This window comes from Streptomyces sp. NPDC055239, assembly GCF_053606205.1.
The window spans coordinates 943,518-1,058,348 of record NZ_JBSGRD010000003.1; the positions used below are offsets into that span (position 1 = coordinate 943,518).

Here is a 114,831-nt window from a genome sequence, read left to right on the forward strand (position 1 = left end):
AGCCGCCGCTTCGGCCTTCTTCTGCAGGTCGCCGAGGACCGCCTTGGGGTCGTCGCTCGCGGCCTTGCCACCGGTCTTCTTCATCTCAGCGGAGATGACGTCCCACGAGGTGTCGCCGAGCGGGTAGAACTTGGCGTTCGGCAGGACCGCGAAGAACGGCTCCAGGTCCTTGTGCTTGCCACTGGTCTGCATCGTCTTCAGGGTGTCCTGGGTGACGGGCATCAGGTTGTACATCTCGTCGAACTGCAGCATCTTCTTGGAGTACGTGAAGTCCAGGAACTTCTTCACGCCTTCCTTCTCCGCGCCGCCGTCCTTGAACGCCATCATCCAGTCGGCGACACCGAGGGTGTCCTGCAGCGGGCCCGTCTTGCCGGGGATCGGCGCGACGCCGTAGTCGACCTTGCCGTCCTTGGCCATCTGGATCAGGCTCGGGTGGCCGTTGAGCATGCCGACCTTGCCCGCCGCGAAGTCGGCGAAGGCCGTCTTGCGGTCCGTGGACGCCGGGTTGGAGTACGTGAGGCCGGGCTTGACCAGGTTCTTCTGCAGCCAGTCGAAGGTCTCTACGTTCTTGGCGCTGTCCAGCGTGTACTTGCCGCTCGCGTCGGTGTAGCCACCGCCGTTGCCGAGCTCCCACATCATCGTCTCGCCCTGGGTCTCCTCGGGGCCGAGCGGGAGGGCGTACGGCGTCTCGGCGGCCTTGGACGACTTGATCTTCTTGGCGGCCGCGGCGACCTCGTCCCACGTCTTCGGCGGCGTCTTGACGCCCGCCTTCTTCAGGACGGCCTTGTTGTAGAACATCACGCGGCTGGAGGAGACCCACGGGATGCCGTACTGCGTGCCCTTGACCTCGCCGGCCTTGGCGAAGGTGGGGATGAGGTTCTGCTGCGTCTTGGGCGAGAGGACCTCGTCGGCCTTGTAGAGCAGATCGTCCGCGACCTTGTCGGCGTAGCCGCCGGTCTGCAGGAGGTCGGGCTGGTTGCCCGCCTGGATCATGTTCTTCACGGACTTGTCGATCTCGTTCCAGTTGATGACCTGGACGTCGACCTTGTAGCCCTTGTTCTGCGCCTCGAAGTCCTTCTTGACGCCGTCCCAGTACTTCTTGGAGGCGTTGGAAGCCTTGTCGCCGTAGTCGGCGGCGACGAGCTTGATGGTCTTGCTGTCGCCGCTGTCGCTGTCACCGCCGCAGGCGCTGAGTCCCATTGCCATCGCGAGCGTCGCCGCACCGGTGGCGATCAATCGATTCCTCATGCTGTTCAACCCTTCGACATCGGTGTCGACTTGAACGCGGGCAAAAGGTTCCCCCCGCGGCGCCGTGGGGCCGACATTACTCACGGCCGGAATTGCCGCAACAGGCCTAGACCACTTTCGTGGCCAAGCTGAAATCACCTGCGCGCGGGGTCACTTGATGGCCCCCGCGGTGAGGCCCGCCTGCACCTGACGCTGGAATACCGCGTACACGACAAGTACGGGAACCATCGCAATCGTCAGGCCCGCAAAGAGCGCGCCCCAGTCACCCCGGTAGCCCTGTGAGACCGCAAGGGTGGCGAGTCCTTGCGGCAGCACATAGCTCTTCTCCTCCTCGTTGTTCAGCAGCAGCGGAAGCAGGTACTGGTTCCACTGGCCGAGGAAGTTGAAGATGCCGATGCTGACCAGACCCGGCTTGGCCATCGGCAGCATGATCTGGAAGAACGTGCGCGTGTGCGAGGCCCCGTCGACCATCGCCGCCTCCTGTACGCCGGTCGGCAGCGTCCGGAAGAAGGACGTCAGGAAGAAGACGGTGAAGGGCAGCGAGTACGCGATGTAAGCGATCATCAGGCCGGGACGGGTGTCCAGGAGACCGAAGTTCTCCATGACCGCGAAGAGCGGCACGAGCGCGAGGATGACCGGGAACATCATGCCGCCCGCGAAGAGCATGAAGACGATGCGGTTGCCCGGGAAGGTGAAACGGGCGATCACGTACGCGGCCATCGAGCCGAGCAGCATGGTGCCGGTCAGCGAACCCGCCAGGATGATCAGCGAGTTGAGCGTGTACTGACCGATGTTGGCCTCGGTCCACGCGTTGGTGAAGTTCTCCCAGTGGAAGGAGGACGGCCAGCCCATCGGATCGCTGAGGATGTCGACCGAGGGGCGCAGGGCGGTGAGGGCGACCCAGATGAGGGGCCCGGCCGCGAGGATCACCCACAGGGCGAGGAACGCGTGGGAGAAGACGTTCAGCGTGGCGCCGCTCTTGGAGCCCGTCGCACGGCGGGGCTCGTCGGCGGGCTCGGTGCGGGGCGCGGTGGTGGAGGTGGTCATGAGGCAGTGCTCCCGCGGTCTCAGTATTCGATCCGGTCGCGATTCCCGATCCTCATGACGATCAGCGAGAACGCCATGCTGAGGACGAGGAGGACGACGCCGATGGAGGTGGCATAGCCGTACTGGCCGTCACGGAATCGTTCGTAGAGGAAGACCGGGGTCACCTTCAGGACGTGCTCGGGCACCATGACCAGGACGATCGCGAACGAGTCGAGCGCCTGGATGCCCATGTAGATCCAGCCCGTCCGTACGGTGTCCCAGATCAGCGGAAGCGTCACGCTGAAGAAGGTCCGCCCCCGGCCCGCGCCGTCGAGCAGCGCGGCCTCGTAGATGTCCCTGGGGATCGCGCCCATCGCGGCGGAGAAGAGCACCACGTAGAAGCCGACGAAGCTCCAGCAGATCACGACGAGTACGGCGATGACGGCGAGGGTGCGGTCGCCGCCGAGCCAGGCGGGTCCGTCGATGCCCACCTTGTCGAGGCCGCCGTTGATCAGTCCGCTGTTGGTGTTGAGGACGCGGCCCCAGACGACGGCGATGATGGCGACGGACAGGACCTGCGGGAAGAAGTAGACGACCTTGTAGAACGACGAGCCCGCGACACCGGCGATGGCCTGGCCCTTACGGTGCCTGCCGCCCGACGTGATCATGTAGGCGAAGAACATGCCGAGCATGAGCGTGATCACCGGGGCGACGACGGCCAGGGTGATGCTCACCTTCAGGGAGTCCCAGAAGCGTTCGTCGTTCCACATCTTCGTGAAGTTGTCGAACCCGATGAAGTTCGCCACCGGACCGCCGGACCAGTCGGTGAACGAGTAGTAGATCGCCTGCACGAAGGGCGAGATGACGAAGAGGGCGTAGAACGCGAGTGGCACGCTCAGGAAGCCCATGATGAAGCGGTACTTGTCGAGCGTGCGGTAGCGCCGGTCGTAGCGCACGCTCTCGGGGGTGAAGCGGGGCGGAAGGAGCACCGCCAGGAGGAACAACAGCCGGTTCGCCGGTTTGTGCTGTGGCGTCCGCTCCGTCGTCTTCTTCGGGGGTGGGGGATTCTCCACCCGGGTGTCGGTCGTCATGCTGCTCCGCCCCGCCTCGCTCACATACCTGCGTTCTCGGTTCTGCTGCCGGTGCCGGTGACGGCGGCGGTCAGGACTTCTTGATCTTGGAGATGTCGGGGTCGTTCTTGATCCGGTCCGACGCCTTCTGCATCGTCTCCATCGCCTGCTTGGTGCCGATCTGGCCCAGCATGAACTTGGCGATCATGTTGTTGTAGTCCTCGCGGAACAGCTCGTTGTACCAGTCGAAGAACTTGGGGATGACGATGTTGTCGCCGGCCGCCTCGATGGCCGCCTTCGCGCTCGCCGTGCCCGGCGGCAGCTTCTGGCCGTCGATGGCGCCCTTGACCACGGGGATCGAGCCGACCTCCTTGAACAGGTTCAGGGCGGCCTCCTTGCTGTACATCATCCGCAGCCACTCCATGCCGCCCTGCACGTTCTTGGCCTTGGAGGGGACGATGAAGGGCTCACCCGCGGGGGCGTAGAGCGTGCCGAAGGGCATCTTGTCGCCGGAGTCCAGGGACGGGGTCGCGCCGACCGCCATGTCGAAGTCCTTGGGCGTGGTGTCCTTGGCCTCGTTCTCCACCCAGGAGCCGTCGGGCACGAAGAGCATCTTGCCGCCCTTGGTCCAGGCGGTCTGCATCTCCGTGTGCGCCTCGGTGCCGTCGAAGCCGGTCAGGACGTACTTCTTGGCGACGAGCTCTTCCCAGGCGTCGAAGACGTCCTTGACCGCGTCGTTCTTCCAGGCGTCCGGCTCCAGGTAGTCCATGGCGTCGATGACGTCGCGCCCGCCGCGCTGGGCGAACATCGCGTACATGCTGAAGAACACGTAGCGCGGGTGGCCGCCGGGGTAGCTCCAGCCGTGGATGCCCTTGGCCTTGGCCTTCTTGCAGAGGGCCAGCATCTCGTCCCAGGTCTTGGGGTACTCGCTCTCCAGACCCTGCTCGAGGAGCTTCTTGGAGTACCAGTTGCCGTAGACCGTCGAGGCGATGTTGAGCTGGTAACACTCCTTGCCGCCGAAGGTGCCCATCTGCTCGACCACCGGTACGAGGGTCTCGCGCACCGTGACGCTCGGGTCGTCCCAGGAGGGGGCGCCGAGCAGTTCCCGCAGGTCGGCGACCTGCTTGTTGTGCACAAGCTTGCCGATGTTCATCTGGTCGGCGCCGGAGTTGTTGACCACGTCCGACGTCGGCTTGCCCCGGACGATCTTCGGCTGCACCTGAGTGGCGATCTTCTCGGTGGGCTTCTGGTCCGGTTGGGACTTCGGGTACTTCTTGGCGTACATGTCGGTGACGAACTGGGCGTACTTGTCGCCGTAGCCGCCGTTGAAGATGTAGACCGAGAGGCCCGCGTCGGCCTTCACGCCCAGCGGGTTCTTCTTCGACTTGGTGCCCTTCTCCGCCTTGTTCTCGTCCCCGCCGCCGCTCGCGCAGGAGCTCAGGGCGCCCACGGCCGGCACGGCGAGAAGGCTGGCGGCCACCGTCCTCTTCATCACGTCACGACGGTTGATGCTGGTGGATCCCATGCTCAAGTCCTCGCCTTCCAGGACTCAGGCGGCGCACGGGGATCCCGACAACTCGCCAGTGGCGAAGGGCCCGACACCGCGGGTCAGTTGAAGCTTGGTGGTACCGAACGTGCGACAACTACATGGCAAGGGCTCGCACCCGCCACTCAGGGTGCCGATAGGTATAGTCCACTTCTCGGCAGCAGAGCAAGATCGAATACAGCTTGGGCCAGCAGTCTTTCCCGAGTTGAGACCTCGCGGAGATACGGACTGGTTCGTTCACGGCGTGAGCAAATTCAGCCGGGGAAATCGGTGGCGTCGGGTCCCCGCCGCTTCCCCCTCCTGATCCTCTCTCGCCCCTCCTTGCTCCCCATTGGACTTTCTCCTCGGCCCCCTTGGACTTTCTCCGGGCCATCACCGACTCCACCTGGCCCTTTCAACAGCCTTGACACCACCCACCACTTGACGCCCTACTGGACCTTGCGCAGCGATTTGACAACGTTGTCCAACTCGCAGGGAGGGGCTCGGGGATGCCGCACAGATCACGCAGACCTCGCTTCAGACACCACCGTTCGGCCGCGGTCCTCGGAGCGGCCGCGTTCACGCTCGTCGCGACGGCACAGGGTGCCGCCGTCGCCAAACCGGAGAAACCACCCAAAGCAGCGCGGGAGTTCGTTTCTTCGTTCGAAGAAGGCGATATCCAGCCGGACTGGCTGAACACCGTCGAAACCGGCCCCGACGGCAAGAAGCGGACCGCCGGAGTCAACGGCGCGTTCAGCGCCGGGATCCCCGGCAGTGTGAACGACCACGTCACCGAGGTCCGCGCGAGCGGCGAGAACTCCTCGGGCGGTGAGGTCAAGGAGAACCTGATCGACGGTGAGCCCACCAGCAAGTGGCTGACCTTCAAGCCCACGGGGTGGGTCGAGTTCGACCTCGACGAGCCCGCCAAGGCCGTGACGTACGCGCTGACGTCGGCGAACGACCACGACGAGCGCGACCCCAAGGACTGGACGCTTCAGGGCTCCACGGACGGCAAGGACTGGAAGGACCTCGACACCCGCAAGGGCGAGAAGTTCGACAAGCGCCACCAGACCAAGAAGTACGACTTCGACAACAGCACCGCGTACTCCCACTACCGCCTGGACGTCACCGCCAACAACGGCGCGTCCGACGCCCTCCAGCTCTCCGACGTCCAGCTCTCCGTCGGCGGCAGCGAGAGCCCCGCCCCCGAGGACATGCTCTCCCTCGTGGACCGCGGCCCCAGCGGCTCCCCCACCGCGAAGTCGGGCGCCGGGTTCACCGGCAAGCACGCCCTTCGCTATGCGGGCACCCACAAGGCGGACGCCCGCGGCTACTCGTACAACAAGGTCTTCGACGTGAACGTCGCGGTGCGGCGTGACACCGAGCTGTCGTACCGGGTCTTCCCGTCGATGGCCGAGGGCGACCTCGACTACGACGCCACGAACGTGTCCGTGGACCTGGCCTTCACCGACGGCACCTATCTGAGTGACCTCAAGGCCACGGACCAGCACGGCTTCCCGATGGACCCGCGGGGACAGGGCGCCGCGAAGGGCCTCTACGTCAACCAGTGGAACAACGTGGCCTCGCGGATCGGGCAGGTCGCGGGCGGCAAGACCGTGGACCGGGTGCTCGTCGCGTACGACTCCCCCAAGGGTCCGGCGAAGTTCCGCGGCTGGGTGGACGACGTGTCCCTGAAGGAGAAGGCCCCGGCGAAGCCGAAGGCCCACCCTTCGGACTACGCGGACACCACCCGCGGCACGAACTCCAGCGGCGGCTTCTCGCGCGGCAACACCTTCCCCGCGACGGCCGTCCCGCACGGCTTCAACTTCTGGACCCCGGTGACCAACGCGGGGTCGCTCAGCTGGCTCTACGACTACGCGCGCGGCAACAACGCGGACAACCTGCCGACGATCCAGGCGTTCAGCGCGAGCCACGAGCCGAGCCCCTGGATGGGCGACCGGCAGACCTTCCAGATGATGCCGTCGGTCGACAAGGACACCCCGTCCGCCGACCGCACCAAGCGCGCGCTGCCCTTCAAGCACGAGAAGGAGACGGCACGCCCGCACTACTACGGCGTCACGTTCGAGAACGGTCTGAAGGCCGAGATGGCCCCGACCGACCACGCCGCGATGATGAAGTTCACCTATCCCGGTGACGACGCGAGCGTCATATTCGACAACGTCTCGGAGAAGGGCGGCCTCACCCTCGACAAGGAGAGCGGTGTCGTCAGCGGCTTCTCGGACGTCAAGTCCGGCCTCTCCACCGGAGCCACGCGCCTCTTCGTGTACGGGACGTTCGACGCGCCCGTCACCGCGGGCGGCAAGCTGGAGGGCGGGGGCGGCGGTGACGTCACCGGCTATCTGCGCTTCAAGGCCGGCAAGGACCGCACCGTCAACCTGCGCCTGGCGACCTCGCTGATCAGCCTCGACCAGGCCAAGGCCAACCTCAACAGCGAGATCCCGTCCGGCACCTCCTTCGACCGCGTGAAGAACCGCGCGCAGAAGAGCTGGGACGACATCCTCGGCAAGGTCGAGGTGCAGGGCGCGAGCGAGGGCCAGCGGACCTCGCTCTACTCCTCCCTCTACCGCCTCTACCTCTACCCGAACTCGGGCTTCGAGAAGGTCACTTCGGGCGGCAAGTCGAAGTACCAGTACGCCTCTCCCTTCTCGCCGCAGACGGGCCCGGACACCCCGACCCACACCGGCGCGAAGATCGTCGACGGAAAGCCGTACGTGAACAACGGCTTCTGGGACACGTATCGAACGACCTGGCCCGCGTACTCCTTGCTCACGCCGAAGAAGGCGGGTGAGCTCGTCGACGGCTTCGTGCAGCAGTACAAGGACGGCGGCTGGACCTCGCGTTGGTCCTCGCCGGGGTACGCCGACCTGATGACGGGCACCTCGTCGGACGTGGCGTTCGCCGACGCGTACGTCAAGGGTGTGGACTTCGACGCGAAGGACGCGTACGACGCGGCGCTGAAGAACGCGACGGTGGTACCGCCGAGTTCGGGCGTCGGCCGCAAGGGCATGGAGACCTCGCCCTTCCTCGGCTACACCCCCAGCGAGACGCACGAGGGCCTTTCCTGGGCGCTTGAGGGCTACCTCAACGACTACGGCATCTCGCGCATGGGCAAGGCCCTCTACAAGAAGACGGGCGAGAAGCGCTACAAGGAGGAGTCGGAGTACTTCCTCAACCGCTCCCGTGACTACGTGAAGCTCTTCGACGACAAGGCCGGGTTCTTCCAGGGCAAGAACACGAAGGGCGACTGGCGCGTCCCCTCCGACAAGTTCGACCCGCGCGTATGGGGTTACGACTACACGGAGACGAACGCCTGGGGTTACGCCTTCACCGCCCCGCAGGACTCGCGCGGCCTCGCCAACCTCTACGGCGGCCGCAAGGGTCTCGGCGACAAGCTCGACACGTACTTCGCCACTCCGGAGACCGGGTCCGCCGAGTTCGCGGGCTCCTACGGGGGTGTCATTCACGAGATGACCGAGGCACGCGACGTACGCATGGGCATGTACGGGCACTCCAACCAGGTCGCCCACCACGTCGCCTACATGTACGACGCGGCCGGTGAGCCGTCCAAGACGCAGGAGAAGGTCCGCGAGGTCCTCTCCCGCCTCTACACGGGCAGCGAGATCGGGCAGGGCTACCACGGCGACGAGGACAACGGCGAGCAGTCGGCCTGGTACCTCTTCTCCTCGCTCGGCTTCTATCCGCTGGTCATGGGCAGCGGCGAGTACGCGATCGGTTCGCCGCAGTTCACCAAGATGACGGTGCACATGGACGGCGGTCGCGACCTGGTCGTCAAGGCGCCCAAGAACAGCGCGAAGAACATCTACGTCCAGGGCCTGAAGGTCAACGGCAAGAAGTGGACCTCGACGGCGCTCCCCCACAAGGAGATCGCGCGCGGCGGCGTCCTGGAGTTCGACATGGGCCCGAAGCCCTCCTCGTGGGGCACGGGCAAGAACGCCCAGCCGTCGTCCGTCACGCAGGACGACAAGGTGCCCGCGCCGCGCGGTGACGCCATCAAGGGTGAGGGCGCACTCTTCGACAACTCGTCGAAGACGGAGGCCACTTCGGACTCCGCCGTGGACCTTCCGGTCGGCAAGGACACCAAGGCGGTGCAGTACACGCTGACGTCGCCCGCCGACAAGGCGAAGGCGCCGCGCGGCTGGGTCCTCCAGGGCTCCACCGACGGCGAGAAGTGGAAGGACCTCGACAAGCGGTCCGGCCAGTCGTTCGCCTGGGACAAGCAGACCCGGGTGTTCACGGTCGACCGTCCGGGATCGTACGGGCACTACCGTCTTGTGCCGGTCGGGTCCGCGACGCTCGCGGAGGTCGAGCTCCTGAGCTGATCCTGCTCGGGAGGCGGTACCGCGTACTGCGTCATCGCGGGGGCGGGAGTGGAACGTTCACTCCCGCCCCCGCTTGCGTCTGCCCACGCCTCTACGATGGCCCGATGTCTTCGATCAAGCAGGTCCAAGTCACGTTCGACTGCGCGCAGCCCAGGCGCGTCGCCGACTTCTGGTGCGAGGTTCTGGGGTACGTCCCGCCGTCGCCCCCGGAGGGGTTCGCCACTTGGGAGGACTACGACCGCACGGTGCCGCCCGAGCAGCAGGAGTCAGCGGTCTGTATGGACCCCACGGGTGTCGGCCCGCGGCTGTACTTCCAGCGCGTTCCCGAAGGCAAGGTCGTCAAGAACCGGGTGCATCTCGACGTGCGGGCCGGAACCGGGCTCGTGGGTGAGGAGCGCCTCGCCGCGCTCGAGGCCGAGTGCGCACGATTGCTCCCGCTCGGCGCGGTACGCGGGCAACTCCTGCTCGCCGATGACGAGAACGAGTCGTGCCTCAACATGCAGGACGTCGAGGGCAACGAGTTCTGTCTCGACTGAGGGGCCGCTTCCGGTCTACGGGAGTTCCTCACCGGGGTCGGTGGTGGTTTTACGCTGGGCGGTGACGGAGGGGGCGGTGGCTTCGCCTGCCGCGTAGGCGTGGCCGTCGACTCCGGCGACGTGTTCGGAGCTCTGCCGGGGGTCGGTGGTGGTGACGCCCGCGCCGTTGCTGTGGCCGGTCTCGACGATGCCGCGGGTGTTCTTGTCGACGTGGCTCAGTTCGTGGCCGATGGTCTCTTCGCTGTTCGCGGCCTTGGCGGACAGGAAGATGTGGTTGTCGATGGTCATGGCCTCGGCACCCATGGCGGCGGTGGCGCGCTGGGCGATCTCGTCGCGGTGGACGCGGGTCGAGGCGATCTTCTGGTTCTGGTAGAACGGCACGGCCTTGGCCACGACGGCGGAGGGCAGGGACTCGCTGGGGGAGTTCCTGGCGCCGGCCACCAGGGCCGCCTGTCCCTCGGGGCTGGTGTCCGGGACGACCGCGTGCTTGTCCTCCTGTGTCTCGTGTCCGCATCCGGCGCCGTGCTGGTGCTGCGCCCACTCGTGCCCGGTCTGCCGCAGCATCTGGACGACGCCACCGTTCCCGATGGATCCCTGCAGATCGAGCATCCGCTGAACAGCGGTGTCGGCGTGGGTGGTTGCCGGTCGCACTCGCTCGGGCGCGCCGCTCTTCCGGGCCTCGGCCTTGTTGTTGTCGTCGCGGGCCAAGGCCATCTGTGTTCCTCCGGCGATCAAGGGGTGGACCAGGGTGGACCAACCACTCCACCCTTACGCGCGAGGTTCAGGCGTCTCCAGGGCCGCAGGGGCAGACTTACGGACCAAGTGGGCGGTCTGAAGCTTCGCGGCGTCGTAGATCCGCTTGACGTCGCCGTCGAAGTACGACGAGTACGAGGTGTCGGCGCTGTGGCCGCCGGTCATCCAGCCGCCGGTGACACCGATCAGCCTGGGCGGCTCACCGCCCGCGGTGATGAAGGGGCCGCCGGAGGTACCGCCGACGTAGCCGTCACAGTCGACCTCGGTGAAGGTCCCCCCGCGCCACAGCCTGCCGCCGCCGTCCCTGACATCCCCGGTGGTGTACTTCTTCGTCGGCGTGGTGCAGCTGAGGGGGTCCTGCTTGGGCTTGTAGCTGCCGCCGCCGTACAGATACGGGTACCCGATGGCGAGCACGGTGTGGTGGAACCCGGCATTGAACCCCATCGGAATGGCCCCGACGACATCCTCGACCTCCTTGCCGTCACCGCGCGGCTCGGTGGCGAGGAACGCGACGTCGACGTCGGTGAAGTCCTCCTCGCTCTTCCGGGTCCCCGTGTAACCAGGATCCTTGAAGATGTGGCCCTTCTCGATGGGGTACACGCCATGCGGCATCAGGCTCTTCGCGCTGTGCTGCGGCACGAAGACCAGCTTCTCCTGCCGTCCACCGCTGTCGAAACAGTGCGCTGCCGACGCGACCAGGTTCTTGCCCGGGGAGGGTACGACGGTGCCGCCGCAGAAGCGGTAGTCGTAGCGGTCGGGATACTCGTCGCCCGCTTTCCGCGCCCAGAAGAAGGTGCCGACTTCCTTGATGCCCTCGAAGGTGTGCGAGGGCGAGCGCGGCACACTCTCGCGAGCCCACCGCTCCTCGACCGGCTCGGCCCGCGCCATACGCTTCGGCGTCCAGAACTTCTCGATCGGCGTCGGCTCAGGGGCGGACCGGGCCGGTCCCGCGGCGGCCAGGAGCATGGCCGTGACCGCCAGGAGCGTGGCCGCGGCGGCTGTCGCCGTCAGGCTGCGTTTGGTTCTCTCAGTGGTGCTCACGCCGCAGAGTCAACCAAGACAGGAGGTCGCGCACCGGGCGGCACCGTCCGGCGCGGCGGCCGTGCAGGGGGCTGCTCTCCGAGATTTCACCCGACGAGGGTTTGTGTCCCTATGACGGACAGGAGCGCGAGGCGCTCGGCGTCCTCGGTGCCGGGCTCGGCGGTGTAGATCATGATGTGCAGGTCGTTGCCGGTGACGTGGAGGATGTCGCAGTCCAGGGTGATCGCGCCGACATGAGGGTGGTCGATCGTCTTGTGCGCGCCAGGGGGCGGGACGGCGGCGCCCGATTGCCACAGCTCCTCGAAGAGCGGGCTGCGGGTGCGCAGCGTGCCGACGAGGTCCTGGAGGCGCGGGTCGGCGGGGTAGCGGCTGGCCGTCGCGCGCAGGGCGGCGGCCTGCTGGGCCCGGAGGACGCCGAGGGAGTCCGGGGTGTGACGTACGCGGGTGCCGGTGCCGAGGAAGTTGCGCCATACGGCGTTGAGGTCGTTGCCGTGCCATTCGCCCATGAGCGCGGTGTAGAGGGGGTTGGCCAGGAGCTGGGTCCAGGCGGCGTCGAAGACCGCGACGGGGGTGGTGGTCAGCCGGTCGAGCATCCGCTGGACGCCCGGCGTGATGTACGCGGAGATCGTCTCGGGGCCCGGTACTGCGAGTCCGGCGAGTTCGAACAGGAGGGCGCGTGTGTCCGTGGTCAGTCGAAGAGCACGGGCGAGGGCTTCGACGACCTGGGCGGAGGGGTTGGAGGCGCGCCCCTGTTCGAGGCGGGTGACGTAGTCCACCGAGATCCCCGCCAGCTGAGCCAGCTCTTCGCGGCGCAGGCCCGCGGCGCGCCGGTGGCCACCTGCGGGGAGGCCCACGATGTCGGGCGTGACCTGGTCTCGCCAGCGGCGCAGGGCCGCGCCGAGTTCTGTCGTTGCCATGGCGGTCAGTGTGGCTTACGGGCGGGATGATGTGCCTGGTACTGGTAGTCCTATGAAGGCGGGTCTACTTCCTGATGTGCTGTTTTGTCGCCAAAGTGGAGGCATGACAGAGACAGGAACGTCCACCGCACCTGTGGTGGGCTGGATCGGCCGAGCGGCGTGCCGCACGTCCGCCACGACGGCGTTCTCCCACTCGCCGAACAGCTCGGCGGGCACCTGTCCGGCGTCGAGGCCCGCTTCGCGCATGGCCTGGTCGACCTCGCCCGCCGCCTCAGCGCATAGGCAGTAGGCAGTAGGCAGTAGGCAGAAGACGGCCTGCGAATGCCACGCCGTCCGGGCCCCGGCCGAACTCGACCCGGCTCCGTACGAGCCGTACTCCACACAGCGTAAGGACGCCACTCATGAGCACCCTCGCCCTCGTCACCGGCGCCACCTCCGGCATCGGCCTGGCCTTCGCCCAACGCCTCGCCGCCGACGGCCACGACCTGATCGTGGTCGGCCGAGGCCAGGACAGACTCGACGCGTTCGCCGACGCCCACCCCCAGGTCAAGGTCCGCACCGTCGCAGCCGACCTGTCCACCCAGGAGGGCATCGACAAGGTCGCCGCCCACTGCGCGGACGAGCCCCTGGACCTGTTGATCAACAACGCCGGTGTCGCCCACTACATGCCGCTGGCCGACCTGCCCGCCGACCGGGCCCGCGAAGTCGTCAACGTCAAGGTCCTCGCCCCCACCCTGCTCATGAACGCCGCGGTCGGCGGCATGCAGGAACGCGGCAGAGGCACGATCATCAACATCGCGGGCATGATCGCCTTCAGCGGCCCCGCGGGCCCCGAGGTCATGCCGCGCCGCGCCGTCTACGCGGGCACCCTCGCCCACCTCGTCGCCATGTCCCAGACCCTGGCCGCCGAGTTGCAGGGCACCGGAGTCACCGTCCACGCCGTCTGCCCCGGCATCGTCGCCACCAACTTCCACGCGGTGCAGGGCATCGACGCCAGCGCCATCCCGCGCATGAACGCCGAGGACTTCGTCACCGGCACCCTGCGCGGCCTCGAACTCGGCGAGGTCGTCATCGCCCCCGGCATCGAAGACCGCACACTGCTCGACAACGTCTTCCAGGCCGACCTCGCCGCCTTCGCCGGCCAGAGCCCCACCCTCGCCACCCGCTACCAGACCACCTGACCCGCGTCGAGAACGCCCTCCGCCGTGCGGGGACTCACCTCGGGTCCGCAGGGCCTCGCTTGTCCTCAACGTGTACGACGTGAAGTTCGGTGCCGTCCCGGTGGCGCTTGGAACGCCCGAAAAGCCCGACAGCGATCTCCGACTCGTCCTGAGGCTCGTCAGGCCCGACATAGGTAAGGACGTCGTTGTGGTGCCCGGTGACGACCCATCCCTCGGCATCCTTGACGTCGATCACCCCGAAGTCCCCCGCGGAAGACCCGGCATGCGCCGGGCCGAACTCCTGCATGATCCCGGCGGCCTGTTCGGCAAGCTCTCCATCCGGAGCGGTCAGCACGACGCAAGTGCCATGCTCGAACAGCACCCACGACTTGCGCGGGTCGGCGAGAAGCCGCTGCCAGACATCTATCAGCATCTCGGTGTTCACGGTGGTCATGTCCTATCAGTCCCCGGCCGGAGGTCGACGGTGGCCGTCTCTAGCAGCGATACGAGGATCGGCTCGGCATGTGTCCACAGCAGCGCGCCGCCGATCCCCGGTACTACCCGGCGATGAGCACCGGGCAGACGGGCAGCGAGCAGTGTCCCGTTGTCGGGCGAGTGGCTGGTGTCCCGTTCGCCGTACCAGATGTCCACCGGGACGGTAATCGCATCGAGGGCGAACGGCCAGCGCCCCATGGTCAGGACCGTGTCGCGTGCGTAACCGGCAGCGCCTTGGGCAAAGCCCTCGCCCAAGGCCCTGCGGTACGCAGCGGCGAAACCAGGATCCTGATACACCGCGAGGTCGCTCTCCGGGCTCCCGGCCATGACCATGTCCCACATCGCATCCGCCGTGAAGCCCGCGAAAAACTCCTCGGCGCCGGTCGGGTCGCACGCGGTCCGCTCGACCAGGCCACGCACATCGGGCGCCACACTGGACGCGAACTCCGGTGCGGCGACCTCATCCCCGCCGGAGACGACAGCCAGCGCCGATGCCACACCTTCCGCAGCGCAGGCCAGAGCGAACGGCGCCCCCTGCGAGTTCCCGACCACAGCGGGACGCCCCAGCCCTCGCAACACGCAGAGTTGGCGAATATCACCGGTCACGGTGGAAAAGGTCCGGCCGGGCGCAGGTGTTGAGGCACCGAGCCCCGGGCGGTCCACAGAGACAAGACGGACCCCGAGCGCCTCGACGGCCCCTGCGCCAACGCCGAGCCATCGGCTCGTGGCCGCACCCGGGCACAACAGAACAGGCACCCCGTCCAGCGGCCCCCACTCGGCCCAACCGAGCGTCCGTCCATCAGACAGTCGACTCTCGCCGAGCCGGGCAGGATCGTCGGCGTACGCAGTCATGATTCACATCATGGCCACGGGCAAGATGCCTCGCACTCGAATTTCACCTGCGCGAACTCGCACCAGACGACCTTGCCGGGGTCGCGTTCCGCAATCCCCCACTTGTCGGCAAGCGCCGCCACGAGCAGCAGGCCGCGCCCCGACTCTGCGTCACCGTGCTCGTCGGCGCCGGGCCGGGGCCATCCCGCGCCGCTGTCGTGCACTTCGACGCGGAGTACGTCACCGGAGAAGCTCAGCCCCAGCCGGAATCCCCGCCCCGGCGGCACTCCGTGCACCAGGGCGTTGCTCGCCAACTCACTGACACAGAGCGCGATGTCGTACGCACGGTCACCGATCCCCCAGTCGGCGAGCGCGTCGCTCGCGAAGGCGCGGGCAGCGGGGACGGACTGGCGTTCGCGCCGGTAGAAGCGTTCGCGTGGAGTTTCGTCGTTCACGTGACGAGAGTCACTCTCCGTGGCCATCATGAATCAGTACGTAAACCCGTACGGCCGGGCTGTACGGGTTTGCTGCGTGAATGCGCTGCTTCTGATGGGGAGTTGGACCGTATGAACAACAGCCCTAAGCGGCGGTCACGGAGGAACGCCTCGGCGATGCGGATGGTGGGCGCGCTGCTCGCCGTCCACCGCGAGGCGGCCGGGTACACACAGAGGTCGCTGGCCGAGAGGTTCGTCGTCGGCGAGGAGCACATTGCCTCTATTGAGCAGGGGCGGCGGCCCCTGAAGATGGACCTGGCGGTGCAGCTGGACTAACTCCTCCGCACCAACCGGACGTTGGAGACCGCCGTCGACAATATGCCGGAGGTGGATCTGGTTCCTCGGTGGGCCGAGGAGTATCTGGACTGCGAGCGGGAGGCTATTGCGATCTCCGTGTACGAGAGCCTGCTCGTCCCCGGTCAGCTCCAGACCGAGGGGTACGCACGGGCGGTCTTTCGGAGCCGCGTTCCTGTGTATGACGAGGATGAGATCGAGCAGCTCGTGGCGACGCGCCTGGAACGACAGGCGATCCTGCACCGCAAGATCCCACCAACTACCAGTTTCGTAATCTGGGAAGCGGCACTACGAGATCGGCTCGGCGGTAAGGACGTGTATGCCGAGCAACTCCGCCATCTGCGCGAGTACGCCGTGATCCCGGGACTCTCCTTGCAGGTTCTACCGCTCGGACGCACCACACACGCGGGCCTCAACGGCCCCTTCGTCCTGTTGGAAACCCCTGAACACCAGAGGCTCGCCTACACAGAGACACAACGCGGAAGCCGACTGATCGCTGATCCCAACGAGGTTGCGATCCTTACTCAGAAATATGCGATGCTGCGGACACAGGCCCTCAACTCCGAGGACACCATGGGTCTGTTGGACCAACTGCTAGGAGAGCAATGAGCGGCAGCACCGCGCTTAAGTGGTTCAAGTCCAGCTATAGCGGCGATGAAGGCGGCCAGTGCCTCGAAGTCGCCTACGCCTGGCGCAAGTCCAGCTGCAGCGGAAGCGAAGGCGGCGCCTGCGTGGAAATCGCCGCCCACCCCACCGCCGTACACATCCGTGACTCAAAGACCCCGGACAGCGGCCCGCACCTCACCGTCGCGCCCGATGCCTGGACGGCGTTCCTGTCACTCCCCCAGGCCCGCGCCTAGCGCCACGCTTCGCAGGGCCATGTCCGCCACCTCCTGGAGGTCCTCGCGGGTGGTGCCGCCCGCGGCCTGGACCGCGATGCCGTTCGCCACGGTCATGAGGTAGCGGGCGAGCAACCCGGGATCGGTCTCGTTGGGCAGGTCGCCTTCGTCGACGGCCTGTCGGAACCGGTCGCGTAGGAGCGCGGTGCCCTCGCCGCGCCAGGCGGTGAGTGCGTCGCGGGCGTTGCGGCCGGGGTCGCCGACGGCGAGGGCGCCTTGGACGCCGAGGCATCCGGTGGGGCAGTCGGGGCGGGTACTGGCCCGGACGGAGCCGCCCAGGAACGCGGTGGCCACCTGCTCGGCGGTCGATTCCTGAAGGGCCCGGGCCACGTACGCGGCGGGACCTTCGGCGTAGCGCTCCAGAGCCTTGCGGAACAGCTCGTCCTTGTTGCCGAAGGCCGCGTACATGCTGGTGCGGGTGATGCCCATGGCGTTGGTCAGGTCGGCGAGGCTGGCGCCTTCGTAGCCCTGCTCCCAGAAGACCCGCATGGCGCGTTCGAGGGCCTCGTCGACGTCGAAGCCTCTGGGCCGGCCGATCGGCGCCTTCCGCTGGATCTCCATGCGGCCAACCTTACTCTTCTGTACCGATCGGTGCGGAAAGTGCTACGGTCTCATTCAGTACCGATCGGTACTGAACTCTGTGGAGGTCATTCGCATGGGACAGCTCGAAGGCAAGACCGCCGTCGTCACCGGTGGCGGTACCGGAATCGGCCTGGCCACCGCGGTACGGCTGGCAGCCGAGGGCGCGCACGTGTTCATCACCGGCCGGCGCAAGACCGAGCTGGACGTGGCGGTCGAGACGATCGGCTCGGCGGGGGCCACCGCGGTGGCCGGTGACATCTCGAACCTGGCCGACCTGGACCGGCTCTACGACGCGGTCCGGTCCCGGGGCCAGGGCCTGGACGTGGTCTTCGCGAACGCGGCGAGCTTCTCGTTCGCGACCCTGGAGCAGGTCACCGAGGAGCACTTCGACCAGACCTTCGACGTCAACGTGCGGGGCACGCTGTTCACCGTCCAGAAGGCGCTCCCCCTGCTCAACGACGGCGCGTCCGTGATCCTGAACGCGTCCACCGCCGCCGACAACGGCACGGAGGCGTTCGGCACGTACGCGGCGTCCAAGGCCGCCGTCCGGTCCTACGCGCGAACCTGGGCCAACGAACTCAAGGGCCGCGGCATCCGGGTCAACGCCATCTCACCGGGCCCGATCGACACCCCCGGAATCACGACCGTCTTCGGCGAGGACAACGCGGCCGACGCCAGGGTGAACCTCGCCGCGGGTCTGGCGATCGGCCGCATGGGCCGCCCGGAGGAAGTCGCCGCACTGGTGGCATTCCTGGCCTCCACGGAGAGCAGCTTCATCCTCGGAGCCAACCTGTACGTGGACGGCGGCGAGAACCAGATCTAGCCTCAGCCCGCATTGCAGGAAAGTCCCACCCTGGAGGGCTAAATGCCTGTCTGGAGCGGGACTTTCCTGCAGCCCGCCCCGAATATCCGGGTGCGGCCGCCGTAGCCCCTCGGGTACGGTCCGTCCCGTGTCCGTAACCAAGTAACTCCAGGTGCCCCACCCGCCCCGCGGGTCCGGCACGGAAGCGTCCTGTCTTCCTCCGCCCCGCCGTTCGACGGCCGGGGCCGATCTGGAGTGCCTGTTCGTGAACACCTTTCCCCGGCGCACGCTCACGCTTGCCCTTCTCTCCCTCCTCCAGTTCCTCATCGCGATCGACGTCACCGTCGTGAACGTGGCGCTGCCCGCCATCGGCGCCCGCTTCGACGCGGGTCCCGCCGCCCTCTCCTGGGTGGTCACCGGCTACACGCTCGTCGGCGGCGGGCTGCTGCTGCTCGGCGGGCGGCTCACCGACCTGCTCGGCAGGCGGCGGATGTTCCTGCTCGGGGCCGCGCTCTTCGCGCTCGCCTCGCTCGCGGCGGGGCTCGCGCCGAATCTTCAGACGCTGATCGCCGCCCGGTTCGCGCAGGGTGCGGGCGAGGCGCTCGCCTCACCTGCCGCGATGTCGCTGATCGCGCTGCTCTACCCCGGCCCCGAGGAACGTACGAGGGCGCTCGGGGTCTGGGGTGCGATCTCGGCGGGCGGGCTCGTCGTCGGCGTACTGCTCTCCGGCGTGATCGTCGAACTCCTCGACTGGCGCTGGATCTTCGGCATCAATGTGCCGATCGCGGCGGTCGTCATCGCGGTCACGCCCACGCTGGTGCGGGCGGACGGACCGCGCGCAGTCGGGCGCCGCCTCGATCTGCTCGGTGCGGCGCTCCTGACGGGCGGGCCCATCACCCTCGTCTACGGCGTCCTGCGCGGGTCGGTCGCGGCGATGCTCGCCGGGGTCGTACTCGTCGGCGCCTTCGTGCTCGTCGAGGCGCGTACGAAGTCGCCGCTCGTGCCGCTCTCCTTCTTCGCGCACCGCACCCGCGCGATCGCGAACGCGGCGACCGTCCCGCTGAGCGCCGGCCTCTCGACCAGCTTCTTCCTGCTCAGCCTCTACATGCAGGACGTCGTCGAACTCTCGCCCCTCCAGGCCGGGTTGGCCTATCTCCCGTTCTGCGCCGCACTCCTGGCGGCGATCTTCCTGACGTCCCGGTTGATCGGGGCGGTCGGGAGTAAGTACACCGCCCTGCTCGGTCTCCTCCTCACGGCCGCCGGGCTCGGCTGGCTGGCCCGCCTTCCTGACGACGGCGGCCTGTGGGTGGACGTGCTGCCGGGCATGATCGGTGTCGCGGCCGGGATGGGCATCGGGCTGCTCGCCCTGCAACACGCCGCGCTCTCGGACGTCACCGAGGACGACGCGGGCACCGCATCCGGCGTCCAGCGCTCCGTCGACCAGCTCGGCGGCTCACTCGGGCTCGCGGTCCTGGTGGGCGCGGCGGTCGGTGGCGGCAGCGCCCAAGGCGCCGACTACCGGGCCGCGTTCGGGTGGGCCGCACTCGGCGTGCTCGTCACGGCCGTGGGCATGGCGGTGGGCATGGTGGTGAGCATGGTGGTGGGCGCCCGCAGGAAATAGTCGACGTCGGACGGCGGTCACTCATGTGGTTCCGCCGCTGCTGCCCGAACCTTCGACGCTCTGCAAGCTCACCGTCGGCGGCGGGATGTGCCCTCGTCCGACGAGGACGAGGCCTCAAGAATGGTGTTGACCTCGGGCGTCCCCCTCCGTTGGCCCTTCCGGACGCGATTCTCGTGCTGGGCACCGCCGACACGCCCCTGCGGGTAGTCGTTGAGGAACTCGGGTGCTTCGTGGTTCGGGTTGGCCTGCCGCCGGAGCGCGCTGCGGATGTGCTTGAGCGCTCCCGGCTCGCGAACCCTTTCGGCGTTGGCGATTCCCATGATCATCGCCGCCGCCCGGCACTGGTCGTCGCTCAGCCCCTCGATCTCCTCCTCGCTCAGCGTCCGCCCCTCCAGCGCGGCGACGAGGGGGGCGAAGTGCTCGGCGTCGAGTTCGGGGACCAGGCCGATGAACTGGTTCTGTTCCTCACGGACGTAGCGGCCGTCGGTGTTGTGGGTTCCCGGATACTGGCGCTGGTTGGTGGTGACGTTCGGAGCACTTCCGCGCCCGGGGCCATCGTTGTACGGACCGAACGGGGTTTCGTGCGTGGAGAAGCTTGCTGCTTGCCGGCCACCGCCGCGTTCGGTGTCGCGCTTGGCCCAACGTTCCCGCCGTTTGTTGGCTTTGTCGCGATCCTCGTCGGTGACCCTCTGCACGTACGCGGTGGCGGCAGCGTTTCCCGCCAAGCTCTGCACGGCCGAGACGGACGACTGCGTGACCTGACCGTTTCCCAGGAGGTGCGCCGCATCGACGCCTCGTGTATCTGAGGTCCGAAGTGGCAGAGCCTTTCCTTCTTGCTCGCCGCGCTCGCTCTTCCGGTCGAAACCCATGACGCTGCCGCTCCCTGTAGTGGGGTCGGTAGCCGGACGTGACACCTGGCCCCGAACCGTTCCGCCAGTCGCCTCCGACGCTAGGCGTATCGGGGGCGTCTGTGGATGTCCATTAGGGCAGACCTCCGTACACGCGGGATCCGTGCACGCGGGATCCGTACACGCGAGACCGGACCGTCCGCGGGAAACAACTCGACAGCGCCATGTCGCCGTGCCTAAGATCCACGGCGACATCGCGTGTCGGTCACCGGCTGGGTGAGGCATGGAGGTGTCGGGAGATGCCTTCTGGAGGCATTCCTTGTCGGTCGAACTGAATCACACGATCATCCACGCCCGGGACAACCGGGAGTCCGCCGAGTTCTTCGCGGACCTTCTGGGCCTTGAGATCACCTCGGAGTGGGGCCCGTTCATCGCGGTGGAATTGAGCAACGCCGTCACTCTGGACTTCGCCACCGTCCCCGCGGACAAGATCACCCCGCAGCACTACGCGTTCCTGATCTCCGAGGCGGAGTTCGGGGCGGCGTACGAGAAGATCAAGGCGCGTGACGTCCAGCACTGGGCCGATCCGCAGCAGAAGCTGCCGGGCGAGATCAACACCAACGACGGCGGCCGGGGCGTGTACTTCCTGGATCCGACGGGGCACGCCATGGAGATCATCACCGTGCCGTACGGCGGCTTCCCCGCGTAGTCGTCCCCCCGTCGCGGCAGTCGCGCCCGTCGCGCCCCTCGTTCATGACGGGCAGCTCTTCGCGTCGTCCCCCCGGTACGTCCGGTACAGCGGCAGGTCCTCCTTGTCGCCGGACCGGGCTACCGGCGGGAACTCGATGACCGGGACGGGCTTGCAGACGGCCCACTGGTCGTTCTCACCCGGGCCGGTGAACCCGAAGGTGCCGCTCGCCCCGACGAGGCAGCCCCTGCACGTCCCGTCGCTGATGGTCGAGATGGTGAGCGTGCTGTACACGTCCTTGGTGGAGGGCAGCCGCGCCGGGACGGGGGTCTGCTTGCCGTCTTCGGTGATCTCGCTGTACGTACGGTCGACGGCGGACGCGAGGAGGGCGAACCCGTCGTAATACATGGCCATGTACCCGTCCGCCAAGGGCCTGGTCCCGAGATCGTGATCGCTGTTTATCTTCTTGAAGCGCGCGTGGAAGGGCGAGAAACCGGACGGCGCATGACCGATGTCCGTCTCCCAGTCAGGATCGAAGGCCGAGGCGTCGACGATCGTGGCGTTGGCCCTGTGCAGGCTCCGCCTGGTGTCGGCGGAGGTGAGCGTCGGCTCCATGCCTATGCCGACCTTGAGGATCCGCAGCTTGCCGCTGCGGTCACAACCGCCCTCGTTCGCAAGGCGGTTGATGAAGGCGGGCAGATCCTGGTCGCGGCCAGCGAAGAAGACGGTGTCCGCCTTGTCGCGGCAGATCCTCGTGACGGCGTCGGCGAAGCGCCGCGGGATGCCCTGGTCGTCGCCCGACGAACCGATGTAGTGGGAGTTGTGGTTCTTCAGGTCGTAGGTCTTGCCGAAGTGCCGTTCGAAGATCTCACGCAGGTTCTTCGAGTACACGTCTCCTTCGCGGCTGTCCCAGAGCAGCAGGCCCTTCTCCTCCTGCGGATAGCGGTCGATGTAGTGGGAGAGAGCCTTGATGAACTGTTCGTTGTTGGGCGACGTCTTGAAGAAGTACCGGAAATTCATGGAGGCGGCGGTGATGACAGGGCCGACCGTCGGAATGCCGCGCCTGGTGAGTTCGGCGACCGATTTACGGGTGTCCGTCGTGCTGCTCGGGATGCCGGTCACCCCCACCAGCGGCGCCTCAGTGTCCTGCGTCATCTCGGCGAGACGGTCGACGACGGGCTTCCACTGCTTGAGGTCGTTGCCGTCGGGGGCGAAGAGCAGCTGGTAGTGCGGCCCGCTGGCACTGTTCGCCTCAAGCTGCGCCGCGAGGGCTCCCGCGAGGGCGCGCCGGATCATGTCGCCGGTCATCGCGCTCGACTCGTTCGACGTGAAGGGCATCATCAGGGCGATGCGTACGTAGGGAATGCGGGCCTTGCGGTTCGGCGGGTTCTCCCAGTCCTGTGCGACCCGGGCGTTCTCGTCCGCGATGGCCGTGATGAGGCTCTCGGACTTCTTGTCCGCGTCGAAGGCGTGGGCGGTGACCCCGATGCACTCCCCCGCTATCTCCTCCAGGCCGTCACCGCACGGGCCGGGGCGCGAGTTGTTCCAGGTGATGCCGCCGACGACGAGAGCGGCGACCACCACGGCGGCCACGAGCCATTCGAGGGGGCCCCACTCCTTGGGCGGGTGGTTGAACATCATGACCCCTCACTGGCGGGGACGGGCAGGACCTGCCGTTTGCGGGCGGCGGCCGGCCAGTCACGGGCGGCTCTGCCGAGGGCCGCGTACCAGGTGCGGTGGCGCCGGGAGAGGTATCCGAGTTCGTCGCCGACCGCCTGGCACAAGGTTTCGGCATCCGGGTCGATCACCGGGTCGGCGTACGGCTCGGACAGGTACCACAGGGCGTGCAGGAGCCGGTTGATGCAGCGGCCGGCCTCGTCGAGATGGGCGTAGCGTGCGGCGTGCTCCCCCAGCGCGATCTCCACCCTGTGGTCGCTCCAACCCACCGCGTCCTCCTGCGCGTTCATCGACCACTCGGCGCTCCCCGACGGCGGAGTCGGCGCGGTGGCGCAGTCCCGCAGGCACTGCAACCAGTGCTGGACGCTCTGCTCCGCCTCCTCCGCACCGAACTCGTCGGCCAGCATGTCCACCACGCGTGCCGCGTTCCCCGCGGCCAGGCTGTGCCGCAGCGCGTCCGCCTCCTCGTTGGCGGAGCGCTGCACGTGGTGCAGATGCAGGAAGCGGTGGATCTGGTGCCAGCTGTGCGGATCGTCGGGGGGCGGCGACGTACGGCGCGCCTCGTGGACGAGGAGCGCCTGGAGCAGCCTGCTCTCCACCAACCGGGCCTCGGCGGGGACGGTTTGCTGCCACTGCCGCTGCACCAGGTACTGTGCCGCCGCGTTGGCGGGCAGCTGCTCGGGGCCGTCGAGACGCAGGTTCTCGGCGAGGGCCTCCGCGGTCGCGTTGTCCCGCGCGAGGCACAGCACGAGGAGCCGGTCGCGCTGGCGCCGGTCGGGCAGCAGATCCTCCAGGAGCACCTGGGTGACCGGGCGCCCCTGCGCGGTGGGCAGATCGAGGAGGTCTTTCGGGGCCACCTTGCGGTTCTGGCGGGCCGCGTGCACAACTGCCTCGCACAGTACGGTGCTTGCCGCGGGGTGCCCGCCGGTCAGGGAGTGCAGTGCCGACGCCAGGTGCGGGTGGAGCAGCCGCACGGATGCCCGGTCGAGCATCGAGAGCACTTCGTCCCTGCCGAGCGGCGTGAGCGGCACGACGAGCAGTCCCGCGGACGGGTCGTGTCCCGCGCGCTGCCATATGGCGGCGGCCTGCTTGCGCCGCGCGCCGCCTCCGGTAGGCAGCAGGTCGGCCAGTTGACGGCGTACGGCCTGCGGGGCCTCGTCCTGCGGTACGTCGCCGAGGCGGGTGGCGACGACGGTGATCCGGTCGCGGTGGGGCCGCTGCGCGGTGGCGCGGTGTTCGAGGAGCAGGTCCAGGAAGCGCTGCCCCGCGGGGGCGTGCGCCTCGTCGAGGAGGATCAGCGGCCAGGGCTCACGGTTCATGGACCGCACCCAGCCGTAGGCGGCGGCCACCTCTTCGAGGAAGGCGGCCATGAGGGTGTTCTCGACGGCGTGTTGGTAGTCACCGCCCCGGTGGAAGCGCCGGCCGAGCTCGAGCAGGGCATCGAGCTTTCCGGTGACACCGTCCGGTGTGGTGTGCCGCTGTGCGTACCAGTGCCGGGCCGAGACGACGCCGCGCAGCGACTGGAGTTCCCGCAGGATCGCCGCCGTGACCGGCTGCGAGCCGTCGTCGTCCTCCACCGCGACACCGGCGGCGGCCGCGCCCGCCGCATCGGTGATGGAGGCCTCGACCCGCTCCGACCACTGCCGCGCCACGTCCCGCTCGGCCCCGGAGAGGAGACCGCAGGCGATGAGGAGCCTGGCCTGCCGGGCGCACATGGCGTCCCGTTCGTCCGCGTCGCCGAGGAACCAGCCGGAGACCGCGAACAGGCCCGGCAACAGGATGGGAAAGAGGCCGAGCCCGGGGGCGAGCGCGCACACGATGCGCTCCAGGACCTGCACGAACTCGGCGGCCGGGGCGGCGGGCACGCCCTCGGCCTCGGCGGGGACGACGGGCACGGCGACGGATGCCGTCCCCGGCGCCACGACCCGTACATGCGCCAGCGGAAGCCGCTTGTCGTAGTGGCGCGCGAGCCCGTCCAGGACGGCGCTGCGCCCCAGGCCGTGCTGCCCGGTGAGCAGGACGACGGGCACGTCGTCGCCGAACTCCCGCTTCCTGCGCGCACGTTCGTCGTAGGCCAGTCCGGTGAGGGACGGAACGAGTGAACTCACCAGAGGATCGCGACCGTACAGCAGTGGGGTTTGCGGCTTGCCCATCCGACGACATCCTGCTTCCGCTGGGAGCGTTCGGCCGCGAACAGGGCGAGCGGCAGCGCTCCCCCGGTACACCAGCCGCTGACTACTGCTCCAACTCCTCCCGCATCAGTGGAACTTATCTGTGCTTCCGGTCACCCGCCAGCGGAATCGCGGGAGACCAGCGGCACGTAAGAACGTTGTTCTACCCTCTTCAGGGCTGTGGATAAATCTCGAGGTCGAACCGGCCGGGAAGGTCCACCGCAGCGCGGACCTCTCCCGGGTAGGCGAGCCTGACCCGTCGCAGCCCGGCCAGACCGGCCAGGTGCGAGAGGTCGATGTCGGTGCCCTGGATGAGATGGATCTCCACGAGCCCCGGCAGCCTGCGGGCGATGCGCCGCAACGACACGGGTGCGCCCGGCTTCGCGTACACGTAGAGGTGTGTGACCTGCGAGACCTGCGCCCTCGGGTCGAAGAGCAGCGTGCTCAGCTGCTCGGGCGAGAGGGTCAGGGTGCGCAGCTCGGGCAGTCGGGCGAGCAGGGCGCCCCACTCGTCCGGCAGGAGTCGCTCGCCCGCCTCGTGCAGGCGCAGTTCCTCAAGGGCCTGGAAGTGTGCGATCTCCGAGAGGTCGACCGTGCCCATCGGCAGCGCGAGGACCCGCAGGTCCCCGAGGCGGGACAGGTCGGGGAGGCCGCGCCAGGGCACTTGAAGACCCAGGTGCAGGGCGGTCAGGCGCGGGCAGTCCGCCAGCTTCGACAGCGGTTCGAACTGCGGGAGGTCTTCCAGTACGAGGGTGTGCAGCTGGGGCAGCCTGGTGAGCGGTGCGGGCTCCCTGAGGTTGCGGCAGCCCCGCAGGGTGAGGCTCTCCAGGGCCGGGAAGTCCGCGAGCAGACCGAGGTCGTCCAGCTGGAGCGCGCCGCGCAGCCTCAGCTCGCGCAGACGGCGCGGGTCGAGGGCCGCGCGCACGGCCTCCGGTGCGAAGTCGCCGTGGATACCGACGCGTTCGCAGCCGGGCATGCCCGCGAGTGCGTCGAGTTCGGCCCGCGAGCGTACGGTGACGGGCTGCGAGGAGTCCGCCGTGAGGAGCGGCCGGATGATGTCGTCGGCGTAGACAGCGGTGTCGAACCGGTCCCAGTGGCCCAGGAGTTGGGCCCGCACCAGGGGCTGTCGGGTGTTGAGGAACTCCTTCAGGCGCGGGATGGCGGCATCACCGCCGATCTGGCAGATCGCGTGGACGGTCGCGAGCTCCTCGTCGCCCTCCAGGTCCCCCGCCCTTGGCAGCAGGCCGAGCAGCAGCGGCCCCGTGCGCGCGAGGACCCTGGCCTGGCGCAGGCTGCGCGGCGGGACCATGCGTGCCGCCTCGGTCTCGATGGTCTGCCGCACGGCGGGGTCGAGGCGGGTGGCCTGCTCGAGCGAGGCGAGGGCGAGCAGCCGCAGTCTGGCCTGAACCATCGCGTCTTTCTCGCGGTTGCCGCGTTCGTTGAGCCGCATGAGCAGATCTGCGCGTCCCTTGTGATCGCTCTGCGCGACGGCCATCTGCACCACGTCCTCCCACTCGTCCGCATGGGCGTTCTTCACAAGAATGCCGAAGTCCCGCTCTTCAAGCACCGCCTTGGCCCCGAGATAATCCTGAAAAGTGCGGTGAATGAAGTCCACGGCCCCCGGTGCGGGCTCACGCAGCAGTCCGGTGCGCACGAGGAGGTAGCGCAGGACCCTCTCCGGTTCCCCCATCTTCTGAAGGCTCGGAACCTGCGGCTGAAGCCTGCGCAGCAGCTCCAGGGCGTCCGTGCGCTCGATCTGGGTGCGTTCGTTTCTGATCAGCCAGTACGCGAGGCGCTTGAGGGGTTCGGCGGCGGCGTCCTCGCTGAGCTCGGGGGGTACGCCGCGCTCCTTGTCGCGCCGTTCGAGCAGCATGGACAGAGCCGCCTTGTAGAGGGCGGCCCGCCCCTCGGGCAGAAAGCCGTTGCGCTCCTCGTGCAGGGCGCACATCAGGCTGCACATCAGCGGGTTGGTGGCGAGCCTGCTCAACTCCGGTCGTGTGCGCAGGGATTGGATGAGAAGGTCGTCCACCCCTTCGGGTGCCTCTGCCGCCGCGTGCCACCGCTGGATGAAGCGCCGCAGGTCGTCGGGGCGCAGCCCGTTCAGGGTGAACTCGTGGAAGCCCTCGCGCTCCAGCCAGCCGGGGGCGAGCGCGGAGGGCCGGGTGGTGGCGAGCCACAGGTTGCCGGAGAAGGCGGCGATGAGCCGGCGCAGCCACTCCCGGGTGCGCGTGCGGTCGGACTCGGGAATCTCGTCGAGGCCGTCGATGAGCAGGAGGCCCCGGCCGTTCTGCAGCACGCGCGCCGTCCAGCCGTCGGGCTCGGTGCCCACGTGCGGGCAGCCCATCCGGCGCAGGAAGTCGTCGGGCAGGGGCAGTTCGGTGCCTTCGCGGACCAGGGTGCGCAGCGGCAGGACGAAGGGAACACGGCCGAGGAGCTGTGGCAGATGCCCCGGCACCGTGTCCTGGCGCGCGGTGGTCAGGGCCAGCCACTGGACGACCGTCGTCTTGCCCGTTCCGGCGAGTCCCTGCAGTAGTACGCGCCTGTGGCCGACGAGGACGGACTCGACGCTGTCCTCCAGTTCCGCCGTCCTCCCCTCGCGGGCCACGTCGGGCTCGACGTCCACGGCTGCCGTCGCGACGGCGCGCAGGCTCAGATAGGCGCTCTCCAGGGGCCACTCCTGGCCGCCGGGGTCGCGCAGGTCGACTCCGTGGAGGGTGAGACTGCTGTGCTGCTGGATGACGTAGTCGGAGTACTTCTCCTCGAAGCGGGCGTCCGCCGCCGTCCAGTCGTCCCCCGAGACGCGGCGCAGAATCACTTCCAACTGGTCGCGCTGGCGGCGCAGTTCATGGAACTCCTCCAGTTGGGCCCGGGCCGCGAATCCGGGCCGCTGGGTGAAGAACCGCACGAGGTGCACACAGGCCGTCCGCAGGAGTACGTCGTGGAAGAGCGCCGCGTCACGGGTGAGCAGCCTGCGCGTGTCGGGCCCGGCCTTGCGGGAGAGCTCCTTGGCGAGCTCCTCGGGCCCGAGCACGAAGAGCTGCACGTCGTCCATGTCTAGCTCGCCGAGGGCGAAGAGGGTACGGGTGAGCGCCTGCCCGACGGCGTCGTGCTCGTCCTGCGCGATCGGCCTCTCGTGCGGCCCCGCGGCCCGCACCGCCCGGCGCACGAGCTCCTGGGCGAGCCGGTGCATGTCGTCCTTGCTGAGCGTGGGGTGGTCCCCGGCGAAGGACAGCAACCCCGTGATGCGTACGGGCCGTTCGGAGTACTCGGCTCCGGGCGCCTTGGGCGGCGGCAGCAACAGCCGCTTCAGCAAGGGCACGACGACCGAGGACGCGACCTTGATACCCATTGCTCCAGCGTCCACTGCAACCCCCGTCGCCGCCGCGAGTTCCTTGCGCACACAAAGCGTAGGGCCCGCACCCCCTTCACGGGAGTACGGGCCCAACTGCCCTGGTACAAGGTTTACTTGCGGATCAGCTTTCCTTGCGGATCAGCCTTCCTTGCGGATCAGCGAGCGCAGCACGTACTGCATGATGCCGCCGTTGCGGTAGTAGTCCGCCTCGCCGGGGGTGTCGATACGGACGACCGCGTCGAAGTCCACGCCGGTGTCGGTGGTGACCTTGACCGTACGCGGGGTCGTGCCGTTGTTCAGCTCGGTCACGCCGGTAAAGGAGAAGGCCTCCTCGCCGGTCAGGCCGAGGGTCTGTGCGGTCTGGCCCTCCGGGAACTGGAGCGGCAGGACGCCCATGCCGATGAGGTTCGAGCGGTGGATGCGCTCGTACGACTCGGCGATGACGGCCCGCACGCCGAGGAGCGCGGTGCCCTTGGCGGCCCAGTCGCGGGACGAACCGGAGCCGTACTCCTTGCCCGCGAGGATCGCGAGCGGGGTACCGGCCGCCTGGTAGTTCTGCGAGGCGTCGTAGATGAAGGAGACGGGGGCGTCGTCCTTCGTGAAGTCGCGGGTGAAGCCGCCCTCGGTGCCCGGCGCGATCTGGTTGCGCAGGCGGATGTTGGCGAACGTGCCACGGATCATGACCTCGTGGTTGCCACGGCGCGAGCCGTAGGAGTTGAAGTCGCGACGCTCGACGCCGTGCTCCGTGAGGTACTTGCCGGCCGGGGTGTCGGCCTTGATCGCACCGGCCGGGGAGATGTGGTCGGTGGTGACCGAGTCGCCCAGCTTGGCCAGGACGCGGGCGCCCGTGATGTCGGAGACCGGGGTGGTCTCCATCGTCATGCCCTCGAAGTAAGGGGGCTTACGGACGTACGTCGACTGCGGGTCCCACTCGAAGGTGTTGCCGGTCGGGATCGACAGGGCCTGCCACTGGGCGTCGCCCGCGAAGACGTCCTGGTAGGACTTGTTGAACATGTCCTCGCCGATGGAGTTGGCGACGACGTCGTTCACCTCGGCCTCGGTGGGCCAGATGTCCTTCAGGTAGACGGGGTTGCCGTCCTGGTCGGCGCCGAGCGCGTCCTTGGTGATGTCCACCTTCATCGAACCCGCGATGGCGTACGCGACGACCAGCGGCGGGGACGCCAGGTAGTTCATCTTGACGTCGGGGTTGATGCGGCCCTCGAAGTTCCGGTTGCCGGAGAGGACGGACGTCACGGCCAGGTCGGCGTCGTTGACCGCCTTGGAGACCTCCTCGGGCAGCGGGCCCGAGTTGCCGATGCAGGTGGTGCAGCCGTAGCCGACGAGGTTGAAGCCGACCTTGTCGAGGTAGGGGGTGAGCCCCGCCTTGTCGAAGTAGTCGGTGACGACCTTGGAGCCCGGGGCGAGGGTGGTCTTGACCCACGGCTTGCGGGTCAGGCCCTTCTCGACGGCCTTCTTCGCGACGAGCGCGGCGGCGACCATCACGTACGGGTTCGAGGTGTTGGTGCAGGAGGTGATCGCGGCGACGGTGACGGCGCCGTGGTCGATCTCGTACGTCGAGCCGTCGGGGGCCGTGACCGTGGTCGGCTTCGACGGGGTGCCGTTGGAGACGGCCGGGGCGTCGGAGGCCGGGAAGGACTCCTTGCCCGCCTCGGAGTCGTCGGAGACGTAGTTGCGCACGTCCTGCGCGAACTGCTGCGAGGCGTTGGCGAGGACGATGCGGTCCTGCGGACGCTTCGGGCCCGCGATGGAGGGGACGACCGTGGAGAGGTCGAGCTCCAGCTTCTCGGAGAAGTCCGGCTCGGCGGCCGGGTCGAGCCAGAGGCCCTGCTCCTTGGCGTACGCCTCGACGAGCGCGACCTGCTGCGCGTCACGGCCGGTCAGGCGGAGGTACTTCAGCGTCTCGTCGTCGATCGGGAAGATCGCGGCGGTGGAGCCGAACTCCGGCGACATGTTGCCGATGGTGGCGCGGTTGGCGAGGCTCGTGGCCGCCACACCCTCGCCGTAGAACTCGACGAACTTGCCGACGACGCCGTGCTTGCGCAGCATCTCGGTGATCGTGAGCACGAGGTCCGTGGCGGTGGTGCCGGCCGGCAGCTCACCGGTCAGCTTGAAGCCGACGACGCGCGGGATGAGCATGGAGACCGGCTGGCCCAGCATCGCGGCCTCGGCCTCGATGCCGCCGACGCCCCAGCCGAGCACGCCCAGGCCGTTGACCATCGTGGTGTGCGAGTCGGTGCCGACCAGCGTGTCGGGGTAGGCCTGGCCCTTGCGGACCATGACCGTGCGCGCCAGGTGCTCGATGTTGACCTGGTGGACGATGCCGGTGCCCGGGGGGACGACCTTGAACTCGTCGAAGGCGGTCTGGCCCCAGCGCAGGAACTGGTAGCGCTCCTTGTTGCGGCCGTACTCCAGCTCGACGTTCTGGCCGAAGGCGTCCTTCGTGCCGAACTTGTCGGCGATCACGGAGTGGTCGATGACCAGCTCGGCCGGGGCCAGCGGGTTGATCTTGTCCGCGTCACCGCCGAGCTCCTTGACGGCCTCACGCATCGTGGCGAGGTCCACGACGCAGGGCACGCCGGTGAAGTCCTGCATGATCACGCGAGCCGGCGTGAACTGGATCTCCTGCGACGGCTGCGCCTGGGAGTCCCAGGAGCCGAGCGCGCGGATGTGGTCGGCGGTGATGTTCGCGCCGTCCTCGGTGCGGAGCAGGTTCTCCAGAAGCACCTTCAGGCTGTAAGGGAGGCGCGCGGAGCCCTCTACCTTGTCCAGCTTGAAGATCTCGTACGACTCGTCGCCCACGCTGAGCGTGCTGCGGGCGTCGAAGCTGTTCGCCGACACGACAGTCTCCTTCATATATGTGCGCGTTGAATCACATCCTGCCGCCACGACTCGTCGTCGATCCGCTAAGGTAAGGCTTAGTTAGGTAACCCTTACCGGGTGGCGGCTCCTGGTGCGCCTCGGCAGATATCTCGATGTCGAGATAACTCTAGTACATCACCCGCGAGTACGACGAGGCGCGCCAGCCTGCCCGCACGCCGAAGGGAGCACGGAGAACTCCGTCGCCCGCAGCCGCTCCGGCTCGGAAACCACCTCGTACGCGGCGATCCGCCCGCCCTCGACCCTGATCAGAAGGGCGAGGAGCAGTCGTCCGTACGGGGCCACGACCAGGCCCACCGTGCCGTCGACCAGCGCGGGCTCGGCGAAGCGGGCGTTGCGCTTCAGGAGCACCGTCTCCTCCGCCACGGCCCGTGCGCCGCGGATCACCGCGGTCAGATCGGCGGTGCGTACGACGTCGGGGGCGAGGACGGTGAGCAGCGCTTCGATGTCCCCGTCGCGGGCTGCCGCGAGGAACGCGTCGACGACACGCCGGTCTCCCGCGAGCCCGGGTGTGGCGAGGATCTCGGTCGGGCCCTGGACCTTGTGGCGCGCACGGCTCGCGAGCTTCTTCGTGGCGACCGGGGTGCGCTCCACGATGGGGGCGATCCGCGTGAACGGCACGGCGAACAGGTCGTGCAGCACGAACGCGACTCGCTCGGCGGGCCCCAGCGTGCCGAGGACCACGAGCAGCGCGCGGCCCACCTCGTCGGCGAGGAGCACTTCCTCCTCCGGGTCGCCGCCCTCGCCGCCGTCGCCGGGCTGCGGGATCCGGTCGGGCAGGTGCTCGCCCGCCGGTTGCTCGTGGCGGGTGGCGGCGGAGCGCAGCATGTCCAGGCAGATGCGGGAGACGGCCGTGCGGAGCCAGCCGGTGAGGTTCTCGATCTCGGGGGCGCCGGTGTCGGCGTCGGTGCGGCTGAGGCGCAGCCAGGCCTCCTGGACGGCGTCGTCGGCGTCGCTGAGCGAGCCGAGCATGCGGTAGGCGACTCCGCGCAGATGACCCCGGTGCGCCTCGAAGCGCTCCGCGAGCAGTTCTTGCCCGTCGTCCATCGGTCACCTTTCCCCGTCGTACGCCGTCACCTTCGTATGCCTCGCGGCCGAGTCGCCGTGACGGTGACGCGACGAAGGAGAACCATCATGACCACCGCCCTGCCCACAGACCTGACCACGGCCCTCGATCAGCCGCTCCTGCGCGGCACCGGTCTGGGCGACATCCGGCTGCCCAACCGCGTGGTGATGGCCCCGCTCACCCGGGCCCGCGCCGACAACCCCGGGCTCCTCCCCACGGAACTGAACGCCGCCTACTACGGGCAGCGGGCCAGTGCCGGGCTCATCATCACCGAGGGGACCTGGGTCAGCGAGCGGGCCGTCGGGTTCGTCAATGTGCCCGGCGTGTACAGCGAGGCGCAGATCGCCGGATGGCGCCGGGTCACCGATGTCGTCCACGCCCTGGGGGGCCGCATCGTGCAGCAGCTCTGGCACACGGGCGCCGCGTCGCACCCCGATCACCTCGGCGGCGCGCTGCCCGCGGGGCCATCGGCGATCGACCCACGCGCGACGTCCTTCACCCCCGGCGGGTTCAAGGAGACGCTCACGCCGCGCGAGATGACCGGCGAAGACATCGCGGCCACTGTCACCGAGTTCCGCGCGGCGGCCGCCAACGCGCGGCGCGCGGGGTTCGACGGGGTCGAGATCGGGGCGCTGGGCGCGTTCCTGTTCGCCCAGTTCCTCAACCCCCGCCTCAACCACCGCGACGACGCCTACGGCGGCTCCCGCGCGGGGCGGCGGCGCCTGCTGCTCGACGTCGTCGACGCGGTCACCGCCGAGTGGGACGGACGGCGGGTCGGCGTGCGCCTGTCGCCGTACATGGCCGCGACCGAACGCTTCGTCGTCGACGAGGAGCTGCTCGCCGACCACGACGAGCTCGTGGCGGTGCTCGACGACCGTCCCCTGGCCTATCTCCACCTGCGCGGCCCCGACCTCCGGGGGCCGGACGACACCCCGGACTTCGAAGCGTTCGCGCGCTACCGGGAGCGGTTCGCAGGGCCGCTGATCGCGAACAACGGCTTCGACGGGGACTCCGCGAACGCCCTCGTCGGCGCGGGGTTGGCCGACGCCGTCTCCTTCGCCAGGCACTTCGTCGCCAACCCCGACCTGGTCAGCCGGTTCGCCCTCGGGCGCGAGCCGGCGGCCGGTGACCCCGCGACGTACTACCAGGGAGGCGCGCGGGGGTACGCCGACTATCCGGCGGCGGGCTGAGCGCCGGACGACGCGCGTACGAGGAGGGCTGCGGGAACGACGACCGGCCCCGGGGTCGGTGCCGGTGTCGTCTCGCCGTGGCCTTCGACCAGGTCGGCCAGGAGGCTCATGGCGGCGCGCGCCGTCCGTTCCGGGTCGAGGGTCACCGTGGTCACGGGTGGCCGGGTCACCGCGTAGACGGGGTCCTCGCTCGCGCACACCACCCGCAGCTCGTCCGGGACGCGCAGGCCGACCCGGGCCGCGGCGGCGAGGAGCTGGTGGCCACCCGGGTCGTACGCCGCGTAGACGGCGTCGGGGCGGTCCTGGCCCCGCAGCAGCGCGTCGAACGCCCGCCCCTGGTCGTCCGCCACGCCGAAGGGCACGATCAGCGGGTCGGCGCCGCGCTCCGCGCACCATCCTGCGTACGCCGCCGTCACCGCGCGTGCGTAGTGCTCGTCGCCGTTGCCGGACTGGAGCGCGATCCGGCGGGCGCCGGACGCCACGAGGTGGTCGAGGACCTCGCGGGTGGTCGCCTCGTGGTCGTTGTCGACCCAGTGATCGCCGGGCAGTGGATCGCCGGGTACGCCGTCGAAGACGACCGGGATGCCGCGGGCGCGCAGCGCGCGGACCATCGGGTCCCCGCGCGGGGAGTCCATGATCAGCATGCCGTCCACGGCGAGGCTGTGCCACGAGCCGTCCGCGACGCGGGCGGCGGGCAGCGTGGTGAGGGCGTAGCCACGTGCGTGGGCCGCCGATGTCGCCGCCGTGACGGCGCGCGAGAAGTAGGCGATCTCCGTGTAGTTCCAGGCGGCGGGGAACGTGGTGACGGCGATGCCGAGTGTCCGCGTGCGCGGGGCGGTGCGACGGGTGCCGTAGCCGAGGGCGGTGGCGGTTTCCCTGACCCTGCGGCGGGTGGCCTCGCCCAGGCGGCCTGTGCCGTTCAGGGCGTGCGAGACCGTCGCGGTCGACACCTCCGCTGCGCGTGCTATGTCGGTGAGGGTGGGCCCTGGCACGGCGGCAATCCTACGGATTCCCTGTGCCGGGGGCCATATCTCCACGGAATCCGTCGTGGGCGGTCGCTTCTGGTTAACGGGTTACTCGGTGAGTCTTTGTGCCGCCCCTTCGTGGCGGATTTTTCCCGCCCACCCGCCCACCCGCCCGATTGCCCCGCGTCACAGCAGCCAGGAGACCCCCTATGCCCTCTTCCCGTCCCTTCTCCCTCTCCCGGCGCGGGCTCATCGCCGCCGCCGGGGTCGCAGGAGCCTCCGTCGCCGTCGGTGCGTCCGGCGCGGCCGCCTCCTCCCCCCGCCGGTCCGCCGCCCTCGTCCTGCACAACTCCCGCGTGTTCACCGGCACTCGGGGACACGGCACCGCGCAGGCCGTCGCCGTCGGGCGGGACGGGAAGATCCTTGCCGTCGGGAGCGACTCCGCCCTCAAGCGCTTCATCGGGCGTGACACCGACGTCGTGGACGCACGTGGCGGCACCGTCATGAGCGGCATACACGACGGTCACGCCCACCCCATGGACGCCGCGAACCGCTCGCTGCGGCCCTCGCTGGCCGGTGCCGAGCAGACCGTCGCCGACCTGCAGAAGACCCTGACGAACTTCCTGAAGGACTCCGCCGATCAGGAGCCAGACGGATGGCTGGTGGTGGAGGACTGGAACCCCGTGGGGCTGCTGCCCCGCGGGACCGCCCCGCACCACTCCATGCTCGACGCGCTGCCGACCCGGCGGCCGATCGCGCTGCGCGGCGGCGACGGGCACAACCTGTGGGCCAACCAGCGTGCCCTGGACATCGCGAAGATCACCGCGTCGACGCCCGACCCGGTCGGCGGCAAGATCGTCAAGGGCGCGGACGGCAAGCCGACCGGCGTGCTCAAGGACGACGCCCAGCCGCTCGTCTCCCGGCACATCCCCGAGCCCGACGAGACTCAGCTGACGGACGCCGCCGCGAAGACACTGGCCGAGGCCGCCGCGTCCGGCGTCACCACCTTCATGGAAGCCGTGGTGGGCCGGGGCGAGCTGAAGACGTATCAGCGCCTGGCCGAGTCAGGACGCCTGCTCCAGCGCATCGTGCCCGCCCTGCGCATCGAGACCGACCAGACCAAGGACCCGGCGGCGGCGCTGGCGTACGCGAGGGGGCTCCGCGAGGACTTCAAGGACGTACGCGGGCTCCGCTTCGGCACCGTCAAGGTCTTCCTCGACGGGGTCATCGAGTATCCGGCGCAGACCGCCGCGCTCCTGAAGCCCTACCTCGACAAGGACGGCAAGCCCACCGACCACCGCGGCGACCTGTACGTGTCGTCGGCGGACTACGGCCGCCTCACCGCCGCCTTCAACAAGGACGGCTGGCAGATGCACGCGCACGCCATCGGCGACCGCGCCGTGCGCACCTCCCTCGACGGCTACGCGTACGCCCTGCGCACCACCGGAGTGCGCGGCCTGCGCAACACCACCGCCCATCTCCAGCTCGTCGACCCCGCCGACCTGCCCCGGTTCGCCCTGCTCGGCGTCATCCCCTGCATGCAGCTCCAGTGGGCGACCCGCAACACCTGGACCATGGACGCCCTGCTGCCCTACATCGGCGCCGAACGTCACCGCTGGCAGTACCCGGCGCGCAGCCTGGAGCGGCACGGGGCGCGGCTCTCCGGTGGCTCGGACTGGCCCGTCGATCCCCTCCAGGTGTGGAACCAGGTGCGTACCGCCGTCGACCGGTTCGGAGCCGACGGCGAGGGCGATCTGTACCGCGCGCAAGAAGGCCTCAGCCGCTCGTCCGCCCTGCTCATGCACACCCTCGGCACAGCGCGTCAGCTCCGTATGGACCACCTCACCGGAACCGTCGAAACGGGAAAGTCGGCCGATCTGGTGCTGCTCGACCGCGATGTGACGCGGTGTCCGGTGGCCGAAATCAGCTCTGCCGAAGTGCGACTGACGTTGACCGGAGGCACAGTGGTGCATGACGCCGAATCGTCGGCCGGGCGCGCTGCCGCCGCCCGGGTGACGCGCGCGGCAGCGGGACCGCGGCCCGCGGCGCAGGCCGCGGTGCACGGCGGACGGCACGCCTCATGCGGTTGCGGCTGACCCGACACAGTGAAGTGACGTACGGAAAAGACGTACAGGAACTTCCGTGCCGAATCGGTCATTTCACGTATGGCCTACCCCAGCGCAGGCGTCATCTCATATCTGAGATAACCTGCACAACATGGCAGACGATTACCTCGTACGTATCGGCAAGCTCATCCGCGACGCCCGGCAGCACCGGGGCTGGACGCAGTCGCAGCTCGCCGAGGCGCTCAACACAAGTCAGAGCGCCGTGAACCGCATCGAGCGCGGCAATCAGAACATCAGCCTTGAGATGATCGCGCGTATCGGCGAAGCGCTGGACAGCGAGATCGTCTCCCTCGGGTACGCCGGGCCGATGCATCTGCGCGTGGTCGGCGGGCGGCGGCTCTCCGGCTCCATCGACGTCAAGACGAGCAAGAACGCCTGCGTGGCGCTGCTCTGCGCCTCTCTGCTCAACAAGGGACGCACGGTGCTGCGCCGCGTGGCGCGCATCGAGGAGGTCTACCGCCTCCTCGAAGTCCTGAACTCGATCGGCGTACGCACCCGTTGGATCAACGACGGGGTCGACCTGGAGATCGTGCCGCCCGCCCAGCTCGACATGGAGGCGATCGACGCGGAGGCCGCGATCCGGACCCGGTCGATCATCATGTTCCTCGGTCCGCTGCTGCACCGCATGGACCGCTTCAACCTTCCGTACGCGGGTGGTTGCGACCTCGGAACGCGCACGATCGAGCCGCACATGATCGCGCTGCGCCGCTTCGGCCTCGACATCGCCGCGACCGAGGGGCTCTACCACGCCGAGGTCGCGCGCGACGTCGTCCCTGACCGCCCGATCGTGCTGACCGAGCGCGGCGACACCGTGACCGAGAACGCCCTCCTCGCCGCGGCCCGCAGCGACTGCACGACCGTCATCCGCAACGCCTCGTCGAACTACATGGTCCAGGACCTGTGCTTCTTCCTTGAGGCGCTCGGCGTCAAGGTCGAGGGCATCGGCAGCACGACCCTCACCGTGCACGGTGTCCCGACCATCGACGTCGACGTCGACTACTCCCCCTCCGAGGACCCGGTCGAGGCGATGAGCCTGCTCGCCGCGGCCGTCGTCACGGAGTCCGAGCTGACGGTCAACCGCGTCCCGATCGAGTTCCTGGAGATCGAGCTCGCGGTCCTGGAGGAGATGGGCCTCGACCACGACCGCACGCCGGAGTACTTCGCGGACAACGGCCGTACGCGCCTGATCGACCTCACCGTCCGGCCCTCCAAACTGGAGGCGCCGATCGACAAGATCCACCCGATGCCGTTCCCCGGCCTGAACATCGACAACGTCCCCTTCTTCGCGGCCATCGCGGCGGCGGCGCAGGGCAAGACGCTGATCCACGACTGGGTCTACGACAACCGCGCGATCTATCTGACCGACCTCAACCGCCTCGGCGGGCGCCTCCAGCTCCTCGACCCGCACCGGGTGTTGGTGGAGGGCCCGACCCGCTGGCGCGCCGCCGAGATGATGTGCCCGCCCGCGCTGCGGCCCGCCGTGGTCGTGCTGCTCGCGATGATGGCGGCCGAGGGCACGTCCGTCCTCCGCAATGTGTACGTGATCAATCGCGGGTACGAGGAGCTGGCCGAGCGGCTCAACTCCGTGGGCGCGCAGATCGAGACGTTCCGGGACATCTAGAAGCCCGCTCTCCCGCTACGACTGGGCAACGATCACGGTCGTAGCCAAAGACGCGTGAGGGCGCGGTGTTGGGGTGGGTGCATGACAGATCGCACTCGTGTCCCCGGCAGGCGCGCCCTCGTCGCGCTCACCGCCTCGCTCGCCCTGCTCGCGGCGGGGTGCGGTGAGCAGGCCGACGACGGCAGCCACCGCTCCAAGGGCTCCGAGGGCGGCGGCAACCCGGTGCCGACTCCGACCGCCTCACGTCCCGTGGCTTCCGACGGCAAGGGCTCCAAGGACCCGGACGACATCAACGGAGACGGGCACCGCGATCTGCTCCTTCCCGTGCCCGCCCGCGTCGAGGACGGACGCGGGCGGACCGCCGTCGTCTTCGGCTCCGTCAAAGGGCTCGACCCGTCGACACGCGCCGTGTACGACTACGCGTCGGGCACCGTCACCACCGCCGACCTGGACGGCGACGGCTATCCCGACTTCGTCTCCACGGACGGGCCCTCGGATCAGGAGCGGCCCACCGTGGACTGGGGCGGTCCGAGCGGGCCGAAGGCCGACGCGGAGGCGACCCGGATCCGGACACCCGGCCGCGGGTCGGACGGCTATCTGCACAAGCCGACGCGGGGCGACTTCGACGGGGACGGGCACCATGACATCGCGGCGCTCCGCCGGGACGGGTCCGTGACCCTGCTGTACGGTCCCTTCACCCGCTCCGGCGCCCCGGCCCGCACCGACACCCGGCCCGGCGGGGGCGGCTGGCTCGCCGCTGACGACATCGCCCCCTCGGGAAAGCCGCGCGCGACCGGCCTCCTCGTCCACGAGGGCAGCGACGGCGGGCAGACGAACGGACTCCTCTATCCGGCGCGCACCGGAAGCGGCCTCTCCCGCACCCCCGTCGAGCTGCGCGAGGGAGAGGCCGTGGCATTCGGCGACTACGACGGTGACGGCACCCGCGATCTGGCCATCGGCGACAACGGAAGCCGCAACGACGAGCCGGACACCGAGGAGGAACCGGAGACGGTCTTCTCGCTCGCGGTCTACTCAGGCAAGGACGGCATCCTCGTCACCACTGACGACGGCGCGCTGCTGATCGAAGGTGAGAAGCGGACGAAGATTCTCCGGGAGGGGCCCGCTCGCGCCAACGGCAAGAAGACCCCGGCCCGCTGGCGGAACGTCCGCCCGTACGCCGCCGCCGACTTCGACGCCGACGGCAAGGAGGAGCTGATCCTGAACTGGGACCCGGACACCCTCTTCGCCCTGTACGGCGAAAATCCGACGCACTGGTGGATCACTGACGGCACGTCGTCGCGGGACAAGGCGGCCTTCGCCACGACGTCGTTCCCGGGGCGCGACTGAGGCGCCGTCGCCCTTATGACGCCGTGGCCGCCACGAACTCACGGATCGCCGCCGCGAGGCCGTCGGGACGGTCGAGCGGGATCAAGGTGCGGCAGTCGTCGAGTTCGACGAGGCGGCCCTGGGGGAGCAACTCGGCGAGCCTGCGGCCGTGTTCGGGCGGCATCATCTTGTCCTGTTTGCCCCAGACGACGAGAGCGGGCCCTTTGTAGGCGCGCAGCGCTTCCGCCGCCTCCATCATCTCCGTCTTGCGGGCCGAGCGGAGGTAGCGGACCAGGACCTGACGGGCCTCGGGGTCGGTGCGCAGCGGTTCGAGCCAGCGGTCCGTCAGGTCGTGCGGGACGGGGCGGTACGCCATGACGGCGAATCCCGTGCCCGGGACGCGGCGCAGGGCGCGTACGGAGAGGATGCGGATCAGGAGTGCGATACCGCCGGGGACGCGCGCGGCGGCGTCCATCATCTTGCCGCCCGCGCGTGGCGGGTAGTTGTCGAAGGTCTCGCAGCCCGCGACGACCATGCGGCCGACGCGGTCGGGGCGCTCGGCGGCCAGTTGCTGGAGCCGCCCGGCGTCGTTCTCGACGAAGACCGCGTCGGCGCCGAGGTCCAGCGCGTCGGCGAACTCACCGATCAGCCGGGCCATGGTCGCCGGCGTCAGCTCGGCGCCCTGCTTCAGCGGTACGCGATGGCTGCCGTACGGGAGCGTCGGCACCAGGACGCGGAACTCTTCACCCAGCTCCTCGACGACATGACGCCATACGCTGCCGTCCTGGACGGGGCCGTGCAGCAGGACGATCGGCGTGCCCGTGCCTCCCGTGTCCTCGTACTCGACGGGCCCCGCGGTGAGTTCGATCCGTGCCATGGCCGCCCCGTTTCCTAAGCCTGATCTTCGGCCCGACGCTATGCGGCTCAGTCCAGGACCGCCACCCCGTCCAGCTCCACCAGGCACTGCTCGTCCCAGAGACGGACGGCTCCGATCACCGCCATGGCGGGGTAGTCACGGCCCGCCAACTTCTTCCAGATGCGGCCCAGTTGTGCCGCCTGGCTGCGGTAGTCGGCGACGTCCGTGGCGTAGACGGTGACGCGGGCGAGGTCGGCCGGGGTGCCGCCCGCATGACGCAGGGCGGTGAGGAGATTGGTCAGCGCCAGCTCGAACTGCTCGGGCAGGGTCGCGCCGGTGACCTTGCCTTCGACGTCGAGGGCGGTCTGGCCCGCGAGGAAGACGAGACGGCCGCCGGTCGCGGTGACGGCGTGCGAGAAGCCGGTGGGCGGGGAGAGTTCGGCGGGGTTGACGCGTTCGATGCTCATGCGGAGGGCTCCTCATGGGGTGCCTCATGGAGTGCCTCATGAAGCGCGGGCTGCGGGGCTGCGGGCTGTGCTGCGTACAACTCCTTGGCGATGATGCTCCGTTGGACCTCGCTCGCGCCCTCGTAGATGCGGGGTGCCCGCACCTCGCGGTAGAGGTGTTCGAGGAGATGCCCTCGCTGCAAGGCGCGCGCACCGTGCAGTTGGACCGCGGCGTCCACGACGTACTGTGCCGCCTCCGTGGCGATCAGCTTGGCCATGGCGGCGCGTCGGGCGATGTCCGGTTCGCCGCGGTCGTACGCCGCCGCTGCCGCGTGCACCATGAGCCGGGCCGCCTCCGTGCGCGTCGCCATCTCCGCGACTTGGTGCGCCACCGCCTGGAGGTCCTTCAACTTGCCGCCGAACGCGTCTCGTTGGGCGGTGTGCGCGAGCGTCGCGTCGAGCGCCGCGCCCGCCATGCCCACCGCGAAGGCGCCGACGCTGGGGCGGAAGCGGTTGAGGGTGGTCATGGCGACGCGGAAGCCGCGGTCGGGTTCGCCGAGCACGTCCTCGCCGGTGACGGTCACGCCGTCGAAGGCGAGGGCGCCGATCGGGTGCGGGGAGAGCATGTCCAGGGGGGTGCCGGTGAGGCCCGCGCGGTCGGCGGGCACGAGGAAGGCGGTGACGCCGCGGGCGCCGGCGCCCGGGGTCGTACGGGCGAAGACGGTGTAGAAGTCGGCCTCGGGGGCGTTCGAGATCCAGCACTTCTCGCCGGTGAGCCGCCAGGAGGAGGCGCCGTCCGGCACGGCGCCCAGGGCAAGGGCGGCGGCGTCCGAGCCCGCGCCCGGTTCGGAGAGCGCGAAGGCGGCGACGGCACGCCCCGCGCGGGCGGGCGCCAGCCACTGCTCGCGCTGGCGCGCGGAGCCGTACGCGGCGACGGGGTGCGCCCCGAGCCCCTGCAGGGCGAGCGCGGTCTCGGCCTCCGTGCAGGCGTAGGCAAGGGACTCGCGCAGGAGGCAGAGGCCCAGGGCGCCCGAGGCGGCACGCGAGGCCGGTGCGGTGGTCGCGTTGCCCGTCTCCTCCCCCGCGAACAGGCGGTCGAGGAGGCCCAGTTCCCCCAGAGCCCCCACCAGCGGGCGGTTCACGCGGCCCGGCTCGCCCTTCTCCGCCAGCGGGCGCAGCCGCTCGTCGGCGAGGGTGCGTAGCTCCGCACACCAGGCGATTTGTTCTGGATTGAGCGAGAATGCCGTCATGCAGGGCCCCTCCTCTATCGCGTACCGTTGACTGTCGTCACCATCACGATACGCTCGTCGCGCGAGCTCACCACAAGCCCGAACGGCAAGGGGGCGACCCGCTGTGGACGCCAAGAGTGCACTGCGACTCCATCCATCGGCTCACGTCGACACCTTCGCCCGGGATCATCTCCCGCCGCCGGAGCAGTGGCCCGCGTTCGTCCGCGACCGGCCAGAGGTGCACTACGCCGACCGCCTCAACTGCGGCGCCGAGCTCCTCGACCGGACGGTGGAGCGGCACGGCACAGATCGCCCCGCGTTCCGTGCGGGCTCCGGCGACGTGTGGACGTACGGCGAACTGCAGCGGCACGTCGACCGGATCGCGCACGTCCTGACCGGCGAACTCGACGTACTGCCCGGTCAGCGCGTCCTGCTGCGCGGCCCCACGACGCCCTGGCTCGCGGCCTGCTGGCTCGCGGTGATGAAGGCGGGCGCGGTCGCGGTCACCGTCCTTGCCCAGCAGCGCGCGCACGAGCTCGCCACGATGTGCGAGATCGCGGAGGTCGGCCACGCCCTGTGCGACGCCCGCTCCGTGGACGACCTGATCAAGGCCGGGATCACCGGGCTGAGAGTCACCACCTTCGGCGGGGACGCGGACGACGACCTCCTCGCGCGCGCCGCCCGGCAGCCCGACGTCTACGAACCCGTCGACACCGCCGCCGACGACGTCGCCCTCATCGCCTTCACGTCCGGCACCACCGGGCGGCCCAAGGGCTGTATGCACTTCCACCGTGATGTGCTCGCCATCGCCGACACCTTCGCGCGCCATGTCCTCAAGCCGGTGCCCGACGACGTGTTCGCGGGCAGCCCTCCGCTCGGTTTCACCTTCGGGCTCGGCGGACTCGTCATCTTTCCGCTGCGGTTCGGCGCCTCTTCGCTCCTGCTCGAACACGCGGCCCCCAAGCAGCTGTTGCCCGCGATCGCCGAGCACGGCGTGAGCGTGCTCTTCACGGCGCCGACCGCCTACCGCACGATGCTCGACGAGCTGAGCAAGCCGGACGCCTGCGACGTCTCCACGCTGCGGCGGTGCGTCTCCGCCGGGGAGAATCTCTCCGGCGCCACCTGGCACGCCTGGCACGAGCGCACCGGTCACCGCATCATCAACGGCATCGGCGCGACCGAACTGCTCCACATCTTCATCTCCGCGGCGGACGAGGCGATCAGGCCCGGCACCACGGGCCTTCCCGTTCCGGGCTGGCACGCGCGCGTGGTCGACGATTCGGGGGCTCAGCTGCCGGACGGGGAGCCGGGTCTTCTCGCCGTGCGCGGGCCTGTCGGCTGCCGGTATCTGGGTGACGAGCACCAGCTCCAGTACGTACGTCACGGCTGGAACGTCACCGGCGACACCTACGTCCGCGACGCCGACGGCTATTTCACCTACGTGGCCCGCGCGGACGACATGATCATATCGGCGGGGTACAACATCGCGGGCCCGGAGGTCGAGGAGGCGCTCCTGCGCCACCCCGATGTCCTGGAGGCGGCCGTCGTGGGGCGCCCCGACGAGCTGCGCGGGCATGCGGTCGTCGCGTACGTCGTCCCGCGCGCGGGCACCGAACGGGACCCGGAGCGGCTGCGCGAGTTCGTGAAGGGCGAGCTGGTGCCCTACAAGTGTCCGCGCGAGATCGTCTTTCTGGACGCACTGCCGCGCACCGCGACGGGCAAACTGCAACGGTTCCGGCTGCGGGAGCCGGGGCCCGTAGAGTGATCACGTGTCCGAGCAGCACACTCCACGGTCCCTGATCGTCACCTTCTACGGCGCCTACGGGCGCGCGGCCCCCGGCCCGGTGCCGGTCGCCGACCTCGTCAGGCTCCTCGCTCCCCTCGGCGTGGACGCCCCGTCCGTGCGCTCGTCCGTGTCCCGGCTCAAGCGGCGCGGGCTTCTCGTCCCCGCCCGGACGGCGGCGGGCGCGGCGGGGTACGCCCTGTCGCCGGACGCGCGCCAGCTCCTCGAGGACGGCGACCGGCGCATCTACGCGACTCCCCCAGCCGCGCGGCAGGGCGGCGGCTGGGTGCTCGCCGTCTTCTCCGTACCGGAGTCGGAGCGCCAGAAGCGGCACGTCCTGCGCTCCCGCCTGGCCGGACTCGGCTTCGGGACGGCGGCACCGGGGGTGTGGATCGCCCCGGCGCACCTCTACGAAGAGACCCGGCACACCCTGGAACGCCTCCAACTCGCCTCGTACGTCGACCTGTTCCGGGGCGAGCATCTGGGCTTCGCGGCGACGGCGGACGCGGTGGCCCGCTGGTGGGACCTGTCATCGATCGCCAAGGAGCACGAGGCGTTCCTCGACCGGCACGAGCCGGTGCTCAGGGACTGGCAGGGGCGGACGCAGACCCCGCCCGAAGAGGCGTACCGCGACTATCTCCTCGCCCTGGACTCCTGGCGCAGGCTGCCGTACGCGGATCCGGGTCTTCCGGGGGAACTCCTCCCGGAGGGGTGGCCCGGTGACCGGTCCGCCGAGGTGTTCACGGCCCTCGACGGGCGACTGCGCGAGGCGGGGGCGGGGTTCGTCAACTCCCCAGCTTGAGGCGGGGTTTGGGGGCATCGGTGCGGCCGGTCTGCGGGCGGCGACTGCCCGCGCCGTACTGCACCGGCCAGGCGACGCCCGGCCCGGCGTACCCCTGTTCCGCCGCGGCGTGCAGCGTCCAGTGCGGGTCGTACAGATGCGGGCGTGCGAGCGCGCACAGGTCCGTGCGGCCCGCCAGGATCAGGGAGTTGACGTCGTCCCAGGAGGAGATGGCGCCGACCGTGAGGACGGGGATGCCGGTTTCGTTGCGGATGCGGTCGGCGAACGGGGTCTGGTAGGAGCGGCCGTACGCGGGGTGCTCGTCGGAGACGACCTGTCCCGTGGAGACGTCGATCGCGTCGGCTCCGTGCGCGGCGAAGGCGCGGGCGATCTCGACGGCGTCGTCAGCGGTGGTGCCGCCTTCGGCCCAGTCGGTGGCGGATACGCGGACGGTCATGGGTTTGCCGTCGGGCCACAACTCACGTACCGCGTCGAAGACTTCGAGAGGGAAGCGCAGGCGGTTCTCCAGGGAGCCGCCGTACTCGTCGGTCCTGCGGTTGGTCAGCGGAGAGAGGAAGCCGGAGAGCAGATAGCCGTGCGCGCAGTGCAGTTCGAGGAGGTCGAATCCGCCGCGCTCGGCCCGCCGTGCCGCTTCGGTGAACTGTTCACGGATCTCGTCGAGCCCGGCCCGGTCCAGCTCGTGCGGGCGCTGGCTGCTCGCCTTGTACGGGAGGGGCGAGGGCGCCACAAGGGGCCAGTTGCCCTCGTCGAGGGGTTCGTCGATGCCCTCCCACATCAGCTTCGTGGAGCCCTTGCGGCCCGAGTGCCCCAGCTGGACGCCGATCGCGGTACCGGGTGCCTGCGCGTGCACGAAGTCCGTGATCCGGCGCCAGGCGTCGGCCTGCCCTTCGGTGTAGAGCCCGGCGCAGCCCGGTGTGATGCGGCCACGCTCGCTGACGCACACCATCTCAGTCATGACCAGGCCGGCGCCGCCGAGCGCCCGCGCACCCAGATGGACGAGGTGGAAGTCGCCGGGGACGCCGTCCGTCGCGGAGTACATGTCCATGGGGGACACGACCACGCGGTTGCGCAGGGTGAGGTCGCGCAGCCGGAAGGGCGTGAACATCGGCGGCGTACCGTCCGGGCAGCCGAAGTCGCGCTCGACGGACTCGGTGAAACGGGCGTCGCGCAGGCGCAGATTGTCGTGCGTGACGCGGCGGCTGCGGGTGAGCAGGTTGAAGGCGAACTGGCGTGGCGGCTGGCCGAGATAGTCGGGGAGCCGCTCGAACCACTCCAGGCTGGCGCGGGCCGCGCGCTGCGTGGACTCGACGACGGGGCGGCGCTCCGTCTCGTACGCGGCGAGGGCCTCCGGGATGCCGGGCTGTTCCTCAAGGCAGGCGGCGAGCGCGAGGGCGTCCTCGACGGCGAGCTTGGTGCCGGAACCGATGGAGAAGTGGGCGGTGTGGGCGGCGTCGCCGAGCAGCACGGTGTTGCCGTACGACCAGTGCTTGTTGACGACCGTGCGGAAGTTGATCCAGGAGGACTTGTTGCCGCGCAGGGTCCGGCCGCCGAGCGCGTCGGCGAAGATCTTGGCGCAGCGTTCGGTCGCCTCGCGCTCGTCGAGCTCCGCGAACCCGGCCGCCTCCCACACTTCTTCGCGCATCTCGACGATGACCGTGGACTCGCCGGCCGATTCGCCGGGCCCTGTTGTGGAGAACGGGTAGCCGTGCAGCTGCATCACGCCGTGCTCGGTCTCGGCGATCTCGAAGCGGAAGGCCTCGAAGGCGAAGTCGGCCGCGAGCCAGATGTAGCGGCAGCGGTGCGTCTCGACGCTCGGCCCGAAGGCCTGTGCGTGCGCCTCGCGCGTGAGACTGTGCACGCCGTCCGCCGCGATCACCAGGTCGTACGAGGTGGAGAGCTCGGCCGCCGACGGCGCCTCGGCGCAAAAGCGCAGGTCGACACCGAGTTCCCGGCACCGCTCGTGCAGGATGCCGAGCAGCCTGCGCCGCCCGAGCGCCGCGAACCCGTGCCCGCCCGAGGTATGACGGCTCCCCCGGTGCACGATGTCGATGTCGTCCCAGCGCACGAACTCCGCCTGGAGCGCGGCGTAGACGACGGGGTCGGCGTGCTCGATGCCGCCAAGCGTCTCGTCCGAGAGGACGACTCCGAAGCCGAACGTGTCGTCCGGGGCGTTGCGCTCCCAGACGGTGATCTCGCGCTCCGGGTCGAGCCGCTTGAGGAGGGCGGCGGCGTAGAGCCCGCCGGGTCCGCCGCCGATGACGGCGATGCGGTGGGCCGTGCCGTGCCCGGTGGCCTTCATCGTCAGCGCCCCTGCCACTTGGGCGGGCGCTTCTCCGTGAACGCCGCGTGGAATTCCTTGTAGTCCTCGCCGGTCATGAGGAGGGCCTGCGTCGCGGCGTCCAGCTCCACGGCGGCGGCCATCGGCATGTCGAGTTCCGAGGTCAGCAGCGCCTTGGTCTGCGCGTACGCCAGGGCGGGACCGTCGGCGAGGCGGCGCGCGAGGGTCTGTGCGGTCTCGGCCGCCTTGCCCTCGTCCGTCAACTCGCTGATCAGGCCGATCCGTTCGGCCTCGGGGGCGCGCACCGGGTCGCCGAGCATCAGGATGCGGGTGGCGTGGCCGAGGCCGACGACGCGGGGCAGGAGGTACGCGGCCCCCATGTCGCCGCCCGACAGGCCGACCCGCGTGAAGAGGAAGGAGAACCGCGCCGAGGGATCGGCCACCCGGAAGTCCGCGGCGAGGGCGAGCACCGCGCCCGCGCCCGCGGCCACCCCGTGCACGGCGGCGATCACCGGGAAGGGGCACTCGCGGATGGCCCGTACGACCTGTCCCGTCATGCGGTTGAAGTCGAGCAGCTGCGCGGTGTCCATGCCCAGGGTCGCGCCGATGATCTCGTCGACGTCACCGCCCGAGCAGAACCCGCGCCCCTCTCCGCCGAGCACCAGCGCGCGTACGGACTTGTCGCGGGAGAGTTCGGCCAGGAGATCGCGCAGGTCGGCGTAGGCACCGAAGGTGAGCGCGTTCAGCTTGTCGGGGCGGGCGAGGGTGACCGTGGCGACCCCGTCGTCGACCTCGAAGCGGAGGTGCTGCCAGTCGGGGGTGCGGGGGGCGGAGCCGGTGAAGGGACTCATGACGACGTGCGGCCTCCTCGGTCGGGGCGGCGGCGGTCAGCTTCTCGAAGGTGCCTCTGCCTTTCGAAGTTATCACCTGTCCGTGACTGTCGTCACGAGTGCGCGATACGTGCGCGATACGTCACGGCCGCGCGATCACTCGGTCACGCGTTCGCATCAGGGGCCCCTCGAGGGAACGGAAATCCCGACATGCATGTCTTGTCGCCTGAGGCACCCAAGGGACGGACGTCCCGGAAATGCCCGACCGTCGACCCTGTCGACATAGCGCTTAAGATTCGTACGGTTGAAAGCAGGACCTCCTGCTGCCTTGAACGGACGACCCGCCTTGCACGAACCTCCCGCTCCAGCCTCGTGGCGCATCGCGCTGCCGCACACCACCGCGGCCGTGCCGATCGCCCGCGCACTGGTGCGTACCGCACTCGCGGAGATCGAGTCGCCCGCCGACAGCGATACCGCCGAGCTGCTCACGGCGGAGCTGGTGGCCAACGCGGTGGAGCACACCTCGGGGAACGACCCGATAGAGCTCGTCATCGAGCTCCTGCCGAGCGGCTGCCAGGTGGAGGTCCACGACTCGAACCCGCTGCCGCCCGGGGATCTCACCGATCCGGCGCCGATGAGCGAGGCGGACCCCTGGCAGGAGCACGGGCGCGGCCTGCTCCTGATCCGCACCCTCAGCTCGTCCTGCGGTCACCGCTCCACCGACTCCGGCAAGGCGGTCTGGTTCACACTCCCCGCGGCGTAGCCCCTGCCGCCTCGGCGAGCCGGGAGTGACGGCGCCCGTACAGCGCGTACACCAGGGCGCCCACGACGAGGAACGCCGCGAACTGTACCCACGTCGTCCAGCCCGTGCCCCAGATCAGGTAGAGGCAGAAGCCCACGCCCAGGATCGGGCACACGGGGTACAGCGGCACGCGGAAGGTGCGCTTCAGCTCCGGCGCCGAGCGGCGAAGGGCGATTACCGCGACATTCACCACGACCATGATCGCCAGCGTGCCGATCGTCGTCAGGTTGACCACCACGTCGAGCGACGAGAAGGCCGCAGGGACGGCGAAGACCGACGCGACGATCCAGGTGTTGGCGACCGGCGTCGAGGTCTTGGGCGAGACGCGCTCGAAGACGCGCGGGATGAGCCCGTCGCGGGACATCGACATCAGGATGCGGGTCTGCCCGTACATCACGGCGAGCACGACGGACGCGATGGCCACGACCGCGCCGAAGGCGATGATGCCGCCGCCGACCGTCGAGTCGGTGACCTGGTTGACGATCAGCGAGAGCGCCGCGGGCTTGTCGGCGACCGCGTCGGCGCCCAGGGCGCCGATCGCTCCGAGGGCGACGGCGACGTACAGCAGTGTGGCGACGCCGATGCAGATCAGGATGGCGATCGGGATGTTGCGCCGGGGGTTCTTGACCTCTTCGCCCGCCGTGGTGATCGCGTCGAAGCCGATGAAGGAGAAGAAGGCGAGCGAGGCGCCCGCGGTGATGCCGGAGACCCCGGCGCCCGCGAAGGGGGTGAGGTTGCCGGCCTTGAACGCGGTGAACGCGATCGCCAGGAAGAGCAGCAGGATCCCGATCTTGAGCACGGCCATGGCGGCCGTCGCCCGCGCGCTCTCGCGGATGCCACGCACGAGCAGCACGGCGGCAAGGAGGATCACGACCACGGCGGGCAGGTTCACGACTCCGCCATCGCCGGGCCCTGAGGAGAGCGCGTCGGGCAGGTGCCGGCCGGTGAGGCTTTCGAGCAGCTCGTTCAGGTACTGGCTCCAGCCGACCGCGACGGCCGAGACGGAGACGCCGTACTCCAGGAGCAGGCACCACCCGACGAGGAAGGCGGTGCGCTCGCCGAGCGAGGCGTACGCGAAGGAGTACGAGCTGCCCGATACCGGGATCGCGCCGCCGAGCTCGGCGAACGAGAACGCCGTGAAGATGCAGGTGACGGCGGCCAGGAAGTACGAGACGGCGACCGCGGGGCCCGCCTCGGCGACGCTGTCGGAGAGGCCGACGAAGATGCCGGTGCCGACGATCGCGCCGACGCCGAAGCACACCAGCTGGAACAGGCCCATGGTTCGCTTGAGGCCATGGCCTTCGAGGTCGGCGCCCGATTCGGCGACGAGGAGTTCGGGGGACTTGATGCGGAGTCCTGCCGGACCGGTCGAGCGCATGCGGTGGTTCTCATTTCGGTGGTGCTGGGTGCGGCGAGGGGTGGTGCCGCAACGAAATGGGGCCGGGGGAAGGTGTTCCCCGGCCCCACCAGTGTGAGCGTGCTGTGACGCGTTCAGGCGAGCGTGGCGACGAGGACCGCCTTGATGGTGTGCAGACGGTTCTCGGCCTCGTCGAAGACGACGGAGTGCGCCGACTCGAAGACCTCGTCGGTGACCTCGAGAGAGCTTAGACCGTGCTGGGCGTGGATCTCGCGGCCGACCTTCGTGTCCAGGTCGTGGAAGGCCGGGAGGCAGTGCAGGAACTTCACGTCGGCGTTGCCCGTCGCGCGCAGCACGTCCATGGTCACTGCGTACGGCGCGAGCGCGGCGATGCGCTCGTCCCAGACCTCCTTGGGCTCGCCCATGGAGACCCAGACGTCGGTCACGACGAAGTCGGCGCCCGCGACACCCTCGGCGATGTCCTCGCTGAGCGTGATCCGCGCGCCACTGGTCCCGGCGAGCTCGCGCGCCTGGGCGACGATCTCGGCGGCGGGCCAGTAGGCCTTCGGCGCGACGATGCGTACGTCCATGCCGAGCAGTGCGGCGGTGATCAGGTACGAGTTGCCCATGTTGAAACGGGCGTCACCGAGGTAGGCGAAGGCGATCTCGGTGAGGGGCTTGGCACTGTGCTCGGTCATCGTGAGCACGTCGGCGAGCATCTGGGTGGGGTGCCAGTCGTCCGTCAGGCCGTTGTAGACGGGCACGCCCGCGTGGGCGCCGAGCTCCTCGACCGTCGACTGGGCGTCACCGCGGAACTCGATGGCATCGAACATCCGGCCGAGCACCCGGGCGGTGTCCTTCGGGGACTCCTTGCTGCCTATGTGCGATCCGGCCGGGTCGATGTACGTCGTGGAGGCACCCTGGTCGGCGGCGGCGACCTCGAAGGCGCAGCGCGTCCGCGTGGAGGACTTCTCGAAGATCAGCGCGATGTTCTTGCCGCGCAGACGCCGCTCTTCCGTACCGGCCTTCTTGGCCGCCTTCAGCTCGGCGGCGAGGTCGACCAGGCCGCGGAACTCCTCGGCGGTGAAGTCCAGCTCCTTGAGGAAGTGGCGGCCGGTGAGGTCGATGGCCATGATGGCGCTCCAGGGGTACACGTATGAGGACACTGGAAGTCTATACGATGCTCCACATTTCTATACGGCTTCGCATTTCTATACGGCATCCCGCTGCACCGGGCAGCTCATGCAGCGCGGCCCGCCCCTGCCGCGCCCCAGCTCGCTCCCCCGGATCTCGATCACCTCGATGCCCTCCTTGCGCAGATGCGTGTTCGTCGTCGAGTTCCGTTCGTACGCCACGACGACGCCGGGCTCGACCGCGAGCACGTTGCAGCCGTCGTCCCACTGCTCGCGCTCGGCCGCGTGCACGTCCTGGGTGGCGGTGAGGACCCGGATCCCGCTCAGCCCGAGGGCCGCGGCGATCGCTCGGTGCATGTGCTCGGGCGGATGGTCGGTGACCTTCAACTCCCGCCCGTCGACGCCGGGTTCGATGGTGTACGAGCGGAGCATGCCGAGCCCCGCGTACTGCGTGAAGGTGTCGGCGTCGACCATCGTCATCACCGTGTCGAGATGCATGAACGCACGTCTCTTCGGCATGTCGAGGGCCACGATCGTCTGCGCGGAGCCCGCCGCGAAGAGCTTGTGCGCGAGCATCTCGACGGCCTGCGGCGTGGTGCGCTCGCTCATGCCGATGAGGACCGCGCCCCGGCCGATCACCAGGACGTCGCCGCCCTCGATGGTGGAGGGGTAGTCCGCCTGCCCCTGGGACCAGACGTGGAAGTCCTCGGACTTGAAGAGGGGGTGGTGCCGGTAGATCGCCTCGAAGTGCACGGTCTCGCGCTGCCGCGCGGGCCAGCGCATGGCGTTGATGGAGACACCGTCGTAGATCCAGGCCGAGGTGTCGCGCGTGAAGAGGTGGTTGGGCAGCGGGCCGAGCAGGAAGTCGTCCAGGTCCATGCAGTGGAAGCGCACGGATGTCGGCTCCGGGTGGCGCTCCAGGAACTCCCGCTTCGTCATCCCGCCGATCAGCGCGTCGGCGAGCTCGGCCGATGGCAGCGTCTCGAACGCGGCCCGCAGATGGTCCGTCGCGAGCGGCCCGTACTCCTTCTCGTCGAAGACCCGGTCGAGTACCAGCAGGCGCGCCCCTGGCACGTCCATCGTCTCGGTCAGCAGGTCACCGAAGAGGTGGACCGCCACCCCGCGATCGCGCAGCACGTCGGCGAATCCGTCATGTTCCTGGCGGGCTCTGCGGACCCACAGGACGTCGTCGAAGAGCAACGCATCCTTGTTGGTCGGTGTGAGCCGCTTGAGCTCCAGATCAGGGCGGTGCAGTATCACGCGGCGCAGCCGCCCGGCCTCGGAGTCGACATGGAATCCCATGGAGTCCATCTTTCCCCGGCCGGACGGCCGACGCCCGCTGTTGGCGAAAGGACGTCCGCTGTCCGCTAGAGCCGCGGGTCCACCGGCTCCGACTCCAGGGCCAGGACCGCGAACACCGCCTCGTGCACCCGCCACAGCGGCTCGCCCGCCGCGAGGCGGTCCAGGGCCTCGAGCCCGAGCGCGTACTCACGGATCGCGAGCGAGCGCTTGTGGCCGAGGAAGCGGCCGCGCAGCTTGTCGAGGTGGTCGGGGCGGGTGTACTCCGGGCCGTAGATGATCCGGAGGTACTCGCGTCCCCGGCACTTGATGCCCGGCTGCACGATCCTGCCCTTCCCGTCGCGGACCAGCGCCTCGACCGGCTTGACGACCATGCCCTCGCCGCCGCGGTTGGTCATCTCCAGCCACCAGTCGACGCCTGACTGGACCGACGCCTCGTCGGCGGTGTCGACGTAGAGCCGCCGGGTGGTCTGCAGGAGGCCGGTGCCGTCGTGCTCCACCATGCGGTCGATCAGGGCGAGCTGTTCGTCGTGCGGGAGCGCGGCGAGGCTGCGGCCCTGGACGGCCAGGATCTGGAACGGCGCGAGGCGCACGCCCTCAAGGCCTTCGGTCGGCCAGCAGTAGCGGCGGTAGGCGTCCGTGAACGCGGCGGCGTCCACGGCCCGTTCGCGCTGCTTGGCCAGGAGTTCCCCGGCGTTCACGCCGCGTGCCGTCGCGGCTTCCAGGGCGGCGATCGCGCCGGGGAAGACGGCCCCGGAGGCGGCGCCCACGGCTGCGTACTGCGTGCGGAGCAGTCCGGACGCCTTCAGCGACCAGGGCATCAACTCCGCGTCGAGCAGCAGCCAGTCGCACGTGCCGGAGGCACTGTCGGACCCAGCGAGCTCCGGCCACAGGCCCGCTTCGGTGACGGCGGTGCGCACGCGGCCGAGTATCTCTTCGGTGATCTCGTGATCGTCGAAGAAGGGGCGGCCCGTGCGGGTGCAGAGCGAGCCGGTCGGCCCGTCCACGCCGAAGCGCTCACGGGCCACGTCCGCGTCGCGGCACACCAGTGCCACGGCGCGCGAACCCATGTGCTTCTCCTCGCACACGACCCGGGCGACCCCGTCCTTGGCGTACGACGCGAAGGCCTCGGCGGGGTGTTCCAGATACCCCTCGCGCTGCGATGTCGCGGTGGGGGCCATCGTCGGCGGGAGATACGGAAGGAGCCGCGGATCGACGGCGAAACGGCTCATGACTTCCAGGGCCGCCGCCGCGTTCTCCTCGCGCACGGCGACGCGGCCCGCATGGCCGGTCTCCACGGCGCGGCGGCCGTGCACGTCGTTCAGGTCGAGCGGCCGACCGTCGTGACCGCCCGGTGCCTGGGTGTCGAGCGGCCTGGCGGGCTCGTACCAGACCTGCTCCGCCGGTACGTCGACGAGTTCGCGCTCCGGCCAGCGCAGCGCGCTGAGCTTGCCGCCGAACACGGCCCCGGTGTCCAGGCAGATGGTGTTGTTCAGCCAGGTCGCGGTGGGCACGGGGGTGTGGCCGTAGACGACGGCGGCGCTGCCTCGGTAGTCCTCCGCCCATGGATAGCGCACGGGCAGGCCGAACTCGTCGGTCTCGCCGGTCGTGTCGCCGTAGAGCGCGTGCGAGCGCACCCGGCCCGACGTACGCCCGTGGTACTTCTCGGGAAGACCCGCGTGGCAGACGACGAGCCTGCCGCCGTCGAGGACGTAGTGCGAGACGAGTCCGTCCACGAACTCCCGCACGCTTCGGGTGAATTCCTCGCTCGCCGCCTCCAGCTGCTCGACGGTCTCGGCGAGTCCGTGGGTGAGCTGGACCTTGCGGCCCTTGAGATGACGGCCGAGCTTGTTCTCGTGGTTGCCCGGTACGCACAGGGCGTTGCCGTCGCCGACCATCGACATCACGCGGCGCAGCACGCCCGGGGAGTCCGGGCCTCGGTCGACGAGGTCGCCCACGAAGACGGCCGTACGCCCTTCGGGGTGTGTGCCGTCGACGTAACCGAGCTTGCCGAGCAGGGTCTCCAGCTCGGAAGCGCAGCCGTGGATGTCGCCGATGATGTCGAAGGGGCCTGTGAGGTGGGAGAGGTCGTTGTAGCGCTTCTCGGTGACGATGGTGGCGCCGTCGACCTCGTCCACGCCTCTGAGGACGTGGACCTTTCTGAACCCCTCGCGCTCCAGGTGCTTGAGGGAGCGGCGCAGTTCGCTCTGGTGGCGCTGGATGACGCGGCGCGGCATGCCGGCCCGGTCGTCGCGCTCGGCGTTGCGGGCGGCGCAGACCTCCTCGGGCACGTCGAGGACGATGGCGATGGGCAGGACGTCGTGCTCCCTGGCCAGCGCGATCAGCTGCTTGCGGCTCTCGCTCTGTACGTTCGTGGCGTCGATGACGGTGCGGCGGCCCGCGGCGAGGCGCTTGCCCGCGATGTAGTGCAGCACGTCGAAGGCGTCGCCGCTCGCGCCCTGGTCGTTCTCGTCGTCCGCCACGAGGCCACGGCAGAAGTCGCTGGAGATGACCTCGGTGGGCTTGAAGTGCTTGCGGCCGAAGGTGGACTTTCCGGAGCCGGTGGCGCCGACGAGGACGACGAGGGAGAGGTCGGTGACGGGCAGCACGCGTCCCGCGTGAGTGGCTTCGGTACTGGAACTGGGGGTGGAACCGGAACCCGGGCTGGAACTGGTGTTGGAACTGGTGCTGGATTCATTCGTCATGCCGCCTGCACCTCCTTCGCGTCCTTGTCGGCGTTGCTGTTCTTGTCTGCCTTGCCTGCCTTGTCTGACTTACTTGTCTTGTCCGTCTGCGTGAACACGGCCATCTGGGTCGGGGGCCCCACCTCGGGGTCGTCGTCGCCGACGGGCACGAAGTCCACTTCGTAGCCGTGCCGTTCGGCCACCTGGCGGGCCCAGCCGCGAAACTCCTCGCGCGTCCACTCGAACCGGTGGTCGCCGTGCCGGACGTGCCCGGCCGGGAGCGTCTCCCAGCGGACGTTGTACTCGACGTTCGGGGTCGTCACGAGCACGGTGCGCGGCCGTGCGGAGCCGAACACCGCGTACTCCAGGGCGGGCAGCCGCTCCACGTCGAGGTGCTCGATGACCTCGCTGAGCACGGCGGCGTCGTACCCCTTGAGCCGCTTGTCGGTGTACGCGAGCGAGCCCTGGAAGAGCTTGACGCGCGCGGCCTGCCGCTCGCCCATGCGGTCGAGATTCAGCCGCCGCGAGGCGATGGTCAGGGCCCGCATCGACACATCGACACCGGCGATCTCGGTGAACCGCGTGTCCTCGAGCAGTGCCTGCACCAACTGGCCCTGACCGCATCCGAGATCGAGCACGCGCCCGGCGCCGGAGCCGGTCAGCGCCGCGACAATCGCCTCGCGCCGCAACGCGGCGAGCGGCACGGGCCGATCCTCTGTGCCGCTCTCTTCGTCTGTGTCGCTCTCTTCGTCGACCGCGTTGTCGAGGTCGTCGACGTCCGTGTCGTCCGCGTCGGCGAGCCGCACCAGTTCGAGCCGCTGCATGGCCTCCTGGGTCAGCGACCGGCGCCGCGCGAGATAGCGGCTGGTGATGACTTTCTGCTCCGGGTGCTCCGCAAGCCAGCCCTCACCGGCGCGAAGCAGCTTGTCGACCTCGTCCGGCGAGACCCAGTAGTGCTTGGCGTCGTCGAGGACGGGGAGCAGGACATAGAGGTGCCGAAGCGCCTCGCCCAGGGTCAATTTCCCGTCCGGCACTTCGAGTACGAGGTGCACGTACCGCGATTCGCCCCACTGCGGGAACTGCACGTCCAGCGGGATCCGCGTCACCGTGACCGTCCAGCCCAGCGGCTCGAACAGCTTGTGCACCAGCTCGGCACCGCCGCGCGCGGGCAGTGCGGGCACCTCGATCCGCAGCGGCAGCGGCTGCCCCGCCCGCTCGGGCCGCGCGTTGCACACCCCGCGCATCGCGCTGGAGAACACCGCGCTCAGCGCCACGGCGAGCAGCGACGAAGCGGCGTAGGGCCGGTCGTTCACGTACTGGGCGAGCGCCGCGTCGGGCGCACCGCCCTTCCCCTTGCCCCTCCCCCGTCGCACCAGCGCGACGGGGTCCACCTCGAGCAGCAGCGCGGCGGTGCAACGCTCCACGGACGCCTCTGGGTAGAGGACGTGCGCCGTGCCGTAGGAAGTGGAGAACGCCTGCGCCTTGTCGGGATGCTTGTGCAGCAAGAACCCGAGGTCGGTCGCAGGGTTCTCAGGGCTACCGGAGGTACTGATCGTCAGGAACACGGGTTTGCCTCGAAACGCAATCTGAACTGCGGAAACTTACGGTTGCGGCTCCAGCGCGCCTCTAGACCGTACAGCGAACACCTGCGCCACACTCAGGGGTTTTCGCTCCCCCGCGCTCCCCTCGGAACCCGGCCCGCTCACGGCGTCACCGCGTGCTCGGCTCACCGTGCGGCCCTCCACTCAGCCCTCTGTTCAACTCTCTGTTCAGCCCTCCACCCAGCCGTGGCTCTTGCCGTGCTGCACCAGCTGTTCGCGGAGCTGCTTGATCTGTTCGCCGGTCATCCACGGCGCCGTGCCGAGCAGCAGCTCGGTCACCTCGAACGAGTACTCCGCGACGCTGAGCACATCGCAGGTGGGCTCCTCACCGTCGTCGAACCCCGGGGCGGACGCCTGAATCGACGGCGGCACCTGGGCCCGGCCCGCGAACGGCGGTCCCGTCGGTGCCTGCGCCCCCTTGGGAAGGCGGACGGACGACGCCTTGGGCCCGCGCTCGCCCTCCTCGATCTCGAACTCGACCTGCGCCCCCGTGTACACCAAGGGCTCCGGAATCAGCAGATCATTGGCGTGCAGGAAAACGTCTTCCCCACCGTGCTCCGGGGCGATGAACCCGTAACCCCGCGCGCCGTCGAACCGGACAACTCTGCCAGCGACCATCTCAACCCCAACACACCATCTCCGGGCCCCTTGCCCGGACAGCCAGTTCCGAAGCCTAACCCCGGCAACACGACCCGTGCGGGGCTGAAACTGGATCCGGCATCCGGGCAAGATAGCCGTATGGACCTTCGAATCTTCACCGAACCGCAGCAGGGTGCGACCTACGAGACGCTCCTCCGCGTCGCCAAGGCCACCGAGGACCTCGGCTACAGCGCCTTCTTCCGCTCCGACCACTACCTCGTGATGGGCTCCTCCGACGGCCTTCCCGGCCCCACGGACGCCTGGGTCACCCTCGCCGGCCTTGCCCGTGAGACCCAGCGGATCCGGCTCGGCACCCTGATGACCGCGGGTACGTTCCGGCTGCCGGGCGTTCTCGCGATCCAGGTCGCGCAGGTCGACCAGATGTCGGGCGGCCGCATCGAGCTCGGTCTCGGCTCGGGGTGGTACGAGGCGGAGCACTCCGCGTACGGAATTCCCTTCCCGAAGGAGAAGTTCGGGCGCCTGGAGGAGCAGCTCGCCATCGTCACCGGCCTGTGGGAGACCCCTGTCGGCGAGCGCTTCACCTTCGACGGCACCTACTACCAGCTCTCCGATTCCCCCGCCCTTCCCAAGCCCGCGCAGTCCAAGGTGCCCGTCCTCATCGGCGGACACGGCGCCAAGCGGACGCCCGCCCTCGCGGCCCGCTACGCGAGCGAGTTCAACATTCCCTTTGCCTCTCTTTCCGATACCGAGCAGCAGTTCAAGCGCGTGCGCGCCGCCGCCGAAGAGCACGGCCGCACCGCCGATGACCTCACCTACTCCAACGCCCTTGTGGCCTGCGTCGGCAAGACGGACGCCGAGGTGAAGCGCCGCGCCGACGCGATCGGGCGTGAGGTGGAGGATCTGAAGGCGAACGGGCTCGCCGGATCCCCTGCCGAGGTCGTCGAGAGGATCGCCGCCTACCAGGCCGTCGGCTCGCAGCGCATGTATCTCCAGATGCTCGACCTGGACGACCTCGACCACCTGGAGCTGATCTCCTCGGAGGTCATGCCGCAGCTGACCTGACGGCAACTGCCCTGACGGCGAGGTGATCGGGCCCCGGTCGGGTGAAATTCCGTCAACCCGGCATCCGGTGCGGCTCCGTCCCAGTGACCCGCCACCGCGGGTGATCGTTGGCTCGGGCGGAGCCGGACCGCCCGGCACCCGCGCCGGTGGCCGCTGCTGGTGCGTCGCTTGCATCAGCAGCCCTCCTCCATCCGGAGGGCGAGGGCCGAGGAGGCCGTCATGTCCCAGGAAGCCGTACCCGAGCAGGAGGCCGCGCGCGAACCGTCCGTGCCCGAGCAGGGCCCCGCCAAGGGCCCATCGAAGGGCCCGGCCAAGGGTCTGCTCCAGCAGATGGAGGAGCTGATGGCCGCGCTCAACGCGGATCTGACGCAGCTCGACGCGGAGCTGCAGCAGTCCGCACCGTCCGCCGACGACACCGCGCCCCCTGTCCCTCGTCCCCCCGTCGGCGACGAGCGCACCCGCTTCTGAAGGCGCCGGCACTCCCCCGGCACTCACGACGACCCCGCCGCCGAGTCGGGTTCGGGCAGCATCTGTTCGCGCACCGCGAGACTGCGCAGCATCTCGAGCACCCGGTCCCTGGACTCGTCGGCGGCGTCGATCGCTTCCATGCACTGCCAGTACAGCCCCTCGTCCTCCGCGCCCATGGCCACGCCGACGAGCGCTATACCCACCTCGCCGAGCAGTTCGTCGAGTCCCCGCAGCACCTCGTACACCTGGTCGATGCTCGTCAGACGCGCCGCGCGGATGCTCTCCTTCCCCAGGCCCTGGGCGTCGAGAACCCCGCAGCCTCTGCCACCGACTTCGCTCAGGTCGAGCGCCTCGCCCCGCAACTCCTGTGGCCCGGTCATCGCCAGCCGGTTGCCGATCGCCTGCGCGAGGGCCTGGGACTGCCACACCTCCGCGACGATGTCCGACGGTTCCTGACTCCGCGCCAGAGCATGTCTGCTCGCCTCGATGAGCCGCATCGCCTCCATGCGCACCCCCACCCATCCCGCGCGCACCCGCCGCACGCTCGCCACAGCCGCCCTGCCCACTACCCAGAGTGAGTGCCAACGGGACGAAAAGCTAGAGCAACCTGGAAATCTGTGGACAAGTTATCGACTGTGGACCATCTGTCCACTCCGCAGAGTGACGGATCTATGGAAAATTGGGCCGCGAACAGCGGGTCAGGGAACTCATGTCGCCGGGAAGCGCTGCTCGTTCCGGTCGATCTTCGCGGCGAGCGCCGCCAGCGCGTCGACGCCAAGGACCTCGCAGAACTGCAACAAATAGGCGAGTACGTCGGCGACCTCGTCCGCCACCCGGTGCGCCGATTCCGGGTCGTCCATCACCCTTGCCGACTCGTCGGGCGTCAACCACTGGAAGATCTCGACCAGTTCGGACGCCTCCACACTGAGCGCGGCGGCCAGATTCTTGGGCGTGTGGTACTGCTCCCAGTTCCGCTTCGCCGCGAAGTCGGCCAGTCGGCGCTGCAGTCCCGCTACATCAAGTTCAGTCAGTTCAGTCACGGCTCCAGGTCTACCACCGCTGCCCCGCCCACCTCAGCGGCCCACGACGCGTCACTCACCGTCCCGACAAGACGGATGTGCCCCCGCTCGCAGGTACGCGCGGCCAGTTCGGCGAGTGCGCGCTTCTGCCGCAGGTCCAGGAAGTGGTCGAGGCCGTCGGCGAGCACGGTGAGGTTCTGGTACGCCGCCGGCACCTCGGCCACCGGGTCCACCTCAAGGACCCCGGGTCCGGTGAGCAGCACCAGGGCCAGCGCCAGATACCGCAACTCGCCGTCCCCGAGCCGTCCGACAGGTGACCTGATCCCCGCGCCCCGGTCGATCAGCGCGTGGACCGACCCGTCGTCGGCCACCTCCGCGAACACATCGGCGACCGGCCCCGCGCACCCCGCCCGCACCGCCGCCACCAGCCGCGCATGACGGCTTCCGCACTCCTCCTTCGTACGGAGAAGGACCTCGGCAAGGTTGTCGCAGCCGCTCAACAGGCGGCCCGCACCGGTCAGGCCAGGAGGCACGGGCAGCCGCATGAGTCCGGGTCGGGGAGTACACGGATACACCGAGCGCAGCGCGACCACCACCTGCTCGGCCGCCGCGAGCACCAGGCGCTGCCCCTCGGTCTTGCCCGCGACCCGCAGCGGGAGCAGCGCCGTGCCGAGCCGGTCGTCCGGCAGCGGACCGCGCGTCACCGGCGTCATGCCCGCCGTGTGCCAGGCCGCCTGCACCGCACGCCGCCCCGGATCGCGCAGGGCCGTCTCGAGCAGGGTGAGCCCACCCCGGGTCAGCCGCTCACCCACGACGCGCAGTTCGGGCTCGGCCTGTACCGCGATGTCAAGGCGCACCGCTCCGACGGGACCGTCGATCGTGCAGCCGATACGGAAACCGCGCCGCTGCTGCCCGTCGCCCCGTGCGCCATCGGGCACGCATGCCACGGGATCGGCGAAGACATCGGGGAGTTCCTCGCCCGCACCGAGCCGCGCCAGCGCCTCGTACGCGGCGAGCGCGGTGGACTTGCCGCTCCCGCTCGGCCCGGTGACGAAGGTCAGTGGACCGAGCGGGAACACGGCGCCCCGGTGCGAGGCGAAAGCCGAGAGCCGCAGTTCGGTGACGCGGCTCCGGTCCGGACCCGACGGCGGTTCGGCGACCGGCTCCGGGAGGTGCACTGTCATGACCGGACGGTAGGTGGCGGCGGAACTGGTGAACCGTTCCGTCCGAGTGACCTTCCTACGAATGAGGGATTCCCGGCGGAGCGGCTCCGGCTCCGCCCACGAGCGGCTACGCGCCCGGCCCCACGCCTACCGTGTCGCTACGACTGCGCCGCCGCGACAAGCCCCTGCACCTCGGTGCCGGGCGGCGCGAGCAGGAAGACGTTCTTGTCGACGCGATGCATCCCGCAGCCGAGGCCGAGGACCACGCCGCTGCTGAAGTCCAGGACGCGCTTGGCGACGTCCGTCTCGGCCCCGGTCAGGTCGAGCAGCACGGGAATCTGCGCCATCACGGTCTCGGCGACCTCGCGGGCGTCCGCGAAGATGTTCACCCGCATCACCACAAAACGCCGCCGCGCCTCGGTCTCCGCGTCGGGCAGCGCACGGTGACCGGGCCAGGACGGCCATTCGTTGCGGCTGCGCAGCGGTACGACCTGGGCGAGCCCTTCCCACTGTTCATCTGTGACGTCGTGGCTGTTCAACGATCCACCCCGTCCTGGCTCGCACTCGATATCTGCACTGGCTCATTCTTACGCGACCTCACCCGTTCGGCCCAACAGCGACACGGGGCGAGCGAACCAGTGTGCCAGGGCCGACGGGTCAGTGTCCCAGAAGTCCCACAAGCCCTTCGGTCAGACAGTAGCGCCAACAGGCCCAGTCATGGCCGCCGTTGTACACCCGCAGGGTCACCGGACAGTCGCTCGAACGCAGGACCTCGTACAGATCCCGATGGTGATCAAGAATTTCGCCCTCCCGCAGTCCGACGTCGAGGCGCACGGCGATGGGCCGGGACGCAGCACCGCCGATGCGGGAGACGGGCGCGGACTGGGACAGGACGTTGCCGAACCGTTCCGGCCGCAGGAAACCGGCGTACAGGGAGGTCAGCCCGCCGAGGCCCTGGCCCGCGACGAGCGTGCGCGCGGGGTCGGTGGTGAGGGGCCAGCGGCCCGCCGCCCACGGCAGCAGTTCGTCGGCGAGGAAACTCACATGGCTGTCGTACGCGTCAAGTTCCCGGCGGCGCGTGTCTCTGTCGACGGCGTCAGGCGCGAGGACGGCGAGCGGCGGCAGGGCGCCGTCGGCGATGAGGGCGTCCAGCGCGTCCTGGAAGGCGAGCCGCCCGAACCACATGTCGCCGTCGCACAGCACGAGCACCGGCAGTCCGGGCGCCTGCGGTTCGGGCGCCGCCTTGCCGCCCGGCGGGAGGTACGCCCACACGTCCCGCTCGGCGCCGAGCACCCCTGCGGGCAGCCGGTGCCGCTCGACCCTCCCCCGGGACACCCCTGACACCCCAGAAACCCCTGACACCCCGGCCGTCGACTCGCTCCACGGCCGCGCGGGCGCCTGCGGAAGCTCGAAGACGGAGGTGTCACGGTCCGGCCAACGACCTTTCATACGGCGGGTGTTGAGTGGATCGGGCGCGGCGTGCGCGGACAGGGAGAGCAGGCGCCGCTGGAGGAGTGCGGCGGAGGCGGGTGGTTCGCCGGGCGAGATGTCGGCGGCCATGCGGTACGAGGCGCGGTGGTCGGCGCGCAGCCGGTAACTGAGGTGCCAGATGTCCGTGCCGGGCAGCGGGCTCAGCAGGGACGCGGCGAGATCGGCGCGGTCCGCGATGCCCTCGGCGAGCAGCAGTACCTGCCGGGTGGCGCGGTGGCCGCGCCACAGGAACGTCACGGCACAGTGGTCGGGGTCGCCGTCGACGGCCTCGATCAGGGGGGTGCCGCGGCGCGCGGCATCCGCCCAGAAATCCTCCAGTATGGCGGCCCGTTCGGCTTCGGAGGCGCCCGAGGCACCGGCGAGGCGGGTGGCGACGCGCTCTATACAGGGCCCGACGCCCGTCGGCCGACGGGGCACCGCGTCGGCCACGAGCACCCCGGCGGTTTCCGTGGCGGCCCCCGAGGCCCCGGCAACCCCCGCAGCCCCAGCAATCCCCGCAGTCCCCACAGTCACACTCATCCACACACGAAGAGGACCCGCATCGTTCCCCGCCTTCCTGGTCCAGCACACGACGTCCAGCACACAGCGTCCGGCACACGACGTCCAACACACACGACAATATCGACTTAGCTTAGCCTAACCTAAGTATATAGAGTCCCGAGCGAGGTGCGGACCTCCGGATCGCGCAAGAATCTGCCCATGGATGCTGACCAGACGGATACCTACCTGCACCGCATCGGCGCCGAGCGCCCCGCCGCTCCCACCACGCGGGCCCTGCGCGATCTGCACCTCGCGCACCTGCGCGCCGTCCCCTTCGAGAACCTCTCCATCCACCTCGACGAGGACATCGAACTCACCGATGACTCTCTGGTCGCGAAGGTCGTCGGTGCCCGCCGTGGCGGCTTCTGCTACGAACTCAACGGCGCCTTCGCCGCACTTCTCACCGCTCTCGGCTTCGAGGTCACCCTGTTGCAGGCCCGGGTGTACGACGCCACCGGGCACCCCGGGATCCCGTACGACCACCTGGCGTTGCGCGTTCGCACCCGTGACGGCGGCGACCGGCTCGCGGACGTCGGCTTCGGCACCCACAGCCACTTCCCGCTGGCCTTCGGCGAGCGCGGCGACCAGTCGGATCCCGGCGGCACCTTCCGTATCACCGCGACCCCCGAAGGCGATCTGGACGTCAGCAGGGACGGCAAGGCGCAGTACGTGGTCGATCAACGCCCGCGCGCGCTGGCGGACTTCACGTCCGGGGCCTGGTGGCACCGCACCTCGCCCAAGTCCCACTTCACGCAGTCACTGGTCTGCTCGCTGCTCACCGGGACCGGCCGGATCACCCTCAGCGGCCGCACCCTGACCACGACGACGGCCGGTGAGCGCCGCACCGTCGAGCTGGCCACGGACGCCGATGTGCTGGACGCGTACGCCACGCACTTCGGCATCACGTTGAAGCAGGTGCCGCAGGTCAAGTCGGAGCAGGTGCCGCAGGTGAGGAAGACCGTGTCCCCACATAGCGTCGACACCCCTTGACACTTCCTCCAAGGAGGGTGGCATCTGCCATGGACAATCGCCCATACATGTTGTAGATGCCAGGTCAGGCGGCTTATCGTGTCGCGCATGCAGTCCTACACGATCGGACAGGCAGCGCGTCTGCTCGGCGTCAGCCCCGATACCGCTCGTCGCTGGGCGGACGCCGGACGGGTCACGACCCACCGCGACGAGGGCGGCCGTCGGCTCATCGACGGCCGCGCTCTCGCCGCGTTCTCCGTCGAGGTCGCGCAGGGGCAGGGACAAGGGGGCAACGGCGATGACGACGTCCCCTACACCTCCGCCCGCAACGCCTTTCCCGGCATCGTCACCGCCGTGAAGCTCGGCGACGTCGCGGCCCAGGTCGAGATCCAGGCGGGGCCGCACCGGCTCGTCTCGCTCCTGACCCGGGAGGCCGTGGAGGAGCTGGGCCTGGAGGTCGGCATGCAGGCAACCGCCCGCGTGAAGTCCACCAGCGTGCACATCGACCGCACCTGACCCCTGGTCCGCACCCCAGGGTCCGCAACCACGGGCCGGATCGCGCCGCCGGCCTCGCCTCCAAGGAGTTCCACGCTGATGTCCCTCGCTCTCACCCCCGCCCGTCGCCGCACTGCCGCCGCCGTGCTGACGGCCGCCCTGCTCGTCCCGCTCGCCGCCTGCGGCAACGACGACAAGAAGGACAGCGGCAGCGACAGCGGTACGAAGTCCTCGGGCAGCGCCGCCCCGAAGGCCGACCTGACGGTGCTCGCCGCCGCCTCGCTCACCGACGTCTTCGCGACCGCCGGTGCCGCGTACGAAAAGGAGAACCCGGGAACGAAGGTCAACTTCTCCTTCGCCGGTTCCCAGGAACTGGCCGCCCAGGTCAACCAGGGCTCGCCGGCCGACGCCCTGGTCACCGCCGACACCAAGACCATGGACGGCCTGAAGTCCGACACCGGGACGCCCTCCGTCATCGCCAAGAACCGCCTGGTCATCGCGGTCGGCGAGGGCAACCCGAAGAAGGTCGCCGAGCTGAAGGACCTCTCCGACAGCAAGCTGAAGGTCGTCCTCGCCGCGCCCGAGGTACCGGTCGGCCGCTACAGCAAGCAGATCCTGGACGAGCAGAAGATCGACGTGAAGCCGGTCTCGCAGGAGCCCAACGTCCGCGCGGTCCTGAGCAAGGTCGAACTCGGCGAGGCGGACGCCGGGCTCGTCTACAAGACCGACGCAGCCACCGCCACCGAGAAGGTCGACGCGATCAAGATCCCCGACAGCGAGAACGCGATCGCCGAGTACCCCGCGGCCACGCTGAAGTCGTCGAAGCACGCGGAGGCCTCGGCGGCGTTCGTGAAGTGGCTGTCCACGCCCGCCGCGCAGAAGATCCTTCAGGACGCGGGCTTCGAGAAGCCGTAGCCGTCACCATCACCGTCGCCTCGCGAGAACCGTGGCCGCGTCCTTGCCGGGAGTACCGTGCCGTCCCGGCAGGATGTGACCGCACCGAGCCGAGGTGAGGGGGCCGACCGCCTCCCCGGTCGGGACGAGCCGGGCCGTCCCCCGGCACGCCCCTGACGCCCCCTCACCTCGCGACACCGCCCCGAGCTCACCCCAGGGACCACAGGTACCACGATGAAACGCCTGCGCGGCCGCACCCCTGGCCCCCGCACCCCGATCGCCCTCGCGATCCCCGCGCTGCTCGCCATCGCGTTCCTGATGCTGCCGCTGCTCGGAATCCTCGTCCGTACCGAATGGGGCGAGCTCGGCACCCATCTGGCCAGCGAAGGAACCACGCAGGCGCTGAAGCTGTCCCTCATCGTCTCCTTCTGGGCGCTTGGCCTCTCCCTGCTGCTCGGGGTGCCGCTGGCCTGGCTGCTCGCCCGTGTCGACTTTCCCGGCAAGGCGGTCGTACGTTCCCTTGTCCTGCTGCCGATGGTCCTTCCGCCCACCGTGGGCGGCGTCGCCCTGCTTCTCGCCTTCGGGCGGCGCGGACTGCTCGGCCCATGGCTCGAGGACACGTTCGGGATCACCCTGCCGTTCCACACGTCCGGCGCGGTGATCGCGGCGACCTTCGTCGCGATGCCGTTCCTCGTCATCAGTCTGGAAGGCGCGCTCGGCGGACTCCGCCCCCGTTACGAGGAGACCGCGGCGTCCCTGGGGGCCTCGCCGGTACGGGTGTTCTGTACGGTCACGCTGCCCATGGTCGCTCCCGGGCTCATCGCCGGAGCGGCCCTGACCTGGGCACGGGCCCTGGGCGAGTTCGGCGCGACCATCACCTTCGCCGGCAATCTCCCCGGCACCACCCAGACCCTGCCCCTCCAGGTGTATCTGCTCCTCCAGAGCTCTCCCGAGGCCGCGACGTCCGTGTCGCTGCTGCTGCTGGCCATCGCCATGGCGGTTCTCGTGGCGCTGCGCGGGCGCTGGATGAGCACTCCGGGCAACCGGCGAGGCAAGCGGTCCAGTGGGGTGCCGGACGACGTTGCCGCCCCCGTACTCCCCGAACCCGCCTCGACACTCCCCGAGCCCACCTCGCCCGAATCCGCCGCGACCGAATCCGCGTCACCCGGCCCCACCCCGCCGCCCCGGGAGCGCTGGCCCCTGCACGCGGAGGTCACCGGCTTCAACCAGCTCACCCTGGACGCCGAACCGGGCACCACCATCGCCGTCGTAGGACCCAACGGCGCGGGCAAGACCACGCTGCTGCGCGCGCTCCTCGGCCTCACCCCGCGCGCCCACGCCGAACTGCGTCTCGGCGACACCGACGTCACCGGCCTGCCGCCGCACCGCCGCCACGTCGCCTGGGTCCCGCAGGACGGCGCCCTGTTCCCGCACATGAACGCCCTCGCCAACACGGCGTACGGACCGCGCGCCCTCGGCGTCCCGCGCGCCGAGGCCCGGCGCCGTGCCCAGGAGTGGCTCGACCGGCTCGGCGTCGGCCACCTCGCGCACCGCAGGCCGGCCCAGGTCTCCGGCGGGCAGGCCCAACGGGTCGCGCTGGCAAGGGCGTTGGCGGCACGTCCCCGGCTGCTCCTCCTGGACGAGCCGCTGGCCGCCCTCGACCAGACGACGCGGGCCCACGTACGCCACACCCTGCGCACGCACCTCGACACCTTCGGCGGTGTCTGCCTGATCGTCACGCACGACCCCGTCGAGGCCGTGTCGCTCGCCGACCGGGTTCTCGTACTGGACCAGGGGCTCGCCCTCCAGGACGAGGCGCCCGCCGAGGTGACACGGCATCCGCGTTCTCCGTGGGTGGCAAGGATGCTGGGCCGCAACGCGTGGCCCGGCACCGCGGGACCCGAGGGCCTCGCCCTTCCCGGCGGGGGAACCCTCGTGATCGCCGACCCGCTCCCGCCGGGCACCGAGGCCCTGGCGATCATCGCCCCGGAGGCCGTCTCCGTACACCGGGACAAGCCCACCGGCAGCCCCCGCAACGTCTGGCCGGGCACCATCCGCGAGATCACCACCAGCGGCAGCCGCCTCCGCCTCCTGATCACCTCACCTCAGGCCCCGGACCTCGTGGCCGAGATCACCCCGCAGGCCGCCGCCGAACTCGGCCTCGCCGACGGGTCGCCGGTGTGGACCAGCGTGAAGGCGACGGAGACGACGGTCGTACCCACGTAGGCGCGTCGGCCGCTCCCCCTCCCTCCTCCGAATCCGGCGTCAGCCGAAGAGCTCGTGGTCGGCCAGGACATCGGCGATAACGCGCCGGTCGAAGGCCGCCCGCTCCGGGTCGGTGTCGATGTGCCCGGTCAGGGTCAGCAGGCACTTCCACAGGAGCCAGCCGCGGGCCCGTGCCCACGTGCCTTCGTCCTGGCCGACCGCGCTCCGGAACGCCTCCCGGCTCTCGCCCGAGAACATCCCCCACCCGATCACCAGATCGCAGGCCGGGTCGCCGACGCCCGATGTGCCGAAGTCGATGACGGCGGTCAGCTTGCCGTCGGCGACCAGGAGGTTGCCGGGGGCGATGTCGCCGTGGAACCACACGGGCACCCCGTGCCACTGCGCGCCCAGGGCGGCTTCCCAGACCGCCGCGGCCCTGCCCGTGTCGACGCGCCCCTCAAGGGCGGCCAGGCAGCGCCGGGTCTCCTCGTCGTAGTACGCCAGAGACGCCCCTCGGTACCAGCTGTGCTCACCGGCGAGCGGCCCCCCGGTGGCGTCGCAGCGCTGGAGGGCGATGATGAACTCCGCCACGGAGAGCGCGAACTGCCGCATGTCGTCGATGCGTTCAGGGGCCGCCGTCTCACCGTCGAGCCAGCCGCGGACCGACCACGGGAAGGGGTAGCCCTCGCCCGGGGCGCCCTGGCCCAGAATCGGCGGAACGGCGAACGGCAGGGACGGCGCAAGGCGGGGCAGCCACTCGTTCTCCTTGGCGACCGCGGGGACATAGCCGGGGGCTGTGGGCAGCCGGGCCGTCAGGGCATCCCCGAGACGGTAGGTCCGGTTGTCCCAGCCGTCCACGTCCACCGGTCTGACGGGCAGGTCGCGCCAGTGCGGAAACTGCGCGGCCACGAGTCGTTTCACCAGAGCTGCGTCGATTCCGGCGCGGCCGTCGGAAGGTGTCGGAACCATGCGCGGATCATCGCCTTCGACGATCGCGCCCCGCAACGAATTATCGAGTTGTCGAGTGATAGGAACGACTTCAGTCAACAGTGATCACGGACGCCGTGACTCCTCGCGCGGACCCTAGGGTCTGCCCCATGGATGCCAGTTCTGTGACCAGGACGGTCTCCGTCACCCGTATGAACTCCGGGGATCACGCCTGCCTCGGATTCGACGACGACGAATCCCGTTGGGAAGTCCGTGCCGCGTACGCCGAGATCGGTCTCTCGCGCGGCGAGAAAGTGCTGCTCTTCACCGATCGGGCGACCACTCCCGCCGTAGCGGCCGAGCAGTTGAGCGCCTGCGGCTTCCCGCTGGGCCCCGCACTCATGGACGGACGCCTTGTCGTGGTCAACGAAGTCCCCGGATACGACCCGGCCACCGGCTTCGACCCGTCCGAACGAGCGCAGACCTGGGTGGAGTTGACCGACAGGGCCCGCCTCGACGGCTTCTCCGGCATCCGGGTGGTCGGCGACATGGGCTGGGCCGCCGAGCCGGGCGTCGACCAGGATCTCCTGGTCGCCTACGAGACCGAGCTCTCGCCGCTCTTCACCAAGATCGGGTTCACCGCGGTCTGCGAGTACGACCGGCGCAAGTTCGGCGACGGCCTCCTGGGCCGGATCCACCTCGCGCACCCCAAACGGGTCCTGGGGCGCCTCGGTGCTCTGGACATCACCCGTACCGGCACCGAACTGCGGATCGCCGGAGACGTCGACCTCGCGACACACGAAGAGTTCGACGCGGCGCTGACGCACGCCTTGGCCGGTCCCGACCGCCCCCGCGTGCTCGACCTGTCCGAGCTGTGCTTCATGGACATGCGCGGCGCGTCGACACTGGTGCGGCTCGCGAGCGGACTCCCCCGCGGCCACCTCCTCTCGATCCGCTGCCGACCCGTGCAGGACAAAGCGATACGGCTCTGCGGAGCCGCCGAAGTGCCTCAACTCGTCCTGGGCGAAAGGTGATCCGCGCAGTGGTTCTCAACCGCGGCATCGGCAACGACGACAACGGCGGCGACCCGGCCCTCCACCGGAAGAAACACATAAACGACACTCTCCTCCCCGCGCCCGGCAGAACACTCCTCGATCTCCCCTTCACCATGGCCGACTTGGCGCGTCTACGTTTCCTGATCACCCGCCGCGCCGAGGACGTGGGCCTCCGCGATCCCCGCCTCAGCGACTTCGTGCTTGCCGTGCACGAGGTCGCGAGCAACGCCGTCGTGCACGGCGGCGGCAAGGGCCGCATCCAACTCGCCTATACGGGAAACGGGTTGCGGTGCGTCATCACGGACAGCGGGCCGGGACTCGTCCGGCCGAGGCCGTGCGAATCGGCCACGCTTCCCGAGGGTGACGACGCCGAGGACGGCCGGGGCCTGTGGCTGGCCCAGGCCCTCACGGACCACTTCGAGGTCGCGGTCAGCGAGACCGGGACCACGGTGACGCTGGTGACGTTGCTGTCTTGAGCGTGGGCCCCCCGGAGGAGGCGGCTCCGGACGCGGTGTCATGGGCGCGGACGCACGAGGGGCACGGTCCGGGTCATGCCGACGCCCGCTCCACCAGCGTCGGGCGGAACACCCTCGACGGCGGCGAGTCGCCCGGCTGCTTGATCCGCCCAAGGAGCAGCCGGGCCATCTCGGCGGCCATCTCCTCCACCGGCTGCCGGACCGTGGTCAACGCGGGCTCGCAGGCCCCGGCGGCCTCGCTGTCGTCGAAGCCGACCACTGCCACGTCCTGCGGCAGCCGTCTGCCCGCCCGCAGAAGGGTCTGCAGCGCACCCTGCGCCATCAGGTCCGAGGCGACGAACACCCCGTCAAGGTCCGGGTGTTCGGCCAGGATCCGCCGCATCGCATCGGCGCCGCCCACCCGCGTGAAGTCCGCCTCCGCCCAGGGTGCGCCGGTGACGCCGTGCGCGGCCAGCGCGTCACGGAAACCCTCCAGGCGTTCCTGAGCGGCGGGCATGTCCTGCGGCCCGGCGATGGTGCCGATCCGGCGGCGGCCTCCGCGGACCAGCCGGTCGACGGCCATCCGCGCCCCGGCCCGTTGGTCCACCTCCACGTACGGCAGCGGAACCGTCTCGGCGGGGCGCCCGGCGAGCACGGCGGGCAGGCCGGTCTCCGCCAGCAGCCGGGGCAGCGGATCGGAGGCGTGCGAGGAGACGAGGACCGTGCCGTCCACGTGGCCCTGCCGCAGATACGAGAGGAACTGCCGGCGCGAGGTGTCGTCGTCCACCAGCATCAGGACCATCTGGACCCCTGCGGGGCGCAGGACGTCGAGCAGCCCGCCGACCACACGGCCGAAGTGGGGGTCGGAGAACATCCGGCCGACGAAGGGAGCCGCGACCGGCCGTCGCTCCCGCTCGGAGACCACGAGGGCTATGGAGTCGGTCCGTTGGGTCACCAGGGAGCGGGCGGCCTGGTTCGGTACGTACCCGGTGGCCTCGACGGCCTCCTCCACCTTGCGGCGCAGCACCGGATCGACGGTGGGCGCGCCGTTGACGACCCGGGAGACGGTGGCGCGCGACACCCCCGCAGTCCGGGCCACGTCCTCCAGGGTCACCGGGCGGGCGGGGCGCAGGGCATCGGCAGTCACGGGGTCTTTATAGCAATCAGGTGGGCGGTCATTCAGGACTCCGCCCCTGATGGGGCATCAACTCCGGCTGATCGCCGCCTCGTCGCGCACCGTCCAGCGCGGTGGGACATACCACCCACGCGTGAGCGATTGACGCCAACTTGCCCACACGGTCACCTAGTTGACTTCTCTCCACCGAGTCCGTACGACATCGTGCGCACCCCCTTGACGCGCCTTGCCGCAGACACAACTATCCAACGCGAGAGAGCGCTCTCTCAGCGATCGCCGTTCATGTTCTGAACTCAGATCGAAGACCTGCGGCACCGCTCTGCCCCCAACACTCCGGAGCGGTGCCGCCCCCACCACCAGCACTCCAGCGCACCAATCACCCGCAACCAGAGGGACTTGCCATGTCTGAGCACCTGCCTGCGTCCGCCGCGAGGTCCACCCTCTCCCGCCGCACCGCCCTGGCCGCCGCTCTGGCCGTCCCGGCCACCGGTCTGCTCGCCTCCCAAGCGGTCGCCGCTCCCGACTCGCCCCCGGCGCAGGCCCCCGCCGCCCGCGGCCCTCAGCCCGCGAACGCCGCCGCTCCCGACTTCGGCCCGAACGTCATCGTCTTCGACCCCTCCACCGGGGGCATCCAGGCGAAGCTGGACGAGATCTTCAAGAAGCAGGAGTCGGCGCAGTTCGGCAAGTCCCGCTACGCCCTGCTGTTCAAGCCCGGCACCTACGGCGGACTCAACGCCCAGATCGGCTTCTACACCTCGATCATGGGCCTCGGCCTGTCCCCCGACGACACGCACTTCAACGGTGACGTCACCGTCGACGCGGGCTGGTTCAACGGCAACGCCACACAGAACTTCTGGCGTTCGGCGGAGAACCTCTCCCTCTCCCCGGTCAGCGGCGCCAACCGCTGGGCGGTCTCCCAGGCCGCCCCGTTCCGCCGCATGCACGTGCGCGGCGACCTGAACCTCGCGCCCAACGGCTACGGCTGGGCCAGCGGCGGCTACATCGCCGACAGCCGGATCGACGGCACCGTACAGCCGTACTCCCAGCAGCAGTGGTACACCCGCGACAGCTCGATCGGCGGCTGGCTGAACGCGGTGTGGAACATGGTCTTCTCCGGAGTGGAGGGCGCCCCCGGCGACTCCTTCCCCAACCCGCCCTACACCACCCTGAACAACACCCCGTACTCCCGCGAGAAGCCCTTCCTCTACCTCGACGGCGGCGAGTACAAGGTCTTCCTGCCCGCCCTGCGCACCAACGCCCGCGGCACCAGCTGGGGCCACGGCACCCCGCAGGGGCAGTCCCTCTCCCTCTCCGCCTTCTACGTCGCCAAGGAGGGGGACAGTGCGGCGACCCTCAACGCCGCCCTCGACCGGGGCCTCCACCTCCTGCTCACCCCCGGCATCTACCACCTCGACCGGGCGATCGAGGTCAAGAAGGCGAACACCGTCGTCCTCGGCATCGGTTACGCCACCCTCATACCGGACAACGGCGTGACCGCGGTGAAGACCGCCGACGTGGACGGGGTGCGCCTGGCCGGGTTCCTGGTCGACGCCGGGCCGCAGAACTCCAAGACGCTCGTCGAGGTCGGCCCCGCGGGCGCGAACGGCTCACACGTCGGCAACCCGACCACCGTCCAGGACGTGTTCATCCGCATCGGCGGTGCGGGCGCGGGCAAGGCGACCACCAGCATGGTGGTCAACAGCCGCCACACCATCGTCGACCACACCTGGGTCTGGCGCGCCGACCACGGCGACGGCGTCGGCTGGGAGACCAACCGGGCCGACTACGGCGTCGTCGTCAACGGCGCCGACGTGCTCGCCACCGGCCTGTTCGTGGAGCACTTCAACAAGTACGACGTGCAGTGGAACGGCGAGCGCGGGCGCACGATCTTCTACCAGAACGAGAAGGCGTACGACGCCCCCAACCAGGCCGCCATCCAGAACGGCAGCATCCGGGGCTTCGCCTCGTACAAGGTCGCCGACTCCGTCACCACCCACGAGGGATGGGGGCTCGGCAGCTACTGCTTCTACAACGTCGCTCCGAACATCGTGCAGGAGCACGGCTTCCAGGCCCCGAACAAGCCGGGCGTGAAGTTCCACCACCTGCTCGTCGTCTCGCTCGGCGGCAAGGGTCAGTACGCGCACGTCATCAACTCGACCGGCAATCCCACATCGGGCTCCGACACGGTGCCGTCCACGGTGGTCTCCTTCCCCTGACCGCTCCCCTCCGCCCCGAGCCGTCCCCACACCCGCAAGGAGAGCACCATGCGCTCCGGCACCCCCCGAAGAAAGAGACACAGCCGCAGACTCACCCCCGTCCTCGCGCTGGCGACGGCCTGCGCCCTGACCTTGCTGACCGGCCTCGCGTCCGCCGCGCCGGCCGACCCTCCCGGCGCGGTCGCCGCAGCGGCCTGGGACACCGACCGCGCCGCCGAGGCGTACACGGCGAACCCGGCCGCCGCGACCGCGTCCGGCAACGAAGCAGGCACCCCCGGCCCCGGCGCCGCCTTCGACGGCAACGCCTCGACCCGCTGGTCAAGCCAGTTCGCCGACGACGCGTGGATACGCGTCGACCTCGGCGCCGCCCTGCGCGTCGATCGCGTCGTACTGGACTGGGAGGCCGCCTACGGCAAGAAGTACGTCCTGGAGGTGTCCAGGAACGGCACCGACTGGACCCCGTTCTACACCGAGACGGCGGGCACGGGCGGCTCCGTCACCGCCCACACGTATCCCCAGGAAGTGACGGGCCGTTACATCAGGATGCGGGGCGTCGAACGCGCCACGCCCTGGGGGTACTCGCTGCACGCCTTCAAGGTCTACGGCGGCGAACCCGCCCCGGCCTCGACGACCCGCGCGAACCTCGCCCTGAACCACCCCGCGCGCTCCAACCGCTATCAGCACGCGGGCAATTCACCGGCCTTCGTGACCGACGGCGGCTGGCCCGCCGACCTCAAGGCCGACCAGACCCGCTGGTCGAGCGACTGGAACGCCAACCGCTGGATCTCGGTCGACCTGGGCGCGCGTTCCACGATCGACACCGTGGACCTGTACTGGGAGGCGGCCTACGCGGTCGACTACGAACTCCAGGTCTCCGACGACAACCAGACCTGGCGCACGGTGCACAAGCCCTCGGCCGCGGAGGTCGCCGCACGCCGGGCGGACGTCAAGTCTCCCGGCGACGCGGTGGGACGGCACGACAGTGTGAAGCTCTCGCAGCCCGCGACCGGCCGCTATGTGCGGATGCTCGGCAAAGAACGCAGGTCCTTCTACAACCCGGCCCCCTCCACAGCCCAATTCGGCTACTCCCTCTACGAGTTCCAGGTGTGGGGCACGGGCGGCAGCGCTTCGGCCGCGTATCCGGCGCTTCCGGGTGAGCAGTCAGGGACGTACAAGACCAAGTTCTTCGACGACTTCACCACGGGGAGCCTGGACCGCTCGAAGTGGCGTGTCGTCAGGACCGGGCAGGAGATGGGGTCGGTCAACGGCGAGTCGCAGGCGTACGTCGACTCCACGGACAACATCCGCACGGAGAACGGCAATCTCGTCCTACAGGCCAAGTACTGCGACAACTGCACCACGGCGGGCGGCGGGACTTACGACTTCACCTCCGGCCGCATCGACACCAACACCAAGTTCGACTTCACGTACGGCAAGGTCAGCGCCCGCATGAAACTGCCGGTCGGCGACGGATTCTGGCCCGCCTTCTGGATGCTGGGCAGTGACGTCGACGACCCGAACGTCTCGTGGCCCGCCTCCGGCGAGACCGACATCATGGAGAACATCGGCTACGCGGACTGGACGAGCTCCGCCCTGCACGGCCCCGGCTACTCGGCGGACGGCAACATCGGCGCCCGCCAGACCTATCCGAACGGCGGCACGGCCGACCAGTGGCACACGTACGCGGTGGAGTGGACTCCGACGGCCATGCGCTTCTACGTCGACGACCGCGTCGTCCAGGAGACGACGCGCAACAAGTTGGAGTCCACGCGCGGCGAGTGGGTCTTCGACCACAACCAGTACATGATCCTCAACCTCGCCCTGGGCGGCGCCTACCCGGCCGGCTGGAACAAGGTGACCCAGCCGTACTGGGGTCTGCCGCAGTCCAGCGTCGACAAGGTCGCGGCGGGCGGGGTCAAAGCGGAGATCGACTGGGTGCGGGCGGAACAGAAGGGGTGAGTTTCCCTGCCGGGTGGGGAGCGGGGGCGCTCTGCTCTCTGCTGCCCACCCGGCGCCCGACACCTGAAGCCCGACACCCGGCACCCGGCACCTGAAGCCCGAAGCTGACTTCCCCTTCACATCAAACAGATTGGAGCCCTCCATGCCCGGACACCCCTCTCCCCCGAGGCCGGAACCACCCCGTCACCGGCGGCGCCGACTGCCCCTGCCCCTCTCCCTGTTGGCCCTGGTGCTGCCGTTACTGGGCGTCACGCTCCCCGAGAGCGGCGCGCAGGCGGCAACCCCGCCGAAGGCGGACGTCGTGCGCGTGGCCGAGTTCCTGGCCGAGTGTCCCGCGAGCCACCGCGCCCCGGACGACCCGATCATCTTCCCCGGACTGCCCGGCGCCTCCCACATGCACAGCTTCTTCGGCAACACCTCGACCGACGCCCACTCCGACCTGGGCAGCCTGAACGGCTCGGCGAGCACCTGCTCCCCCGACACCGACCTCTCCGCCTACTGGGTACCGACCCTGTACAAGGGCAACACCCCGGTGGAACCGACCGGAACCACCTTCTACTACCTGGGCGAGGGGGTCAGGGACGACATCATCGCCAAGACCAAGCCCATACCGCGCGGCCTGCGCATCGTGGCCGGCAACGCCAAGGCCACCGGGCCGAACGACAACACCATCTCCCGCTGGTCCTGCCTGCACCACGGCGAGGTCGGCTCGTCGCACGACTTCGTCAACTGCCCGGCCGGGTCGATGCTGGAGTCGTACCTCGACTTCCCGCAGTGCTGGAACGGCAAGGACCTCGACTCCCCGGACCACAAGAGCCACATGTCCTACCCGGTGAACGGAGCCTGCCCCGCTTCCCACCCGGTCCCTGTGCCCAAGCTCCGTCAGGTCCTGCGCTATCCCGTCAACGGCGATCCGGCGAACCTTCGGCTCGCATCCGGGGCGGGGTACACGATGCACGGCGACTTCATCAACGTATGGCCCGAGGCGGAGATGGAACGCCGGGTGCGTGACTGCATCAACCCCATCATCAAGTGCGGTGCGGACGGCCACCCCTCCTGACCGCCTGTCTGTCGCGTCCCTCATCGCCACCCCTACCCCCACCCCCCATCAAGTCCCATGCCCGGCCGGACTCCCCTCCGGCCGGGCATGGGCCCGCCCACCGGAAGCCCTCATGAAGCCGGCACCCGCGCTCGCCCTGCTCCTGTTCGCGTCGTTGCTGCTCGGCGGCTGCTCGACACCGTCGACCGCTCCGGCAACCCCCACCACCCCCGCCTCTGCCTCTACCTCCGCCTCCGCCTCCACCGGCCCCTCCCTCCCCGGGGCGACCGCCACCGACAGCGGCTGGATCCAGCTGGTGATCCCGATGGACGAGCAGGCCGAAAAGCTCCTCGACCTCACCACGGACGGCGCCCGCGCCCCAGCTCCGGATCTGAAGTCTTGGGCGACCGGACTCACCAAGGAACACGACACCGAACTAGCCCTGCTCCAAGCTCTGTTGCACCGCATGGGCTTGCCCGACACCAATGTGCACCAGGGCCACGACATGCCCGGCATGGTCACCGAGAACGACCTCGCCCGGGGGCGTCGGCTGACCGGCGCCGCCTTCGACCGCTTCGTGCTCCAAGAGCTCCGCGACCACCTCAGCCAGTCGCGGCGCGTCTCCCGCTCCGCCGCGCGGTCGGCGGGCAGCAGCGAGGTCCGCCGCCTGGCCGCCCGCATCGCCGACACACGCTCCGCCCAACTGAAGGCGCTGCCCGGCCGGTGAGGGACCGACAGGGTGCAACGGTTCGAACCAACTCCGCACATGTGTACGGACGCGAGAGCAAAGAGGGAGTAACGTCGTGGTGGTGCGATCGGAGCGGCTCGTTGATGGCGGCCGCCGCGCACTGGGCGGCGACGGCCGCCCGGGACGCGAGGAACGAGGCTCCCCCTCGTCGCTTCCTCGCGCAGTGCCCTCCATAGGTGAGATGCGGGATTCTTCCCACCCACGAAGGGCTCTGGCGGGAGCCGTGTCGTCGGTGATGCGGCTCCTGCCGACCGAAGGTGCGCACCTGCCGGCCACCGGCTCGGGGCCGCGTCCTCAATCCGCCGTCTCCCTGATCCGGCTGCCGACCTCGGCGGCCGTCTCCCGCAGCCAGATGTGCGCCGCGTCGTGCGTGTGCACCGGGTGCCACCACAGGGCCTCCCGCAGCGGAACGGCCTCATAGGGCGGCGCGAGGGCCCTGACCGGGGCGACCGGCGCGAGCAGCCGGGCGAGCCTCTCCTGGACCAGGGCGATCCGCCGGGTTCCGGCCACCAGGAGCGGCAGCGTCTGGAAGCTGTCCACGGACACCTCTACGCGGGGCTCGATGCCGAGCATGCCCAACTGCCTTACGGCGGGGGCGTCGTAGGTCCGCTGGTAGGTCACCCACGGCAGCCGGGCCAGGTCCTCGCGGGTGAGACGATCGCCGACGTCGGGATGGTCGTCCGCGACGAGGAAGACCCATCGGTCTTCGTAGAGGTCGGTGGCGGGGAAGTCGCTGACGACGCCGTGCGGCATGAGCAGTCCGTCGGCGGCGCTGAGCAGCACGCCGGTGTCGTCGACCACGGTGGTCGGGGTCTGGGTGAAGCGCAGCCGGATTCCGGGCGCCGACTCGTGCACCGTGCGGGCGAGTTCGGCGCCGAAGACGGCAACGGCGTAGTCCGACGCGAGGAGCCTGAACTCCCGCTGCTCATGGGCCGGATCGAAGGTCGCCTGGCTGCTGAAGAGGCGGTCGAGCAGGTCGTAGACGGTGGAGGTGCGGTCGAGGAGGACCTGGCCGAGAGCGGTGAGTGAGTAGTGCCCGCCGTTTCTGGCGAGCAGCTCGTCGTCGAAGTGACGGCGCAGCCGGGCCAGTGCCGCGCTCATCGCGGGCTGGCTGAGCCCGACCCGCTCCCCGGCACGGGTCACGTTGCGCTCTTCGAGCAGGGCGCGCAGCGCGACGACGAGATTGAGGTCGAGGCGGGCCAGATTCATGACGATTCCCTGTGTATGTGGCACGACAATCCGTCCACCATAAACGTGGTGGATTCCGAGTATCCACAGAATCGATTTCCCTGATCCGTGGTGTCGGGTTCAGATTGGTCACACCGCAATCAGGAGGACATGTTCGTGAAAGCCGAACCCGAACCCGCACCCGCATCCGCGCTCTTTGCCGGGCCCTTCGCCCTCGGCACCCTCTCCGCCCCGGATCAGACGACCCCGGATCAGACGGGCCCTGCGGGGTTCCCCGCCCTCGTGACTCCCGACGGGCAGGCGATCGACGTACGCGCGGCATTCGGAGAACCGGCGCTGACCGTGCGCGGACTCCTTGAGCGCTGGGACGAGTTCCTTCCCCGGCTGCGTGCGCTGGCCAACGATGCCGGTGCGGCGCGACGGCCGCTGGCGGAGTTCCGGGTGCACGCTCCGGTCGAGCCCCGGCAGGTCTTCCAGTCCGGCGCCAACTACCGCAAGCACGTCATCGACCTTCATGTCGCCCACCGCACCCCGTCGGACGAGCGATCCGACGAGGAGCGGCGCGAGGAGGCCGCCGCGCTCATGGACCGGCGGGCCGCCGAGGATCTGCCGTACGTGTTCATCGGTCTGCCGAGCGCGATCACGGGGCCGTACGACGATGTCGTACTGCCCGCGTGGGCCCGGCAACCCGACTGGGAGCTGGAGTTGGCCGCGGTCGTCGGCCGGTCCGCCCATCAGGTGCCGGTGGACGAAGCGTTGAAGTACGTCGCCGGATACACGATCGCCAATGACCTCACCGACCGGGCGACCGTGTTCCGCCGGGACATGCCGCAGATCGGCACCGACTGGCTGCGCAGCAAGAACGCGCCCGGCTTCACTCCGCTCGGCCCGTGGATCGTGCCCGCCGATTCGATCGCCGAGCCCGGCGATCTGCGGGTCACCCTGAAGCTCAACGGCGAGACCATGCAGGACGAGTCCACCAAGGACATGATCTTCGACGTCGCACGCATGATCTCCTACGCTTCCCAGGCGGCCCAGCTCCTGCCCGGAGACCTGGTGTTGACGGGTTCACCGGCAGGCAACGGCATGCACTGGGGACGGCTGCTGCGCGACGGGGACGTCATGGACGGCTCCCTCACCGGTCTCGGCGCTCAGCGCACCCGATGCGTGGCCGAGGAGCAGGCGCGGTGACGCCGCTGGACCGCACCGACCCGGAGGGCGCCATCGCCCGCGCCGCCAAGGCGTACTCCAACTGGGGCCGTTGGGGCGAGGACGACGTGCTTGGCACCCTCAACTTCCTCGACGAGGCCAGGCGCCGCGCAGGTGCCGCGCTCGTGCGACGAGGCGTCAGTTTCTCGCTGTCGCAGCGGTTCGACATGGATGGTCCGCAGAAGGGCTGGCGGCGGCGCACCAACCCGGTGCACACCATGCTGGACACCGGAACCGACGCGGCGCTCGGCAACCAGGGCTTCCCGCACGGGCTCGGCGGCGCCGACGACGTGATAGCCATGCCACTGCAGTGCTCCACGCAGTGGGACGGGCTCGGGCACATCTTCGACCACGGCAAGGCCTGGAACGGGCGGCCCGCGGACCAGGTCGTGACCTCCGACGGCGACCTGGTCACCGGCATCGAGCACATGGCCCCGCACGTCGCCGGACGCGGTGTCCTGCTGGACGTGGGCCGAATCGTGGGCGAGGACGGTGAGCTGCCCGACGCGTTCGCCGTCACCGAGGAGCATCTGACGGCGGCCGCCGAGGCGCACGGTGTGGTGATCGGCCGCGGCGACATCGTCGTCGTGCGCACCGGACAACTGAGCCGAGCACGACGCGAGGGCTGGGGCGACTACGCAGGCGGCCCCGCGCCGGGCCTCTCCTTCACCACGGCGGGATGGCTGCACCGCACCGAGATCGCCGCGATCGCCACCGACACCTGGGGCTTCGAGGTCCGTCCGAACGAGTTCGAGCACGCCTTCCAACCGCTCCACCAGGTCGTCATCCCCAACATGGGGCTGCTCATCGGCGAGATGTGGGACCTGGAGGCACTGGCCGCCGACTGTGCGACGGACGGCGTGTACGCGTTCTGGCTCACCGCCGCTCCCCTGCCCATCACCGGCGCCGTAGGCTCGCCGGTCAATCCCGTCGCCGTCAAGTAGGCAGCGCAGCAGAGGAGTTACTCCCCATGAGCACACCCACCCGATCGGTTCTCGTCATAGGCGGCGGCGCGGCCGGCAACGCGGCCACGATCCTGCTGCGCCGGGCGGACATCGCCGTGGACCTGATCGAGGCCAAGGACGACTGGAACGCCACCGCGGGCTCGGGCATCACCTTGCAGGGCAACGCGCTGCGCGTCCTGCGTGAGCTCGGCGTGTGGGAGCAAGTGCAGGCATCCGGCCACGGCTTCGGAACGGTCGGCATCACCGCGCCCGACGGCACCGTCCTGCACGTCGCCGAGGACGTCCGAACCGGCGGCGACGACCTCCCCGCCACCGTCGGCATTCAGCGCCCGCAGCTCCAGCAGATCCTCATCGACGCCGTCCGTAAGTCGGGGGCCACCGTGCGCCTGGGCGTCCGGGCCACGTCCCTGGACCAAGACCAAGACCAGGACCGGGACCAGGACGGCGTGACGGTGGACTTCACCGACGGCACGACCGGGCGCTACGACCTGGTGATCGCCGCCGACGGTGTCAGTTCCGCCACCCGCGCCGCGATCGGCATCACCGCCGAGCCGGAACCCACCGGCATGGCCATCTGGCGCATCGCCGCCCCCCGCCCCGAAGGCGTCGTTCGCACGGACCTGACCTACGGTGGTCCGGCCTACATCGCCGGTTACTGCCCGACCGGCGAGTCCACGCTCTACGCGTACGTCGCCGAGGCCAACCGGGATCGCGCGTCGATCCCGCCGGAGTCGTACGCCGACGAGATGCGCTCCCTCGCGCGGCACTACGGCGGCTTCTGGCCGGAGATCGCCCCGCACATCACCGACCCGGCGAAGGTCAACTACACCTGGTTCGACCAGATGCTGGTGGAGGGCTCCTGGCATCGGGGGCGGGTGGTGCTGGCCGGTGACTCCGCCCACTGCTGCCCGCCCACCCTCGCGCAGGGCGCGGCGCTCTCCCTGGAGGACGCGCTCGTCCTCACCGAACTCCTCATCGGCGCCGACGAGTGGGACGACGCCTTGTTCCAGGCGTACTACGAGCGGCGCATCCAGCGGGTACGTCCCGTCGTGGAGGCATCCGTACAGATCGGCCGGTGGCAGCTTGACGGGGTGCGCGACGCCGACGTGCCCGGCCTGATGGGCCGCACCATGGCCTTGCTCAAGGAGCGCCCGTGAGTCACCCGACAGTTCCCACCGTCGACGTGCACGCGCACGTCCTGCTGTCCGAGGTGGACGCACTCGTGGCCGGCCTGCCCGGCCACGCGGAGGCCAAGGCGCTGGACGCCCGCCGCAACGGCCGAGCCGCCCTCGCCGTCAGCGGCCCCATGGTGCGCGAGCGCATTCCCCGGCTCACGGACGTCTCCGTACGCCTGGCCGCGATGGACGCCCAGGGTGTGGACGTACAACTGGTCAGCCCGTCCCCTTCGCATTACCACTACTGGGCCGACGCGGAGACGGCCGAGAAGGTGTACCGGCTGGCCAACGAGGCGACGGCGGCGCACTGTTCGGCCGCCCCCGCCCGCCTCAAGGGCCTCGGTCTCGCGCCGCTCCAGCATCCTGAGCAGGCGCCTCAAGCCCTCGAACACGCTCTGGAACAGGGCCTCTTGGGCATAGAGATATCGAGCCACGCCCCGGGAAGCGAACCGCGCGAACCGCGCGAACTGTCCGACCCGGCCTACGAGCCGCTCTGGACCCGCGCCGAGGAGACGGGCGCGCTCATCTTCCTGCACCCCTTCGGCTGCACGCTCGACGACCGCCTCGACCAGTGGTACCTGTCCAACACCGTCGGGCAGCCCACCGAGAACGCCGTCGCGCTCTCCCACCTCATCTTCTCCGGCGTCCTCGACCGGCATCCGGGCCTGCGGCTGATAGCCGCGCACGGAGGCGGATATCTGCCCACGCACATCGGGCGCTCCGACCACGCCTGGTCGACCCGGACCGACGCGGGCGCGTCCTGCGCCCACCCGCCGAGCAGCTATCTCAAGCGCCTCTACTTCGACTCGCTGGTCCACGACCCCTACGTGCTGCGCGAGTTGGTGCGGGCGGCCGGTGCGGACCGGGTGCTCCTCGGCTCGGACTTCCCCTTCGACATGGGCAGCGAGGATCCGGTCGGTGCGCTGCGGGCCGCGCGGCTGACCGACGCCGACCTCGACGCCGTACGCGGCCGCAACGCGGCCTCCCTCCTGCAACTTCAGTGAACGGACTGACACCATGCGCCTGCTCACCCACCTCAGGCACGTAGACCTGGCCGTCCCCGACTACGACAAGCAGCTCGACTTCTACTCCGGCGTCTGGGGCCTGACCAAGGTCGCCGAGGACTCCGGCATCTCCTTCCTGGCCGCGGAGGGCTCACCCGAGCAGTACGTCGTGCGCCTGCGGAAGGCGGACGAGAAGCGCCTCGACCTCGTCTCGTACGGCGCGGCATCCCGGGCGGACGTCGACACGCTGGCCGAGGAACTCCTCGCGGACGACGTGCAGCTGATCACGCAGCCGGGCCGGGTCGACACCCCCGGGGGCGGCTACGGCTTCCGCTTCTTCGATGTCGACGGCCGCACCATCGAGGTCTCCACGGACGTCGAGGTCCGGCAGCACCGCAAGATCGAGGAGAAGGAGGCGATCCCGGTCAAGCTGTCGCACGTGGTCCTCAACTCCCCTGACCTGAACCGGACTCGGGAATGGTACGAACGCCACCTCGGCTTCGCCCTGTCAGACACGCTGAGCTCGCCCCACATGGGTGAGGTCATGCACTTCATGCGGATCAGCAACCGGCACCACTCCATGGCCATCGCCCAGGGCCCGCACACCGCCCTGCACCACGTCTCCTTCGAGATGCGCGGTCTGGACGAGTACATGCGCGGCTCGGGCCGTGTCATGCGCGCCGGATTCCAGAAGATCTGGGGTCCTGGCCGACACATGGCGGGCGACAACACGTTCACGTACTTCCTGGACCCGCACGGCAACACCGTCGAGTACACGACGGAGTTGGAGGAGCTGGACGAGGACACCTGGCACCCGCACGTCTACGACTTCTCCCGGCCCGAGGTCACCGACCAGTGGGGCACCGCCAACCCCATGAACGAACTCGTCGCCAAGGAGTCGTTCAACGACCCCGACCGAGGCGTGTTCATCGCCCCGCCGGTCTGAGAGGCGACCTCATGCGTTTCGCCGCCTACGAACACCAGCACCGCACGGGAGTCGCCGTAATCGATGAGACCGGCGCCCTCTACCCCGTGCCCGGTGCGGACTCGCTCACGCTGACCGAGCTGATCGACGCCACAGGCGACCTGCCGGCCCTGCTCAATGCGGGCGCCACCGCGTTGAGCAGACGACGACCGGGACCACACCACTCCCAAGTACGGCTACTGCCCCCGCTCCAACCGACATCCATAAGGGACTTCGTCACGTTCGAGGAGCACGTCGAGGGAGTACGCCGCTCCGTGGACGGCGTGAGCGGCGTTCCCGAGCGGTGGTACGCGGCACCGACGTTCTACTTCGCCAACCCCCACGCGGTCTTCGGCCCGCACGACGACATCCCGATGCCCCCGGGCTCGACGGTCCTCGACTACGAACTCGAGGTCGCGGCGGTCATCGGCCGCGAGGGCCGCGACCTCACCCCGTCCCGGGCCCGCGACCACATCATCGGCTACACCGTCTTCAACGACTGGTCCGCACGCGATCTCCAGTCCGCCGAGATGAAGGTCGGCCTCGGCCCCTGCAAGGGCAAGGACACCGCCACCACACTCGGCCCGTACCTCGTCACCGCCGACGAACTGGAGTCGTACCGCGACGCCGACGGCTTCCTGCGCCTGGCCCTGACCGCAGAGGTCAACGGCCGGGTGATCGGTGAGGATCTCCTCTCCAACATGAGCTGGACCTTCGAGGAGATGACCGCGTACGCCTCACGCGGCACGGTCGTCCGCCCCGGCGACATCCTCGGCTCCGGCACGTGCGGCAACGGCGGCTGCCTGGCGGAACTATGGGGCGTACGAGGCGAGCAGACGCCACCCCCACTGAAGCCCGGGGACACGGTCACCCTCACGGTGGAGGGAATCGGCACGCTGACCAACACGGTGGTCCCCGGCGCTGCCCCACTCCCCCTGCCTCCGGCCCGCCGTCGCGGTCGGGAGCGTCCTCTCCTCAAAAGGCGTACCTGACGCGCAGCCACGGTGTGTGCGTCGCAAGGAGCTGCTGGATTCGTGTCAGGGCTTGCTGCTTGATCTCCAGGGAGTAGCGAACGTTGACGGCCCCGTTCTGAGAGCGCTTGGTCTCCTGTGCGGTCGGCTGCCACAGCACGTCCTCGGCGCGGGGGTGCCAGCCCAGGTTGACCTCGTGGAGCTGCTCGTTGTGGGTCAGCATGATGACCTCGGCCGCCGCCTGTTCCTTCACGCGGGCGGGCAGGACGTCGTCGAGGTGGGTGAGCAGGTCGGCCCAGTCGCGCTGCCACCCGGGGCGCAGTACGACGGGCGAGAGGTTGAAGTGGACCTCGTATCCGGCGTCGAGGAAGTCCGGGGCCGCGGCGATGCGCTCGTCGATCGGGCTGGTGCGGATGTCGAGGAGGCGGGCGTCGTCGGGCGGCATGAGGGAGAAGCGCACGCGCGTACGCCCCTGCGGGTCGAGTGCGAGCAGGTCGGGGTTGACGAACTTGGTCGCGAAGGAGGCTTTGGCGGTCTCAAGGCCGCGGAACGCGGCGACGAGGTCTGCAGTGTTGTCGCAGACCAGGGCGTCGACGGAGCAGTCACCGTTCTCGCCGATGTCGTAGACCCAAGCCTGTGGATCGCACTGGTTGGGTTCCGGCTTGGGGCCCTGGGCACGCACGTGACGCCGTACATGGGCCACGATCGCCTCGATGTTGGTGAACAGCGTGATGGGGTTGGCGAAGCCCTTGCGGCGGGGGACGTAGCAGTAGGCGCAGGCCATCGCGCAGCCGTTGGAGGGGCCGGGCGCGATCCAGTCGGCCGATCTGCCGTTGGGGCGCGTCGCGAGCGTGTGCTTGACCCCGAGGACGAGCGTCTCGGTCTTGATGCGGACCCACCGGCCGATGTTGCCGTCGTTGCCGTGCAGGGCGGGGATGTTCCAGTGGCTGGCGACCTCGGTCACGCGGGCGTCCGGCAGCCGGGCCATGATCTGCTGGCCGCGCGGCGAGTCGAGGGCCGCCGGTTCCGCGTAGACCTCGCGTACGTCGAGCATCCGGCGTGCCTGCGGGCTGTCCCGGAACGGCCCGTGCGCGGCCTTGGCCGGTGCGGCGGCGTCCGACCACCCGAAGAGCGCTTGCTGCTCGGGCTCTCCGGAGGCGGACTCTCCCGCTGACTGGCCCGCCGGCTGACCCACGTGCTGTTCCTCTCCGCCTGTCCGCTTCTCTTCCGCGCCAAGGGTCTCAGTCCTCAGTCCCGGCGGTCGCGCTCCTGCTCGAGGAGCTCATCGAGATCGCGGAGGCGGTCGAGCCCCCGTACCGCCTGAGACATCCGCGCGTTGCGTTCGAACCGGTCGCGGTGCCGGTGCAGAAGGTTCCAGTACCCGGCGGTGAAGGGGCAGGCGTCCTCGCCGACCCGTACGGACGGCTTGTACCGGCAGGGGCCGCAGAGGTCGCTCATGCGGTCGATGTACGCGCCTCCGGACGTGTAGGGCTTGGTGGTCATGCGGCCCCCGTCCGCGTACTGCGACATGCCCACCACGTTCGGCACCATGACCCAGTCGTAGCCGTCGACGAAGCTGCGGTGGAACCAGTCGGTGACGGCCCGGGGCTCCCACCCCCGCTGCAGCGCAAAACTGCCCAGGATCATCAGGCGGGGAATGTGGTGCGTCCAGCCCGTCTCCTTGACCTGCCGCACGGCGTGGGTCAGGCAGTTCGCGTCGGTCCCGTCCGGGGACAGTTCCGTGAACCAGTCGGGCAGTGGCGCGTGATGGCGCAGGGTGTTGCTCTCGCGGTAGCGCGTGCCGAAGTACCAGTAGACGTGCCAGACATACTCGCGCCAGCCTGCGATCTGTCGTACGAAACCTTCGGCGCTGTTGAGCGGCACGTCGCCGGACCGCCACTGCGCCTCGGCCCGTTCGACGCATTCGGCGGGGTCCAGGAGGCCGAGGTTGAGCGACGAGGAGAGCAGGCTGTGGCTCATCGTCACGTCCTCGGCGAGAATCGCGTCCTCGTACGCGCCGAACGTGGCGAGCCGGTGTTCGACGAAGCGGCGGAGCGCGGCGAGTGCCTCGCGGCGGGTGGCGGGGAACCAGCGTGGCCCGTCCTCACCGACGAACTCGACGTCACCGTCGCGCTCCCAGCGGTCGAGATCGGCCCGCACCTCGGCGTCGATGTCGCTCTCCCGGGGGTGATAGGGCGCGGGAACACCCAGGTCGGCGGCGCCTTTGGGCGGGGGCTGCCGGTTGTCGTGGTCGAGGTTCCAACGGCCGCCCGCAGGCCGGTCGCCCTCCATCAGCAGGTCGTGCGACTGGCGGACCCAGCGGTAGAAGTCCTCCTGCCGGAGGTGCTTCGTGCCACGGCCGTCAGCCCAGGTCTTGAACTCGTCGTGCGTCACGAGGAATCCGCGGGCGGGCAGCACCCGTACGGAGGGCAGCGCGCGCACGAAGTTGCTGGCCGCGTGGGACGTCGGGTGGTGCACGGTCACCGTGGTGTCCCCCACTGCCTCGCGCAGGCCCTGGCGGTAGGTGTCCGCCTTGACGTACCGCACGCGGTCACCGAGCTCGGCGGCCCGGTGGCGCATCGCCGAGAGGATCAGGTGGGCCTTGGCACGGTGGAACCGCCGCCGCCGGAAGACGCTGCGGGCCTCGATCATGAGGAGCGGCGCGTCCCGGTGCGGGCCGCCCCGGGCCGGGTCGATGAAGTGGGGACCGAGCTGGTCGCCGAAGAGCCAGTGCCAGTGGGGAGTACCGGACTCCCCCGCCTCCTCTGCCTCCTCCGCCTTGTCCGCAGTCATGCCGAGCGCTCCATTGCCGATCTGTTGCCTGGCGGCCGGACGCGATCCGCGACACGACGCTTCCCTCACCTCACAGATCAAAGCGCACGACGACGAAGGCGGTACGCGACACACGCCGGACGCGCGTCGCTCACGTAACCGGTCACTCACCCCACCGGGTCATGGCCCTGCGGTTCGTCCCGCCACATCGGCGCGTTCCGTGACCTTCTTCTTCACCTTGCCCGGAACGGTCTGCCCATGGCTGCTCCAGAAGACCTGGTCACCCTTGTCGAGCTTCATTCCCTTGGCCATGATCCGGTGTGGGGGCGCTGCTCGTTCAGTCGCGGCTTGTGGCCTGTTTCCTGGACCAGGCGGTGGCGTCAGCTCCGTATCGGGCCAAGAGGCGTGCGAACTGGATCCGCTCCTCCGGTGACCAGGCGGCGGTGATCTCCTCGAACGCTTCGCGCTGTTCAGTGGCGAAGCGGTTGCGTTCGGCCTCGCCGTGCTCGGTGAGTTCGAGCACGGTGCGGCGTCCGTCGGACTGGGACACCGCCCGGCGCAGCAGCCCTTCCTCTATGCAGGCGGCGACGGTCCGGCTGGCCACCGGCTGGGCGACGCCCATCTCGGCGGCGAGACCACCGACGGTCGTCTCGCCCGGCGCATCGGCGATCACATTGAGTACGAGGTTGCGGGACAGGTCCTTGTTCGATGCCGGTGCGCGTCGTCGGAGACGGGACAGTGCCGGGCCGATCTGGTCCAGTGCCAGCTCGTCGGAAGACTGCTCGGAGAAAGACGCGCTGCTCATGTGGCTGAGTCTAGGCCCGGTCCGCACATTTGCATACCACTAGACAAGTACATAGCATTAGGTATGTAAATCTTGGACGAACGAGGAAACGAGGCGGACTGCCATGGCGCTCACCGCGATCACCAACGCGCAGATCTTCGACGGGGAGAAGGCGGTCGGCGTGCAGACCGTGGTCATCGACGGCGGGAGGATCGCCCGCATCGGTGGCGACGCCCCTCGGGACAGCGAGATCGTCGACGGCAGCGGCACCACCCTGCTGCCGGGACTCGTCGACGCCCATGTGCACTCCGCTCCGGGTTCCCTGGCGCTCGCCCTACGGTTCGGGGTGACGACCGAACTGGAGATGCAGGGGATGAACACACGGGAGAACCGTGGACCCATCACCGACGACGACACCCTGGCTGACGTGCGCTCTTCCGGCTTCGCCATCACACCGCCCGGTGGTCACCCGAGCGAACTGATGCCCGAAGGCTTCCGGCCGAAGTGGGACCTCCCCCCGGTGATGCCCCTGATGCCGTTCTCCACCACGCCCGAGGAAGCGGCCGCCTTCGTGCCCCAGCTCCTCGCCCGGGGCTCCGACTTCATCAAGTTCATGATCGACGACGGCAGCGTGGAGGGACACCCCGGACTGCCCGCGCTCGACCAGGCCACCGTTAACGCCGGGGTCGCCGAAGCCAAGAAGTACGGCGCCCTTACCGTGGCCCACGCGCTGACCGTGGAGGCCACCAGGATGGCCGCCGAAGCCGGCATCGACGGCCTCACCCACGTCTTCATGGACCAGCCGCACACCGCCGAGATCATCAGTGTGATCAAGGACGCGGGCATGTTCGTCATCCCCTGCATCACTCTCAACGCCTCGATGATGGGGATCACCGGCAGCGAACTCGCCGACGACCCCCGGGTCGCCGCACGCCTCGACAGCGACTGGGACAGGACCCTGCGCTCCAGCTACAACCGCTACCCGCAGGGCAAACTCCACGACGTGTACGACACCGTGCGCGCGCTGGACGCCGCCGGCGTCGACGTGCTGGCCGGCACCGACGTCTCGATGCCGGAGACGTTCTTCGGGGGCCTGGCACACGGGGCGAGCCTCCACCACGAACTGCAGTACCTGGTAGCGGCCGGCCTCACCCCCGCACGGGCCCTGCGCGCGGCCACGGCGACCACGGCCCGCCGCTTCCACCTCAGCGACCGCGGGCGCATCGCCGAGGGACTCCGCGCCGACCTTCTGATGGTCGACGGCGACCCGACGAGCAACATCGGCGACACCCTCAACACCCGTGCCATCTGGCGCCGCGGCACCCGCCTGGCGGCATGACCGAAGTACTTGCCCCTGCTGGCAAGTCAGCTCGCCTAAGAACGCGCCTCCGCCGGACCGGCGCCCGGGCAGGTGGGCGGCCGAGCGGTGATGCTGATTCCGCACCGCGAGCCGGGCGTGGACGTCAGCGTGCCAAGACGCGCGCACAGGTCTGGCCCCAGAGGATTCCCTGAGCCTGTTGAAGCGGATGCGAGGAGCGCTATGAGCACGTCGTCCGAACTGGCCTGGTTCAAGAGCAGTTACAGCGGCTCGCAGGGCGACAGTTGTGTCGGGGTGGCGATGTCCGGGGCGGTCTCGTACGCGGCGCGAGACTGACGCCGTCGGCTCATGCTCAAGTGCCCTGCCCGGACACGTAAATCCCGGGCAGGGCATCGCCGTTCAGGTTGGCTCGGCGTCAGGCAACCGTCGACAGCAGCAGTGCCATCAGGAGTCCGCAGACGCTCACGATGGTCTGGATGGCCGTGTGTGACTTCGTGGCCTGGCCCAGTGTCATTCCGAAGGACTCCTTCACCAGCCAGAAGCCCGCGTGGTTCACGTAGTTGAGGCCGATCGAACCGGCGCCGATGGCCACCACGAGCAGCGAGGTGTGCAGGCTGCTGCCGCCCTGGGCGAGAGGGGCGAGGATGCCTGTCGCGGCGACGATGCCGACCGTGGCGGAGCCCGTGGAGAAGGACAGGAGCAGCGCCATCAGCCAGCCGAGCACGATCACGTTGATGTGCATGCCGGATGCCGCGGACTCCACGGCCTGGCCGATCCCTGAGTCCTCCAGGACCTGGTTGAACGCCCCGCCGCCCGCGATGATCAGCAGGATGCCCGCGACGGCCTTCAGGCTGTCCGCGAGCGAGGAGCGGATCGAGTCCGGGGACAGGCCGCTGCGGTATCCAAGGGCGAACAGTGCGAAGAGGAAGCCGATGAGCATGGCGATCACCGGCTCACCGGTGAAGGTCAGGACGTGCCGTACCTGGCTGGACTCGTCGTACGCGAGTTCCGCGATGGTGCGCAGGAGCATCAGGGCCACGGGGACCAGTACGGCGGCCAGGGCCCAGCCCGTGCGGACCTTGTTCTCGCTCTGCTCTCGGGGCTCCTCGCCGGTGCCGGTCCCTGTGAACTTGGCTATCAGCTCCGGGTCGGGGCGTACGTCCAGGCGCGGGGCTATCCATCGGCCGTACACCGGGCCCGCGACGATGATCGTGGGGATCGCGCAGATCAGGCCCACGGCGATGGTCATGCCGAGGTTCGCGTGCAGGCCCTCCACCGCGACCAGCGGTCCTGGGTGCGGGGCCACCATGCCGTGCAGGGTGGACAGGGCGCCGATCGCGGGCGCCGCCAGGTACACGTACGGGGATCCGTTGATCTTGTGCGTACGTTCCAGGCGCTGAGCCACGCTGAAGATCAGCGGGAGCAGGACGATGAGGCCGATCTCGAAGAACATCGGGATGCCGATGACGAAGGCCGCGCCCGTCACGTACCAGGGCAGTGAGCGGGCGCTCGCCCGGTCGACGATCAGGCGGGCGATCCTGTCCGTGGCACCCGACGCCGAGAGCAGCCGTCCCAGCATCGCGCCGAACGCGAGCGTCACACCGACGTCGCCGAGGATGCCGCCCGCACCCGACTCCAGGGACTCGGCGATCTTCTCGACCGGCTGCCCCGCCGCCAGAGCGACCCCGACCGAGACGGTCATCAGGGCGATGAAGGGGTGGAACCGGAGCCGGGAGTTGATCAGCGTGATCAGCGCGGCGATGGCTGCCGCCAGAATGATCAACAGCGTCCACGTGTGGCCCGTCACAGTCGGCCTCCCGAGCGGCCGTCAGGGCCCGTGGACAGGCCCGTACACGGGCGTGATGCGGTGAGTGCCGTCGTCATTGAAGAAACTCCTGGTATGCGGCTCGTTGTGTCCCGGCGGGAACGTATCGGCCGCTCGCCCGGCGCCTCCAGGTTGTGCTCGTAACCCGTGAAACCCCTGTTCTGAGCGTTCTGCGCATTCTGTGCACGGTCCGGGGCGGGGTTACCTTCGGTTGGTGCGAATCGTCGAACCGCCGGGGCGAGAACGACCCCGGCTGCCGCCCCGGCTACGGCTGCGGCTGCGGACCCAGGTGCTGCTCCTGCAGTGCGCGGTGGTCGCGGTCACCCTCGCCGCCGCTTTCGCCGCCTTCGCGTACTCCAATGAGCACCGGCTCGACCGGGAGTACCAGCTGCGTGCGCTCGCGGTGGCCAGGACCATCGCCTCCGAGCCGTCCGTCCGGCGCGCCACCGCCGAGTTCTCCGCGGCCAACGACCACCCCGGCAGCGGGGCGGCACACACCGCGCGTGCGACGCTCGCGAAGGGCACGGCGCAGACCGTGGCAGAGGCCGCGCGGGTCAGGACCGGGTCACTGTTCGTCGTCGTCACGGACGACCGGGGCATCAGGCTCGCCCACCCGGAACACTCACAGCTGGGCAGGAAGGTGAGCACCGACCCGTCCGGCGCGCTCGCCGGAAACGAAGTCCTCGCGCGGCACCGCGCCCACCTCGGTGAAGAGGTCGTCGCCAAAGTTCCCGTGTACGCACCCGGCTCGACCACCGAGGTCGTCGGCGAGGCGAACGCGGGGCTCGCCGTGTCCGCCGTACAGGCCCAGTTCCTGCGCGTGCTGCTCGGTGGCCTCGGCTGGCTCGTGGTCGCCCTGCTGCTCGGCGTCGCCGCGTCGGCGCTGCTCGCCAGGCGGTGGAAGCGTCTGACGCTCGGGCTCGAACCGGAGGAACTGGCCGGGCTTGTGCAGGAACAGGAGGCGGTCCTGCACGGCATCGGCGAAGGCGTCCTCGCTCTGGACACGGAGGGCAAGGTCACCGTCGTCAATGACGAGGCGCGTCGGCTGCTGCTCGTGCCCGACGCCGCCTCCGGCCAAGGCCTCGGGGAACTGGGTCTTACACCCCGGGTGGCCGAAGCGTTGCGCAGCCCCGCCGAAGGTCCTGTCATGACGGCCGTCGGCGAGCGGGTCCTGGTGATCTCGTCCCGCAAGGTGCGTCGGGACGGGCGCGATCTCGGCACGCTTCTGACCGTCAAGGACCGTACCGATGTGGAGTCGTTGACGCGCCAGCTCGACGCGGTGCAGGCCATGAGCTCGGCGCTGCGCGCGCAGCGCCACGAGTTCGCCAACCGGCTGCACGTCGTCTCGGCGCTCGCCCACGGCGGGCATCTCACCGAGACCGCCGAGTACATCGACACGATCCTCGGTACGGGGCGGCTCGGCGAAGCGCTGCCCGGCATCGACACGGTCCGTGACTCCTACCTGCGCGCCTTCCTCTCGGCGAAGGCCGCACAGGCGCGGGAGAGCGGCGTGACCCTGGTCATCGGGAGCGCCACCTGGGTCGACGGCACCCTCGACGCGCCCGTCGACGTCACCACCGTGTTCGGGAATCTCGTGGACAACGCGATCGATGCCGCCAAGGACGGGCAGCGGGCCGCCAAGTTCGTCGAAGTGGAACTCATGACGGAGGAGGCCACCTTGCTCATCACCGTCGCCGACACCGGTGACGGTGTCCCGGTCGACCCGGTCGATCCGGTCGACCTGATCGACACGGTTGCCCATGAGGACTACGTCTTCCGCGAAGGCGTGTCCACGAAGAACCACGCCTCGGTCGTCGGCGGACGTGGCGTCGGCCTCGCCCTGGCCCGCCAGATCGCCCGCACGAGGGGTGGCGACGTGTACATCGCGGAACCCGGTGGGCCCCCGCCCACACCCGAACTCCCTGAAGAGGCACACCCCGAACAGGTCTCCGGCGGCGCGGTGTTCGTGGCCCGGCTCCCCGGGGCCATGGAGGCAGGACGATGAACGATGACTGACCGCACGGCCACCGAACGAGAGCCCCTCTCCGTCCTCGTGGTCGACGACGACTTCCGCGTCGCCGGTATCCACGCCTCGCTGGTCGAAGAGGTGCCGGGCTTCAGGGTGGCCGGTACCACTCACACCGCGACGGCGGCGCTGGAGGCCGTCGACGCCTTCACGGCCGCCGGCGCGACCGTCGATCTGGCCCTGGTCGACATCTACTTGCCCGACGGTTCCGGCATCGACCTGCTGCGCCGCCTGGACTGTGACGCCTTCGTCCTCAGCGCGGCGGCCGAGGGGCCCGTGGTGCGGCGTGCCCTTTCGGCGGGCGCACTGGCGTATCTGATCAAACCGTTCCCGCCGGAGCTGCTCGCCGAGAAGCTGCGGGGCTACGCCCGGTTCCGGCAGCTGACGGATGCGGAGTCCGTGGACCAGAGCACCGTCGAGAGCACGTACCGCGCACTGCGCGAGACCGTCGGCCGCCGCCCCGACCGTCGGCCCACCACCCGTACCGTGACGGCCGACGCGGTGCTGACCGCCGTACGGAACTCTCCTACGTCGCTGTCCGCGGGGCAGGTCGGCGAACTGATCGGCGTCTCACGCGCCACCGCCCAGCGCTACCTCGCCTCGCTCGTCACCTCGGGCCTCCTGCGGATGAGCCTGCGGTACGGGACCACGGGGCGGCCCGAGCAGGAGTACCGGATGCAGTGACGGCCTGCCCGTGCCCCGAGCAGGGCACGGGCAGCTCGGCTCGTCCTCAGTCGGTGGAGAGGTCCTCCTCCCCCGCCATCCCCGCCGCCAGCGTGGTGCCGTCCGCCGGGTCGATCAGGAGGAACGAGCCCGTGCGGCGCGAGTCGGCGTACGCGTCGAGCGCGATCGGGTCCGCGGTGCGCAGCACCACCCGGCCGATGTCGTTGGCCGACAGGGAACCCGGCTCGGGGCTGCTGCTGAGGTCCGCCAGGGTCAGCCGGGACGGGATGTCCTTGACGATCGCCTTCACGGTGCGGGTGGTGTGCTTCAGGAGTACCCGCTGCCCCACCGTGAGCGGCCGGTCGGCGAGGTGGCAGACGGTCGCGTCGACGTCCTGGGTGACCGCGGGCGCGCAGGCGCTCGGTGCGATCAGGTCGCCGCGCGAGATGTCGATGTCGTCGGCGAGCAGCAAGGTCACCGACTGCGGGGCGCGGGCGCTCGCGGCCGGCTCGCCGAGGACGTCGATGCCGGTGATGGTGCTGGTCCGCCCGGCGGGCAGCACCGTTACCTGCTCGCCGACCCGAAGGACCCCGGACGCGATCTGGCCCGCGTATCCGCGGTAGTCGCGGTGTTCGGCGCTCTGCGGGCGCACGACGTACTGCACCGGGAAACGGGCGGGCGCCTCGGTGTCACGGCCGCCCACCGCGACCGTCTCCAGGTGTTCGAGGACGGTGGTGCCCGCGTACCAGTCCATGTTCGCGGACGCGTCCACCACGTTGTCGCCGAGCAGCGCGGATACCGGGACGGCCGTCACGTCGTGGATACCGAGCGACGCCGCGTACGCGGTGAACTCGTCGGCGATGGCGGCGAACGCCCGCTCCTCGAAGCCGACCAGGTCCATCTTGTTGACGGCGAGCACCACCTGCGGGACGCGCAGCAGGGCGGCGACCGCGGCGTGCCTGCGGGTCTGCTCGACGATGCCGTTGCGCGCGTCGACCAGGATGACCGCCAGTTCGGCGGTGGAGGCGCCGGTGACCATGTTCCGGGTGTACTGCACGTGGCCGGGGGTGTCGGCGAGGATGAAGCGGCGCCGCGCGGTGGCGAAGTAGCGGTACGCGACGTCGATGGTGATGCCCTGCTCGCGTTCCGCGCGCAGGCCGTCGGTGAGCAGCGCGAGGTCCGGTGTCTCCTGGCCGCGCCGGAGCGAGGCCGCCTCCACGGCCTCCAGCTGGTCGGTGAAGACCGACTTGGAGTCGTGGAGCAACCGGCCCACCAGGGTGGACTTGCCGTCGTCGACCGATCCGGCGGTGGCGAGGCGCAGGGTGTCGACGGCGGGTGCGACCCCGGCCGGTGGCGTCGGCACGGCGTCGGTGCCAGTGGCGGTGGCGGTGGTGGTCACTGCCGCCGTCCTCAGGTCGATCGTGGTCATCAGAAGTACCCCTCGCGCTTACGGTCTTCCATGGCGGCCTCGGACATCTTGTCGTCGGCGCGGGTGGCGCCTCGCTCGGTGAGCCGGGACGCGGCGATCTCGGTGATGACGGCGTCCAGCGTCGTGGCGTCGGAGTCGACGGCTCCGGTGCAGGACATGTCGCCGACCGTGCGGTAGCGGACCTGCCGCCGCTCGACCTTCTCGCCCTCCCTCGGGCCGCCCCAGTCGCCCGCTGTCAGCCACATGCCGGAGCGCTGGAAGACGTCCCGCTCGTGCGCGAAGTAGATCTGCGGGAGTTCGATGTTCTCGCGGGCGATGTACTGCCAGACGTCCAGCTCGGTCCAGTTGCTGAGAGGGAACACGCGGACGTGTTCGCCCGGCGCGTGACGGCCGTTGTAGAGCTGCCACAGCTCGGGGCGCTGGCGGCGCGGGTCCCACTGCGAGAACTCGTCGCGAAGGGAGAAGACGCGCTCCTTCGCGCGTGCCTTCTCCTCGTCGCGGCGCCCGCCGCCGAACACCGCGTCGAAACGGTGCTCCTGTATCGCCTCGGTCAGCGGCACCGTCTGGAGCGGATTGCGTGTCCCGTCCGGGCGTTCGCGCAGCTTGCCCGCGTCGATGTACTCCTGCACGGACGCCACGTGCAGGCGAAGACCGGACCGCAGGACCGCTCGGTCACGGTAGTCGAGCACCTCGGGGAAGTTGTGCCCCGTGTCGACGTGCAGCAGGCAGAACGGCACCGCGGCGGGGGCGAACGCCTTGCGCGCGAGGTGCAGCATGACGATGGAGTCCTTGCCGCCGGAGAACAGGATCACCGGCCGCTCGAACTCCCCCGCCACCTCACGGAAGATGTGCACCGCCTCGGACTCCAGGTCGTCGAGGTGGGTCAGCGGGGCGGGGGGTGCGGTCGTCGGAGTCGTCGTCGTCAGAGTCGTCGTCATCTCGCTCGTCAGGGTGGTCATCACACCAGCCCCCTGTCCGACAGGAGTGCCCAGACCGCGTCCGCCGAATCGCGTTCGCTCCTGCGGTCGGTGTCCAGGCGCAGTTCGGGGCGTACGGGGATCTCGTACGGGTCGTCGACGCCGGTCAGTCCCGTCAGCTCGCCGGACGCCTGCCTGGCGTAGAGGCCCTTCACGTCGCGGGCGCCGCACACCTCGACCGGGGTGGCGACATGCACCTCCAGATAGGCGGCATCGCGGGCGGCGTGGCGGGCGCGGACGGCGGCGCGGCTGTCGGCGTACGGCGCGATCACCGGGACCAGGGCGATCACCCCGTTGGCGGCGAGCACCTCTGCCACCAGGCCGATCCGCCGCACGTTGGTGTCCCGGTCGGCGCGTGAGAAGCCGAGGTCCGCCGAGAGGAAGCGGCGGATCTCGTCGCCGTCGAGGACCTCGACGCGGCGGCCCGCGGCGCGGAGCCGGTCGGCGAGCAGTCCCGCGATGGTGCTCTTGCCCGCACTCGGCAGGCCGGTCAGCCAGACCGTGGCACCGCAGGTGCAGTGGCAGGGAGCTGGGCCTTGAGGTGGGGGCGGGGGTGGGAGCAGGGGGGCGAGCGCGGTGTCGGGCCCGGCTGTGGTCGTCGTCGTCACTGTGGTGGTCACTCTCCTGGTCGTGGGTTCGGCCCGGTTCTCAGGCCGTCGCCTCGGTGGGGGCGGGGGTGGCAGCGGGGACCGGACGGGTGCCGCGGTAGCGGCTGCGGTCGGCCCTGCGGACGGGGGCGCGGACGGTGACCTGCCGAGTTGCCTCCTCGTCGATGTGCGCGGCGAGCGCCGCGACCGTCGGGTGCTGGAAGAAGGCGCCGAGGCGTACCTCGGTGCCGCACGCGTCGGCGAGCCTGGCGGTGACCCGGGTGGCGAGCAGCGAGTGGCCGCCCAGTTCGAAGAAGTTGTCCAGGGCGCCGACCCGGCTCACCCCGAGGACGTCCGACCAGACCGTGACGACGGCCCGCTCGGTGGGGGTGCGCGGGGCGACGTACACGGCGGTGGTGGCATCGCGTCCTGCGCTCGGCTCGGGCAGCGCCTTGCGGTCGAGCTTGCCGTTGGCGCTCAGCGGCCAGGCGTCGAGGACCAGGAAGTGCCGCGGGACCATCGACTCGGGCAGCCTGTCCTGGAGGTGGGCGCGCAGCTCCGGCACGAGCGAGCTGCGCCAGGCGGCCTCCATCGGGTTGTTGGAGTACGCGGCCCAGCCCCGGTCGGGGGCCCGCAGCGGCAGATCGCGTACGGGACGCAGGGCGCGGTCCGTGTCGCGTGTGAGCAGTACGTCGAGGTGGCCGGGGCGCTCGGGATGCAGCGCCGGCACCACCTGATACCCCAAGTCAGCCACCGCGAGGGCCAGTTCGGCCGGGTCGAGCGCGGTGTCGCCCCGCGCTGCTTCGAGGTCGGCGGCGAGCCGCTGGTCCGCGACGGCCGGGATCAGTACGCTCTCGGGCCGTTCGGCGTCGAGTCGCGCCGCGAGATCGGCGACGGGGGCGGAGGGCCACTGGGCTGACTGGGCTGACTGGGCTGACTGGGCCACCGTGTGCTCGTCCGCGAGGTGCAGGACCGCGTCGTAGCGGTACTTGACCAGCTCGTTGCGGTGGTGGCCGCGCTTGGCGAGCAGGGAGACGCCCTCGATCTCGGGACGGTCACCGGCGAGCGCGGTGAAGAAGTGGGGGTCGATGACGAGTTCGGCGTCCTGGGCTGCCCGATCGGCGACTGCACGCTCGAACTCTTCCCCCTCCTGGCCCTGCTCCTGTTCGCCGCCCGCATCGGCCCGCTGGAGCGAGGCGTGGAACGTGTCGAGCAGCGCGTGGTTGCGGACGTCGCCCACGATCACCGCGCCGCCGGGCCTGACCACGCGCAGCGCCCGCGTCAGCACGTCGGCGAGGTAGTCGGCGTTGGGGAAGTACTGGGCGACCGAGTTGATGAGCACGGTGTCGAAGCTGTTGTCGGCCACCCCGTCGAACTGCTCGGCCGAGCCGTGCACGAGCTCCACCTCGCCCGAGCCCGGCGGCAGCAGGTGCAGCTTGTCCGCCAGGTCACGGACGGCGACCTCGGACACGTCGACGGCGCGGTAGTACTCGGTGTGCGGGGCGATGGGGAAGAGCAGCAGACCGGTGCCGCAGCCGATCTCCAGGACCCGGCGGTGCGGCAGCGCGAGCACGCGGTCCACGATCGAGTCGACCCACCCGTGCATCTCGTCCGCGCCGAGCGGCTCCCCGGTGTACGAGCTGATCCAGCCGGAGATGTCGAACGTCGGGTCGGCGGTCTGCTGCTCGCCCGCCCGGTAGATCTGGTCGAAGACCTCGCTCCACCGGTCGACCTGTGCGTCGTGCCCGGCGGCTGCGGGCTTCGCGGACTTGGTGAGGTAGGCGACCAACTGGGGTGTGCCGTCCGCGTCGGGCGCGGTGGTGACGAGGACCTGGTCGACCGCGTGGTGACCGACGAGGGCGGCCTCGACCTCGGCGGGTTCGATGCGCTGACCGCGGATCTTGATCTGGTTGTCGAGGCGGCCGAGGTACTCCACCGCGCCGTCGGCCCTGCGGCGCACCAGGTCGCCCGTGCGGTAGAGCCGCTCCCCCGCCTCGAAGGGGTCGGGCACGAAGCGGTCGGCCGTCAGGCCAGGACGGCCGTGGTAGCCGCGCGCCAACGGCACACCGCCGATGCACAGTTCGCCCGCGACGCCGATCGGCTGCATGCGCAGGGCCGCGTCGAGGATGTGGATACGGGCCCCGGTGATCGGGGTGCCGATCGGGACCCGGCCGGTGACCGGAGCGGTGACGTGATGGGCGGTGACGTCGATGGACGCCTCGGTCGGCCCGTACAGGTTGTGCAGCTCGGCGTGCGGGAACAGCGCGTGGAAGCGGGCGGCGACCTCCGGCGTCAGCTCCTCGCCGCTGCACACCACGCGACGCAGCTCGGGCAGCGCGGCGCCCAGGGTCTCGGCAGTGCCCAGAGCCGCTGCGCTGCCCAGAGCCTCCGCGGTGTCGAGGAACACCTTCAGCATGGAGGGTACGAAGTGGGCGGTGGTGATGCCGGCGGCCTCGGTGGCCCGCGCCAGATACTCGGGGTCGCGCTGGCCGCCCGGGTCGGCGAGCACGATCCGGGCGCCGGTCAGGAGCGCCCAGGTCAGTTCCCACACCGAGACGTCGAATCCGATCGGCGTCTTGTGCAGCACCCGGTCGGTGGCGTCGAGCCGGTACCGCTCCTGCATCCACAGCAGCCTGTTGGTGATGGCGTGGTGGGAGTTGGCTGCGCCCTTGGGGCGGCCGGTGGAGCCTGAGGTGAACAGGACGTAGGCCGGGTTGCGCGGGTCGACGGCGACTGCGGGGCGGGTCGTGGGCCGGGTCGCGAGGTCGTCGGCGATGTCCTCGACACGGACGATCTCGACGTCTGAGCCCGTGCCCGCGAGCACCGCGTCCGCGCCCGTGCCCGCGAGCACCACGTCCGCGCCCGCCGATGTCAGCACCAGAGCCGGGCGCCCGTCCTCCACCAGCTGACCGATCCGGTCCGCCGGATACGACGGGTCGAGCGGCAGATACGCGGCACCCGCCTTCAGCACACCCAACAGCACCGGAATCAGATCGCGACCACGCTCCAGGCACACCCCCACCAACGACTCGACACCCACCCCACGCTCGCGCAACCACCACGCGATCCGATTCGCCCGCTCATCCAACTCGCCGTACGAGTAGGACCACTTGCCAGCCTCACCCACCCCATCACCGCACACCGCCACCGCCGCCGGGTCCACATCCACCCGGCCCTCGATCAGCTCGTGCAGCAGCGCCGGAGCGAACGGCGCGACGCCGAGTCCGCTGAATTCCCTTATGCAGGCGTCCTGTTCGCTGCCCATGACGTCCAGGAGATCGACCTGCGCGTCGGGGTTCTCGACGGCGGCGGTCAGCAGGGCGATCACGCCCTCGACGAGACGTTCGGCGGTGGACCGGTCGTACAGCTCGGAGGAGAACTCCAGGGCGCCCGCGAGCGACCCTTCGGCGGTGAGCGTCAGTTCCAGTTCCAGGTCGAACTTGGCGGTGCCGGTGTGCTGCGGCACCACCTCGAACGTGACCTCGGGCAAACGGACTTCGGGGTAGGGAGTGTTGTGCAGGACCAGCATGTGGTTGACGAAGGGGATGCGGCCCGAGCTGTGCCGTTCGGGGCTCAGCTCCTGCACGATCCGCTCGAAGGGCAGGTCCTGGTGGGCGAAGCCGTCGAGCGCGGTCTGCCGTGCCCGCCGCACCACCTCACGGAACGAGACACCGCCCCCGACATCGACGCGCAGGGCGAGGGTGTTCACGAAGAAGCCGACCAACGGCTCGAGTTCCGTACGGGTACGGCCCGCGACGGCCGTGCCGACCACCACGTCACCACGGCCCGACCAGCGCCCCAGGACCGCCGAGAACGCGCCGAGCAGGCCCATGAACAAGGTCGCCGACTCGTCCTCCACGAGCCGGGTGAGGCCCGCGACCACAGGGGCCGGCACCTCCACACGTACGGAGTCACCCGCGAAGGAGTCCACCGCGGGGCGGGGCCGGTCACCGGGGACCTCCGGGGCGGTCGCGCCGTCGAGCTGCCCGCGCCAGTAGGCGAGCTGACGCTCCAGGCGCTCGCCCGACATCCACTCGCGCTGCCAGAGCGCGAAATCGGCGTACTGGACGGGAAGTTCGGGGAGTTCGTTCGGGCGATTCGACACCCTGGCCGCGTAGGTCTCGGCGAGTTCGTCGACGAGGACGCCGAGCGACCAGCCGTCCACCACGATGTGGTGCACGCACAGCACGAGCACCCACTCGGCGTCACCGAGCCGGAGCAGGGAGCCGCGCAGCAGAGGGCCATCGGCCAGGTCGAAGCCGCGCTCGTTCTCCTGCCGCACCCGCTCGCGCACCGCGTCCTCGGCGCCGCCCGATGCCCTGCCGCCGTCTCGCGCCTCGGTGACGGGCAGCGTCACGGGCGCCGCGGGGCGCACGACCTGCTGGACGGATCCGTCCTGGGCCGAGCGGAACACCGTGCGCAGCACCTCGTGCCGGGCCACCACGTCGCCGAGCGCGCCCTCCAGGGCCGAGACGTCCACGGCGCCGCGCAGCCGGACGAGGCCGGTCATCGAGTAGAGCGGCGATCCCGGCTGCATCCGGTCGAAGAAGTGCAGGCGCTCCTGCGCGTACGAGAGGGGGGCAGGAGCCTCCGGGTCGGGGCGGCGCTCGATGGCGCTCGACCGGCGTGCCACTCCCTGGCCGTCGAGGAGCTGATCGAGGAGTTTCTGCTGTTCGGCGGAGAAGGGCGCGAGGGCCATCGGTGTCGTACCTCCAAAGTGGTGGAGCCGTGGGGTGGTCAGTCCTTGAGCTGCTGCGTGATCTCGTCCGCGGCGAGGCCGCTGATCTGGAGGACGAGCCCTGCGATCTGGTCGACGTCGAGCCCCTCGCCACGGGCGGTCTCGCGCACCACGGCGGCGAGCCTGCGGACGGTGGACACTCCGACGAAGGCCCGCAGCGGGACTTCGACGCGCAGCATCGCGGTGATGCGGGAGACCACCTGCGTGGCGAGCAGGGAGTGTCCGCCGAGGTCGTAGAAGTCGTCCTGGGCGCCGACCCGTTCGGCCTTCAGGACATCGGCCCAGATCCCGGCGAGTACCTCTTCGAGCGCATCGCGGGGCGGTTCGTAGGCGGTCACGGTGACGAGGCGCTCGCCCGGGGCGGCGGTCAGGGCCTTGAGGTCGACCTTGCCGTTGGCCAGGAGCGGGAAGGCGTCGAGGCGTACCAGGGAGCTCGGCAGCATGGCAGGGGGCAGCCGTTCGGCGAGGAAGCCGCGCAGCTCGGCGGCGTCGAGGGCGCCCGTCCCTGTGAGGTGGGCGACCAGTTGGGCGGCTCCGTCCGCGCCGGGTTCCGTGGTGACGAGGGCCTGGTCGACGGCGGGGTGGTCGAGCAGCGCGGCCTCGACCTCGGCGGGTTCGATGCGCTGGCCGCGGATCTTGATCTGGTGGTCGAGGCGGCCGAGGTACTCCACCGTGCCGTCGTGCCGCCAGCGCGCCAGGTCGCCGGTGCGGTAGAGCCGCTCCCCCGCCTCGAAGGGGTTCGGCACGAAGCGGTCGGCCGTCAGGCCGGGCCGGGCGTGGTAGCCGCGCGCCAACGGCACACCCCCTACGCAGAGTTCACCGGGGACGCCGACCGGCTGTTCGCACAGGTCCGCGTCCAGGATGTACACCCGGGAGCCCGGGACCGGGCGGCCGATCGAGACGCGGCCCTCGGGGACGGGGGCGGTGAGGTGGTGGGTGGTCGCGTCGATGGTGGTCTCGCTCGGCCCGTACATGTTGTGCAACTCGGCGCCCGGCAAACGGCGTACGAACTCCGCGGCCAGGTCCGGGGGCAGCTCCTCGCCGCCGCACAGCATGAGCCGAAGGCCTGCGGCGCGCGCGTCGAGCCCGCCGTGGCCGAGGAGCGCGCGCAGCATGGACGGCACGACGTCGGCGCAGCTGATCCGGGCCCGTTCGCACAGGTCGAGCAGGTATCCCGGGTCGCGGTGGCCGCCGGGCGCCGCCATGACCACGCGCGCGCCCGTCATCAGCGGGACGAAGCACTCCCACAGGTGCGGGTCGAAGCCGAGCGGCGACTTGTGCAGGACCCGGTCCCCGGGATGGAAGCCGTACTGGTCGACCATGCCGCGCAGCCGGTTGGTGAGGGCGTGGTGGTGCAGCAGCGTTCCCTTGGGGCGGCCGGTCGAGCCGGAGGTGTAGAGCATGCAGAGCCCGTTCAGGGGGTGCAGCGGGACGGCGGGGCGGATCGTGGGCTGCTTCGCGAGGTCGTCGGCGATGTCCTCGACACGGACGATCTCGACGTCCGAGGCCGCGCCCGCGAGCACCGCGTCCGCGCCCGCCGATGTCAGCACCAGGGCCGGACGCCCGTCCGCCACCAGATGACCGATCCGGTCCGCCGGGTACGACGGGTCCAGCGGCAGATACGCGGCACCCGCCTTCAGCACACCCAGCAACACCGGAACCAGGTCACGCCCACGCTCCAGGCACACCCCCACGAGCGACTCGACGCCCACTCCACGCTCGCGCAACCACCACGCGATCCGATTCGCCCGCTCGTCCATCTCGCCGTACGAGTAGGACCACTTGCCCGTCCCCTCCGCGCCGTCACCGCAGACCGCTGTCGCCGCCGGGTCCACATCCACCCGGCCCTCGATCAGCTCGTGCAGCAATGCCGGGGCGAACGGCGCGATGTCCCGGCCCCCGAAGGTGTGAAGCAGCGCGCGCTCCCGCTCACCGACCGTGTCGAGGTGGGCCACCGGGGCTTCCGGGTCCGCGACCGCCGCCTCCAGGAGTGCGACGACGCCCGCCGCCAGACGCCGGGCGGTGGCAGGGTCGTACAGCTCGGAGGAGAACTCGAGGGCGCCGCTCAGGCCGCCGTCCGGGGTGGGAGCCAGTTCGACGCTCAGGTCCAACTGGGCTACAGAGCGGGGCAGTTCGACCACCTCGACGCTCAGGTCGCCGAGGGCGGGCGGGCTCATGGGGACGTTGCGCAGCGCCAGCATCACTTGGGCGACCGGGGGGTGGCTGGTGCCGCGTTCGACGCCGAGTTCCTGGACCACGCGCTCGAACGGGACCTCCTGGTGCGCGAAGCCGTCGAGCGCGGTCTGCCGCGCCCGCCGCATCACCTCACGGAACGAGGCGCCGCCCCCCACGTCGACGCGCAGCGCGAGGGTGTTGACGAAGAAGCCGACCAACGGCTCGAGTTCGGTACGGGTACGGCCCGCGACCGGCGTGCCCACGACGACGTCCGGCTGTCCGGCCCAGCGCCCGAGGACCGCCGAGAACCCGGCGAGCAGCCCCATGAACAGGGTCGCCGACTCGCTCTCCGCAAGGCGGGTCAGCCGTCCGACCAGGGCAGCGGACAGGTCGAGCGGCACCGAGTCCCCGGCGAACGACTGCTCGGCGGCGCGCGGGCGATCGCCCGGTACGTCGAGCACCGGGGCGCCGCCGAGGTGGCCCCGCCAGTACGTCAGGTGCTCAGCGAGTTGCTCGCCGGAGAGGCGCTCGCGCTGCCAGACGGCGAAGTCCGCGTACTGCACGGTGAGTTCGGGCAGCCGCGGGGCGCGCCGTTCGGCGCAGGCCGCGTAGGCCTCCGCGAGTTCACCTACCAGGACGCCGAGCGACCAGCCGTCCACCACGATGTGGTGCACGCACAGCACGAGTACCCACTCGGTCTCGGTGCGGCGCAGCAGCGAGGCCCGCACCAAGGGTCCGGTGGCGAGGTCGAAGGGGTGGGTGGTCTCACCGCGCACCCGCTCCCAGAGGGCGTCATCGGTGATCTCCGGCGCGAGCTCGGTGACCGGCAGCGGTACCTCGCCCGCGGGCCGCACCACCTGCTGGATCAGGCCGTCCGTGTCCTCGCGGAACACGGTGCGCAGCACTTCGTGGCGCCGGACGAGCGTGCTGAGCGCCCCTTGCAGGGCGGCCGTGTCGACGGCGCCGCCGAGCCGCAGGACGATGGGCAGGACGTACGCCGTGGAGTCGGGCTCAAGGGCGTGGAGGTACCAGAGCCGCTCCTGTCCTGGCGATGCGGGGAAGGTCTGCTCGCCGCCCGTGGTGCGCGGCTGGGTCGGGACCGCGGGGTTCTTCGCGGCCTTGCGGCGGGCCAGTTCGAGCGTGAGCCGCGCCCGCTGCTGCGGGGTGAGCCCGGCCAGGGTCTCGGCGAGTGGGGCTTGGGGGTTCATCTGCTGCTCCTGGGCTCAGGCGCCGGGTGTGACGAGGGCGAGATCGCGGGCGAGGCCGTCGAGGACGGGGCCGGGGTGCTCGTGCAGGAAGAAGTGGCCGCCGGGAAAGACCCGGAGGCGGCGGTCGCCCGCGATGTCGCTCGGCGACCAGGGCCATGCCTCGGCCTCGGAGACCAGCGGGTCGTCGGCGCCCACGTACACGCGCAGCGCGCACGGCAGGGGTTCTTCGCGGCGGGCCCGGTGGCCGGAGAGGATCTCCAGGTCGGCGCGGAGCACCGGCAGATAGAGGTGCAGGAACTCGGCGTGGCCGCGGAGTTGGGCCGGCAGGCTGCCGGAGTGGTCGAGCAGGGCGAGGAGGTCCTCGTCCGGGGTCGCAGCGCCCTTCGCCCAGCGGTCGGGCGGCGGCATCGACGGAGCGGGCGACGCGGCGGTGATCAGCGCGTGCACCGGGTGGCCGTGGCGGTGGCGCAGCGAACGGGCGAGTTCCAGGCCGACGACCGCGCCCATGCTGTGGCCGAAGATCACCAGCGGGAGTTCGGGGAGGCCGTCGAGTGCCGTCTCGACGCCGGTGACGACATCGGCCATCCGCGTCAGCGGGCGCTCGCCGATGCGCGTGCCGTGGCCCGGCAGCTCGACGGCGACCACCTCGGTCCCTGCGGGAAGGCGCCGCGCCCATCCGCCGTAGACGTGCGCGGCTCCGCCTGCCGGTGGCAGGCACAGCAGACGCCGCCGGGGCCGACCGCCGGAGTGCCAGGTCCGCAGCCAGGGCGAGCCTGCCGCCACCGCACGGCGCTGTTCGTCCCGCGCATGTGCGTGTGCCTGTGCCTGTGCCTGTGCCTGTGCCTGCGTCTGCGTCTGCGTCTGCGTCTGCGTCTGCGTCTGCGTCTGCGTCTGCGTCTGCGTCTGCGTCTGCGCCAAGGACGGGATGGATGAACCGCTCATGCCCCTACCGCTCCTCTTATTCCTCGAAGTGACCGGGCGCGAGGCTGCGCAGTACGCAGAACTCGTTGCCCTCGGGGTCGGCGAGCACCGTCCAGCTCGCTTCCTTGGCCGTGCCGATGTCGATGGGGCGGGCGCCGAGCGCGATGATGCGCTTCACCTCGGCCGCCTGGTCGCTGTCGATGGGGCAGACGTCCAGGTGCAGCCGGTTCTTGCGGATCTTCGTGGTGTGGCCGCGGGCGAAGACGATCTGCGGGGCGACCGGGGTGCGGCGCAGTTCGTCGAGCGGGGCGAGTGCCGCGGGGCCAATCTCCACGAGGTCGCCGTCGCGGTCCTCGTGCACGGTGTAGTCGAGGACGGCGCACCAGAACGCGGCGAGCCTGCGCGGCTCCAGGCAGTCCACGGCGAGCTGTTCGAAGCGGCTTGTCATACGGCGGCTCCTCGGTTCGCGTCGATGGGGTGCGTGCCGATGCGGTGGGCGCGCAGCTCCTCGTGGAAGGGGAGCTGCGCGGCGTGCAGGGCGGCCAGGCGCGGGTTGTTGTGGACGGTGTCGGCGTAGTCGCCGGAGCGGGTGTGGATGCCGGTGCTGGCCGCCGCGTCGCGGTGCCACTCCTCGAACACCTGCCATTCGCCGCGCTCGCCGGCCTGCCAGCTCAGCGCGTCGGGCCGGTGAGGCAGTCCGGTGCGCAGGCTGTACGCGGCTGCCGTGCCCGCCGGGTCGGCCACCAGGTCGTCGGCGTCCACGACGGCCGGTACGGTTCCGGTGGCGGCACGGACGGTCTCGAAGATCTCGTGGCAGAGGCCGAACCCGACCTGGTCCACGGTGAGTTCGGGGTTGCGGGCGAAGTGCGAGGCGATGGCCTCTGCGGGGTCGCGGATGATGAAGGTGTGCTGGATCTCGGTGGTGAACCGGGCATCGGCGAGCAGTTCGGCGTACCGGAAGTCGGTGGTGTCCTTGAAGTAGACCGGGCGGCCACCGGTCCTGGCGAGCTCGATGATCGCGTCGAGGAGCTCGGTCTCGCTCCGCAGGGCGCGGCCCTCGATGTCGTAACTGCCCTTGCTGACGAGGACGTTGAACGGCTCGTGCAGGACGGTCACGTCTCCGCGCTCGATCATCATGCGCTCGAAGGCCGTCGAGCGGCAGCGCGGAGGGCTCCACATGGCGATCACGGCCGGGCCGGTGCGCGCGGTCCTGGGGGCGGTCATGAAGTTCCTTTCGGGGTGCGGGAGAGCACGGGGAGGCTGAACGCCCAGGCCACGGCGAGGACGGCGGCGGCCAGATAGAAGGGGGCCCGCATCCCGGCGAGGGAGGCGGTGGCGCCGCCCGCGAGGGCGCCGAGCGGGGACATGCCGACCGCGACGAGCCGGTAGGAGCTGCCGACCCGGCCGAGCAGGTGCGCGGGGACGAGGACCTGGCGCAGGGAGGTGGTGACGATGGTGATGACGGCGAGCGCCATGCCGACGGTGCTGAGCACTCCGGCGGCGAACAGCGGCTGCGACGTGGCACCGGCGACGGCGAAGGAGAGCGGGGCGAGCCCGCAGAAGAGCAGCACCGTCCGCTCGCGGCCGAGCCTGCGGGTCAGCGCCGGGGTGACGACGACGCCGACCACCCCGCCGACCGCGATGACGGCCATGAGCAGTCCGTAGCCGACACTGTCGACGCCGAGGACTTCGTAGGCGTAGAGGACGGCCACGGCGACGACGGCGCTGAGCGCGAAGTTGAAGGCGCCGACCAGCGCGCACACCGTCCGCAGCGCCTTGTGCCGCCACAGCCAGCGGATCCCCTCTCCCGCGTCGGCGAGGAGCGAGGTCTTCGCGGTACGGGCGGGCGGCGGCGGCACGCGCCCTGCGAGGCCCGCGATCAGGAAGGCGGAGAGGACGAAGGTGGCCGTGTCGACGGCGTACGGGAAGGACGTACCGGAGACGAGGAGAAGCGCGGCGAGCGGCGGCCCCGCCAGTTCCACGCAGAGCATCGCTCCGCCCTGCAGCAGGCTGTTGGCCTTGTCGAGCAGGGGCTCGGCGACCAGGCGGGGCAGCAGGGCGAGCGCGGCGCTGTCGCGCAGGGTCTCCACCACCCCCATCACCAGGGCGAACGCCATGAGCAGCGCGATGTGACCGTGTCCGGTGAACAGGGCGAGCGTGAACAGGGCGGCGACCGCGCCGCGCGTGACGTCGGACCAGAACATGACGCGCTGCTGGTCGTGCCGGTCCACGAAGGCCCCGGCGAAGGTCCCCGCGAGCACCCAGGGGAGCTGGCCCGCGAAGGTGACGAGGGACAGGAGCAGCGGGTCGCGGGTGAAAAGCGCGGCGGTCAGCGGCAGCGCGGCGAGCCGAAGTCCGTCGCCCCAGGAGGCGACGAAGGTGGTGGTCCACAGCCGCCAGAAGGGCCCGCCGAGACGGGCGGGCACTGTCGCCGCACCGCCGGTCAGCTCGGCCTCCTCGGGCGCGGCGGTCATGACGCCATCCCTTCTCGCGAGGAGCTCAGGGGGCACTTGGCTCCCAGGTCGCTTCCGCCTCCCCGGCGCACCGGATGCCGCCTCACACGGCGGGTGGCGCCGGTGCGCTCGCCCTCCTCGGGCGCGGACGTCACGGCGGCCTTCCCTTCTCCGCGGTCGTTTCCGCTGCCCGGGTGTACCGGACGCACCGGGTGCCGCCTCACGCGGCGGGCCTTGCGGTGGGGACCGGCTCCTGGGTGACCAGGTGCGCCGCGCGGCCGACCATCGCGGCGACCTCGGCGCGTGAGCACACGCCCAGCTTCTTGAAGATGCGGGCGAGGTAGGTCTCGACGGTCTTCGGGCTCAGTTCGAGGGTGTGGGCGATGCGCTGGTTGGTGTGGCCCTGGCTGACCAGGATCGATATCTCCCGCTCCCGGCCACTCAGTTCGGGCAGCAGCGGCGCGGGTTCCTGAGGGGCGGGCCGCGCCACGCCGTGCAGCAGGTCCAGTTCCTCGCGCAGCCCCGCGGCGAGCGCCAGCATCGGCGTGGCGCCGGTGGCGCGTGCGATGCGCTCGGCCTCATCCGCGCAGGCGAGCGCCTCGGGGAAGTAGCCGAGGCGTAGCCGCGCCTGGCCCAGGCCGATGAGCAGCCGGGGCGCCAGGTGCTCCTGCCCGAAGCGGCGGGCCAGTGCGACCGCCCGCTCCAGGTGGGTCTCGGCCGCGCGCGGCAGGCCGAGGAACAGCTCCGTCCCTGCCAGCCACTGGAAGGCTTCCAGGTGGGCGGCGAGCATCTCGTCGGGGAGTGAGTCGACGAGGGCGGCTGCCCGCTCGGCGTGCTCCGCAGCAGCGGACGTACGCCCGAACTGCGCCTCGGTGGCGGCGAGTGCGGCCAGCGCGGACGGGTCGCGGGGTGCGGCGGCGCCGAGCGCGGTGAGAGCGGCCCGGTCGGCACCGCTCCATGAACCACCCGCCTCCAGGACCAGCGCGGTCATGGCGAGGCGCAGAGAGCAGCAACCAGGCCTGGCGGCGCCCTCGGTGTCGGTGGCCGGGGCGCAGTCGCCCTCGCACCCTATGAGCGCGGGGAGTTCGCCGTGCAGCAAGTGGCGTGCGGCCTCCGGGCGGCCCATCAAGCGGTGCGCGAGAGCCTGCGAGGCGACGGCCTCGGAGCGCTGCGCGGCCGGAACGTCCGCACCGGGGGCGAGGAGGCGTTGCAGTACGGCCGCGCCCTCCTCGAACTCACCGCTGTGCAGCAGCGCCCTGCCGAGCACGCTCTGGGCGCGGGCCCGCAGCGCGACGTCGGCGGTGACGGCGGGCCGCAGCGCGTGCCGGGCCCAGCGCACGGCCGCGTCGGGATCGCGCGGGGCGGCATCCTCGGCGGCGTCCACCAGAGCCCGTACGTCCTCGTCGTCGGCCACCTCGACCGCGTGAAGGAGCTGTTGGGCGCGGAGTTCGGCCGGGCCCTGATGGCAGCGCAGGGCGGCAGCGGCACGGGCGTGGGCGCCCGAGCGCCAGCCGCGGCCCGCCGAGTGATAGGCGACGGCCCGCACGACGGCGTCCCGGAAGCAGTAGTCGGCCCCCTCGCCGACGGGCCGCACCAGGTCCTCGGCGAGCGCCTCGTCGAGCCCGGCGCGCGCGGCGCTCTCGTCGAGCCCGGCGACAGCGGCGGCGATGGCGAAGTCGAAGGCGTCACCGAGCACGGCGGCGGCGCCGACCATGGCACGCCCGGAGGGGCCGAGCCCCTGGAAGTCACCGAGCGCGGCCGCGGCCACCCGGGCGGGCGGCTCGGCCGGAACGGCGAAGGGCGCCTGGGTGCCGGTCGCGGCGAGCGCGAGCAGCAGCCCGGGATTGCCGCCGCTGCGCCGCAGCAGGGTGCGCCGGGTGCGGTCGTCGGCGCCGGACGGTACGAGCGCGGTGAGCTCGGGGTCGTCCAGGGCGTACGGGGCCAGTTCGACGCGGTGTGCGAAACCGCGGGCGGCCGCGTCGGCGAGCAGGGTGTGGGTGCGGTGGTCGAGCTGGCGCGGGCGGTGGGCGACCGCGATGAGCACGGGCCCGGCGGGCGGCCGCTCGAGGAGGTAGCCGAGCAGGTCGAGCGAGTCGGCGTCGGCCCGGTGGAGATCGTCGAGGATCAACAACAGGCCGCTGTCCGAAGCAAGTTCGTGGATCAGAGTGCGGATGGCCCGGCACTCGCGGTACAGGTCGCAGGAGGGGTGGTCGTGCGGCACACCCTGGCTCATCGAGGGGAACAGGGCGGCGAGCCGCTCCTGCTCCTCCTCGCCGAGCCGGGCGCGCAGCTCCCCGCCCCGCGCGGTCACCAGATCGTCCAGGGCGTCGAGGAAAAGCCCGAACGGCGCCGAGTCCTGGAGCCGGCCCGGACGGCCACGGGCGACGGACCAGCCGCTGTTCGCGGCACGGCGGGCGAGTGCGTCCAGGCGGCGGGTTTTGCCGCTCCAGGCGTCCCCGGCGATCTCGAGCCCACGGGCGGATCCACCCTGGGCCAGTAGCTCATCGAGCAGTTGCTGCCAATGGGCCATCACAGCTCGTTCCCCCTCGTTGGTCGGTTGGGCGATTCGGCGGGAGAGGTCAGGCGGAGGCGGCCGGGGCGTCACCCATGGAACGGCGCAGGCTCAGCGGCCGCATGTCGGTCCAGTTCGCGTCGATCCAGGTGAGGCACTCGTCCTTGGGGCCGGTCACCCCGACGGTCCGCCAGCCCTCCGGCACCTCGCGCCCGGTCGGCCACACCGAGTACTGCTCCTCGTCGTTGACGACGACCCAGTAGGTCTCAACGGCAGCATTGATCATTGTTTTTCTCCGGCTTCTGCATTCGACGGGGAAGTTCAATACCGACGTAAAGCTAGCCAGCGAACGAGGCGCCGCCAGAACGGCGGCCGGACTTTGTCAATTCGCCCCGGCGGACCGCCCGGACTATGTCAACTCGACGAAACACCTTGTCAGATGGGAGCGACAGGACGCCTTGGGCCTCTCGATAATTCAGGTGAAGTACGCGTTCCGAGCCGACCGCCCGAATTGCCGAACATTCCCAGACACGGAGAGACTGGTGCTTCACCATGCCCAATTCCGGGGCCAGTGCCCCTGTTCCCGCGCGCACGAAGGCACCGTCGAAAGCGCGCTGGGCCGCGCTCGTGGTCCTCGCCCTGTTCGCGCTGCTGACCGGTGCGTCCGTGTGGACGCTGCAAGCGCCGGACGCGAAGCCGGCCGACGCGTCGCCGACTGAGTTCTCCGCCGCACGCGCCCTGAAGGACGCGAAGGTGATCGGCAAGGAACCGCGCCCGCTCGGCAGCCCGGCGTCGGCCTCGGCCCGCGACTACCTCACCCAGCGTCTCACCGACCTCGGCGGCAAGGTGAAGGCGCAGGCGCAGCCGGTGTCCCGCGACGAGGAGGGCACCGCACTCGTGGCCACCGTCACCAACATCCATGCCGTCTTCCCCGGCACGGCGGGCGCCGACGCCGACGCCGACGCCGGACATCTGCTTCTGATGGCGCACTACGACTCGGTGCCCGCCGGGCCGGGAGCGTCCGACAACGGCGCCAACGTGGCCGCCGTACTCGAAGTGGTGCGGGCCCTGCGGGCGGACGGCAAGACGGCCCGCAACACCGTGGACGTGCTGTTCACCGACGGCGAGGAGCCCGGCCTGCTCGGCGCGCACGCCTTCGTGGCGGGCGGCTCGCTCGACCCGGCGAACACGGTCGTCCTGAACCTGGAGGCACGCGGCACATCCGGCCCGTCGATCATGTTCGAGTCGGGGCCCCGTAACAGCGGCGCACTGTCCGCGCTGAGCGGCGCCGACCGGCCCATCGCCACGTCACTCGCCGACGAGGTCTACACGTACCTGCCGAACGACACCGACTTCTCCGAGTTCAAGAAGGAGGGCTTCGGCGGCCTCAACTTCGCCTTCGTGGACGGGTCCGCCCGCTACCACACGCCCGACGACTCGGTCGCGAACCTCTCCGCGGCCAGCATCCAGAGCCAGGGCGACAACACCCTGGCCGCCGCCCGTGATCTGTCAGGACGTGACCTCACCAAGCTGCGCGACGGCGGCGACGACACCTACTTCACGGTGACAGGACTGCTCGTCCACTACCCGCGCTACCTGGCCCTGCCGCTGGCGCTGCTCGCCGCGGCGGGTTACGCGGTCACGGTCTGGTACGCGGGCCGACGAGGCCTGGCCCGCGGTGGAATCGGCCGCGCCGCGCTGACCTTCCCGCTCGCGCTGCTCGCCGCCGCCGTGGTCGGCTTCGGCGGCTGGCAGCTGCTGTGCGCGATCCGGCCCGGATACGCCGACCTCTCGATGGGCGACAGCTACCGACCCGGGTGGTTCCGCGCCGCGTTCCTGACGCTGACCGCGGCGGCCGTACTCGGCTGGTACCTGCTCCTGCGCCGCAAGGTGACGGCCCCTCAACTCGCCCTGGGCGGCTGGGGCTGGCTCACCGGCCTCGGACTGCTCACCGCCGTACTTGCCCCGGGCGCCGCCTACCTGTTCACCTGGCCGGTACTCCTCGGCAGCGCGGCCCTGTGCGTCGCGCTGCGCACCACGGAGTCCGGTTCTGGGTCCGGGTCTGGGTCCGGGTCCGGGTCCGGCGACACCTGGCGCACGGTGGCGGTATCGGTGTGCGCCCTCGTCGCCCTGCCGCTGCTGCTTCCGGTGATCGTGCTGGTCTTCCCGACCCTCGGCCTGTCCCTCGCGGTGGCGCCCCTTGCCGTGATGGCGCTGCTCGCCACGGCGTCCGTGCCGCTGCTCGGCCTGCTGCCGCGCCGTACCGCACCGGTCACCACGTGGCTGGCCCTGGCGGCCGGAGTCGCGCTGGTCGTCACCGGCCTGCGCCTCGACACCTTCGACGCGGCCCACCCGCGCCACACCAACCTGGCCTACGCATGGGACGCCGACCGCGGCACGGGCCACTGGATCAGCTCCGACAACACCCCGCCGAAGTGGACGAGAGCCCTCGCCGGGACCGAACACGCCGACATCCGGGCCGAGTTCCCCACCTTCCCGACCACGCTCGCGGGCGGCCTCGCCACCCAGGCGCACATCGCGACGGCCGCATCGAGCAGCGGCCCGGCCGCACCGACCGTCAAAGTGAAGCCCGGCAAGGCGGGGCGGGGCGGCGCCCGCACCGTACGCCTCCACATCAAGCCCGAGCCGGGCACGTCGTACGTGAGCCTGTTCGCCGACACCTCCGCGCACACCGTCACCGGGGCCGATGTCATCGGCGCCCACGTGAAGGGCGGCACCAACCGGCCCACGTCCGCCGGACCGTGGAAGTGGGGCTTCGCCCTCTACACCATCCCCGCCGACGGCTTCGACATCACGGTGAAGGTCACCGGTAAGGGCGAGATCCCGCTGCGCGTCACCGCGTACTCGCGCGGCCTCCCGCAGGGCGCGGGTTCCCTCCCCAAGGACCTGACGTGGGGCACCTGGGGCGCCAACCTGACCGACGTCACAGCGGTGGGTCTGACCGTACGCGGCTGACTTCACGCTTCTGATCGAGCGGCCCCGGGTGTTCCCTGCCCGGGGCCGCTCGACGTGCGCCGACATCTACAAGGTGGCCAGAGCGGCGAGGAGTTCGGCCTCGTCCGTGTCGGAGAGCTGAATCTCCTGGACCGCCTCCGCGAGCGCCTCGACCGTGGGCCGGCCGCTGATCATCCGCTCCAGCGGCAGCTCGACCCCGAAGGTGTCCCGCACCCGCGAGACGATCTGCACGGCGAGCAGTGAGTGACCGCCCAGCGCGTAGAAGTCGTCGCGCACTCCCACCGCCGCGGGCGTCCCGAGCACCTCGGTCCAGATCAGCGCGAGCTCCCGCTCCACTTCGTCCCTCGGTTCCACGCGCTCCGCGCCAGTCACCCCGGGTCCCTCGAAATCCGCTACAGGTGGGGGGAGTTGGGTGGTGTTGGTCTTGCCGTTGGGGTGTTGGGGGAGGGTGGTGAGGTGGGTGAGGTAGGTGGGGATCATGGCTGGGGGGAGGTGGTGGGTGAGGTGGGTGCGGAGTTGGGTGGGGGTGGGGGGTGTGGGGGTGTTGGTGGTGTAGTAGGTGGCGAGGTGGGTGTGTCCGTCGGGGGTGGTGTGGGTGGTGGTGATGGTGTGGGTGATGTGGGGGTGGGTGTGGAGGGCGGTGTCGATTTCGGCGGGTTCGATGCGTTGGCCGCGGATTTTGATTTGGTGGTCGGTGCGGCCGAGGTAGGTGAGGGTGCCGTCGGTGTTGAAGTGGGCTTGGTCGCCGGTGTTGTAGAGGCGTTTGCCGGGCCTGGTGGGGTGGGGGGTGAAGCGGTCTGCGGTGAGGGCGGGTTGGTGGTGGTAGCCGCGGGCGAGGGGGGTGCCGCCGATGTGGAGGGTGCCGGTG

General features: G+C 70.1%; 92 protein-coding genes and 1 pseudogene (1 of these 93 cut by a window edge). 39 read left to right on the top strand and 54 right to left on the bottom strand.

The window, feature by feature from the left end; all coding sequences use genetic code 11:
* From ACWFRJ_RS14940 to ngcE, 4 genes are all read right to left on the bottom strand, one after another.
* On the bottom strand, positions 1 to 1,248 hold the 5' portion of the coding sequence (locus tag ACWFRJ_RS14940; protein WP_453529303.1) for an ABC transporter substrate-binding protein. It extends 15 nt beyond the left edge of the window; only the first 1,248 of its 1,263 coding nucleotides appear in the window; the start codon lies at positions 1,246 to 1,248; its stop codon lies beyond the left edge, outside the window.
* A gap of 150 nt (positions 1,249 to 1,398) precedes the next feature.
* Positions 1,399 to 2,295, bottom strand: coding sequence for a carbohydrate ABC transporter permease (locus ACWFRJ_RS14945; protein WP_453529306.1), 897 nt, complete (start codon positions 2,293 to 2,295; stop codon positions 1,399 to 1,401).
* Positions 2,296 to 2,315: 20 nt separating this feature from the next.
* Positions 2,316 to 3,182: a carbohydrate ABC transporter permease gene (locus ACWFRJ_RS14950; protein ID WP_453529706.1), complete on the bottom strand. Its 867-nt coding sequence runs from the start codon at positions 3,180 to 3,182 to the stop codon at positions 2,316 to 2,318.
* A gap of 253 nt (positions 3,183 to 3,435) precedes the next feature.
* Positions 3,436 to 4,869, bottom strand: a complete 1,434-nt coding sequence (gene ngcE / locus ACWFRJ_RS14955; RefSeq protein WP_453529309.1) for an N-acetylglucosamine/diacetylchitobiose ABC transporter substrate-binding protein — start codon at positions 4,867 to 4,869, stop codon at positions 3,436 to 3,438.
* A 509-nt stretch (positions 4,870 to 5,378) separates the two neighbouring features.
* Between ngcE and ACWFRJ_RS14960 the strand changes: the two genes are divergently transcribed.
* The gene (locus ACWFRJ_RS14960; protein WP_453529312.1) at positions 5,379 to 9,230 is read left to right on the top strand and encodes a GH92 family glycosyl hydrolase; all 3,852 of its coding nucleotides are present in this window, start codon (positions 5,379 to 5,381) and stop codon (positions 9,228 to 9,230) included.
* A gap of 104 nt (positions 9,231 to 9,334) precedes the next feature.
* Positions 9,335 to 9,766 (top strand): VOC family protein, encoded by a 432-nt coding sequence (locus ACWFRJ_RS14965; RefSeq protein ID WP_453529315.1) that lies wholly within the window; start codon positions 9,335 to 9,337, stop codon positions 9,764 to 9,766.
* A 15-nt stretch (positions 9,767 to 9,781) separates the two neighbouring features.
* Here the strand turns inward: ACWFRJ_RS14965 and ACWFRJ_RS14970 are convergent, their stop codons facing one another.
* The 3 genes from ACWFRJ_RS14970 to ACWFRJ_RS14980 form a co-directional block, all read right to left on the bottom strand.
* Complete coding sequence (locus ACWFRJ_RS14970; RefSeq protein WP_453529318.1) at positions 9,782 to 10,480, bottom strand: eCIS core domain-containing protein; 699 nt, start codon at positions 10,478 to 10,480, stop codon at positions 9,782 to 9,784.
* Positions 10,481 to 10,534: 54 nt separating this feature from the next.
* Positions 10,535 to 11,560 (bottom strand): trypsin-like serine peptidase, encoded by a 1,026-nt coding sequence (locus ACWFRJ_RS14975; RefSeq protein WP_453529321.1) that lies wholly within the window; start codon positions 11,558 to 11,560, stop codon positions 10,535 to 10,537.
* A gap of 86 nt (positions 11,561 to 11,646) precedes the next feature.
* Entirely contained in the window at positions 11,647 to 12,477 is an 831-nt protein-coding gene (locus tag ACWFRJ_RS14980; protein WP_453529324.1) for a helix-turn-helix transcriptional regulator, read from the bottom strand.
* A gap of 159 nt (positions 12,478 to 12,636) precedes the next feature.
* On the opposite strand from ACWFRJ_RS14980, the gene ACWFRJ_RS14985 reads away from it, so the two are divergent.
* Together ACWFRJ_RS14985 and ACWFRJ_RS14990 are read left to right on the top strand one after the other, a co-directional pair.
* A complete protein-coding gene (locus ACWFRJ_RS14985) occupies positions 12,637 to 12,759 on the top strand; it encodes a hypothetical protein (protein WP_453529327.1) in 123 nt (40 codons plus the stop codon).
* 119 nt (positions 12,760 to 12,878) lie between these two features.
* Entirely contained in the window at positions 12,879 to 13,658 is a 780-nt protein-coding gene (locus ACWFRJ_RS14990) for an SDR family NAD(P)-dependent oxidoreductase (protein WP_453529330.1), read from the top strand.
* A 34-nt stretch (positions 13,659 to 13,692) separates the two neighbouring features.
* Here the strand turns inward: ACWFRJ_RS14990 and ACWFRJ_RS14995 are convergent, their stop codons facing one another.
* The 3 genes from ACWFRJ_RS14995 to ACWFRJ_RS15005 are packed head-to-tail and all read right to left on the bottom strand — an operon-like array spanning position 13,693 to position 15,418.
* On the bottom strand, positions 13,693 to 14,091 hold the full coding sequence (locus ACWFRJ_RS14995; RefSeq protein ID WP_453529333.1) for a hypothetical protein: 399 nt from the start codon (positions 14,089 to 14,091) through the stop codon (positions 13,693 to 13,695).
* Positions 14,088 to 14,984, bottom strand: a complete 897-nt coding sequence (locus ACWFRJ_RS15000) for an alpha/beta fold hydrolase (RefSeq protein WP_453529336.1) — start codon at positions 14,982 to 14,984, stop codon at positions 14,088 to 14,090. The genes ACWFRJ_RS14995 and ACWFRJ_RS15000 overlap by 4 nt, the downstream gene beginning before the upstream one ends.
* Before the next feature lie 8 nt (positions 14,985 to 14,992).
* Positions 14,993 to 15,418, bottom strand: coding sequence for an ATP-binding protein (locus ACWFRJ_RS15005; RefSeq protein WP_453529339.1), 426 nt, complete (start codon positions 15,416 to 15,418; stop codon positions 14,993 to 14,995).
* Between the two features lie 28 nt (positions 15,419 to 15,446).
* Here ACWFRJ_RS15005 and ACWFRJ_RS15010 point away from each other — a divergent pair.
* Both ACWFRJ_RS15010 and ACWFRJ_RS15015 read left to right on the top strand, forming a co-directional pair.
* Positions 15,447 to 16,360 (top strand): annotated as a pseudogene (locus ACWFRJ_RS15010) (helix-turn-helix domain-containing protein).
* Positions 16,357 to 16,611, top strand: coding sequence for a DUF397 domain-containing protein (locus tag ACWFRJ_RS15015; protein WP_453529342.1), 255 nt, complete (start codon positions 16,357 to 16,359; stop codon positions 16,609 to 16,611). Before ACWFRJ_RS15010 ends, ACWFRJ_RS15015 begins: the two are co-directional and overlap by 4 nt.
* Here the strand turns inward: ACWFRJ_RS15015 and ACWFRJ_RS15020 are convergent.
* The gene (locus tag ACWFRJ_RS15020; RefSeq protein ID WP_453529345.1) at positions 16,588 to 17,211 is read right to left on the bottom strand and encodes a TetR/AcrR family transcriptional regulator; all 624 of its coding nucleotides are present in this window, start codon (positions 17,209 to 17,211) and stop codon (positions 16,588 to 16,590) included. The genes ACWFRJ_RS15015 and ACWFRJ_RS15020 overlap by 24 nt on opposite strands.
* A 94-nt stretch (positions 17,212 to 17,305) precedes the next feature.
* On the opposite strand from ACWFRJ_RS15020, the gene ACWFRJ_RS15025 reads away from it, so the two are divergent.
* Positions 17,306 to 18,055 (top strand): SDR family NAD(P)-dependent oxidoreductase, encoded by a 750-nt coding sequence (locus ACWFRJ_RS15025; RefSeq protein WP_453529348.1) that lies wholly within the window; start codon positions 17,306 to 17,308, stop codon positions 18,053 to 18,055.
* A gap of 244 nt (positions 18,056 to 18,299) precedes the next feature.
* Positions 18,300 to 19,655 (top strand): MFS transporter, encoded by a 1,356-nt coding sequence (locus ACWFRJ_RS15030; RefSeq protein WP_453529351.1) that lies wholly within the window; start codon positions 18,300 to 18,302, stop codon positions 19,653 to 19,655.
* Positions 19,656 to 19,723: 68 nt separating this feature from the next.
* Here ACWFRJ_RS15030 and ACWFRJ_RS15035 read toward each other — a convergent pair whose 3' ends face one another.
* Positions 19,724 to 20,524 (bottom strand): hypothetical protein, encoded by an 801-nt coding sequence (locus ACWFRJ_RS15035; protein WP_453529354.1) that lies wholly within the window; start codon positions 20,522 to 20,524, stop codon positions 19,724 to 19,726.
* Positions 20,525 to 20,822: 298 nt separating this feature from the next.
* Between ACWFRJ_RS15035 and ACWFRJ_RS15040 the strand changes: the two genes are divergently transcribed.
* The gene (locus ACWFRJ_RS15040; RefSeq protein WP_453529357.1) at positions 20,823 to 21,212 is read left to right on the top strand and encodes a VOC family protein; all 390 of its coding nucleotides are present in this window, start codon (positions 20,823 to 20,825) and stop codon (positions 21,210 to 21,212) included.
* A 42-nt stretch (positions 21,213 to 21,254) separates the two neighbouring features.
* Here the strand turns inward: ACWFRJ_RS15040 and ACWFRJ_RS15045 are convergent, their stop codons facing one another.
* The 5 genes from ACWFRJ_RS15045 to ACWFRJ_RS15065 form a co-directional block, all read right to left on the bottom strand.
* Positions 21,255 to 22,832 (bottom strand): ABC transporter substrate-binding protein, encoded by a 1,578-nt coding sequence (locus tag ACWFRJ_RS15045; protein WP_453529360.1) that lies wholly within the window; start codon positions 22,830 to 22,832, stop codon positions 21,255 to 21,257.
* Entirely contained in the window at positions 22,829 to 24,976 is a 2,148-nt protein-coding gene (locus ACWFRJ_RS15050; RefSeq protein ID WP_453529363.1) for an ATP-binding protein, read from the bottom strand. Before ACWFRJ_RS15050 ends, ACWFRJ_RS15045 begins: the two co-directional genes overlap by 4 nt.
* Positions 24,977 to 25,211: 235 nt before the next feature.
* Positions 25,212 to 28,388 carry an NACHT domain-containing protein gene (locus ACWFRJ_RS15055; protein ID WP_453529366.1) on the bottom strand — a complete coding sequence of 1,059 codons (3,177 nt, stop codon included), beginning with the start codon at positions 28,386 to 28,388 and terminating at the stop codon, positions 25,212 to 25,214.
* Positions 28,389 to 28,529: 141 nt separating this feature from the next.
* On the bottom strand, positions 28,530 to 31,250 hold the full coding sequence (gene acnA, locus ACWFRJ_RS15060) for an aconitate hydratase AcnA (RefSeq protein ID WP_453529369.1): 2,721 nt from the start codon (positions 31,248 to 31,250) through the stop codon (positions 28,530 to 28,532).
* Positions 31,251 to 31,406: 156 nt separating this feature from the next.
* A complete protein-coding gene (locus tag ACWFRJ_RS15065; protein ID WP_453529372.1) occupies positions 31,407 to 32,336 on the bottom strand; it encodes a sigma-70 family RNA polymerase sigma factor in 930 nt (309 codons plus the stop codon).
* 87 nt (positions 32,337 to 32,423) lie between these two features.
* Here ACWFRJ_RS15065 and ACWFRJ_RS15070 point away from each other — a divergent pair, with 87 nt between their 5' ends.
* Positions 32,424 to 33,545 carry an alkene reductase gene (locus tag ACWFRJ_RS15070; RefSeq protein ID WP_453529374.1) on the top strand — a complete coding sequence of 374 codons (1,122 nt, stop codon included), beginning with the start codon at positions 32,424 to 32,426 and terminating at the stop codon, positions 33,543 to 33,545.
* On the opposite strand, the gene ACWFRJ_RS15075 is transcribed toward ACWFRJ_RS15070, so the two are convergent.
* Complete coding sequence (locus ACWFRJ_RS15075) at positions 33,527 to 34,537, bottom strand: LacI family DNA-binding transcriptional regulator (protein WP_453529377.1); 1,011 nt, start codon at positions 34,535 to 34,537, stop codon at positions 33,527 to 33,529. The two genes, ACWFRJ_RS15070 and ACWFRJ_RS15075, sit on opposite strands and share 19 nt — an antisense overlap.
* 182 nt (positions 34,538 to 34,719) lie before the next feature.
* On the opposite strand from ACWFRJ_RS15075, the gene ACWFRJ_RS15080 reads away from it, so the two are divergent.
* The 3 genes from ACWFRJ_RS15080 to ACWFRJ_RS15090 all read left to right on the top strand — a co-directional run bounded on the left by ACWFRJ_RS15080 (position 34,720) and on the right by ACWFRJ_RS15090 (position 39,604).
* Positions 34,720 to 36,606 carry an amidohydrolase gene (locus tag ACWFRJ_RS15080; protein WP_453529380.1) on the top strand — a complete coding sequence of 629 codons (1,887 nt, stop codon included), beginning with the start codon at positions 34,720 to 34,722 and terminating at the stop codon, positions 36,604 to 36,606.
* A gap of 121 nt (positions 36,607 to 36,727) precedes the next feature.
* Positions 36,728 to 38,257 carry a helix-turn-helix domain-containing protein gene (locus tag ACWFRJ_RS15085; RefSeq protein ID WP_453529383.1) on the top strand — a complete coding sequence of 510 codons (1,530 nt, stop codon included), beginning with the start codon at positions 36,728 to 36,730 and terminating at the stop codon, positions 38,255 to 38,257.
* A gap of 81 nt (positions 38,258 to 38,338) precedes the next feature.
* Entirely contained in the window at positions 38,339 to 39,604 is a 1,266-nt protein-coding gene (locus ACWFRJ_RS15090; RefSeq protein WP_453529386.1) for an FG-GAP repeat domain-containing protein, read from the top strand.
* Between the two features lie 13 nt (positions 39,605 to 39,617).
* Here ACWFRJ_RS15090 and ACWFRJ_RS15095 read toward each other — a convergent pair whose 3' ends face one another.
* The 3 genes from ACWFRJ_RS15095 to ACWFRJ_RS15105 are packed head-to-tail and all read right to left on the bottom strand — an operon-like array spanning position 39,618 to position 42,135.
* Entirely contained in the window at positions 39,618 to 40,460 is an 843-nt protein-coding gene (locus ACWFRJ_RS15095; RefSeq protein WP_453529389.1) for an alpha/beta fold hydrolase, read from the bottom strand.
* A 47-nt stretch (positions 40,461 to 40,507) separates the two neighbouring features.
* Positions 40,508 to 40,906, bottom strand: a complete 399-nt coding sequence (locus ACWFRJ_RS15100; RefSeq protein WP_453529392.1) for a RidA family protein — start codon at positions 40,904 to 40,906, stop codon at positions 40,508 to 40,510.
* A complete protein-coding gene (locus ACWFRJ_RS15105) occupies positions 40,903 to 42,135 on the bottom strand; it encodes an acyl-CoA dehydrogenase family protein (protein WP_453529395.1) in 1,233 nt (410 codons plus the stop codon). The genes ACWFRJ_RS15100 and ACWFRJ_RS15105 overlap by 4 nt, the downstream gene beginning before the upstream one ends.
* A gap of 103 nt (positions 42,136 to 42,238) precedes the next feature.
* On the opposite strand from ACWFRJ_RS15105, the gene ACWFRJ_RS15110 reads away from it, so the two are divergent.
* Positions 42,239 to 43,879 (top strand): AMP-binding protein, encoded by a 1,641-nt coding sequence (locus tag ACWFRJ_RS15110; RefSeq protein ID WP_453529398.1) that lies wholly within the window; start codon positions 42,239 to 42,241, stop codon positions 43,877 to 43,879.
* A 4-nt stretch (positions 43,880 to 43,883) separates the two neighbouring features.
* Positions 43,884 to 44,699, top strand: a complete 816-nt coding sequence (locus tag ACWFRJ_RS15115) for a PaaX family transcriptional regulator (RefSeq protein ID WP_453529401.1) — start codon at positions 43,884 to 43,886, stop codon at positions 44,697 to 44,699.
* Here ACWFRJ_RS15115 and ACWFRJ_RS15120 read toward each other — a convergent pair.
* Both ACWFRJ_RS15120 and ACWFRJ_RS15125 read right to left on the bottom strand, forming a co-directional pair.
* The gene (locus tag ACWFRJ_RS15120) at positions 44,683 to 46,998 is read right to left on the bottom strand and encodes a bifunctional salicylyl-CoA 5-hydroxylase/oxidoreductase (RefSeq protein ID WP_453529708.1); all 2,316 of its coding nucleotides are present in this window, start codon (positions 46,996 to 46,998) and stop codon (positions 44,683 to 44,685) included. The two genes, ACWFRJ_RS15115 and ACWFRJ_RS15120, sit on opposite strands and share 17 nt — an antisense overlap.
* A gap of 2 nt (positions 46,999 to 47,000) precedes the next feature.
* Complete coding sequence (locus ACWFRJ_RS15125) at positions 47,001 to 47,828, bottom strand: enoyl-CoA hydratase family protein (protein WP_453529404.1); 828 nt, start codon at positions 47,826 to 47,828, stop codon at positions 47,001 to 47,003.
* Between the two features lie 325 nt (positions 47,829 to 48,153).
* On the opposite strand from ACWFRJ_RS15125, the gene ACWFRJ_RS15130 reads away from it, so the two are divergent.
* Positions 48,154 to 48,570, top strand: a complete 417-nt coding sequence (locus tag ACWFRJ_RS15130; RefSeq protein ID WP_453529407.1) for an ATP-binding protein — start codon at positions 48,154 to 48,156, stop codon at positions 48,568 to 48,570.
* On the opposite strand, the gene ACWFRJ_RS15135 is transcribed toward ACWFRJ_RS15130, so the two are convergent.
* The 6 genes from ACWFRJ_RS15135 to ACWFRJ_RS15160 form a co-directional block, all read right to left on the bottom strand.
* Positions 48,551 to 49,987 (bottom strand): amino acid permease, encoded by a 1,437-nt coding sequence (locus ACWFRJ_RS15135; protein ID WP_453529410.1) that lies wholly within the window; start codon positions 49,985 to 49,987, stop codon positions 48,551 to 48,553. The genes ACWFRJ_RS15130 and ACWFRJ_RS15135 overlap by 20 nt on opposite strands.
* A 113-nt stretch (positions 49,988 to 50,100) precedes the next feature.
* A complete protein-coding gene (gene argF, locus ACWFRJ_RS15140; protein ID WP_453529413.1) occupies positions 50,101 to 51,099 on the bottom strand; it encodes an ornithine carbamoyltransferase in 999 nt (332 codons plus the stop codon).
* A 78-nt stretch (positions 51,100 to 51,177) separates the two neighbouring features.
* Positions 51,178 to 52,401: an arginine deiminase gene (locus ACWFRJ_RS15145; RefSeq protein WP_453529416.1), complete on the bottom strand. Its 1,224-nt coding sequence runs from the start codon at positions 52,399 to 52,401 to the stop codon at positions 51,178 to 51,180.
* Positions 52,402 to 52,466: 65 nt separating this feature from the next.
* Positions 52,467 to 55,103 (bottom strand): polynucleotide kinase-phosphatase, encoded by a 2,637-nt coding sequence (locus ACWFRJ_RS15150; RefSeq protein ID WP_453529419.1) that lies wholly within the window; start codon positions 55,101 to 55,103, stop codon positions 52,467 to 52,469.
* The gene (locus ACWFRJ_RS15155) at positions 55,100 to 56,647 is read right to left on the bottom strand and encodes a 3' terminal RNA ribose 2'-O-methyltransferase Hen1 (RefSeq protein ID WP_453529422.1); all 1,548 of its coding nucleotides are present in this window, start codon (positions 56,645 to 56,647) and stop codon (positions 55,100 to 55,102) included. Before ACWFRJ_RS15155 ends, ACWFRJ_RS15150 begins: the two co-directional genes overlap by 4 nt.
* A gap of 204 nt (positions 56,648 to 56,851) precedes the next feature.
* Positions 56,852 to 57,301 carry a cold-shock protein gene (locus tag ACWFRJ_RS15160; protein ID WP_453529425.1) on the bottom strand — a complete coding sequence of 150 codons (450 nt, stop codon included), beginning with the start codon at positions 57,299 to 57,301 and terminating at the stop codon, positions 56,852 to 56,854.
* Between the two features lie 120 nt (positions 57,302 to 57,421).
* Here ACWFRJ_RS15160 and ACWFRJ_RS15165 point away from each other — a divergent pair, with 120 nt between their 5' ends.
* Together ACWFRJ_RS15165 and ACWFRJ_RS15170 are read left to right on the top strand one after the other, a co-directional pair.
* Complete coding sequence (locus tag ACWFRJ_RS15165; protein WP_389901420.1) at positions 57,422 to 58,345, top strand: LLM class F420-dependent oxidoreductase; 924 nt, start codon at positions 57,422 to 57,424, stop codon at positions 58,343 to 58,345.
* Between the two features lie 219 nt (positions 58,346 to 58,564).
* Positions 58,565 to 58,813 carry a hypothetical protein gene (locus ACWFRJ_RS15170; RefSeq protein ID WP_453529429.1) on the top strand — a complete coding sequence of 83 codons (249 nt, stop codon included), beginning with the start codon at positions 58,565 to 58,567 and terminating at the stop codon, positions 58,811 to 58,813.
* Between the two features lie 23 nt (positions 58,814 to 58,836).
* On the opposite strand, the gene ACWFRJ_RS15175 is transcribed toward ACWFRJ_RS15170, so the two are convergent.
* The 5 genes from ACWFRJ_RS15175 to ACWFRJ_RS15195 form a co-directional block, all read right to left on the bottom strand.
* Positions 58,837 to 59,319: a DUF6099 family protein gene (locus ACWFRJ_RS15175; RefSeq protein WP_453529711.1), complete on the bottom strand. Its 483-nt coding sequence runs from the start codon at positions 59,317 to 59,319 to the stop codon at positions 58,837 to 58,839.
* Positions 59,320 to 59,520: 201 nt separating this feature from the next.
* A complete protein-coding gene (locus ACWFRJ_RS15180) occupies positions 59,521 to 59,844 on the bottom strand; it encodes a nucleotide pyrophosphohydrolase (RefSeq protein ID WP_453529714.1) in 324 nt (107 codons plus the stop codon).
* Positions 59,845 to 59,849: 5 nt separating this feature from the next.
* A complete protein-coding gene (locus ACWFRJ_RS15185; RefSeq protein WP_453529432.1) occupies positions 59,850 to 61,016 on the bottom strand; it encodes an AAA family ATPase in 1,167 nt (388 codons plus the stop codon).
* A 137-nt stretch (positions 61,017 to 61,153) separates the two neighbouring features.
* A complete protein-coding gene (locus tag ACWFRJ_RS15190; protein ID WP_389901427.1) occupies positions 61,154 to 61,534 on the bottom strand; it encodes a cell division protein SepF in 381 nt (126 codons plus the stop codon).
* Positions 61,535 to 61,652: 118 nt separating this feature from the next.
* Positions 61,653 to 62,921 (bottom strand): enterochelin esterase domain-containing protein, encoded by a 1,269-nt coding sequence (locus tag ACWFRJ_RS15195; RefSeq protein WP_453529436.1) that lies wholly within the window; start codon positions 62,919 to 62,921, stop codon positions 61,653 to 61,655.
* A 264-nt stretch (positions 62,922 to 63,185) separates the two neighbouring features.
* Here ACWFRJ_RS15195 and ACWFRJ_RS15200 point away from each other — a divergent pair, with 264 nt between their 5' ends.
* The 4 genes from ACWFRJ_RS15200 to ACWFRJ_RS15215 all read left to right on the top strand — a co-directional run bounded on the left by ACWFRJ_RS15200 (position 63,186) and on the right by ACWFRJ_RS15215 (position 67,610).
* On the top strand, positions 63,186 to 64,016 hold the full coding sequence (locus ACWFRJ_RS15200) for an arylamine N-acetyltransferase family protein (RefSeq protein ID WP_453529439.1): 831 nt from the start codon (positions 63,186 to 63,188) through the stop codon (positions 64,014 to 64,016).
* An 87-nt stretch (positions 64,017 to 64,103) separates the two neighbouring features.
* A complete protein-coding gene (locus ACWFRJ_RS15205) occupies positions 64,104 to 64,511 on the top strand; it encodes a TOBE domain-containing protein (RefSeq protein ID WP_453529442.1) in 408 nt (135 codons plus the stop codon).
* A 78-nt stretch (positions 64,512 to 64,589) separates the two neighbouring features.
* On the top strand, positions 64,590 to 65,405 hold the full coding sequence (modA, locus tag ACWFRJ_RS15210) for a molybdate ABC transporter substrate-binding protein (protein ID WP_453529445.1): 816 nt from the start codon (positions 64,590 to 64,592) through the stop codon (positions 65,403 to 65,405).
* A 213-nt stretch (positions 65,406 to 65,618) separates the two neighbouring features.
* Positions 65,619 to 67,610 carry an ABC transporter permease gene (locus ACWFRJ_RS15215; protein WP_453529447.1) on the top strand — a complete coding sequence of 664 codons (1,992 nt, stop codon included), beginning with the start codon at positions 65,619 to 65,621 and terminating at the stop codon, positions 67,608 to 67,610.
* 39 nt (positions 67,611 to 67,649) lie between these two features.
* Here the strand turns inward: ACWFRJ_RS15215 and ACWFRJ_RS15220 are convergent, their stop codons facing one another.
* Complete coding sequence (locus ACWFRJ_RS15220) at positions 67,650 to 68,558, bottom strand: aminoglycoside phosphotransferase family protein (protein ID WP_453529450.1); 909 nt, start codon at positions 68,556 to 68,558, stop codon at positions 67,650 to 67,652.
* A gap of 128 nt (positions 68,559 to 68,686) precedes the next feature.
* Here ACWFRJ_RS15220 and ACWFRJ_RS15225 point away from each other — a divergent pair, with 128 nt between their 5' ends.
* Both ACWFRJ_RS15225 and ACWFRJ_RS15230 read left to right on the top strand, forming a co-directional pair.
* Complete coding sequence (locus ACWFRJ_RS15225) at positions 68,687 to 69,550, top strand: MEDS domain-containing protein (RefSeq protein WP_453529453.1); 864 nt, start codon at positions 68,687 to 68,689, stop codon at positions 69,548 to 69,550.
* A gap of 8 nt (positions 69,551 to 69,558) precedes the next feature.
* Positions 69,559 to 70,047 carry an ATP-binding protein gene (locus tag ACWFRJ_RS15230; protein WP_453529456.1) on the top strand — a complete coding sequence of 163 codons (489 nt, stop codon included), beginning with the start codon at positions 69,559 to 69,561 and terminating at the stop codon, positions 70,045 to 70,047.
* Positions 70,048 to 70,120: 73 nt separating this feature from the next.
* On the opposite strand, the gene ACWFRJ_RS15235 is transcribed toward ACWFRJ_RS15230, so the two are convergent.
* On the bottom strand, positions 70,121 to 71,173 hold the full coding sequence (locus ACWFRJ_RS15235) for a LacI family DNA-binding transcriptional regulator (protein ID WP_453529463.1): 1,053 nt from the start codon (positions 71,171 to 71,173) through the stop codon (positions 70,121 to 70,123).
* A 389-nt stretch (positions 71,174 to 71,562) separates the two neighbouring features.
* On the opposite strand from ACWFRJ_RS15235, the gene ACWFRJ_RS15240 reads away from it, so the two are divergent.
* The 4 genes from ACWFRJ_RS15240 to ACWFRJ_RS15255 all read left to right on the top strand — a co-directional run bounded on the left by ACWFRJ_RS15240 (position 71,563) and on the right by ACWFRJ_RS15255 (position 77,102).
* On the top strand, positions 71,563 to 73,377 hold the full coding sequence (locus ACWFRJ_RS15240) for a coagulation factor 5/8 type domain-containing protein (RefSeq protein ID WP_453529466.1): 1,815 nt from the start codon (positions 71,563 to 71,565) through the stop codon (positions 73,375 to 73,377).
* 48 nt (positions 73,378 to 73,425) lie between these two features.
* Positions 73,426 to 75,336, top strand: a complete 1,911-nt coding sequence (locus ACWFRJ_RS15245; RefSeq protein WP_453529469.1) for a discoidin domain-containing protein — start codon at positions 73,426 to 73,428, stop codon at positions 75,334 to 75,336.
* Positions 75,337 to 75,478: 142 nt separating this feature from the next.
* Positions 75,479 to 76,396, top strand: a complete 918-nt coding sequence (locus ACWFRJ_RS15250) for a DUF1996 domain-containing protein (protein WP_453529474.1) — start codon at positions 75,479 to 75,481, stop codon at positions 76,394 to 76,396.
* A gap of 112 nt (positions 76,397 to 76,508) precedes the next feature.
* Positions 76,509 to 77,102, top strand: a complete 594-nt coding sequence (locus ACWFRJ_RS15255) for a DUF305 domain-containing protein (RefSeq protein WP_453529477.1) — start codon at positions 76,509 to 76,511, stop codon at positions 77,100 to 77,102.
* 315 nt (positions 77,103 to 77,417) lie between these two features.
* Here ACWFRJ_RS15255 and ACWFRJ_RS15260 read toward each other — a convergent pair whose 3' ends face one another.
* The gene (locus tag ACWFRJ_RS15260; protein WP_453529480.1) at positions 77,418 to 78,332 is read right to left on the bottom strand and encodes a LysR family transcriptional regulator; all 915 of its coding nucleotides are present in this window, start codon (positions 78,330 to 78,332) and stop codon (positions 77,418 to 77,420) included.
* A gap of 135 nt (positions 78,333 to 78,467) precedes the next feature.
* On the opposite strand from ACWFRJ_RS15260, the gene ACWFRJ_RS15265 reads away from it, so the two are divergent.
* Genes ACWFRJ_RS15265 through ACWFRJ_RS15290 form a run of 6 tightly spaced genes read left to right on the top strand, consistent with a single transcriptional unit; the run spans position 78,468 to position 84,620 of the window.
* Entirely contained in the window at positions 78,468 to 79,502 is a 1,035-nt protein-coding gene (locus tag ACWFRJ_RS15265) for a fumarylacetoacetate hydrolase family protein (protein ID WP_453529483.1), read from the top strand.
* Entirely contained in the window at positions 79,475 to 80,464 is a 990-nt protein-coding gene (locus ACWFRJ_RS15270; RefSeq protein ID WP_453529486.1) for a cyclase family protein, read from the top strand. The genes ACWFRJ_RS15265 and ACWFRJ_RS15270 overlap by 28 nt, the downstream gene beginning before the upstream one ends.
* Before the next feature lie 26 nt (positions 80,465 to 80,490).
* A complete protein-coding gene (locus ACWFRJ_RS15275) occupies positions 80,491 to 81,642 on the top strand; it encodes an FAD-dependent oxidoreductase (protein WP_453529489.1) in 1,152 nt (383 codons plus the stop codon).
* Positions 81,639 to 82,664, top strand: coding sequence for an amidohydrolase family protein (locus tag ACWFRJ_RS15280; protein ID WP_453529492.1), 1,026 nt, complete (start codon positions 81,639 to 81,641; stop codon positions 82,662 to 82,664). The genes ACWFRJ_RS15275 and ACWFRJ_RS15280 overlap by 4 nt, the downstream gene beginning before the upstream one ends.
* A gap of 13 nt (positions 82,665 to 82,677) precedes the next feature.
* A complete protein-coding gene (locus ACWFRJ_RS15285) occupies positions 82,678 to 83,610 on the top strand; it encodes a VOC family protein (protein ID WP_453529495.1) in 933 nt (310 codons plus the stop codon).
* 11 nt (positions 83,611 to 83,621) lie between these two features.
* Positions 83,622 to 84,620 carry a fumarylacetoacetate hydrolase family protein gene (locus ACWFRJ_RS15290; RefSeq protein ID WP_453529498.1) on the top strand — a complete coding sequence of 333 codons (999 nt, stop codon included), beginning with the start codon at positions 83,622 to 83,624 and terminating at the stop codon, positions 84,618 to 84,620.
* Here the strand turns inward: ACWFRJ_RS15290 and ACWFRJ_RS15295 are convergent.
* From ACWFRJ_RS15295 to ACWFRJ_RS15310, 4 genes are all read right to left on the bottom strand, one after another.
* Positions 84,604 to 85,794 (bottom strand): spore photoproduct lyase family protein, encoded by a 1,191-nt coding sequence (locus tag ACWFRJ_RS15295; RefSeq protein WP_453529500.1) that lies wholly within the window; start codon positions 85,792 to 85,794, stop codon positions 84,604 to 84,606. The genes ACWFRJ_RS15290 and ACWFRJ_RS15295 overlap by 17 nt on opposite strands.
* Before the next feature lie 53 nt (positions 85,795 to 85,847).
* Positions 85,848 to 87,392: a cryptochrome/photolyase family protein gene (locus ACWFRJ_RS15300; RefSeq protein ID WP_453529503.1), complete on the bottom strand. Its 1,545-nt coding sequence runs from the start codon at positions 87,390 to 87,392 to the stop codon at positions 85,848 to 85,850.
* A 159-nt stretch (positions 87,393 to 87,551) separates the two neighbouring features.
* A complete protein-coding gene (locus ACWFRJ_RS15305; protein ID WP_453529506.1) occupies positions 87,552 to 87,683 on the bottom strand; it encodes an HVA1 family protein in 132 nt (43 codons plus the stop codon).
* Positions 87,684 to 87,708: 25 nt separating this feature from the next.
* Positions 87,709 to 88,176: a MarR family winged helix-turn-helix transcriptional regulator gene (locus ACWFRJ_RS15310; protein WP_453529509.1), complete on the bottom strand. Its 468-nt coding sequence runs from the start codon at positions 88,174 to 88,176 to the stop codon at positions 87,709 to 87,711.
* A 103-nt stretch (positions 88,177 to 88,279) separates the two neighbouring features.
* Here ACWFRJ_RS15310 and ACWFRJ_RS15315 point away from each other — a divergent pair, with 103 nt between their 5' ends.
* A complete protein-coding gene (locus ACWFRJ_RS15315) occupies positions 88,280 to 89,494 on the top strand; it encodes an amidohydrolase family protein (protein WP_453529512.1) in 1,215 nt (404 codons plus the stop codon).
* A 201-nt stretch (positions 89,495 to 89,695) separates the two neighbouring features.
* A complete protein-coding gene (locus ACWFRJ_RS15320; protein ID WP_453529515.1) occupies positions 89,696 to 89,809 on the top strand; it encodes a DUF397 domain-containing protein in 114 nt (37 codons plus the stop codon).
* A 79-nt stretch (positions 89,810 to 89,888) separates the two neighbouring features.
* On the opposite strand, the gene ACWFRJ_RS15325 is transcribed toward ACWFRJ_RS15320, so the two are convergent.
* Complete coding sequence (locus ACWFRJ_RS15325; protein WP_453529518.1) at positions 89,889 to 91,280, bottom strand: GntP family permease; 1,392 nt, start codon at positions 91,278 to 91,280, stop codon at positions 89,889 to 89,891.
* Between the two features lie 232 nt (positions 91,281 to 91,512).
* Between ACWFRJ_RS15325 and ACWFRJ_RS15330 the strand changes: the two genes are divergently transcribed.
* Both ACWFRJ_RS15330 and ACWFRJ_RS15335 read left to right on the top strand, forming a co-directional pair.
* On the top strand, positions 91,513 to 93,303 hold the full coding sequence (locus ACWFRJ_RS15330) for an ATP-binding protein (protein ID WP_453529521.1): 1,791 nt from the start codon (positions 91,513 to 91,515) through the stop codon (positions 93,301 to 93,303).
* Between the two features lie 3 nt (positions 93,304 to 93,306).
* On the top strand, positions 93,307 to 94,008 hold the full coding sequence (locus ACWFRJ_RS15335) for a response regulator (RefSeq protein WP_453529524.1): 702 nt from the start codon (positions 93,307 to 93,309) through the stop codon (positions 94,006 to 94,008).
* Positions 94,009 to 94,054: 46 nt separating this feature from the next.
* Here the strand turns inward: ACWFRJ_RS15335 and ACWFRJ_RS15340 are convergent, their stop codons facing one another.
* The 11 genes from ACWFRJ_RS15340 to ACWFRJ_RS15390 form a co-directional block, all read right to left on the bottom strand.
* On the bottom strand, positions 94,055 to 95,386 hold the full coding sequence (locus tag ACWFRJ_RS15340) for a sulfate adenylyltransferase subunit 1 (protein ID WP_453529717.1): 1,332 nt from the start codon (positions 95,384 to 95,386) through the stop codon (positions 94,055 to 94,057).
* Between the two features lie 29 nt (positions 95,387 to 95,415).
* Complete coding sequence (gene cysD / locus ACWFRJ_RS15345) at positions 95,416 to 96,354, bottom strand: sulfate adenylyltransferase subunit CysD (RefSeq protein ID WP_453529720.1); 939 nt, start codon at positions 96,352 to 96,354, stop codon at positions 95,416 to 95,418.
* Between the two features lie 20 nt (positions 96,355 to 96,374).
* Entirely contained in the window at positions 96,375 to 96,956 is a 582-nt protein-coding gene (gene cysC / locus ACWFRJ_RS15350) for an adenylyl-sulfate kinase (RefSeq protein WP_453529723.1), read from the bottom strand.
* 85 nt (positions 96,957 to 97,041) lie between these two features.
* Complete coding sequence (locus ACWFRJ_RS15355) at positions 97,042 to 101,679, bottom strand: amino acid adenylation domain-containing protein (protein WP_453529527.1); 4,638 nt, start codon at positions 101,677 to 101,679, stop codon at positions 97,042 to 97,044.
* Between the two features lie 38 nt (positions 101,680 to 101,717).
* A complete protein-coding gene (locus ACWFRJ_RS15360) occupies positions 101,718 to 105,101 on the bottom strand; it encodes an amino acid adenylation domain-containing protein (protein ID WP_453529530.1) in 3,384 nt (1,127 codons plus the stop codon).
* A 15-nt stretch (positions 105,102 to 105,116) separates the two neighbouring features.
* The gene (locus ACWFRJ_RS15365; protein WP_453529532.1) at positions 105,117 to 106,043 is read right to left on the bottom strand and encodes a thioesterase II family protein; all 927 of its coding nucleotides are present in this window, start codon (positions 106,041 to 106,043) and stop codon (positions 105,117 to 105,119) included.
* A gap of 16 nt (positions 106,044 to 106,059) precedes the next feature.
* Entirely contained in the window at positions 106,060 to 106,470 is a 411-nt protein-coding gene (locus tag ACWFRJ_RS15370; protein ID WP_453529535.1) for a VOC family protein, read from the bottom strand.
* Positions 106,467 to 107,246, bottom strand: a complete 780-nt coding sequence (locus ACWFRJ_RS15375; RefSeq protein ID WP_453529538.1) for a sulfotransferase-like domain-containing protein — start codon at positions 107,244 to 107,246, stop codon at positions 106,467 to 106,469. Before ACWFRJ_RS15375 ends, ACWFRJ_RS15370 begins: the two co-directional genes overlap by 4 nt.
* On the bottom strand, positions 107,243 to 108,496 hold the full coding sequence (locus tag ACWFRJ_RS15380) for an MFS transporter (protein WP_453529541.1): 1,254 nt from the start codon (positions 108,494 to 108,496) through the stop codon (positions 107,243 to 107,245). The genes ACWFRJ_RS15375 and ACWFRJ_RS15380 overlap by 4 nt, the downstream gene beginning before the upstream one ends.
* Before the next feature lie 199 nt (positions 108,497 to 108,695).
* Positions 108,696 to 111,005 (bottom strand): AAA family ATPase, encoded by a 2,310-nt coding sequence (locus ACWFRJ_RS15385; RefSeq protein ID WP_453529544.1) that lies wholly within the window; start codon positions 111,003 to 111,005, stop codon positions 108,696 to 108,698.
* 49 nt (positions 111,006 to 111,054) lie between these two features.
* Entirely contained in the window at positions 111,055 to 111,273 is a 219-nt protein-coding gene (locus ACWFRJ_RS15390) for an MbtH family protein (RefSeq protein WP_383275329.1), read from the bottom strand.
* Between the two features lie 266 nt (positions 111,274 to 111,539).
* Here ACWFRJ_RS15390 and ACWFRJ_RS15395 point away from each other — a divergent pair, with 266 nt between their 5' ends.
* Positions 111,540 to 113,963: a M20/M25/M40 family metallo-hydrolase gene (locus ACWFRJ_RS15395; protein WP_453529548.1), complete on the top strand. Its 2,424-nt coding sequence runs from the start codon at positions 111,540 to 111,542 to the stop codon at positions 113,961 to 113,963.
* A gap of 66 nt (positions 113,964 to 114,029) precedes the next feature.
* Here ACWFRJ_RS15395 and ACWFRJ_RS15400 read toward each other — a convergent pair.
* On the bottom strand, positions 114,030 to 114,831 hold an 802-nt coding region (locus ACWFRJ_RS15400), incomplete at its 5' end, for a phosphopantetheine-binding protein (protein WP_453529551.1).

Excerpts from the sequence above, each read along its gene's own strand:
- ACWFRJ_RS14945 (WP_453529306.1), bottom strand. The coding sequence starts at position 2,295 with ATGACCACCTCCACCACCGCGCCCCGCACCGAGCCCGCCGACGAGCCC.
- ACWFRJ_RS14950 (WP_453529706.1), bottom strand. The coding sequence starts at position 3,182 with ATGGGCTTCCTGAGCGTGCCACTCGCGTTCTACGCCCTCTTCGTCATC.
- ngcE (WP_453529309.1), bottom strand. The coding sequence starts at position 4,869 with ATGGGATCCACCAGCATCAACCGTCGTGACGTGATGAAGAGGACGGTG.
- ACWFRJ_RS14960 (WP_453529312.1), top strand. The coding sequence starts at position 5,379 with ATGCCGCACAGATCACGCAGACCTCGCTTCAGACACCACCGTTCGGCC.
- ACWFRJ_RS14965 (WP_453529315.1), top strand. The coding sequence starts at position 9,335 with ATGTCTTCGATCAAGCAGGTCCAAGTCACGTTCGACTGCGCGCAGCCC.
- ACWFRJ_RS14970 (WP_453529318.1), bottom strand. The coding sequence starts at position 10,480 with ATGGCCTTGGCCCGCGACGACAACAACAAGGCCGAGGCCCGGAAGAGC.
- ACWFRJ_RS14980 (WP_453529324.1), bottom strand. The coding sequence starts at position 12,477 with ATGGCAACGACAGAACTCGGCGCGGCCCTGCGCCGCTGGCGAGACCAG.
- ACWFRJ_RS14990 (WP_453529330.1), top strand. The coding sequence starts at position 12,879 with ATGAGCACCCTCGCCCTCGTCACCGGCGCCACCTCCGGCATCGGCCTG.
- ACWFRJ_RS14995 (WP_453529333.1), bottom strand. The coding sequence starts at position 14,091 with ATGACCACCGTGAACACCGAGATGCTGATAGATGTCTGGCAGCGGCTT.
- ACWFRJ_RS15000 (WP_453529336.1), bottom strand. The coding sequence starts at position 14,984 with ATGACTGCGTACGCCGACGATCCTGCCCGGCTCGGCGAGAGTCGACTG.
- ACWFRJ_RS15015 (WP_453529342.1), top strand. The coding sequence starts at position 16,357 with ATGAGCGGCAGCACCGCGCTTAAGTGGTTCAAGTCCAGCTATAGCGGC.
- ACWFRJ_RS15020 (WP_453529345.1), bottom strand. The coding sequence starts at position 17,211 with ATGGAGATCCAGCGGAAGGCGCCGATCGGCCGGCCCAGAGGCTTCGAC.
- ACWFRJ_RS15025 (WP_453529348.1), top strand. The coding sequence starts at position 17,306 with ATGGGACAGCTCGAAGGCAAGACCGCCGTCGTCACCGGTGGCGGTACC.
- ACWFRJ_RS15035 (WP_453529354.1), bottom strand. The coding sequence starts at position 20,524 with ATGGGTTTCGACCGGAAGAGCGAGCGCGGCGAGCAAGAAGGAAAGGCT.
- ACWFRJ_RS15045 (WP_453529360.1), bottom strand. The coding sequence starts at position 22,832 with ATGATGTTCAACCACCCGCCCAAGGAGTGGGGCCCCCTCGAATGGCTC.
- ACWFRJ_RS15055 (WP_453529366.1), bottom strand. The coding sequence starts at position 28,388 with ATGGGTATCAAGGTCGCGTCCTCGGTCGTCGTGCCCTTGCTGAAGCGG.
- ACWFRJ_RS15065 (WP_453529372.1), bottom strand. The coding sequence starts at position 32,336 with ATGGACGACGGGCAAGAACTGCTCGCGGAGCGCTTCGAGGCGCACCGG.
- ACWFRJ_RS15070 (WP_453529374.1), top strand. The coding sequence starts at position 32,424 with ATGACCACCGCCCTGCCCACAGACCTGACCACGGCCCTCGATCAGCCG.
- ACWFRJ_RS15080 (WP_453529380.1), top strand. The coding sequence starts at position 34,720 with ATGCCCTCTTCCCGTCCCTTCTCCCTCTCCCGGCGCGGGCTCATCGCC.
- ACWFRJ_RS15085 (WP_453529383.1), top strand. The coding sequence starts at position 36,728 with ATGGCAGACGATTACCTCGTACGTATCGGCAAGCTCATCCGCGACGCC.
- ACWFRJ_RS15090 (WP_453529386.1), top strand. The coding sequence starts at position 38,339 with ATGACAGATCGCACTCGTGTCCCCGGCAGGCGCGCCCTCGTCGCGCTC.
- ACWFRJ_RS15095 (WP_453529389.1), bottom strand. The coding sequence starts at position 40,460 with ATGGCACGGATCGAACTCACCGCGGGGCCCGTCGAGTACGAGGACACG.
- ACWFRJ_RS15100 (WP_453529392.1), bottom strand. The coding sequence starts at position 40,906 with ATGAGCATCGAACGCGTCAACCCCGCCGAACTCTCCCCGCCCACCGGC.
- ACWFRJ_RS15105 (WP_453529395.1), bottom strand. The coding sequence starts at position 42,135 with ATGACGGCATTCTCGCTCAATCCAGAACAAATCGCCTGGTGTGCGGAG.
- ACWFRJ_RS15120 (WP_453529708.1), bottom strand. The coding sequence starts at position 46,998 with ATGAAGGCCACCGGGCACGGCACGGCCCACCGCATCGCCGTCATCGGC.
- ACWFRJ_RS15125 (WP_453529404.1), bottom strand. The coding sequence starts at position 47,828 with ATGAGTCCCTTCACCGGCTCCGCCCCCCGCACCCCCGACTGGCAGCAC.
- ACWFRJ_RS15135 (WP_453529410.1), bottom strand. The coding sequence starts at position 49,987 with ATGCGCTCGACCGGTCCGGCAGGACTCCGCATCAAGTCCCCCGAACTC.
- argF (WP_453529413.1), bottom strand. The coding sequence starts at position 51,099 with ATGGCCATCGACCTCACCGGCCGCCACTTCCTCAAGGAGCTGGACTTC.
- ACWFRJ_RS15145 (WP_453529416.1), bottom strand. The coding sequence starts at position 52,401 with ATGGGATTCCATGTCGACTCCGAGGCCGGGCGGCTGCGCCGCGTGATA.
- ACWFRJ_RS15150 (WP_453529419.1), bottom strand. The coding sequence starts at position 55,103 with ATGACGAATGAATCCAGCACCAGTTCCAACACCAGTTCCAGCCCGGGT.
- ACWFRJ_RS15160 (WP_453529425.1), bottom strand. The coding sequence starts at position 57,301 with ATGGTCGCTGGCAGAGTTGTCCGGTTCGACGGCGCGCGGGGTTACGGG.
- ACWFRJ_RS15165 (WP_389901420.1), top strand. The coding sequence starts at position 57,422 with ATGGACCTTCGAATCTTCACCGAACCGCAGCAGGGTGCGACCTACGAG.
- ACWFRJ_RS15170 (WP_453529429.1), top strand. The coding sequence starts at position 58,565 with ATGTCCCAGGAAGCCGTACCCGAGCAGGAGGCCGCGCGCGAACCGTCC.
- ACWFRJ_RS15175 (WP_453529711.1), bottom strand. The coding sequence starts at position 59,319 with ATGGAGGCGATGCGGCTCATCGAGGCGAGCAGACATGCTCTGGCGCGG.
- ACWFRJ_RS15185 (WP_453529432.1), bottom strand. The coding sequence starts at position 61,016 with ATGACAGTGCACCTCCCGGAGCCGGTCGCCGAACCGCCGTCGGGTCCG.
- ACWFRJ_RS15200 (WP_453529439.1), top strand. The coding sequence starts at position 63,186 with ATGGATGCTGACCAGACGGATACCTACCTGCACCGCATCGGCGCCGAG.
- ACWFRJ_RS15205 (WP_453529442.1), top strand. The coding sequence starts at position 64,104 with ATGCAGTCCTACACGATCGGACAGGCAGCGCGTCTGCTCGGCGTCAGC.
- modA (WP_453529445.1), top strand. The coding sequence starts at position 64,590 with ATGTCCCTCGCTCTCACCCCCGCCCGTCGCCGCACTGCCGCCGCCGTG.
- ACWFRJ_RS15215 (WP_453529447.1), top strand. The coding sequence starts at position 65,619 with ATGAAACGCCTGCGCGGCCGCACCCCTGGCCCCCGCACCCCGATCGCC.
- ACWFRJ_RS15220 (WP_453529450.1), bottom strand. The coding sequence starts at position 68,558 with ATGGTTCCGACACCTTCCGACGGCCGCGCCGGAATCGACGCAGCTCTG.
- ACWFRJ_RS15225 (WP_453529453.1), top strand. The coding sequence starts at position 68,687 with ATGGATGCCAGTTCTGTGACCAGGACGGTCTCCGTCACCCGTATGAAC.
- ACWFRJ_RS15240 (WP_453529466.1), top strand. The coding sequence starts at position 71,563 with ATGTCTGAGCACCTGCCTGCGTCCGCCGCGAGGTCCACCCTCTCCCGC.
- ACWFRJ_RS15245 (WP_453529469.1), top strand. The coding sequence starts at position 73,426 with ATGCGCTCCGGCACCCCCCGAAGAAAGAGACACAGCCGCAGACTCACC.
- ACWFRJ_RS15250 (WP_453529474.1), top strand. The coding sequence starts at position 75,479 with ATGCCCGGACACCCCTCTCCCCCGAGGCCGGAACCACCCCGTCACCGG.
- ACWFRJ_RS15255 (WP_453529477.1), top strand. The coding sequence starts at position 76,509 with ATGAAGCCGGCACCCGCGCTCGCCCTGCTCCTGTTCGCGTCGTTGCTG.
- ACWFRJ_RS15260 (WP_453529480.1), bottom strand. The coding sequence starts at position 78,332 with ATGAATCTGGCCCGCCTCGACCTCAATCTCGTCGTCGCGCTGCGCGCC.
- ACWFRJ_RS15270 (WP_453529486.1), top strand. The coding sequence starts at position 79,475 with ATGCGTGGCCGAGGAGCAGGCGCGGTGACGCCGCTGGACCGCACCGAC.
- ACWFRJ_RS15275 (WP_453529489.1), top strand. The coding sequence starts at position 80,491 with ATGAGCACACCCACCCGATCGGTTCTCGTCATAGGCGGCGGCGCGGCC.
- ACWFRJ_RS15285 (WP_453529495.1), top strand. The coding sequence starts at position 82,678 with ATGCGCCTGCTCACCCACCTCAGGCACGTAGACCTGGCCGTCCCCGAC.
- ACWFRJ_RS15290 (WP_453529498.1), top strand. The coding sequence starts at position 83,622 with ATGCGTTTCGCCGCCTACGAACACCAGCACCGCACGGGAGTCGCCGTA.
- ACWFRJ_RS15300 (WP_453529503.1), bottom strand. The coding sequence starts at position 87,392 with ATGACTGCGGACAAGGCGGAGGAGGCAGAGGAGGCGGGGGAGTCCGGT.
- ACWFRJ_RS15305 (WP_453529506.1), bottom strand. The coding sequence starts at position 87,683 with ATGGCCAAGGGAATGAAGCTCGACAAGGGTGACCAGGTCTTCTGGAGC.
- ACWFRJ_RS15310 (WP_453529509.1), bottom strand. The coding sequence starts at position 88,176 with ATGAGCAGCGCGTCTTTCTCCGAGCAGTCTTCCGACGAGCTGGCACTG.
- ACWFRJ_RS15315 (WP_453529512.1), top strand. The coding sequence starts at position 88,280 with ATGGCGCTCACCGCGATCACCAACGCGCAGATCTTCGACGGGGAGAAG.
- ACWFRJ_RS15320 (WP_453529515.1), top strand. The coding sequence starts at position 89,696 with ATGAGCACGTCGTCCGAACTGGCCTGGTTCAAGAGCAGTTACAGCGGC.
- ACWFRJ_RS15335 (WP_453529524.1), top strand. The coding sequence starts at position 93,307 with ATGACTGACCGCACGGCCACCGAACGAGAGCCCCTCTCCGTCCTCGTG.
- cysD (WP_453529720.1), bottom strand. The coding sequence starts at position 96,354 with ATGACGACGACTCTGACGACGACGACTCCGACGACCGCACCCCCCGCC.
- ACWFRJ_RS15355 (WP_453529527.1), bottom strand. The coding sequence starts at position 101,679 with ATGGCCCTCGCGCCCTTCTCCGCCGAACAGCAGAAACTCCTCGATCAG.
- ACWFRJ_RS15360 (WP_453529530.1), bottom strand. The coding sequence starts at position 105,101 with ATGAACCCCCAAGCCCCACTCGCCGAGACCCTGGCCGGGCTCACCCCG.
- ACWFRJ_RS15365 (WP_453529532.1), bottom strand. The coding sequence starts at position 106,043 with ATGAGCGGTTCATCCATCCCGTCCTTGGCGCAGACGCAGACGCAGACG.
- ACWFRJ_RS15370 (WP_453529535.1), bottom strand. The coding sequence starts at position 106,470 with ATGACAAGCCGCTTCGAACAGCTCGCCGTGGACTGCCTGGAGCCGCGC.
- ACWFRJ_RS15375 (WP_453529538.1), bottom strand. The coding sequence starts at position 107,246 with ATGACCGCCCCCAGGACCGCGCGCACCGGCCCGGCCGTGATCGCCATG.
- ACWFRJ_RS15380 (WP_453529541.1), bottom strand. The coding sequence starts at position 108,496 with ATGACCGCCGCGCCCGAGGAGGCCGAGCTGACCGGCGGTGCGGCGACA.
- ACWFRJ_RS15385 (WP_453529544.1), bottom strand. The coding sequence starts at position 111,005 with ATGGCCCATTGGCAGCAACTGCTCGATGAGCTACTGGCCCAGGGTGGA.
- ACWFRJ_RS15390 (WP_383275329.1), bottom strand. The coding sequence starts at position 111,273 with ATGATCAATGCTGCCGTTGAGACCTACTGGGTCGTCGTCAACGACGAG.
- ACWFRJ_RS15395 (WP_453529548.1), top strand. The coding sequence starts at position 111,540 with ATGCCCAATTCCGGGGCCAGTGCCCCTGTTCCCGCGCGCACGAAGGCA.